The organism is Kitasatospora sp. NPDC053057 (genome assembly GCF_044546945.1).
GTDB lineage: Bacteria > Actinomycetota > Actinomycetes > Streptomycetales > Streptomycetaceae > Kitasatospora.
The window spans coordinates 1-105933 of record NZ_JBITZP010000028.1 but is presented as its reverse complement, the minus strand read 5'-3'; the positions used below and the strand labels follow the sequence as shown (position 1 = coordinate 105933).

Below are 105933 nucleotides of genomic sequence, written 5' to 3'. Positions count from 1 at the left end.
TACTGCAGGGGGGACCCTGTGGGAGAGTAGGACGCCGCCGAACAATCATTCAGAAGAACCCCCATCCGGATTCCGGATGGGGGTTCTTCGCGTTTTACCCGCAATTCGGACCGAGGCCGGCCGGTCGCTCCCGGTGACCCCGCCGAGTGGCTGCCCCTCCGTCAATATGCCGCTAAAACCGCACGATCAGTGCACTGATCACCGGAATATCGCTGCTCACGCCGTAGTCTCGAAGGCGGGGGGAACAGGTGTCCGGGGGTGGCTCCCGGGCAGGGCCGGATCAAGAATGGTGCTCATGGGACGAGGCAGGCTGCGCATCTACCTCGGGGCGGCCCCCGGGGTCGGCAAGACGTACGCCATGCTCGCCGAGGCGCACCGGCGGCAGGAGCGTGGGACGGACGTCGTGGTGGCGTTCGTGGAGGATCACGGCCGGCGACGGACCGCGGACCTGGTGGCCGGGCTGGAGGTCGTGCTGCGCCAGCAGGTGGTGCACCGGGGCGCGAGGTTCTCCGAGATGGACCTGGACGCCGTCCTGGCCCGCCGCCCCGAGGTGGCGCTGGTGGACGAGCTGGCCCACACCAACGTGCCCGGCTGCCGCAACGAGAAGCGCTGGCAGGACGTCGAGGAGCTGCTCGCGGCCGGGATCGACGTGATCTCCACCGTGAACGTCCAGCACCTGGAGTCGCTCGGCGACGCCGTCGAGGGCATCACCGGGGTGCGCCAGCGGGAGACCGTCCCGGACGAGGTGGTCCGCCGGGCGGACCAGATCGAGCTGGTGGACATGTCCCCGCAGGCACTGCGGCGGCGGCTGGCGCACGGCAACGTGTACACGCCGGAGAAGATCGACGCCGCGCTCGGCAACTACTTCCGCCCGGGCAACCTGACCGCGTTGCGCGAGCTGGCGCTGCTGTGGACCGCGGACCGGGTGGACGAGTACCTGCAGAAGTACCGCGCCGAGCAGGGGATCGAGGGCACCTGGCAGGCCCGGGAGCGGATCGTGGTCGGTCTGACCGGCGGCCCGGAGGGGGCGACGCTGATCCGCCGGGCGGCCAGGATCGCGGCCCGGGTCTCCGGCGGTGAGCTGCTGGCCGTGCACATCTCCCGCTCGGACGGGCTCGCGGGCTCCGGCTCGCCGCAGACGCTGATCGAGCAGCGGGCGCTGGTGGAGAGCCTCGGCGGCTCCTTCCACAACGTCCTGGGCGACGATCCGGCCGGCGGGCTGCTGGACTTCGCCCGGGGGGTGAACGCCACCCAGATCGTGCTGGGCACCAGCCGCCGGCCCCGCTGGCAGTACCTGTACGGGCCGGGCGTGGGCACCGTGGTCACTCAGAAGGCCGGGGACATCGATGTCCACATGGTCACCCACGAGCACGCCGGGCACGGGCGCCGCGGCAAGATACCCGTGCGCCGGATCACCGACCTGGGCCGGACCAGGACCGTCGCGGGCTGGCTGATCGGGCTGGCGGGTCCGCCACTGCTGGCGATCGTGCTGACCACCATCGGCGGGCTGGGCCTGTCCACCGACATGCTGCTGTTCCTGTCGCTGACGGTGCTCGCGGCTCTGGTCGGCGGCCTGCTGCCGTCGATCGGCTCGGCCCTGGTCGGCTCCTCGGTGCTGAACTTCTACTTCACTCCGCCGCTGCACACGTTCTCCATCGACGAGCCGGAGAACATCATGGCGGTGGCGATATTCACCGTCGTCGGCTGCTCGGTCGCCTCCGTGGTGGACCTGGCGGCCCGGCGCACCCACCAGGCGGCGCGGGCCCAGACCGAGGCACAGACGCTCAGCGCGTTGGCCGGCACGGTGCTGCGCGGCGCGCCGAACGGGGACGGGGTGCTGACCGCCCTGATGGAGCAGGTCCGGGAGACCTTCGGGCAGGAGAGCGCGGCGCTGCTGGAGCGGCCCGAGCCGACCGGCGGCTGGGTACCGGTCGCCACAGCCGGGCCGTGCCCGCCGGAGCGGCCCGAGGAAGCCGATGTGGACGTGCCGGTCGGCGAGAGCCTGGCGCTGGTGCTGCGCGGGCGGGTGCTGCCCGGGGCGGACCGGCGGCTGCTGGGGGCCTTCGCGGCGCAGGCCGCCGTGGTGCTGGAGCGCCGCCGGCTGGCCGGGGAGGCCGTCGCGGCCCGCCGGGAGGCCGAGGGCAACCGGATCCGGACCGCTCTGCTGGCCGCCGTCTCGCACGACCTGCGCACCCCGCTGGCGGGGATCAAGGCCTCGGTGAGCTCGCTGCGTTCGGCCGACGTCGAGTGGGACCCCGAGGACGAGGCCGAGCTGCTGGCCGGGATCGAGGCCGGGGCCGACCGGCTCGACCACCTGATCAACAACCTGCTCGACATGAGCCGGCTGCAGACCGGCACCGTCACCCCGCTGATCCAGGAGACCGACCTGGACGAGGTGGTGCCCTACGCGCTCGGCGGCGTGCCGCCGGAGTCCGTCCGGCTGGAGGTCCCGGAGACGCTGCCGATGATCCGGGCCGACGGCGGGCTGCTGGAGCGCTCGCTGGCCAACCTGGTCGAGAACGCCGTCAAGTACAGCCCGGACGGCGTCAGGGTGCTGGTCAAGGCCGACGCCCTGGAGCAGCCGGGCCGGCCCGGCCGGGTCGAGCTGCGGATCGTCGACCGCGGCCCGGGTGTGCCCGAGGACGCCAAGGAGCGGATCTTCGCGCCGTTCCAGCGCTACGGGGACGCGCCGCGCGGCGCCGGAGTCGGCCTCGGGCTCGCGGTGGCGCGCGGGTTCGTCGAGGCGATGGACGGTACCGTCACCGCCGAGGACACCCCCGGGGGCGGCCTCACCATGGTCGTCAGCCTGCCCGCGGTCGGGCGCCCGCCCGAACCGGACGAGCCGACCGGCGGGGGCCGCGATCCGCTCTCGCAGCTGATCACGTGAGACCCGGCCGATCGCGTGGGAACCGGCTGATCACGTGAGACCGGCTGATCGCGTGGGAACCGGCGGCGCACGTCGTACCAAGAGCCGACACACAGTCCGTAAGATCCGACAGCCTGAAAGGCGGAGCCCGTAAATGACCCGGGTCCTCGTGGTGGACGACGAACCGCAGATCGTCCGCGCACTGGTGATCAACCTCAAGGCCCGCAAGTACGAGGTCGACGCGGCCCATGACGGCGCGAGCGCCCTGGAACTCGCCGCCGCCCGCCATCCGGACGTCGTCGTGCTCGACCTGGGCCTGCCCGACATGGACGGCGTCGAGGTGATCCGCGGCCTGCGCGGCTGGACCCGGGTGCCGATCATCGTGCTGTCGGCCCGGCACGCCTCCGACGAGAAGGTCGAGGCCCTGGACGCCGGAGCCGACGACTACGTCACCAAGCCCTTCGGGATGGACGAGCTGCTCGCCCGGATGCGGGCCGCCGTGCGCCGGGCCGAGCCGGTGGCCGGGGAGGACGACTCGCTGGTCGTCACCGAGAGCTTCACCGTCGACCTCGCCGCCAAGAAGGTCAACCGGGACGGCAGCGACGTACGCCTCACGCCCACCGAATGGCACCTGCTGGAGGTGCTGGTCCGCAACGCCGGACGGCTGGTCAGCCAGACCCAGCTGCTCCAGGAGGTGTGGGGCCCGGCATACCGCACCGAGACCAACTACCTGCGGGTCTACCTCGCCCAGCTGCGCCGCAAGCTGGAGCGCGACCCCTCGCACCCGCGCCACTTCATCACCGAACCGGGCATGGGCTACCGCTTCGAGAGCTGATCGGGGCGTCCCCCGGCGGCTGTGACGCCTGCCGCCGGGGGTCCGGAAACCGGTACCCTGCCGACATGAGTGGTGACAACAGCAGCGACCGGCCGCAGGGGCGGTTCCGCCGCATGCTCAGCCGGCTGACCTCCTCGGCCGAGGAACTGGACGCCGAGGACCTGCGCCAGGAGAGCGCCGCCGAGTCGGGCTGCACGCCGATCGCCGGCTGCGCCGACCGTCAGCTGGTCACCGTCGCGGGCACGCTGCGCACGGTGACGCTCCGCCCCCGGGCCGGGGTGCCGGCCCTGGAGGCCGAGCTCTTCGACGGCACCGAGGCGCTGGAGGTCGTCTGGCTGGGTCGCCGCTCGATCGCCGGCATAGAGCCGGGCCGCCGGCTGGTCGCCAGCGGTCGGATCAGCCACGCACGCGGGCGCCGCGTGCTGTTCAACCCCCGCTATGAGCTGCGTCCGGTCGGACACGGGAGCGAATGAGCGTGAGCAACCACCCCGGCGGCGACGCCGCCGCCCGGATCGACCTGAACGCCGCCGACGTGGCCGCCTGGCAGGCCACCGCGGCCGAGGAGGCCGTGGACGGTCTGGCGCGGTCGATCGAGGGCACCGCGTCGGCCGCTGACCGGCCCCTGGACCCGGCGGCCGCCGAGGCCGCCCGGCAGGCCGCCTCCAAGGAGGCCGCCGACACCGTCCTGCAGGCCTTCGGCGGCGTGCGCGGCATGATCGACATGACGCTGCCCGGCCTGGTCTTCATCCTCACCTACAACGTCACCCACCAGGTCAGCGCCGCCGCCTGGGCCGCGCTCGGCCTGAGCGCGCTGTTCGTGGTGGCCCGGCTGGCCCGGCGGGAGACCATCCAGCACGCCTTCAGCGGGGTGTTCGGCGTCGCCCTCGGCGCCTGGATCGCGATGAAGAGCGGCAAGGCCGAGGACTTCTACCTGCCCGGCCTGCTCTGGAGCGTCGGCTACTGTGCCGGGATGGCGGTCTCCGCCCTGGTGCGCTGGCCGATGATCGGGGTGATGCTCGGCCCGATCACCGGCGAGATGTTCACCTGGCGCAAGGAGAACCCCGGCCGCCTCGCCGCCTACACCAAGGCGACCTGGGCCTGGGTGGTGATCATGGGCCTCAAGCCGGTGATCCTCTTCCCGCTGTACTTCACCCACAACGTCAACCTGCTCGGCTGGCTGAAGGTCGCCCTCGGCATCCCACCGCTGCTGCTGGCGATGTACGTCACCTGGCAGATCCTGCTGAAGGCGCCGCCGCCGATCAAGGCGCCGCTGGACGACGACGAGGAGGAGCCGGCCAAGTAGCCGCGCCCGCCGGTACGGCCGAGGGCCCGCACCCCCGCGACGGGGATGCGGGCCCTCGGCCGTACGGCGCAGGCGCAGGCCTACTGGGCGCCGGAGGTGGCCGACAGCAGCTGCTCCAGCTCCTCCTCGCGCTCCTGCGCGGCGACGAAGAGCAGCTCGTCGCCGCCCTCCAGGGTGTCGTCCTTGCCCGGCACCAGCACCCGGCCCTCGCGGATGATGCTCACCAGCGCGGTGTCCTGCGGCCAGACGACACCGCCGACCCGGGTGCCGACCAGCTCGGCCTCGGCGGCCAGGGTCAGCTCGACCAGGTTGGCGTTGCCCTGGCTGAAGCGCATCAGGCGGACCAGGTCGCCGACGCTGACCGCCTCCTCGACCAGCGCGGACATCAGACGCGGGGTGGACACGGCCACGTCCACGCCCCAGGACTCGTTGAAGAGCCACTCGTTCTTCGGGTTGTTCACCCGGGCGACCACCCGCGGCACCGCGTACTCGGTCTTGGCGAGCAGCGAGACGACCAGGTTGACCTTGTCGTCACCGGTCGCGGCGATCACCACGTGGCAGCGCTGCAGCGCCGCCTCGTCCAGCGAGGTGATCTCACAGGCGTCGGCCAGCAGCCACTCCGCCATGGGCACCCGCTCCACCGAGATGGAGTTGGGGTTCTTGTCGATCAGCAGGACCTCGTGACCGTTCTCCAGCAGCTCGCCCGCGATCGAGCGGCCCACGGCACCGGCCCCGGCAATGGCGACCCGCATCAGTGACCCTCCTCCTTCGGCCCCTGCGCGAACGCGGCCTCGACCGCCGTCAGGTCGGCCCGGCGCAGCATCACGTGCACCAGGTCGCCTTCCTGCACCACCATCTGCGGCGAGGGCAGCATGCCCTCACCGAGCCGGGTGACGAACGACACCCGGGCGCCGGAGGTCTCCTCCAGGCGGCTGATCCGCTGGCCGACCCAGTTCGGGTGGTACGCGATCTCGGCCAGCTGCACGCTGCCGCTCGGGTCCTGCCACAGCGGCTCGGCGCCGCTCGGCAGCAGCCGGCGCAGCATCTGGTCGGCGGTCCAGCGGACCGTCGCCACGGTCGGGATGCCCAGGCGCTGGTACACCTCGGCGCGGCGCGGGTCGTAGATGCGGGCCGCGACGTTCTCCACGCCGAAGGTCTCCCGGGCGACCCGGGCGGCGATGATGTTGGAGTTGTCACCGCTGGAGACGGCGGCGAAGGCGCCGGCCTCCTCGATGCCCGCCTCGCGCAGGGTGTCCTGGTCGAAACCTACACCGGTCACCCGGCGCCCGTTGAACCCGGCACCCAGCCGACGGAACGCGGTCGGGTCCTGGTCGACCACGGCCACCGAGTGGCCCTGTTTCTCCAGCGTTCTCGCGAGGGCGGAGCCCACGCGGCCGCAGCCCATGATGACGATGTGCACCGGCGCTACCTCACCCGTTCCGTAGGGTTCTTGACCTGCGCAAACACCGTTCATCTCCCTTTCTCGCCCGGCTTTCCGGGACGAGGGTTCTCGTGGGGGTATCGGCTGGACACCGCTCGACAACCAGAGTGTTGCCCGCCGACTCGTATCCGACACGCTAGCCGGTCCACCGAACGCAGTCGCGACGAAGGGGGGGACAAACGGCGGAGCAATGTCCGGCGAGCCCCTACGATTCCTTAACGTGCCTATGCCGACTGACCTTCCGAAACGCATCCTGATCGGGCCCGCCCTACGCAGCGACAAGCTCGGGGAAACCCTCCTCCCCAAGCGGATCGCGCTCCCCGTCTTCGCCTCGGACGCCCTCTCCTCGGTCGCGTACGCCCCCGAGGAGATCCTGCTCACGCTCTCCGTCGCGGGGGCTTCGGCGATCCACTTCTCCTGGCAGATCGGCGTCGTGGTGGCGATCGTGATGCTCGCCGTCGTCGCCTCCTACCGGCAGAACGTGCACGCCTACCCCAGCGGGGGCGGCGACTACGAGGTGGCGACCGTCAACCACGGGCCGGCCGCCGGACTGGTGGTCGCCGCGGCCCTGATGGTCGACTACGTGCTGACCGTCGCCGTGTCCACCACCTCGGGCGTCGCCAACGTGGTCTCCGCCGTTCCCGCGCTGCGCGGACACGAGACGATCGTGTCGGTGGTCGTCGTCGTGCTGCTGATGGGCATGAACCTGCGCGGGGTGCGCGAGTCCGGCAGCGCCTTCGCGGTGCCCACCTACGCCTTCATGATCGGCGTGATCGGGATGGTCGGCTACGGCTTCCTCCGGCACTTCGTGCTCGGCCAGGACATGCCCGCCGAGAGCTCCGGCTTCCACCTGGAGGCCACCCCGGGCAACGGATCGCTGGCCGGGTTCGCGATGGTGTTCCTGCTGCTGAAGTCCTTCTCCTCCGGCTGCGCCGCGCTGACCGGTGTGGAGGCGATCTCCAACGGTGTGCCCGCCTTCCGCAAGCCCAAGAGCAAGAACGCGGCCACCACGCTGCTGATGATGGCGAGCGTCGCCGTGGTGATGTTCATGGGCATCATCTGGCTGGCCCGGCTGACCGGCGTCCAGATGGCCGAGAACCCGGCCGAGCAGCTCGTCGGCGCCGGCTCCGGCTACCACCAGAAGACCGCGCTGGCGCAGATCAGCGAGGCCGTCTTCAGCAACTTCACGCCCGGCTTCTACTTCGTCGCCGCCGTCACCGGCCTGATCCTGGTGCTGGCCGCCAACACCGCCTTCAACGGCTTCCCGGTGCTCGGCTCGATCCTCGCCCAGGACCGCTACCTGCCGCGCCAGCTGCACACCCGCGGCGACCGGCTGGCCTTCTCCAACGGCATCATCCTGCTGGCGATCGCCGCGATCCTGCTGATCATCTCCTTCGACGCGGACCCGAACCGGCTGATCCAGCTCTACATCGTCGGCGTCTTCGTCTCCTTCAACATGAGCCAGTCCGGCATGATCCGGCACTGGACCAGGCTGCTGCGCACCGAGACCGACCCGGCCAAGCGGCGCCACATGCAGCGCAGCCGGGCGATCAACGGCTTCGGCCTGGTGATGACCATGGCGGTGCTGATCGTCGTCCTGGTGACCAAGATCGGCCACGCCTGGATCGCGATCGCGGCGATGGTCGTGCTGTTCGTGATGATGAAGGGCATCCGCCGCCACTACGACCGGGTCTCCGACGAGCTCACCGCCGCCGAGGAGCCGGACGACGTGGCGCTGCCGACCCGGGTGCACGCCATCGTGCTGGTCTCCAAGCTGCACAAGCCGGCGCTGCGCGCCCTCGCGTACGCCAGGCTGGCCCGCGCCCACACCCTGGAGGCGGTCACCGTCAACGTCGACCCGGACGACACGGCGGCGCTGAGGCGGGAGTGGGACGAGCGCGGCATCGAGGTGCCGCTCAAGGTGCTGGACTCGCCGTACCGCGAGATCACCGGGCCGGTGCTGGACTACGTGAAGAACCTGCGGCGCAGCAGCCCGCGCGACGTGGTCTCGGTGTACATCCCCGAGTACGTGGTCGGCCACTGGTACGAGCACCTGCTGCACAACCAGAGCGCGCTGCGGCTCAAGGGGCGGCTGCTGTTCAAGCCCGGGGTGATGGTCACCTCGGTGCCCTGGCAGCTGGAGTCCTCGGAGCGGCGCAAGCTGCAGAAGGCCTGGTCAGCGCCCGGGTCCGTCCGCCGTGGCGAGCCTCGGGCGCCGAAGGCCGTAAAGTCGAAGGATTCCGTCCGTACCGGTGCGACCGACACCGGTGCCACCGACCGCAGCAAGGACTCCTCCCAGTGACGCGCAACACTCCGCCCCGCTCCTCGGGCTCCTCCGGCGCCTCCGGCAAGAGCAAGGGCGCCCGTCGGGGCGGCTCCCAGCCCGGGCAGGTGGCCCGGCCGCGCTGGGGCCGGCCGAACCGGCCGGAGGCCACCGACCGTGAGGGACTGACGGCGCGCACGGCGCCGGTCGTGCCGGGGGAGACCCCGGCGGAGAAGCCCGTGCGGGGTGGGAAGCCGGCTCGGGATGCCCGGGACGCTCGGGACGGGAAGCCGGCTCGGGACTCCAGGGACTCCAGGGACTCCCGGGACGGGAAGGGCGCTGCGGGCGACGGCCGGAAGGCGCCGCGCAAGCAGGCGGTGCGGCCGCCGAAGGCGCTGCGCGGTGCGGCCGCGCGGACGTCCCGGCCGGAGACGCCCTCCGGGGAGCCGCTGGTCGGCGAGCGCTACGAGGTCGAGGTCGGCCCGGTCGCGCACGGCGGCGGGCACTGCGTGGCCCGGCACGAGGGGCGGGTGCTGTTCGTCCGGCACGCGCTGCCCGGCGAGAAGGTGGTCGCGCTGGTGACCGAGGGCACCACCACCTCGCGCTTCCTGCGCGCGGACGCCGTGGAGGTGCTGGAGCCCGCCAAGGACCGGATCGAGGCGCCGTGCCCGTTCGCCGGGCCCGGCAAGTGCGGCGGCTGCGACTGGCAGCACGTGACCCCGGGCGGGCAGCGCAAGCTCAAGGCGGCGGTGCTGACCGAGCAGCTGGCGAAGCTGGCCGGGCTGACCCCGGCCGAGGCGGGCTGGGACGGCAGCGTCGAGCCGGTCGGCGGCAAGCTGCCGGCCGGGCAGGTGCCGGCCTGGCGCACCCGGGTGCAGTACACGGTCGACGCGGAGACCGGGAAGGTCGGCCTGCGCAAGCACCGCTCGCACGAGGTGCAGCTGGTGGACCGCTGCCTGATCGCCGCCGAGGGCGTCACCGAGCTGGGCATCGAGTCCCGGGACTGGCCGGGCGTGGCGAGCGTCGAGGTGATCGCCGCGAGCGGCTCCTCGGACCGCCAGGTGGTGCTGACCCCGCGCGACGGGGCCCAGCTGCCGCTGGTCGAGCTGGACAAGCCGGTGTCGATCGCCCGGGTGGACGACCAGGGCGACGTGCACAAGGTGCACGGGCGCAGCTTCGTGCGCGAGCGGGCGGCCGGGCGGACCTGGCGGGTCAGCAACGGCGGCTTCTGGCAGATCCACCCGGAGGCGCCGGACACCCTGGTCGACGCGGTGCTGGACGGACTGGACCCGCAGTGGGGCGAGAACGCGCTCGACCTGTACTGCGGGGTCGGCCTGTTCGCCGGCGCGCTGGCCGACCGGGTCGGCGAGGACGGCGCGGTGCTCGGCATCGAGTCCGCCAAGCAGGCCGTGGTCGACGCCCGGCACAACCTGGCCGCGCTGGACAACGTGCGGATCGAGTGCGACCGGGTCGAGACGCTGCTGCCGCGCACCGGCATCACCGCCACCGACCTGATCGTGCTGGACCCGCCGCGCTCGGGCGCCGGTCGCGAGACCGTCGCGCACCTGGTCGGCCTGGAGGCGCGCCGGATCGCGTACGTGGCCTGCGACCCGGCGGCGCTCGCCCGGGACCTGAAGTTCTTCCGCGAGGGCGGCTACCGGCCGGTCTCGCTGCGGGCCTTCGACCTGTTCCCGATGACGCACCACTTCGAGTGCGTGGCGATCCTGGAGCCCGCCGGGGAGTGACCCCCGCGTTCGGCGGCAGACACCGAGGAGGCGGCACCCCGTGGCGTACGGGGGCCGCCTCCTCGGCATTGCCGGGCGCGGCTACTCGGCGCGGGGCGCGGTTACTCGTTGCGCTCCTCTTCGTCGGCGCTGTGCGGAAGGTCGATGCCGTGCTGGGCGGCGAGCCTGAGGAGCGAGGCGACCCGGCCCTCGTACGCCTGGACGCCGTCGGCGTCCCCTTCGGCCCGGGCCGCCGCGAGGTCCCGCCGGGCCTGGGCGAGCTGCTCGCGCAGCTCCTGGTCGAACATGGCTGTCATTGCCGGCCTCCAGAAAAACCGGTCGGTGCCGCTCGGGGAACGCTCAGGAGAGTTCAGAGTCACGGATGCCGGAGGACTCTTCAAGTCAGGTTCGGTCAGATTCAGGGTAGGTCCGGTCACGGGTGAAGGGTGGGCCGGATGGCCCCGGGGTAGGGACCCGTCGGACCCGCGGGCTCAAGGTTGGGCGGGCTCAAGGTTGCGCGGGGGCGTGCGGGAGGTGTACGGGCGGTGTGCGTGCGCCCTTGTTGTGCTAGCGCGTCAGCGCTAGCTTGAACGGCATGGGCAAGAAGCAGCTGAACGTCCGAGTGGACGCCACGACCGCGGAGATGGCCCGGGAACGGGCGGAGCAACAGGGGATCAGCATGAACCAGTACATCGAGCGCCTGGTCCAGCAGGACATGGGTGAGTCGGGACGGGCCTTCATCGACGCCGCCGCGCAGTTCATGAAGGAGTACGAGACGGCCTTCCTCGCCGAGTTCGGGGACTCGGGCGAACTCCAGGACGTGCGCCGTTGAAACTGGAGGTCGACCTCTCGTGGCTGCTCATGACCGCCGAGCAGTACACGCCCGGTGACCCGCAGGTCACCGACTACGGCTCACTGCTCGCGGCCGTCACCCGGCACCAGGCCGAGATCTTCGACATCTCCGTCTACCCCGAGCCGCAGGACCGTGCGGCCGCGCTGATGCACCAGCTGATCCGGGTGCCGGCCCTGGAGAAGACCAACGAGCTCTTCGCGACCGCCGTCGCCTACGCCTACCTCGTCGCCAGCGGCTGCACCGTCGCCACCACCGCCCGCGAGGTGCGCAGCCTCTCCCGGGCCATCCGGGAAGGACGGTTGGGGGTGTCCGGGGTCGCCGAGCGGCTGGCGGCCTGGGTGGTCGACGAGGCTGAGGGGGAGGGCGTCAGCGGGGTGGAGGACGAGGACGACGACTGAGCGCCGTCCTCGTCCTGCCGCGGTGTTCCGTTTCAGGGCTCCGGCCGGGTCCAGGCCTCGGTGCCCTGCTCAGCTCCTTGTCCCCTTGTTCGCAGCCCTGTTCGGCGCTCTGCTCGGAGCTGCTCCGAGCTGCCCGGTGCCCTGTTCGGCGCCCTGCTAGGCGTCCGGGGAGGCGGGCTCCGCGATGAGGGCGGTCGCGAACGGGCGGAAGCCGGCCCGGCGGTAGATCCGGGCCACGTCCTCGTCGGAGGCGGACAGGAACACCGTCCGGACGCCGTTGGCGCGGGCGTGTGCCACCAGGGCCGCGGTGACCGCCAGGCCCAGCCCGCGCCGCCGGGCGGAGGGGAGCGTGCCGACCCCGACCACCTCGGTGACCGGGCCCACCGGGTTGTGCTGGCCCGCGCACAGCACCTCGGCGCCGTCCAGTACGGCGGCCAGCACGGTGACGCCGTCGGTGATGCGCTGCGCGATCCGCGCCACGCCGCCGTCGGCCGTCAGCCTCGCCGCGCTCGCGGCCAGTTCGGCCGCCCCCGCGGCGCCGGTGGCGGTGCCCGGGCTGCCGAAGGCCACGTGCGGGACGGCGACCGCGTCGGCCAGCTCGGGGGCGTCCGCGGCCAGCACCCGTACCTCGGCCCGCTCCGGGAGGGCCGGTGCCGGGGCCGCCTCGTCCTGCGGGCCGAGCACCAGCAGCGGGTGCTCGTGCACCGTCAGCCCGGCCGCCTCCACCGCGGCGCGCAGCTCGGGGTTCTGCTCGGCCACCCACTCGAAGGCCTCCGGCAGGCCCAGCTCCCGCTGCCGCTCCAGCACCCGGCGGACGTCCTCGGCGGTGGCGGCCGGGCCGTCGTGGCCGGGCGTCGGGCGGGCGTAGTAGTGCCAGCCGGTGCTGCCCCTGCGGACGAACAGGGTCAGTGGGCCGAAGTCCTCGGCGGTGGCGGCGCTGCGGGGCACGGCGTCGTAGTAGCGCTCGATGCCGTCGAGGAGGGCGGGGTCCGGAGCATGATCGACTGAGGTCACGGCGTGCATCCAAACAGGGGTGCCGGTGCGGCGCCACCGATTTGCGCGGAGGCCGCGCGGGTGCGCGGCCGCCGGGCGTTCGATTGGGCCGGCGGCGGGCGGGGGTGGTTAGGCTGGCTGGCGACCCCGACCGGCCGGGGTCGAACGGCGAGAGAAGACGGAACGTTGCTGCAGGACATCGAGCCCTACCTGGCCTGCCCCCACTGCGCGCAGGCCCTCACTCGGCACGAGCGCAGCCTGCGCTGCCCCGCCGGGCACAGCTTCGACCTCGCCAAGCAGGGCTACGTCAGCCTCCTCGCCGGTGACGCCCACACCGGCACCGGCGACACCGCCGAGATGGTCGCCGCCCGCGCCGACTTCCTCGCCGCCGGCCACTACCGGCCGATCGCCGACGCCCTCGCCGAGGCCGCCTCGGCCCTGGTCGAAGCCACGCCGTCCACGGCCGGTGCCGCCGGCCCGGAAGGCCTCGATCCGGAGGGCCTGGTCGCCGACCTCGGCGCCGGCACCGGCCACTACCTGGCGCACGTCCTGGACGCTCTGCCCGGCCGGGTCGGCGCGGCCCTCGACATCTCCAAGTTCGCACTGCGCCGCGCCGCCAAGGCCCACCCCCGGATCGGCGCCGTGGTCTGCGACGCCTGGCGCCCGCTGCCGCTGCGCGACGCCTCCGCCGAGCTGATGCTCAACGTCTTCGCCCCGCGCAACGGCCCCGAGATCCGCCGGGTGCTGCGCCCCGGCGGCACTCTGCTGCTGGTCTCGCCCACCGCGAGCCACCTGCGCGAACTCGTGGACGCCCTCGGCCTGTTGTCGGTGGACGAGGACAAGCAGCGCCGGATCGACGAGAAGCTCGGCCCGTACCTGACGCCGGTCGACCAGCGGTCGGTCGAGTTCACCCAGCGGCTCTCCGCGCAGGACGTCCGGACCGTCGTCGGCATGGGCCCGAGCGCCTGGCACACCGACCCCGACCGGCTCGCGGCCGCCCTCGCGGCCCTGCCGGACCCGGTCGAGGTGACCGCCTCGGTGACGGTGGCCGCCTACCGGCGGCCGCTGTAGTCAGCGGTGTGCGGCAGGTCCGCCACGTTGGGATGAATCTGCCGAGCAGGCACGTTTCGCCCGGTCGGGCTGCGGCTAACGTCCGACGGGTGAACCGCGACGCCGCCGCGCCCGCCGGGCCGGCCCCACTGCACCCCGGCGGCGCTCCGGGGCCCGACCGCCCACCCGTGCCCCGCCCCACCGTCGAGGAGCTGCGGCTCACCGCCTTCAAGTCCTACCGGCGGGCCGTCCTGCCACTCGCGCCGCTCACCGTGCTGCACGGGCCGGCCGGCGTGGGCAAGTCCAACGCCCTCGACGCGCTGGCCGTGCTGTCCCGGCTCGCCCTCGGCGACGAGATCGCCGGCTCCCTGAACGGGCTGCCCGACCGCACCGGCCCGCTCGCCACGCCCGTGCGCGGCGGTCTGGACGGGTGCGTGCCGCACGGGCGGGACGCCGTCATCCTGGGCTGCACCGTCCGCTCACCGCGCGGCCGGATCCGGCTCGACCTGGTGATCCGCACCGACGGGGCGGTCCGGGTCGCCCGGGAGTCGCTCAGTCTCGACGGTCGGATCCTGGTGGACACCGGTGAGCAGGACGTACGCAACGGGCGCGTCAACGTCTGCTGGCACAACGACACCCGGCAGGGGGACATCCGGGCGCCGTTCCCCAGCGGCACCATGATCACCGCCCAGCTGCCGCTGCGGGTGGCCGGCTCGTCCACCGGCGAGCGGCTGGTCCTGGCCGCGGTCGAGGACCTGCTCACCGCGCTGCGCGAGGTCTTCCCGCTGCACCCCGTCCCGGCGCTGATGCGCGGCTGGGCCAAGGCCGACCCGCAGGCCCGGCTGCGCAGCAACGCCGCCAACATCTCGGCCGTGATCAACCGGCTCGCCCACGAGTGCCCGCGCCGGTACGGGCAACTGCTGCGGGCCGTCCAGGCGGCCGCGCCGCACCCGCTGCTCGGGCTCACCCTCGCCGAGCGCGAGCGCGGGCGGCGGGTGCTGGCCGTCTTCGACGAGGGCGTGCTCGGGCGCACCGGGGCCGACCAGGCCTCCGACGGCATGCTGCGCCACCTCGCCTTCGCTGCGGTGCTGCTGACCGGGGCGGGGGTGCTCGACCTCGACGTGGCCGCCGAGGTGCCGTGGGCGCACCGTCAGCTCACCGTGCTCGCCGAGGACCTCGGCGCCGGGCTCGCCACCGAACAGACCGCCTCGCTGCTGCGGCTGGCGCGGGACATGGCGGGGCGCAACCAGCTGCGGGTGGTGGCCGCGCTGCAGGAGCCGGCGGCGGCGCGGGAGGCGTTCGGGGCGGGCGAGGAGTCGCCGGGCGAGGTGGCGCTGGTGGAGTGCCGGCGGGATCCGGGGACGGGGTTGACGGTGCTGCGGCCGGAGGCGGCCCGGGTGCCGGTCCAGTGCGGGCGTGGGGAGGAGGCCTCGTCGGCGGCCGGGGGGTCGGCTGCGGCCGGGGGCTCGTCGGGTTCCGTGGGCTCGTCGGCAGCCGGGGCCGGGGGTGGGGCCGCCTCGGCTGTGGCCGGGGACGCGGATGCGGTAGACCTGGGGGCGTGAACGAGCGAGTGACGAGGCCGGGGGAGCCTGCGGTGGACGGGGTGTCCGGGGGCGCGCCGGAGCCCGGGAAGCTGACCTTGGAGGCGCTGCGGCAGCGGCTGGTGGAGTTCGCGGCGGCCCGGCGGTGGGAGCCGTTCCACACGCCGAAGAACCTGGCGGCGGCGCTGAGCGTGGAGGCGGGGGAACTGCTGGAGATCTTCCAGTGGCTCACGCCCGAGCAGGCGGCCGCGGTGATGTCGGACCCGGAACTGGCCCACCGGGTGCGCGACGAGGTCGCCGACGTACTGGCGTACCTGGTGCAGTTCTGTACGGCGGTCGGAGTGGACCCGCTGGAGGCGCTCGCCGCCAAGATCGAGCGCAACGAACACCGTTTCCCGGTGCCGGGGGCAGCGGACGATGTCAACCCGGACGTGGGCTGACCACCCTTGTGAGGGACGGAAGTTATCCACAACCCCAGGGTTGTCCACAGCTTCCGACAAGCCGGATGCGGCCCACCCCGCCTTCCCCGCACGCTCTCCCCGTGACCACTCCACCGCCCCGGCGGCGGTGCTGGTCGACGGCGACGACGAGCGGAAGGAGCGGGGGCCATGGAGGCGCTGCGACTGATCAAGACGGCCCGGCACGCCCTGGCGGAGGCCAGGCAGGTACCGGACGTGCTGGCCGAGGCACGGCAGGTCGCGCTGCTCACCGAGGCGGTGGGCGCCCGGCTGGCGGAGTCGGAGGACGACGATCTGACGGGGCTCGGCCAGCAGCTCTCCGAGGCGGGCGCGCATGCGGCGGTCTGCCTGGACAGATCCGTCGCCAACGGCACCCTGGTGAGCGGCGGACGCGTCGGTCGGCTCACCGAACTCGGTGAACTGGAGCTGACGTTGGGCGCGCTGGACGAACTGCTGCGGGAGGTCGGCGAGACGCTGGTCGTGCTGGCCTGCGGAGCCGACACCGAGAGTCTGTACTGGACGTGCATCGACGGTGTCGACGCGATGTCGGAGTGCAAGGACGTGGCCGCGCGGTTGCGGGAGGCGGCCGACCGGGGCGGAGGAGCGGAGCGTACGGCGCTCGGTGGTGCGGAACCGGAACGGGCTGGTGGGGGTTCGCCGTTACTCGTGGTCCGGCTCGGGCCGCCGGGTGCGGGCGGGCCGACGGAGGAGGAGCGGGCGCCGGACTACCGGGTGCCCGGCGCGGCCGGAGCGTCGGAGGTGTCGGTGCCGGCCGGGTAGGCGGCGGCCGGGGTAGTGCTCCGGGTACCGGATTGCAGCGCGGCGAGGTCCGCGGTCACCGAGGCGAGCAGTTCCTGCATCTGCTCAAGCAGGGTCTTGGGGGTCGCGGGCCCGGTCGACTCGCCGGCGGCCGAGCCTGTCGGGCGGCTCGGGGACTGCGGCGTGGCAAAGGGTTCGGACATGACGGGGACCTCTTCGGATCGGTGGTGCGGTGTGCCGCACCGACCAACGAATCGTTCCCGCGACCGGTCACCGCCCACCACCCGATGCGGTCCAACTCCGGTATGCCGTAGGCCTCTCGGGTGAGCCGGGGTTGCCGCTGCAGCACGGCCTCGGCTAGGGGCGCGACAGATGAGGGTGGAGGAGGTGGGTGGAGTAGCGGAGCAGGTGGGTGGAGGAGCGGGAGGAGGGAGGGGAGGGGGGAGGGGGCGGGCCCCAGAGAAGCGGAGAGGGTCAAGCGTGGGGCCCCGGCGCCGCGCTTCGCGGCGCCGGGGCCCCGGAAAAGCACCATTGCCAGTTGCTCGGCGGAAGCCCAACGAGTCCCTCGATGCACACTCTTGGCCGAGCGCAGCCAGCGCCCCAGGGAACGGCGGGCCCCCCCCCCCCCCGGGGGGGGGCCCCGGCCCGCGGGGGGCCCGGGGGGCCCCCCCCCCCCCCCCCCCCCCCCGCCCCCCCCCCCGGGCGCCCCCCCCCCCCCCCCCCCGGCCCCGCCCCCCCCCCCCCCGGGGGGGGGCCCCCCCGGCGCCGACGGCGAACTGGATGCACGTGGAGAACGGGAAGATCGCCCGGATCCGGGTGGCCTTCGACCCGCGCGGACTGCTGGCGGGGTTCGAGAAGAAGAGCTGAGGAGAAGGGCCTGAGCAGGGCGGGCAGAACAGCGGGGACCAGGGGGCCGTGATCGCCGGGGGCGGTGACGGCCCTCTTCAGCTGTTCGCGCTCAGGCGTCCTCGTCGGGCGGGGTCGCCCTGAGGGCGGTGATGACGCCCAGGGCGACCGTGGCGATCGCGAGGGCGAGGAGGACGGCGAAGGCCGCCCCGATCAGGAATCGCACGGGTGCTCGCGGTCGGCGTCGAGGAGCAGGACGAGGAGGTTCAACAGCGTCGAGGCCGGCGCCGTGTTGAAGCGGACCAGGACGCGACCGTCGAGGGTGTGGTCGAGGTCGGCGGAGGGCCAGATGAGGCCGAACTTCTTTCCACGCTCCTGGAGTTCGGCGAGGAGGGTGCGGATGTGGTCGTCGGTATAGGCGCGGATCCGGGGATCGGTCGGCTTCATGGGGAAGCGGCGCTTCACTGGGCACCGCCCAGCTCGCACTCGAACCAGATGGTCTTGCCGCGTTTCTGGGGGTCGACGCCCCAGCGGTTGGTGAGGGCCGCGACGAGTTGGAGGCCCCGGCCGGACTCGGCGAGGAGGTCGAGGGACTGCATCTCGGGCAGCACCGGGCTCTCGTCGGAGACGCCCACCCGGAGGGTGTGCTGGGTGATGGCGAGGATCTGGACGACCGGCGCGGGGGTGTTCGCGTGGTTCCAGGCGTTCACGATCAGCTCGCCGAGGGCGAGTTCGGCGTCGAAGGTGCCCGAGGGCGGCCAGCCGAGGCGGGCCATGGCGTCCTGGAGGGACTGCCGGGCGAGGGTGAGGGAGGGCGTGTTGCACTGACGCATGGGAAATCTCCCGGCGTGAGGTGGGGTGGAGAACCGGCGGACACGTCGCCGTGAGCCAGGCCAGGCCGACGGGCATGACTGCTCTGCGGTGCGGACAGCGTGCATTACTGACGATCCGTCGGATCGCTGTGAGAACGACCATAGCGCAGCCACGTCACATGTGATTCCAAAGCTGGATAGGTTCACCCTCAAGTGGACCCCACGCCCGGCAGCGCGGCAGACTTGGGCCACATCGGCAAGGAAGGAACCAATGCCGCCGCGACTCAACCCGACGCTCCGTCAACGCCGGATCGGGACCGAGCTTCGGAAGATGCGCGAGGGCGCCGGGCTGTCGACCGGCGCCCTCAGCAGAGACCTCGGCATCGACAGGACTCAGGTCAGTCAGATAGAGGCCGCCAAGGTCGGCGTGAGCCCGGAGCGGCTCCGCTCATTCGCCGCCGCCTGCAAGTGCATGAACGAGCCCCTGATCGGTGCGCTTGAGTCCATGGTCCAGGACCGCTCCAAGGGCTGGTGGGAGGACCATCGCGGCACCGTGCCGGACGGCTTCCTTGAGAATGCTGAGCTGGAGAAGACCTCCCGCGAACTCATGCTGTGGGTCCTCACCCACATGCCCGGCCCGTGTCAGACCATCAACTACGCCTCGGCTGTCTTCGGGCGGGTTTTCCCTCCACTCCCTCGGCATGAGGTGGAGGCGCGGACCGCTTTCAGAATGCAACGCAAGACCGACCTGCGCCGCAATCCGAAACCGTTGACGGCCTTCATCTACGAATCAGTACTGTGGACTCGGTTCGGAGGAACCCAGATCCTCAAGGAACAACTCGGCTCCCTGCTTGAAGACTCCGAGCTGCCCTGGATGTCCATTCGAGTCGTGCCGTTCGACATCGAGACTTTCCCTGGCGCCGTCGAGAACCTCACCTACGCGTTCGGCGCCATCCCGGAGCTCGATACGGTTGAGCGAGAGTCCTCGCGTGACTCCGAACACCTTGATGCAACCAGCGAACTAGCCAGCTATCGAGCCATCTTCGAACAGACTGAAGCGCTCGCGCTGCATGAAAGCGACTCCCGCGACTTGATTCGCAAGATCGCACGAAACCTATGAAGGGCTCATTGTGACCGGAATCGAGTGGCAGAAGTCCACCTTCAGTGGATCGACCGAGAATTGCGTGGAGGTGCGTACGACCAACGGGGCAGTTGAACTCCGCGAGTCCGACGAGGGCCACCTCATCCTCCGCACCACCCCCGCCACCTTCTCTGCCCTTCTCCACGGCATCAAGGCCGGCGAATTCGACCATCACGCCTGATGCGCCGCCCCGGCGCCGGAGCAGGAAGTCGGCCCGGCCGACTTCCTGCTCCGTGCGTCATCTGCCTTGGTTCGCCGGATCGTTGGACGCATCCCGCCTTACGGTGGTGGGGCACGAGAACAATCGGAAGTGCTGCTTATCTCTTGCTGCTCGGTGCCGCCATGTCGGCACCGAGCAGAACAGCCTGTAAGAGGGCTGGGGATCTGCTGCAGAAGTAAGGCGCGCGAGAGGGCGGGGGTGCGGAGGTCCAGGCCTGGGGCCGAAGGAGACGGAAAGGGGGAGAACCCACCCCTTGCCACTCTCAACGTATAGCGCATGGGGGGCCTTGCGGCAAGGCCCCCGTGGTGGCGCACAATCACAGGCCTCAGATCGGAGCTGATGCCATGAACCACCTGACCACCAGTGCTTTCGACCTCCCCGAGCGCCTGTCCGCCAAGGCCGACCCCGCGCTCGTGGCGGCGGACGAGCGGCACTTCGCGGCCATCGCGGAGAGCCTGGAGCAGGCGATCGCCGAACTCTCCGAGCAGCTCGACGCGGCGCGCCGGGCGCCGGGTGGCGCCGGGCAGGCGGCGATGGACCGGGACATCGAGGTCCACCGGCTGAGCGGCCGGCTGCGCGCCCTGCGCCGCTACGGCCTGGACCTGTGCCTCGGGCGCATCGTGACCGCGGAGGACGCCGAGCCGCTGTACGTCGGCCGGCTGGGGCTCACCGACAGCGAGGGCCGCCGGTTGCTGGTCGACTGGCGCTCGCCCGCAGCCGAGCCGTTCTTCGCGGCGACCCACGGCGACCCGATGGGCCTGGTGAGCCGCCGCCGGTACCGCTGGACCCTCGGCCGGATCACCGACTACTGGGACGAGGTGTTCACCGCCGACGGCCTGGAGGGGCACGCCGCGCTGGACGACCAGTCCGCCTTCATCGCCAGCCTGGGCGGCAACCGGTCGGCCCGGATGCGGGACGTGCTCGCCACCATCCAGTCCGACCAGGACGCGATCATCCGGGCCGGCTCACGCGGCGCCCTGGTGGTCGACGGCGGCCCCGGCACCGGCAAGACCGTGGTCGCCCTGCACCGCTCCGCCTACCTGCTGTACTCCGATCCCCGCCTCGGCCACCGGCGCGGCGGCGTGCTGTTCGTCGGCCCGCACCAGCCGTACCTGAACTACGTCGCCGACGTCCTGCCCAGCCTCGGCGAGGAGGGCGTGCGCACCTGCACCCTGCGGGATCTGTTGCCCGAGGGGGCGGCCGCTGCGGAGGAGGTCGACCCGGAGGTCGCGCGGCTGAAGTCCTCGGCCGACCTGGTGCGGGCGATCGAGAAGGCCGTCCGCTTCTACGAGGAGCCGCCGACCGAGGGCATGGTGGTCACCACCCACTGGGCGGACCTGTGGCTGAGCGCCGAGGACTGGTCCGAGGCCTTCAGCGCCCCGGACCCGGGCACCCCGCACAACGAGGCGCGCGAGCAGATCTGGGACGAGCTGGCCGCGATCCTGCTGGACAAGCTGGAGCAGGACGAGGAGGAGGTCTCGCCCGAGCTGTTCCGGCGCTCGCTGCGGCAGGACCGGGAACTGGTGGAGACGCTCAACCGCGCCTGGCCGCTGCTCGAAGCGGCCGACCTGGTCGGCGACCTCTGGTCGGTGCCCGCCTACCTGCGGATGTGCGCGCCCCATCTGGCCCCCGAGGAGGTCCGCGCGCTCCAGCGCAAGCACGCCCCGCAGGCCTGGACGGTCTCCGACCTGCCGCTGCTGGACGCGGCCCGCCAGCGGCTCGGGGACCGCGAGGCCACGCTGCGCCGCAACCGCCACCGGGCCTCGGTGGCCGCCGAGCGCGAGCGAATGGCGGACGTGATCGGCGACCTGCTCCAGGCCGACGACGACGGTGAGGGCGTGGTGACGATGCTGCGCGGCCGGGACCTCCAGGACACCCTGATCGACGAGGGCGCGCTGCCCGGCACCGACGGGGACCCGCTGGCCGGCCCGTTCGCCCACATCGTGGTGGACGAGGCCCAGGAGCTGACCGACGCGCAGTGGCAGATGCTGCTGCTGCGCTGCCCGTCCCGGAGCTTCACCATCGTCGGGGACCGCGCCCAGGCCCGGCACGGCTTCACCGAGTCGTGGCGGGAGCGCCTCGACCGGGTCGGGCTCGACCGCATCACCATGGCCTCGCTGGGCATCAACTACCGCACGCCGGAGGAGGTGATGGCGGAGGCCGAGCCGGCCATCCGGGCGGCGCTCCCGGACGCCAACGTGCCGACCTCGGTGCGCAGCAGCGGCATTCCGGTCCGGCACGGGTCGGCGGCGGAGCTGGCTGACGTCCTGGACGCCTGGCTCGCCGAGCACGACGAAGGCATCGCCTGCGTCATCGGCGCCCCGGGCTTCGAGGAGCGGGCGCGGGTCCGCTCGCTCACCCCGGAGCTGGCCAAGGGGCTGGAGTTCGACCTGGTCGTCCTGGTCGACCCGGAGGCGTTCGGCGAGGGCGTCGAGGGGGCGGTCGACCGCTACGTCGCGATGACCAGGGCGACCCGGCAGCTCGTCATCCTGCGGACTGCGGAGTCACTGATGCACCGCTGACGGCCAGCCGGACGGGGCTCCGGACGACCGCGGCACGCGGAAGGGCCCGGCGCGCCCGGCGCCGGACCCCCGAAGGCCGTGCGGACCTATGGTCCGCCAACCACCGCTGCCCGCAGGTCAGTTGTGGGCGTGCAGGTCCGCGTTCAGTCCGCCCCAGGAGCCGGAGCGGGCGATGACCTCGACCGCGCCGGTCTGCGAGTTGCGGCGGAACAGCAGGTTGTCCTGGCCGGACAGCTCGACGGCCTTGGCGACCGTGCCGTCCGGGGTGGTGACCCGGGTGCCGGCGGTGACGTACAGGCCGGCCTCGACCACGCAGTCGCTGCCCAGCGAGATGCCGATGCCCGCGTTGGCGCCGAGCAGGCAGCGCTCGCCGACCGAGACGACCTGCTTGCCGCCGCCGGACAGGGTGCCCATGATCGAGGCGCCGCCGCCGATGTCGCTGTGGTCGCCGACCACGACGCCCGCGCTGATCCGGCCCTCGACCATCGAGGTGCCGAGGGTGCCGGCGTTGAAGTTGACGAAGCCCTCGTGCATCACGGTGGTGCCGACCGCCAGGTGGGCGCCGAGCCGGACGCGGTCGGCGTGGGCGATGCGCACGCCGGTCGGGGCGACGTAGTCGGTCATCCGCGGGAACTTGTCGATCCCGTACACGGCCAGCTGGCCGCCCTGGGTGCGGACGGCGAGGCGGGCCTGCTCGACCTTGTCCACCGGGACGGGGCCGATGCTGGTCCACGCGACGTTGGCGAGCAGGCCGAAGATGCCGTCCAGGTTCTGGCCGTGCGGCTGGACCAGGCGGTGGCTGAGCAGGTGCAGGCGCAGGTACACGTCGTGGGTGTCCAGCGGCTTCTCGTCCAGCGAGGCGATGGTGGTGCGCACGGCGACCACCTCGACGCCGCGGCGGGCGTCGGCGCGCAGGGCGTCGGCGGCGCCGGCGCCGAGCTCGGCCTCGGCCTGCTCGGCGGTCAGGCGCACGGTGCCGGCCGGGCCGGGCTCGGCGGCCAGCGCGGGGGCGGGGTACCAGGTGTCGAGGACGGTGCCGTCGGCGGCGATGGTGGCCAGACCGGTGGCCACGGCGCCGGTCGCCGGGGAGGTGGATTCGAGCGAGGTGGATTCAGCAGTCACACCGTGCACGTTAACCAATGCCGGGCCCCGCTGCCGAACACGCCCAGCGTCCGGACACGCCGGTCGGACCCGCAGGCCAGTGGGGTGCCGGGCCGGAAAACCCGATGCTCGGAGGCCGTCCGCTGGGCAATACTCGGCCGGGTGTTCATGTCGATTTCCACTACCGGCAGCGCCGAGAGCCCGGCTACGGATCTCGGGTTCCTGCTGCACAAGCATCCCGGCAAGGTCCAGCGGTTCACGACGTCGCACGGCGAGGCCCACGTCTTCTACCCCGAGGCGGGGGACGAGGTCTGCACGGCGGCGCTGCTGCTGGACATCGACCCGATCGCCCTGGTCCGCAAGGGCCGGGGCAACGGCAAGGGCCGGGGCGGCTCGCCCGACTTCGCCCTCTCCCAGTACGTCAACGACCGCCCGTACGCCGCGTCCTCGCTGCTCGCGGTGGCGCTGCGGACGGTGTTCCGCTCCGCGATGAAGGGCGACTGCCAGCTCCGCCCGGAGCTGCCGGGGCGGGTCCGCCCGCTGCGGATCGAGCTGCCCGCGGTGCCCGCGAACGGCGCGGGCGAGGGCGGCGGCCCGGCGATGGTGGCCCGGCTGTTCGAGCCGCTGGGCTGGCGGGTCGAGGCGTCGGCGATCCCGCTGGACGGGGACTTCCCGGAGTGGGGCGAGTCCCGCTACGTGCGGTTCGCGCTGGCCTCGGACGCGGTCCGGCTCGCCGACGCGCTCCAGCAGCTGTACGTGCTGCTGCCGGTGCTGGACGGCGCCAAGCACTACTGGGTCGCCCCGGACGAGGTGGACAAGCTGCTCGCCGCCGGTGAGGGCTGGCTGGCCGCCCACCCCGAGCGTGCCCTGATCGCCCGGCGCTACCTGTCCCGGCGCTGGTCGCTGACCCGGGCCGCGATGGAGCGCCTGGAGCTGGCCCGGCTGGCCGAGGCGGACGACCGCGAGGTCGAGGAGATCGACAACGCGGTCGACGACCGGCCGGACGACGAGGACACCGGGACCACCCTCAGCACCGGCACCACCGACAGCAGCGGGACCACCGGGACCAGTGAGAGCACCGAGAGCACCGAGAGCACCGCACCCCGGCAGCCCTCCCTCGCCGAGCAGCGCCGCACCGCGATCCTCGCCGCCCTGCGCGACAGCGGCGCGGCCCGGGTCGCCGACCTCGGCTGCGGCCAGGGCGAGCTGATCGGCGAGCTGATGAAGGACGCCCGGTTCACCGAGATCCTCGGCGTGGATGTGTCCGCGCGGGCGCTGCAGGCGGCGAACCGCAAGCTGCGCCTGGCGCGCCTGCCCGAGCGGCAGGCGGCGCGGGTGACGCTGGCGCAGGGCGCGCTGACGTACACCGACGCCCGGCTGAAGGGCTACGACGCGGCCGTGCTGTGCGAGGTGATCGAGCACCTGGACCTGCCGCGGCTGCCTGCCCTGGAGTACGCGGTGTTCGGCGCCGCCCGCCCGAGGGCCGTCGTCGTCACCACGCCCAACGTGGAGTACAACGTCCGCTGGGAGAGCCTCCCGGCGGGCCGTGTCCGGCACGCCGACCACCGCTTCGAGTGGTCCCGCGAAGAGTTCGAGGCCTGGGCCGGGAAGGTCGCGGCGGCGTACGGCTACACGGTGGAGCTGCGCCCGGTCGGCCCCGAGGACCCGGAGGTCGGCCCGCCGACCCAGCTGGCCCTGTTCCGCGCCGAGAGCGCCGCGACGGAAACTGACCCCACCACGACGCCCGAAGGAGGCGAGACCCGATGACCGACGACGCGACCGAGACCGACGCGACCGAGAACAGCGCGACCGAGAACAGCGCGACCGAGACCGACGCGACCGAGACCGACGCGACCGAGACCGACGCAATCGACGACCAGACGCCGGAGAGCACCACCACCCCTCGCCGCCTCCCCGTCACCGACGTCTCCCTCGTCGTCCTGGTCGGCACCAGCGGTGCGGGCAAGTCCACCTTCGCCCGCCGCCACTTCCTGCCCACCCAGGTGATCTCCTCCGACTTCTGCCGCGGCCTGGTCGCCGACGACGAGAACGACCAGTCCGCCTCCGCCGAGGCCTTCGACCTCCTGCACTACATCGTCGGCAAGCGCCTCGCCGCCGGCCGCCTGACCGTCGTGGACGCCACCAACGTCCAGCCGGAGGCCCGCCGCCAGCTGGTGGCGCTCGCCCGCGAGCACGACGTGCTGCCGATCGCGATCGTGCTGGACGTCCCGCCCGGTGTGTGCGCCGAGCGCAACCGTTCCCGCCCGGACCGCCAGCTGCCCGCGCACGTGGTGCCGCGTCAGCACCGCGAACTGCGCAGGTCGCTCAGGGGCCTTGAGCGCGAGGGCTTCCGCAAGGTGCACATCCTGCGCGGGGAGGCGGAGGTCGCGGCCGCCGAGATCGAGCTGGAGAAGCGCTACAACGACCTGCGCCACCTCACCGGTCCGTTCGACATCGTCGGCGACATCCACGGCTGCCGGGCCGAGCTGGAGACCCTGCTGGTCCGCCTCGGCTACACCCTCACCCGGGACGCCGAGGGCCGTCCGGTGGACGCGGCCCACCCGGCGGGCCGCACCGCCGTGTTCGTCGGTGACCTGGTCGACCGCGGCCCGGACACCCCGGGCGTACTGCGCCTGGTGATGGGCATGGTGGCGGCCGGCCACGCGCTCTGCGTGCCCGGCAACCACGAGAACAAGCTCGGCCGCGCGATGGACGGCAAGAAGGTCACCGTCTCGCACGGACTTCAGGAGTCGTTGGACCAACTGGCCGGGGAGTCCGAGGAGTTCAGGGCCGAGGTGCGCACCTTCATGCGCGGTCTGGTGAGCCACTACCTGCTGGACGGCGGTGCCCTGGTGGTCTGCCACGCCGGTCTGCCGGAGAAGTACCACGGCCGCGCCTCCGGCCGGGTGCGCTCGCACGCGCTGTACGGGGAGACCACCGGCGAGACCGACGAGTACGGCCTGCCGGTGCGCTACCCGTGGGCGGAGGAGTACCGGGGCCGCGCGCTGGTGGTCTACGGCCACACCCCGGTGCCGAGCGCGACCTTCCTCAACAACACCATCTGCCTGGACACCGGCTGCGTCTTCGGCGGCAGCCTGACCGCGCTGCGCTACCCGGAGCGCGAGCTGGTGGGCGTCGAGGCCGAGCAGGAGTGGTACGCCCCGGTGCGCCCGCTGCTCACCGACGCGCCGGGTGCCCGCGAGGGCCGTCCGCTGGACCTCGCCGACGTGGCCGGGCGCCGGATCGTGGAGACCGGCCTGCACGGGCGGGTGGCCGTCCGGGAGGAGAACGCGACGGCCGCGCTGGAGGTGATGAGCCGCTTCGCGCTGGACCCGCGGCTGCTCGCCTACCTGCCGCCGACCATGGCGCCGAGCCCGACCTCCCGCCGCGAGGGCTACCTGGAGCACCCGGAGGAGGCCTTCTTCGCCTACCGCGAGGACGGCGTCCGGCACCTGGTCTGCGAGGAGAAGCACATGGGCTCGCGCGCGGTGCTGCTGGTCGCCCGGGACGGCACCGCGCTGGAGCGGCGCTTCGGGGTGGCCGGCCCGGGCGCGATCTGGACCCGGACCGGCCGGGCCTTCCTGGACGACGAGGAGCTGACCGCCGCCGTGCTGGGCCGGGTCCGCTCGGCGGCCGAACGGGCCGGGCTGTTCGAGGAGTTGGGCACCGACTGGCTGCTGCTGGACGCCGAGCTGATGCCCTGGTCGCTGAAGGCGGTGGAGCTGTTGCGCCGCCAGTACGCCGCGGTCGGCGCGGCGGCCGGCGCCGCGCTGCCCGAGGTGCTGTCGGCCCTGGAGCAGGCGGCCGCGCGTGGGCTGGAGCTGGGGGAGCTGACCTCCCGCCAGCGCCGCCGCGCCGCCGACGCCCGGGCCTTCACCGAGGCGTACCGGCGCTACTGCTGGCCGACCGAGGGCCTGTCGGGCATCCGGCTCGCGCCGTTCCAGCTGCTGGCCGCCGAGGGGGCGAACCTGGCGGCGCGTCCGCACGACGAGCACCTGGCCTGGATCGACCGCCTGGTGGAGGCCGACGAGCGGGCCGCCGCCGAACGGGGCGCCGCCGGTGACGAGGAGGAGCCCGTGCTGCACCGCACCGGCCGGATGCTGGTGGACACCGAGGACGAGGCCTCGATGGCCGCCGCCACCGCCTGGTGGGAGGACCTGACGGCGGCGGGCGGCGAGGGCATGGTGGTCAAGCCGCTGGCCTCGGTGGTGCGGACGGCGCGCGGCGAGGGCCGCCCGGGCGGTCTGGTGCAGCCGGGGGTGAAGGTGCGCGGCCGGGAGTACCTGCGGATCATCTACGGCCCGGACTACACCGAGCACCTGGACCGGCTGCGGATGCGCTCGCTGGGCCACAAGCGCTCGCTGGCGCTGCGCGAGTACGCGCTGGGTCTGGAGGCGCTGGACCGGCTGGCGGCCGGGGAGCCGCTGTGGCGGGTGCACGAGCCGGTGTTCGCGGTGCTGGCACTGGAGTCCGAGCCGGTGGACCCGCGCCTCTAGCGGTAGGCGCCCGCGCCTCTGGCGGTAGGGCGACGGAGGGGAGTCCCGCCCGGGGCTCCCCTCCTTCATTGCCCTTCCGTATAGAAATTCCAACCGTCGTATACACTTGCCGCCTTCCCCGTAGTTCCGTCACCCCAGGAGCCCGGTATGGCCTTCAACCTCCGGAACAGGCACTTCCTCAAGGAGCTCGACTTCACGCCCCAGGAGTTCCGCTTCCTGGTGGACCTCGCGGCCGGGCTCAAGGCGGCCAAGTATGCGGGCACCGAGCAGCCCCGGCTGCGCGGGAAGAACATCGCGCTGATCTTCGAGAAGACCTCCACCCGCACCCGCTGCGCCTTCGAGGTCGCCGCGCACGACCAGGGCGCCACCACCACCTACCTGGACCCGTCCGGCTCGCAGATCGGCCACAAGGAGTCCGTCAAGGACACCGCCCGGGTGCTCGGCCGGATGTTCGACGGCATCGAGTACCGCGGCCACGGCCAGGAGATCGTCGAGGAGCTGGCCCGGCACGCCGGCGTCCCGGTCTGGAACGGCCTGACCGACGAGTGGCACCCCACCCAGATGCTGGCCGACGTGCTCACCGTCACCGAGCACACCACCAAGCCGCTCACCGAGGTCGCCCTCGCCTACCTCGGCGACGCCCGCTCCAACATGGGCAACTCGCTGCTGGTCACCGGCGCCCTGCTCGGCATGGACGTCCGGATCGTCGCCCCGCGCGCCCTCTGGCCGGCCGAGGAGGTGCGGAAGGCGGCGCAGGCGCTGGCCGAGCAGACCGGCGCGATGGTCACCCTGACCGAGGACGTCGCCGAGGGCGTGGCCGGCGCCGACTTCCTCTACACCGACGTCTGGGTCTCGATGGGCGAGCCCAAGGAGGTCTGGGCCGAGCGGATCGAGCTGCTCAAGCCGTACCAGGTGTCCATGGACACCGTCCGGGCCACCGGCAACCCGAACGTGAAGTTCCTGCACTGCCTGCCCGCCTTCCACGACCTCGGCACCGTGATCGGGCGGCAGATGTACGAGGCGACCGGCATGACCGAGCTGGAGTGCACCGACGAGCTGTTCGAGTCGGCGCACTCCATCGTCTTCGACCAGGCCGAGAACCGCCTGCACACCATCAAGGCGGTCCTGGTCGCCACCCTGGGCTCCTGAAGAGCCCGGGCGGGCAGGTCAGCGCGCCAGCCTGACGCACGCCACCCGGTCGCCCGCCGCGTGCGGACCGGCCGGGGTGCCCGCGTGCAGCACCAGCGAGCGGGCCTCGCCCGGCCGCGGCTGCCAGTCCACCGCGGCCGTCGCGCTGCCCCCGCCCTGCCCGTCGGTGCGCAGCACCAGCCGCAGTTCGTTGCGGTCGTTGGCGTACGCCGGGTCGGTGGACGGCTGCACCGGGTCGACCACGTCCTGGTAGTGCGGCCCGGAGGAGGCCGGGTCGGCCCCGCAGTCGCCGGTGTGCAGGTGCACCGGGAACTCGTGGTCGGGGGCGAGTCCGGCCACCGTCAGGGTGAGCACCGTCCGCCCGGGCGCCGAGCGGTCGGTGACGATCCGGGCGTGCGAGCCGTACGGCACCAGGTCCTCGGCGTAGCTGATCGCGGTCGGCCGGACGAAGGCGGTCGCCGGGTCGAAGGCCGTCTCCATCACGGAGATCGGCGAGGCGGCGGGGGCGATCAGGGCCAGCGGCAGCAGGGCGGCGGCGAGCGGAGCGGGCATCGGGTCGGGCCTTCCACGGGCAGGGCGACGGTCACCCTGCTAACGGTGCCGGGCCCCCGGGGACACTCCGAGGACACGCACCGGCTAGGCCTCGCGGGTGATTCCCCGGATCTCGCAGCGCGGCCCGCTGGCCCGCATCAGCCGCAGGTCGGCGGTGACCAGCGGCGCGCCGTACCGCTCGGCGACGGCGACGTACGCGGCGTCGTCCGGGGTGAGGTTGTCCTTGAGTTCCCAGATCCGGCCGAGCAGCGGCGCCACCTCGACCTTGCGGACGGTCACCGCGGCCAGTTCGCCGGCGAGTTCGGCGACCCGCTCGGCGGTCAGCTCCTTGGCGAGGTAGAGGCCGCGCAGGGACTGCATCACCTCGATCACGATGTGCTCGGGTGCCCACCAGTCGCCGTCGGCGGCGAGTTCGGCCCGGGCGCGGTCCCCGCGCGGCCCCTGGTCGGCGAGCGCCAGCACCAACGCGGACGCGTCCACCACGATCATCGTCGGCCCCCTCTGCCCGTCAGCACAGCGGCCACCGTACCCGGCCGGGCCTCACCCGGTGGAGCCGGGCTTGGTCGTCGCGGCGCCGGTCGGCTGGTTGTGCTCCGGGCTGCCGTCGTGGAACGGCCGGATCGCCTGGCCCGCCTGCTGCGCCTGCGCCGGGGTGATCCACTCCTGCAGGTCGGCGGACATCGCGGCGGCCTTCAGCTGGTCGAGGCTGAGTGGCAGCCCGTCCCGGACGACCTGGACCTTGGCCTGTCCGGCGACCTCCGCCGTGTTGATGGTGTTGACCGTCACCCTGGCCTGGTCCGGCCGCAGCAGGTCGACCTCGCGTTCGAGGGCGTCGCGGGTGGTCCATTCGGTGAGCACCAGCCGGGTGCCGTCCGGGAGCACGCTGTCGGAGCAGGAGCGGAACTGGCCGCGGGCGTTCTTCTTCGCGCAGCTGAACAGGTCGTCGGCGCTGGGGTGGGAGTCGGGCTTGAGGTTGGCGCCGAAGCCGCCCTGGAACCAGAGCCGGACGTTGGCCGGGCCGGAGCCGTCGTCGTAGAGCAGGTCGGCAACGGTCATCACGTGTCCGGGGTCACTGCTGCCGGTCCTGGTCAGCTGGGAGTAGCCGGAGTAGTTGGAGGTCCGCCCGTCCGAAGGCAGGGCCTTGGCCAGCGCGGCCAGTGCGGCGTGGCCGGTCATGGCGACCTTCCCGGCGTTGGGGCCGGTGCCCTGCCGGGGCTGCTCCGGGCTGTCGTCGGTGGGCTCCACCGGCCGCGGGTACCGCCGGCCGGAAACCGGTGTGGTCGAGGAGGCGGCCGGGGAACCGGTGGCCGAGGCGGCGGCCGCGGCCGTGGCCTGACCGCCGCTCCCCGTTCCGTCGCCGGTCCGCAGCGCGACCGCGCCGCCGACGGCGAGCGCGGCCACCGCCGTCACGGCGCCGGCCACGGTCAGTCGGCGGCGGCGCCGGATCGAGCGGCCCTGGCGGGCGCTCGCGGCGACCAGCGGGCCGAGGTCGGCGCCGATGCCGTCCATCGTGCGCTCGAAGGCGGCGGACAGCTTCCGGCCGTCCGCGTCGGGCTCGTTCATGGTCGTTCCTTCCGAAGCAGCTGGTGTGGGCTCAGGAGCGGGTGAGGTGTTCGGCCGCCTCGGGGCCGAGGACGGCGCGCAGCCGGTTGAGGGCGCGCAGCGACTGGGCGCGCACCGCGCCCGCGCTGACGCCGAGTTCGGCGGCGGTCTCCTCGACGCTGCGGTCCTCCCAGTACCGCAGGACGAGCACCGCCCGGTCCCGGGGCTGGAGTTCGGCGAGGGCGGCGAGCAGGGTGACCCGCAGCGCCGGGTCGTCGCCGGGGGCGACGCCCTCGGGGAGTTCGCCGAGGGAGGGCCGTTCGCCGCTGCGGCGCAGCCGCCGGTGGGAGAGGTAGCTGCGCACCAGCGTGCCGCGCGCGTAGGCGTCCTGGTTGTCGGCCCGGCGAACCTTGGGCCAGGCGGCGAAGAGCTTGGCGAGGGTGACCTGGGTGAGGTCCTCGGCGAGGTGCCAGTCGCCGCAGAGCAGCAGCGCGGTGCGGAAGAGCCGCTGTCCACGGCTGTACGCGAAGTGCTCGAACTCCGCGCTCTCCTCGGCCCGTCGCGTCTTCCCGATCACGCTGTTCCCCTCGTGCCCCGTGTGCGGCGTTCCCGCCCTGTGCGGGCGTTCCCGCCCCTGTGCCCGACTGGACGCGCGAGCCGGCCGCCCGCGTTACGGGCGGACCGGATCCGGTTTCAGCCGCCGAGCAGCAGCCCGGCCAGCAGCGAGGTGGCGTTGGCGGTGCCGGAGGCGATCCAGGGCAGCGGGTCGCGCGGGCGCAGCCCGGTGACGGGGCACAGCAGCAGCGCCTCGACCGCGCAGACCGCTGCCTCGCTGAGCGCGAAGCCGGTCCAGTACGCTGCGGCGGGCCCGTCGGTCCAGTGCCGGAGGGTCCACCAGAGCAGTGGGTGGGTCACCAGGTTGACGAGTACGCCGGCCGCGGCCGCCCGCCGGGGGCGCACCCGCCCGATCCGGGCGAGGGCGGCGGTGTAGACGGGTGTCTCGGTCAGCAGGGTGAGGGCGAGGGCCACCGGGTAGCGCACGGCGGGGATCGTGCCACGAGGAGGGGGAGCATGGCGACCACGGGGATCCGGGCGGGTACCGGGGCGGGCCCGGGAACCTGGCCCGCGCCCGGTCCGACGGCCCGGCTGGGCGGGGCGCCGTTCGCGGGCTTCGCGCTCTCGGCGGCCCTGGCGCTGGTGCTGGCCCTGCGGGCGCCGACCGGTCTGGCGGTGCTGGGCCTGGCGGTGTTCGGCCTGCTGCACAACGTGCTGGAGCTGCGCTACGTGGCGGGCCGCTTCGCCGCGGTGCTGGCCGGTCCGCTGCTGCGGCTGCTGCTGGCGCTGGTGACCGGGATCGTGCTGTGCCGGCTGCTGCCGCCGTCCCGGCTGTCCCAGTCGGCTGAGATCCTGCTCGCCTACGGTCTGCTGGCGGCGGCCTGCCGGTACGGGCTGCGCGGCCGGCCGTGGCTGCTGGCGGCGGCCGGGGTGGGGCTGGTGGGCGCGGGTTCGGCCTCGCTGGCCTTCCCGGCGTACCACTTCGTGGTGCTGGCGCACCTGCACAACGTGGTGCCGCTGCTGTTCCTGGCGGAGTGGTCGCGCAGGCTGGCGCGGGGGCGCGCGGCGTTCCTGGTGCTGCAGTCCGTCTGGGTGCTGCTCGTTCCGGCGCTGTTGCTGAGCGGGTGGCTGGACGGCTTGCTGTCCCAGCGCCCGGGCGGCTGGACGGACCGGCTGGCGGCGGTCTACACCCCGCCGGGCTGGCTGACGCCGCAGGTGGGCCTGCGCTTCCTGGCGGTGTTCGCCTTCCTGCAGACGATGCACTACGTGGTGTGGGTGTGGTTCCTGCCGAGGTACGCGCCGGAGGCGGCGGAGCGCTTCGAGGCCCGGGTGCCGGGCCTGCGGGGCCGGCGGGCGTGGGCGCTGGGGGCGGGGGCGGGTGCGCTGCTGGCCCTGTTGTTCGCCGTGGATTACGCCCAGGGCCGCTCGGTGTACGCGGCGCTGGCCAGTTACCACGCGTATCTGGAGTTCCCGGTGCTGCTGATGCTGGTCCTCGGCCTTGGCGAGGGCCCGCGCTCTGGAGCCGACCGGGTGCGGACGGGACGAAAGGAGGTGAAGGTATGAGGACGACGACCCTGCTGGCCGACGTCGCCCCCGAGCCGAGCGGCGGCTCCGGTGGTGAGCTCGTGGTGGTGTTGTTGCTGGCTGCCGCGATCGTGGCGGGGGCGGTCTGGCTGATCCGGCTGGAGCGCAAGCGCCGCGGTCCGGACGGCCGCTGACCTGCACTGAAACGCACCGGGGCATGCCTGCGGTGGTGATGGCGGCGGCATGCACTATGGTTTATCTCGACATCGAGATAACTGCCCCTTACGATATATCTCGACATCAAGATACTTGCCGAGAGGCGCTCACCGGCGATGCGGGCAAGGCAAGCCTAAGTAAGGCTGACCTTACCACCGCGTGGCGGCCGGATATCGCACGAAGCACCCAGAAGGAGTCAGTCGTGTCCGCGAACAGCTTCGACGCCCGCAGCTCGCTGCAGGTGGGCGACGAGTCGTACGAGATCTTCAAGCTCTCCGCCGTCGAGGGTTCCGAGCGGCTGCCCTACAGCCTCAAGGTGCTGCTGGAGAACCTGCTCCGCACGGAGGACGGCGCGAACATCACCGCCGACCACATCCGCGCCCTCGGCAACTGGGACGAGAAGGCCCAGCCGAGCCAGGAGATCCAGTTCACGCCCGCCCGCGTGATCATGCAGGACTTCACCGGCGTGCCGTGCGTGGTCGACCTCGCCACCATGCGCGAGGCCGTCAAGGAGCTGGGCGGCGACCCGGCCAAGATCAACCCGCTGGCCCCGGCCGAGCTGGTCATCGACCACTCGGTCATCGCCGACAAGTTCGGCACCAAGGACGCGTTCACCCAGAACGTCGAGATCGAGTACGGCCGCAACAAGGAGCGCTACCAGTTCCTGCGCTGGGGCCAGACCGCCTTCGACGAGTTCAAGGTCGTCCCGCCGGGCACCGGCATCGTCCACCAGGTGAACATCGAGCACCTGGCCCGCACCGTCATGGTCCGCGGCGGCCAGGCGTACCCGGACACCTGCGTCGGCACCGACTCGCACACCACCATGGTCAACGGCCTGGGCGTGCTGGGCTGGGGCGTCGGCGGCATCGAGGCCGAGGCCGCCATGCTGGGCCAGCCGGTCTCCATGCTGATCCCGCGCGTGGTCGGCTTCAAGCTGACCGGCGAGCTGCCGGCCGGCACCACCGCCACCGACCTGGTGCTCACCATCACCGAGATGCTGCGCAAGCACGGTGTGGTCGGCAAGTTCGTCGAGTTCTACGGCGACGGCATCGGCGCCATCCCGCTGGCCAACCGCGCCACCATCGGCAACATGTCGCCGGAGTTCGGTTCGACCTGCGCGATCTTCCCGATCGACGCCGAGACCATCAACTACCTCAAGCTCACCGGCCGCGACGAGCAGCAGCTCGCCCTGGTCGAGGCGTACGCCAAGGAGCAGGGCCTCTGGCACGACCCGTCGGTCGAGCCGGTCTACTCCGAGTACCTGGAGCTGGACGTCTCCACCGTCGTCCCGTCGATCTCCGGCCCGAAGCGCCCGCAGGACCGCGTGATCCTGGCCGAGGCCGCCGAGCGGTTCGCCGAGGCGCTGCCGACCTACTCCGCCGAGGCCTCGAAGCCGACCACCGTCACCGCCCCCGACGGCTCGACCTACGAGATCGACAACGGCGCGGTCGTGATCGCCTCGATCACCTCCTGCACCAACACCTCCAACCCCTCCGTCATGCTGGGCGCCGCCCTGCTGGCGAAGAAGGCCGTGGAGAAGGGCCTGCACGTCAAGCCCTGGGTCAAGACCACCCTGGCGCCCGGCTCCAAGGTCGTCATGGACTACTACGAGAAGGCCGGCCTGCTCCCGTACATGGAGAAGCTGGGCTTCAACCTGGTCGGCTACGGCTGCGTCACCTGCATCGGCAACTCGGGCCCGCTGCCCGAGGAGGTCTCGGCCGCCGTCAACGAGTCCGACCTCGCGGTCGTCTCGGTGCTCTCCGGCAACCGCAACTTCGAGGGCCGGATCAACCCGGACGTCAAGATGAACTACCTGGCCTCCCCGCCGCTGGTGGTCGCCTACGCCCTCGCCGGCAACATGAACATCGACATCACCAAGGACGCCCTGGGCCAGGACGCCGACGGCAACGACGTCTTCCTCGCCGACATCTGGCCGTCCGAGCAGGAGGTCGCCGACACCGTCGCCGGCTCCATCGACGAGGCGATGTTCGACAAGGGCTACCAGGACGTCTTCGCCGGCGACCACCGCTGGCAGTCGCTCCCGGTCCCGACCGGCAACACCTTCGAGTGGGACGCCGAGTCCACCTACGTCCGCAAGCCCCCGTACTTCGAGGGCATGGCCAAGACCCCGAGCCCGGTGACCGACATCGCCGGCGCCCGCGTCCTGGCCAAGCTGGGCGACTCGGTCACCACCGACCACATCTCCCCGGCCGGCAACATCAAGCCGGGCACCCCGGCGGCGCAGTACCTGACCGCCAACGGCGTCGAGAAGCGTGACTTCAACTCCTACGGCTCGCGCCGTGGCAACCACGAGGTCATGATCCGCGGCACCTTCGCCAACATCCGCCTGCGCAACCAGATCGCGCCGGGCACCGAGGGCGGCTACACCCGCGACTTCACCCAGGCCGACGCCCCGGTGTCGTTCATCTACGACGCCTCGCAGAACTACCAGGCCGCCGGCGTCCCGCTGGTCGTCCTGGCGGGCAAGGAGTACGGCTCCGGCTCGTCCCGCGACTGGGCCGCCAAGGGCACCGCGCTGCTGGGCGTCAAGGCCGTCATCGCCGAGTCCTACGAGCGCATCCACCGCTCGAACCTGATCGGCATGGGCGTCCTGCCGCTGCAGTTCCCGGAGGGCCAGAACGCCGACTCCCTCGGCCTGACCGGCGAGGAGACCTTCTCCATCACCGGCGTGACCGAGCTCAACGAGGGCCGCACCCCGAAGACCGTCAAGGTCAAGGCCGGTGACAAGGAGTTCGACGCGGTCGTCCGCATCGACACCCCCGGTGAGGCGGACTACTACCGCAACGGCGGCATCCTGCAGTACGTGCTGCGCTCGCTGATCGGCTGAGTCCCGCACCAGCGCCTGAAGGGGCCGGACCGCACGCGCGGTCCGGCCCCTTTGCACGCCGCCTTCCGCAACGCCGTCCGCCCCGAGGACGGTCAACACCGAAGGGGCCCGCCGACATCGAGTCGGCGGGCCCCTTCCTCAGCCGGTCAGGCCCGGTCGCAGGCCTGCGCCCGCAGGGCGCGGGCCAGGTCGTCCCGGCGCTCCAGCACCAGTCGGCGCAGCGCCGGCGCGGCCTGCGGGTGGCCGTCCAGCCAGGCGTCCGCCTCGGCCAGGGTCTGCTCGTCGGTCTGGGCGATCGGGAAGAAGCCGCCGACGATCCGCATCGCGATCTCGATGGTCCGCTCGGCCCAGACCCGCTCCAGCAGCTTGAAGTACGGCGCCGCGTAGAGGGCGGTCAGGTCGCGCTGGGCGGGGATCGCGAAGCCCGCGCTGTTGGCCTCGACCAGGGCGCTCGGCAGCTCGTCGGAGTCGATCACGGCCGACCAGGCGGCGGCCTTGGCCTCCGGGGTGGGCCGGGCGGCCAGGCACTGGGTGTACTGGCGCTTGCCGCCCGCGGTGTTGTCGGCGGCCAGCTCGCCGGCCAGTTCCTCGTCGGCGGCCTGTCCGGCGGCGGCCAGCGCCAGCCACAGCGACCAGCGCAGCTCCTGGTCGACCTCCAGGCCGTCGATCCGGGCGCTGCCGGCCAGCAGGCCGCGGACCAGGCCGAGGTGCTCGGCGCCGCCCGCGGTCTGGGCCAGGAAGCGGGCCCAGGCGAGCTGGTGGTCGCTGCCGGGGACGGCCGCGCGCAGCTCGTGCAGGGCGCCGTCGGCGAGCTTCCGGGCGCCCTCGGCGCGCCACTCGGGGGCGGCGTACAGGTCGACGGCGGTCTTGGACTGGGCGTGCAGCGACTGCAGCACACCGATGTTGCCCTCCTGGCCGGCGAAGCGCAGCACCAGGGCGACGTAGTCGCGGGCCGGCATCAGGCCGTCCCGGGTGAGGTTCCAGACGGCGGACCAGGCGAGCGCCCGGGCCAGCTCGTCGCGGATGTCGCCGAGGCCGGTGCGCAGGGTCTCCAGCGAGTCGGCGTCGAAGCGGATCTTGCAGTAGGTCAGGTCCTCGTCGTTGAGCAGGACCAGGTCCGGGCGCCGGCGGCCGACGGCTTCGGCGACGACGGTGCGGGCGCCGGTGACGTCCAGCTCGATCCGGTCGGTGCACAGCAGGGCGCCGTCGGCGTCCCGGTCGTACAGGCCGATCGCGATCCGGTGCGGGCGCAGGCCACGCGACGGAGTCGCGGAATCGTCCGCAGCGGCGTCCTGGAGGACGGCCAGCTCGGTGATCCGGCCCTCGGCGTCGGTGGTGACCTGCGGGGTGAGCGCGTTGACCCCGGCGGTCTGCAGCCAGGCGGCGGCCCAGCTCTTCAGGTCGCGCCCGCTGGTCTCCTCCAGCACGCCCAGCAGGTCGCCCAGTTCGGTGTTGCCGAAGGCGTGCCGCTTGAAGTAGCGGCGGGCGCCCTCGAAGAAGGCCTCCGAACCGACGTACGCGACCAGCTGCTTGAGGACGGAGGCGCCCTTGGCGTAGGTGATCCCGTCGAAGTTGAGCTTGGCGTCCTCGAGGTCGCGGATGTCGGCGGTGATCGGGTGGGTGGTGGGGAACTGGTCCTGCCGGTAGGCCCAGGCCTTGCGCTGGTTGGCGAAGGTGACCCAGGCGGAGGAGTACCGGGTGCGGGCGCCGATCAGGGCGTAGGAGCCCATGAAGTCGGCGAAGGACTCCTTCAGCCACAGGTCGTCCCACCAGCGCGGGGTGACCAGGTCGCCGAACCACATGTGCGCCATCTCGTGCAGCACGACGTTGGCGCGGGACTCGTAGGCGGCGTCGGTGACCTTCGAGCGGAAGACGAACTCCTCCTTGAAGGTCACGCAGCCGGGGTTCTCCATCGCGCCGATGTTGTACTCGGGGACGAACGCCTGGTCGTACTTGCCGAAGGGGTACGGGTAGTCGAAGGTCTCGTGGAAGAAGTCGAGTCCGAGCTTGGTGACGCCGAGGATCTCCTCCGCGTCGAAGTGCGGGGCCAGCGACTTGCGGCAGAGCGCGGCGAGCGGGATCTCCAGGGCGGTGCCGTCGGTGAGTTCGCGGCTGTAGTGGTCGTTCACGACGTGGTACGGGCCGGCTACCACGGCGGTGAGGTAGGTGGAGATCGGCTTGGTCGGCGCGAACTCCCAGGTGCGGGCGTCGCCTTCGGCGGTGACCGTCTCGTGCACGGCGTTGGAGCGCACGTCCCAGGCCGCGGGGGCGGTCACCGTGAAGGTGAACGGGGCCTTCAGGTCGGGCTGTTCGAAGTTCGCGAACACCCGGCGGGCGTCGGCCGGCTCGTAGTGGGTGTACAGGTAGGTCTCGCCGTCCGCCGGGTCGACGAAGCGGTGCAGGCCCTCGCCGGTGCGGCTGTAGGCGCAGTCGGCCTCGACGGTGAGGACGTTCTCGGCGGCCAGGCCGTCGACGTGCACCCGGGCGCCGTCGTAGGCGGTGGCCGGGTCGAGGGCGCGGCCGTTGAGGGTGACCGAGCGGACGGCGGGGGCGAGCAGGTCGAGGAAGGTGTCGGCGCCGGGCCGGGAGCAGCGGAAGGTGATCGTGGTGGTGGAGCGGAAGGTGGCGGCGGCCGGGTCGGGGGCCGAGGTCACGTCCAGCCGGACCAGGTAGCCGTCGACGGCCAGGACGCCGGCTCGCTGCTGTGCTTCCTCGCGGCTCAGGTTCTTGCCCGGCACGGCGGTACTCCTTTGTCCGGCTCGCACGGTGGTGCGTGTGTGGGTGGTGCGCGTGTGTGGGTGGTGCGGTCCGCGCGCGGTGTGCATCGCGCACGCAGGGGCATCCTTTCACGCCCGCCCCGGCCGGTACCATTGCACAGGCCGTCGCGTCCGGGCCGGAATCAGCGGCGGCGCGCGGGTGTTGGGGGTCGGGTGGGGCCATTGCCCCGACGCCTCGGAACACCTCACGAAGGACGAGACCCAGTGACGACTGCCGCTGAGCGCAAGACCGCCGACTTCTGGTTCGACCCGGCCTGCCCGTGGGCGTGGATGACGTCCCGCTGGCTGATCGAGGTCCAGCAGCTGCGCCCGGTCGACGTGAACTGGCACGTGATGAGCCTGTCGGTGCTCAACGAGCACCGTGACCTGCCGCAGAACTACCGCGAGCTGCTGGACAACGCCTGGGGCGCGGTGCGGGTGTGCATCGCGGCCGCCCAGCAGCACGGCGAGGAGGTGCTGGGCCGGCTCTACACCGAGCTGGGCCTGCGCTTCCACAACCAGGGCCTGCCGCAGAACCGGGAGACCGTCGAGGCCGCCCTGGTGGCCGCCGGCCTGCCCGTCGAGCTGGCGGACGCGGCGGACACCGACGCGTACGACGAGGCCCTGCGCGCCTCCCACAAGGAGGGCATCACCCTGGTCGGCGAGGACGTCGGCACCCCGGTGATCGCGGTCGAGGGCGCGGACGGCGAGCGGGTCGCCTTCTTCGGCCCGGTGGTCACCCCGGCCCCCAAGGGCGAGGCCGCGGCCCGGCTGTGGGACGGCACCCTGCTGGTGGCCTCCACCCCGGGCTTCTACGAGATCAAGCGCACCCGCACGGCGGGCCCGTCCTTCGAGTAGGACCGGCGGGAACGCGGAAGGGGCCCGGTACCAGCTCGGTACCGGGCCCCTTCCGGGTGCGTACGGGCTCAGCCCGCGGCCGCGTCCCGGCGCTGCTTGAGCAGGCCGGCCGTGATGAGCACCGCGACCAGCACACCGGCCGCGTACAGCTGCTGGCGGTTGCCCTCGGTGGTGGTCATCAGGGCGAGGATGCCGGCCACCGCGGCCATGGCGATCCAGGTCAGGTACGGGTAGCCCCACATCTTCACGGTGAGCAGCTCGGGCGCCTCGCGCTCCAGCCGGCGGCGCATCCGCAGCTGGACGATGCAGATGAACAGCCAGACCACCAGGATCGCGACGCCGGTGGTGTTCATCAGCCAGGTGAACACGGTGGCCGGCCAGAACTTGGCGGCCAGCACGGCGCCGAAGCCGAACAGGCAGGAGACCAGCACGGCCCGGCGCGGCACCCCGCCGCTGACCTTGGCCAGCGCCTTGGGGCCCTGGCCGCGGCCGACCAGCGAGTACGCCATCCGGGAGGCGCCGTAGATGTTGGCGTTCATCGCGGACAGCAGCGCGATCAGCACCACCACCTCCATGATCGTCCCGGCCCCGGGGACCCCGAGGTGGCGCAGCACCGTGACGTACGGGCCGTCGGCGACGACCGCCGGGTCCTTCCAGGAGACCAGGGTGACCACCAGGGCCATCGAGCCGATGTAGAAGATCGCGATCCGCCACACCGCCGTGCGCACCGCGTTGGCGACGTTCCTCTTGGGATCGTCGGACTCGGCCGCGGCGATGGTCACCGTCTCCAGGCCGCCGTACGCGAAGACCGAGGCGAGCAGGCCGACGATCAGTCCGCTGACGCCGTTGGGCAGGAAGCCGCCGTGGCCGGTGAGGTTGGTGCTGCCGGGGGCGCCGGGGCCGATCACGCCGGCGATGCCGAGCCCGCCGAGGACCAGGAAGGTGATGATCGCGGCGACCTTGACGGCGGCGAACCAGAACTCGAACTCGCCGAAGTTCTTCACCGCGGTCAGGTTGCTGGCGCAGAAGAAGACCATGAACAGGCCGACCCAGACCCAGGAGGAGACCCCGGGTATCCAGCCGTTGACGATCTTCCCGGCGGCGGTGGCCTCGGCGGCGACGCCGCAGCAGAGCATCACCCAGTACATCCAGCCGGCCGTGATCCCGGCCCAGGGGCCGATCTCCTTCTCGGCGTGCACCGAGAAGGAGCCGGAGGCCGGGCGGGCGGCGGACATCTCGCCGAGCATCCGCATGATCAGCATGACCAGCAGACCGGAGAGGGTGAAGGCGAGGATGATCGCCGGACCGGCGGCGGCGATGCCGGCGCCGGAGCCCACGAACAGGCCCGCCCCGATGACGCCGCCGAGGGCGATCATCGACAGGTGGCGCTGCTTGAGCCCGTGGCTGAGCTGCTGGCCGCCGGACGCCTGCGGGGTGCTGTCGGTGGTCCCGGGCGCCGGGGGCGCGGGGGTGGGGGCCATAGGGCTGGATCCAGACTGTGCGGAATGCGGCATGAGTTGTCCAATATCCGGGGGGCCCACTGTTCATGCCAAGGTTGTCCGCCCCGGGCCCACCATGCGGACCGGCCGGTGACAGTACGTGGCGGTAGATTGACGGATCGTCGTTTCGGGCCGGTTCCGACAACTCCCGGGGGCGGTGCTTTGTCCGAAACCGTGGCGGCGACGCAGTGGATCACCGCGTAGGTTCACAGGTGTTCACTCACCTGGACCCTCACGGAGGAACCCCCGATGGCCACTGCCACCGCCCCGATAGCGCGCCGCGCCGTCCTCGCCGACCTGCTGCCCACCGCCTCCACCCGCCTCGGCGCCCAGGCCCGCGACCTGGCCCTGGTGGTCGGCGGCGCCGCGCTGACCGGCGTGGCCGCCCAGCTGTCGGTGAACGTCCCCGGCTCGCCGGTGCCGGTCACCGGCCAGACCTTCGCCGCCCTGCTGGTCGGCACCGCGCTCGGCGCCCGCCGCGGCGTCGCCTCGCTGGCGCTCTACCTGCTGGCCGGCATGGCGGGCCTGCCCTGGTTCGCCGAGGGCACCTCCGGCTGGGCCATGCCCTCCCTCGGCTACGTGCTCGGCTTCGTCCTCGCCGCCGCCCTGACCGGCGCGCTGGCCCGCCGCGGCGCCGACCGCACCCCGGTGAACACCGCCGTCACCATGGCCCTCGGCAGCCTCGCCATCTACGCGGTCGGCGTCCCGTACCTGGCCCTCACCCTGCACGTGTCCCTGGCCCGCGCCGCCGAGCTGGGCCTCTACCCGTACCTGGTCGGCGACGCGCTCAAGGCCGCCTTCGCCGCCGGCGCCCTGCCGCTCGCCTGGAAGCTGCTCGGCCGGCGCTGACGCCGACGCCCCCCGTTGTCGGGCCCGGGCGCGCCCGCATGCCACACTCATGGCATGCGCGTGTACCTGGGCTCCGACCATGCCGGATACGAACTGAAGAACCACCTGGTGGAGTGGCTGAAGGGGGCCGGCCACCAGCCGGTCGACTGCGGGCCGCACATCTACGACGCCGAGGACGACTACCCGCCGTTCTGCCTGCGTGCCGCCGAGCGCACCGCCGCCGACGAGGACGCCCTGGGCATCGTGATCGGCGGCTCGGGCAACGGCGAGGCGATCGCCGCCAACAAGGTCAAGGGCGTCCGTGCGGCGCTGGCCTGGAGCGTGCAGACCGCCGAGCTCGGCCGTCAGCACAACAACGCCAACGTGATCTCCATCGGCGGGCGGATGCACACCGAGGACGAGGCCACCAAGTTCGTTGAGGTCTTCCTCAACACCCCCTACAGCGGCGAGGCCCGGCACACCCGCCGGATCGAGATGCTGAGCGAGTACGAGACCACCGGCGAGCTCCCGCCGATCCCGGCCCACCACCCCCAGGGCTGACCCGCCACCCACCCGTCACCGACGGCCGGCCGCACCCCCCCGTGCGGCCGGCCGCCGTCGTTCGCGGCCCGCGCGCCACCTGTGGGATCGGCCACAGGCCCCGGCGCACCCGCACTCCCGCACGCGGGGCGTACACGCCGCCCGCAGGCTCCCCTACGCCCAACCGGCGCACGCCTCCTGACGGCGCGCCCGCCACCGCCCCGATCGGCCGAAACCCGCCGAGCGGCCCGCGCGCCCGCGCCGCCGCCCGCCCCCGGCCCGTCGACGCCGGGCCGCACCCGTGGATAGGGTCGGGCCCCATGGCTGGCAGACCGCCGGGCGCACCGCCCCAGACGACTGCGACGAGGCCCGGCGCCGCTCCGACGCCCGAGCCCGTGACGGCCCGGCTGCGCAAGAGGCTCCGCCGGGCCCGCCGAAGGCTGCGCACGGCCGGGGTCGACTACTTCCGCGGCGGCGCCGCCGACTGGCCGGTGCTCTGCGCGCTGGCCCTGCTCGTCCCGCTGATGATCCTGCTCAACGTCGGGATCCCCGACTGGGCCCCGCCCACCGCCCTGGTCCTGCCGATCCTGGCCGGCGCGCTGCTGCTGCGCCCCGGCAGCCTGGTGGTGCTCTACGCGCTGGCCGCCCTCGGGCTGTCCGCCGAGTCCGTGATCCACACCGGCCAGCGGGTCGCCAGCGAGAACCCCGAGGCCTACGTCTACGGCGTGACCCCCGGCGCGGCCCTGGTGGTCGGCGCCGCCGGGGTGGGCGGCCTGCTGCTGGCCCAGTTCCGGGCCCGGGTCGGCGTCCCCTGGTGGGGCGGCTCCACCATGCTGTTCGACCTGCGCGAGCGGCTGCGGGTGCAGAGCCGGGTGCCCGAGCTGCCGGCCGGCTGGCACGCGGACATGGCACTGCGCCCGGCCGGCGGCCAGTCCTTCTCCGGCGACTTCGTGGTGGCCGCCCGCACCGGCCCCGGCCAGCGGCTGCTGGAGGTGGTCCTCGCGGACGTCTCCGGCAAGGGCATGGACGCGGGCTCGCGGGCGCTGCTGCTGTCCGGCGCCTTCGGCGGCCTGGTCGGCTCGCTGCCCGCGCACGACTTCCTGCCCGCCGCCAACGGCTACCTGCTGCGCCAGTCCTGGGAGGAGGGCTTCGCCACCGCCGTCCACCTGGTGCTGGACCTGGACACCGGCGAGTACGAACTGCTCTCGGCCGGGCACCTGCCCGGCATGCAGCGCCTGGCCGGCGCCGGGCGCTGGGAGGTCAAGGAGGCCGAGGGCCCGCTGCTCGGCATCTACGACGGCGCCAAGTTCGAGGGCGTGCGCGGCCGGCTGAACCGGGGCGACGTGCTGATGCTGTGCACCGACGGCATGGTGGAGGCACCCGGCCGGGACCTCGCCGAGGGCATGGACCGGCTGATGGGGGAGGCCGACCGGCTGGTCCCCGGCGGGGCCCCGGGCAGCGGCGCGGGCGCGGCGGCCGCGCTGATCGAGACGGTGGCCCGGGACATCAACGACGACCGCGCCGTCCTGCTGCTCTGGCGCGACTGATACTCGCCCGGGGCGGGAGGCACATGCCGCCGGCAGCTGCTGTCAAGCCTGGCAGCTGATCTTCGGCCATATCGGACGCCCCGTCGGCTGACCGGATCAGTGGCTTCCGGTCCCTGCTCCCGGGCGTTTCCCGGCCGCTCAGCACCGCCCCGCCGACGATTCGTCAGAACGGCTCCGCTATCGTCCCGGTCGGCGGAAACTCGTCTCGCACCGCAGATTGTCGACGCTGGGCTGACTGTCAGACCTTTACGCAATCGGCACGGTCGACCACACTGAGTCCGGGCGGGACTGTTTCAGGATTCGGGGGATGGGGGGCGACACGTGCGACACACCAGACGGCTGGCCGACGCGGGCCCCCTCACCGGCGCTGCGCCGGACGGTCCGCGATTCCGCCTCGGGACCGTCGGACAGGCCGGGGTCCGGCTTCGCAGGCGCCGCCGGGCGGCGGCGCCACGCTATGAAACGAGGAAGTGAGTCCGGGTGGCACTCTCCGTCTCCGCGCTGGTCCTGTTCGCGATCCTGTGCGTCATCTTCATCCGGAACAAGCAGCTGAAGATCCCGCACGCGATCGTCGCCGCCCTGTTCGGCTTCATGCTGCACGAGACCACGATGGCAACCTCGATCAATTCCCTGCTGGCCAACCTGGCGCACAGCATCTCCAGCATCACCGGCGGCTGATCGGGCCGGGTCGACGGCCTGCCCTCCGCCGGGGGCTACCGGCCGGCCCGCCTGGCCTCCCGCCAGCGAGCGAACAGTCCCCGGGGGCGCGCCGCCGCCGGGGCCGGAGCACGTACCGGCACGGGTGCCGCGGCACCCGCCGGCGCGGGCGCGACCGGTGCTGCCCGCTCCGCCGTCAGCAGCACGAACAGCCGCGCCCAGCACAGCCGTTCGCCGCGCGGCCAGTCCAGCGCGCGCAGCGCCGCGGAGGCCGCCTCCGACACCTCGCCGCCCACCCGGACCTCGGCGACGTCGTCGCCCGCCTTCCCGCCCAGGAAGAGCTTCACCCCGACCGGGCCCGGCCCGACCAGCTCCCGGCGCAGCGCCGGAGCCAGCGCGGGCAGCACCCGGTGCTCGGCGAGCCAGGCCGCCAGGTGCTCGTTGCCGAAGCCGAACACCGCCGCCGGCCCCTGCACCGCCCGCCAGCCCGGGAGTTCGGGCAGGTCCGGGTGGTCGGCGTGGACCCCGCGTCCCTCCGCCAGCTCGACCAGTACCGAGGCGGTGGTGGTCGCCCACATCTTCACCGCGTTCGCGAGCTTCTCCTCCTCGGTCTTGCCGAGGCCGGCCGCGCAGTCCCACACCACCGGCGCGTCCGCCCGGCCCAGCTGCAGCACGAAGCCGAGGTCCACGTGCCCGGCGCCGCCGTCGTCCCCGGGGTGCTCGCGCACCGCCACCGCCGTGGTGCCCGGTCCGCGCACCACCTCGCCGTCCGGCAGGAAGACCTGGCCCAGCCGCGCCATCTCCCGGACCACACAGCGCTGTATGACGGCCAGTCGCTCCTGCGGACGCACCGGGACTCCTCCACCTCGGGAGCGCGGCGCGTGAGTCGCGCTCGAACTGCGCTCGAACGCCGCCGAGGCTATCGGCCCGACCGCCGTGCGGGAAACCGCGCGCGCAGTCCGAATCTCCGGTCGCGAAAATGTCCTGAATGCCCCACTTTGGGGAGCGGAAACCGAAGGTCGCCCGCCTGGAGAGCCCGCATGCCCCGCCCCGCCCTGACACCCCGTCCGCCGCACCCGCTCGCGTGGGACGGCTCCGGCCTGGTCGCCGAGATCGAGGCCTACCTGGCCTCGCTGCCCGCCCCCGCCCGCGCCCCCGGGCCGTACGTCTGCCGGTACGGAAGCACCCTGAGCCCCTGGAACGCCGGCCACCCGGCGCCCCGGGCCACCCTGCTCGACCGGGCGCTGCGCCGCCCCGCCCGGCCCGTCCCGGTCACCGCCGCCGACCACCTGCGGCTCGCCTCCCGCTACATCGGCGCCCACGGCTGGCTGCAGGGCGCGATGTGGGACGGGGCCGGCCGGGTCTGCCTGCTCGGCGCCCAGGCGGCCGTCCTGGCGTACGGCTACGGCACCCCGGCGACCGTGCGCACCGCGCGGGTCCAGCTGATGGAGGTGCTGCACGCCACCGGCCGCCCGGCGCACTCCCCGGACGAGTACAACGACCGCCCCACCACCCGGGAGGGCGACGTGCACCGGCTGCTCGACCGGGCCGCCGCCCGGGCCGCCCGGCTCGGGCTCTGAAACGACGACGGCCCCGGTGCGCTGGGCACACCGGGGCCGGACTTCGGAGCGGGCGACGAGAATCGAACTCGCGTGACTAGTTTGGAAGACTAGGGCTCTACCATTGAGCTACGCCCGCGCGACCCCCCAGCCGTCTCCGGCCGGAAGTTCGGGGGACAGCCTACCTGCTCCGGCCGCTTCCGTGCACACCGCATTCCGCGCGCCCCCCTCTTCCGTCGCGCCCCGAATAACTCGGCGAGCCGTACAGGCCCGGCGTGTACGCTTCCTCTCGGCACCACGGGGTGTGGCGCAGTTTGGTAGCGCGTCCGCTTTGGGAGCGGAAGGCCGTCGGTTCGAATCCGGTCACCCCGACAGTGCGGCAGGGTCTCGCCCACCGTGGCGGGGCCCTGTTCTGTTGGGGCGGTACGGTGGCGTCTGGCGTCCGCCTTTCGTGGTACCGGTAGGATGGGGCGCTGGCGGTAGTCCCTGTGGCGTCAACCCAGGTCAACCGCACGAGGGCGAGGAGTCAAGCTCACCGTCCACCCACACGGGAGATGCAGCTCCAACCGCCCATCGCCCGTCTCGTCCGACCCACCCGTTCCGGCTCCGGCCGGGCGCGCGGGGCGGGCGGAGACAACCTGACCGCAAGCCCATAGGAGACCTAACCGTGAAGAGCGCCGTCGAGACTCTGAACCCGACCCGGGTTCGACTCACCGTCGAGGTGCCCTTCGAGGAGCTCAAGCCCAGCCTCGACGCGGCGTACAAGAAGATCAACCAGCAGGTCACGGTTCCGGGCTTCCGCAAGGGCAAGATCCCGGCTCGCGTCATCGACCAGCGCTTCGGCCGCGGTGCCGTGCTGGAGGAGGCCGTCAACGACGCCCTGCCGCGCTTCTACACGCAGGCCGTCGACGAGGGCAAGATCGAGGTCCTCGGCCAGCCCGACATCACCAACATCGAGGGTGTCGAGACGATCGCCGACGGTGGCGACCTGAAGTTCACCGCCGAGGTGGACATCCGTCCCGAGATCACCCTGCCGGAGTTCTCCTCCATCGAGGTGACCGTCGACCCGATCGCCGTCTCCGACGAGGACATCGAGAAGTCGCTCGAGCAGCTGCGCGAGCGCTTCTCCTCGGTCAAGGACGTCGAGCGCGCCGCGGCCGCCGGCGACATCGTCGTCGTCGACCTCGTCGCCAAGGTCGACGGTGAGGTGCCGGATGACGGCACCGCCACCGGCGTCAGCTACGAGATCGGCTCGGGCCGCCTCATCGACGGCATCGACGAGGCCGTGACCGGCCTGTCCGCCGGCGAGGAGAAGACCTTCGAGACCGAGCTCAAGGGTGGCACCCAGGCCGGCAAGACCTCCGAGGTCACCGTCACCGTCACGGCCGTCCAGGAGAAGGAGCTGCCGGAGCTGGACGACGAGTTCGCCCAGCTGGCCAGCGAGTTCGACACCCTGGAGGACCTGCGCGCCGACTCCCGCAAGCGCCTGGAGCGCATGAAGGAGTACGACCAGGCCACCCAGGCCCAGGAGAAGGTCCTCGACGCCCTGCTCGCGCTGGTTGAGATCGAGTACCCCGAGAAGCTCCTGAAGGACGAGATCGAGACCCGCAAGCACAACGTCGAGCACCACCAGCTCGAGCCGATGGGCCTGAACCTCGACACCTACCTGGAGACCCAGGGCAAGACCCGCGAGGAGTGGGACGCGGAGATCGAGGAGCAGGCGAAGAAGGGCATCAAGACCCAGTTCGTCCTGGACCAGATCGTCGCCAACGAGGAGCTGGGGGTCAACCAGGAGGAGCTCACCGAGCACCTCATCCGCCGCGCCGCCGGCTCGGGCCTCACCCCGGACCAGTTCGCCCAGCAGGTCGTCCAGGGCGGCCAGGTTCCGCTGCTGGTCGGCGAGGTCGCCCGCGGCAAGGCGCTGGCCACCGTGGTCGAGGCCGCCAAGGTCGTCGACACCGAGGGCAACGAGATCAACTTCGACGACGAGGACGAGACGGCTGAGACCGTCGACGCCTCCGCCGAGGCCGCTGCCGAGGAGGGCACCGAGGCCTGAGTGCCCCGGTAGCCCCCTGAGGCGACACAGCGGGCCCGGACGCCGTACGGTGTCCGGGCCCGCTGTCGTCCCACCGCGCGCGGCGCGACCCTGCGCTCACAGCGAACAGTTCTGCGTGAGGGATTCTGCGGCCGGGCCTGCGCGTTAGGGTCCTTGGACAGCAACAATCACGACGTGATACCCGGAAGCTGTGCGACATCGTGACGGCCGCGGAGCGACCGTCCAAATCGACTGAGCAGGTGGCTAAGTGACGTTCCCGCAGATGCAGATGCCTGGCCCGATGGCGCCGCACGCCGCCGCTGGTGACGTGCTCGGCGGCCTTGGCGACCAGGTCTACAACCGGCTGCTGGGCGAGCGGATCATCTTCCTCGGCCAGCAGGTCGACGACGACATCGCCAACAAGATCACCGCCCAGCTGCTGCTGCTGGCCGCGGACCCCGACAAGGACATCTTCCTCTACATCAACTCCCCCGGTGGCTCGATCTCGGCGGGCATGGCGATCTACGACACCATGCAGTACATCAAGAACGACGTCGTCACCATCGCGATGGGCATGGCGGCCTCGATGGGCCAGTTCCTGCTGACCGCCGGCGCCAAGGGCAAGCGCTTCTCGCTGCCGAACGCCAACATCCTGATGCACCAGCCCTCCGCGGGCCTCGGCGGCTCCGCCACCGACATCCGCATCCAGGCCGAGCAGCTGCTCCGCACCAAGAAGCGGATGTCCGAGCTGATCGCCTTCCACAGCGGCCAGTCCTTCGAGCAGATCACCCGGGACTCCGACCGCGACCGCTGGTTCACCCCGGAGGAGGCCCTGGAGTACGGCCTCATCGACGCGATCATGCACAGCGCCGCGGACGTCCCCGGCGGCGGCGGCACGGGCGCCTGAGCCTCGGCCCGGCCCACGAGACCACAGCCACAACGCCCCGGAGGACAAGAACCCCCATGAACATCCCCAGCCTGTCGGCCGCCAAGGCCCGCGTCGAGGACATGCGCGCCGAGGGCCGCTACATCGTCCCGCGGTTCGTCGAGCGCACCACGCAGGGCATCCGCGAGTACGACCCGTACGCCAAGCTGTTCGAGGAGCGCATCATCTTCCTCGGCTCGCAGGTGGACGACGTCTCGGCCAACGACATCATGGCGCAGCTGCTGTGCCTGGAGTCGATGGACCCGGACCGCGAGATCCAGATGTACATCAACTCGCCCGGCGGCTCGTTCACGGCCCTGACGGCCATCTACGACACCATGCAGTACGTCAAGCCGGACATCACCACGGTCTGCATGGGCCAGGCGGCCTCCGCGGCGGCCGTGCTGCTCGCCGCCGGCACCCCCGGCAAGCGGATGGCGCTGCCGAACGCCCGCATCCTGATCCACCAGCCGTACACCGAGACCGGCCGCGGCCAGGTGTCCGACCTGGAGATCCAGGCCAAGGAGATCTTCCGGATGCGCGAGCAGCTGGAGCAGATGCTCTCCAAGCACTCCAACAAGTCGGTGGAGCAGGTGCGCGACGACATCGAGCGCGACAAGATCCTGACCGCCGAGGAGGCCGCCGAGTACGGCCTGGTCGACCAGATCATCTCCACCCGCAAGACCTCGCTGACCTCCTGAGGCCGGCACCGACGGGGCGGGGCGCGCACCCGGTTGCGCGCCCCGCCCCGGCCCGTCGGCGGGTTCGGCCACGGCATCTGTTCGGTATCAATTCGCCCAGGGCGTAGGGCAGACCCGGCGAAGAGGACGGAATCACGGGCCCGGCAGAGTACCGTCGGATAGCGAGACCGAGCGCCGTCGGCGCGGACGGTCCACAGCACCAGGCCCCGGAACCCCTGCGGGGCCCCTGGCGAAGGGGAAGCACCTCGTGGCACGCATCGGAGACGGTGGCGACCTGCTCAAGTGCTCGTTCTGCGGCAAGTCGCAGAAGCAGGTGAAGAAGCTGATCGCCGGCCCAGGCGTGTACATCTGCGACGAGTGCATCGACCTGTGCAACGAGATCATCGAGGAGGAACTCGCCGAGACCTCCGAGGTGCGCTTCGAGGAGCTCCCGAAGCCGCGTGAGATCTACGAATTCCTGGACCAGTACGTGGTCGGCCAGGACCTCGCCAAGAAGGCGCTGTCGGTGGCCGTCTACAACCACTACAAGCGCGTCCAGGCGGGCGAGGCCGGTCGTAGCGGCGGCAACGGCCGCGAGGACGCCATCGAGCTGGCCAAGTCGAACATCCTGCTGCTGGGCCCCACCGGCTCCGGCAAGACCCTGCTGGCGCAGACCCTGGCCCGGATGCTGAACGTGCCGTTCGCGATCGCGGACGCCACCGCGCTGACCGAGGCCGGCTACGTCGGCGAGGACGTCGAGAACATCCTGCTCAAGCTGATCCAGGCGGCCGACTACGACGTCAAGAAGGCCGAGACCGGGATCATCTACATCGACGAGATCGACAAGGTCGCGCGCAAGAGCGAGAACCCGTCGATCACCCGCGACGTCTCCGGCGAGGGCGTGCAGCAGGCGCTGCTGAAGATCCTGGAGGGCACCACCGCCTCGGTGCCGCCGCAGGGCGGGCGCAAGCACCCGCACCAGGAGTTCATCCAGATCGACACCACCAACGTGCTGTTCATCGTCGGCGGCGCGTTCGCCGGCCTGGAGCGGATCATCGAGGGCCGCGCGGGTGCCAAGGGCATCGGCTTCGGCGCCAACATCCGCTCCAAGCGGGAGTCGGACGCCAGCGACCACTTCCGCCAGGTGATGCCCGAGGATCTGGTGAAGTTCGGCATGATCCCCGAGTTCATCGGCCGTCTGCCGGTGATCACCAGCGTGCACAACCTCGACCGTGAGGCGCTGCTGCAGATCCTCACCGAGCCGAAGAACGCGCTGGTCAAGCAGTACCGCAAGCTCTTCGAACTGGACGGCGTGGAGCTGGAGTTCTCCCGGGACGCGCTGGAGGCGATCGCCGACCAGGCGATCCTGCGCGGCACCGGCGCGCGCGGTCTGCGGGCCATCATGGAGGAGGTGCTGATGTCCGTGATGTACGAGGTCCCCTCGCGCCAGGACGTCGCCCGCGTGGTGGTCACCGGGGACGTGGTCTCCAAGCACGCCATCCCCACCCTGGTCCCGCGCGACATGATCAAGCGCGAGCGCCGCGACAAGAGCGCCTGACGCCGGAAGACGTACGAAGGGGCCCCGCACCGGATCCGGTGCGGGGCCCCTTCGCGGTTGCGGGCCGGGCGACTACTTCGGCACCTCGGCGACCGCGCGCAGGTCGCGGGTGTCGGCGGCGAGCTTGTCCACGTCGGGCTGGCTGCCGTCGTCGGAGCCCTTCAGCACCATGACGACGCTGCTCTTGTCGGCCCAGGCGCAGAGGGCGAGCTTGCTCTCGCCGTCCTCGGACGTGGCGCAGTCCATCTGGCCGCCCTTGGGGCCCGGGTCGACCGAGTGCCGGTCGGTGACCTTGGCGCCGGCGCCGGTGAAGCCGCTGAACATCTGGTCCAGCTCCTGCTTGGGCAGCAGCACCTTGCCGTAGACGCCCACCGCGATCAGCTGGGGGTTGGAGTCGGAGTCCTGGTAGACCCCGGCGACGCCGGTGGGCTTCCAGTTGCCGTCGCCCTGGCCGATCTTCGAGGTGAGCTCGTCCTGGATCTTCCCGGTCACCGCCGGGTCGTCGTTGGCCTTGAGATCCTTGAAGGTCGCCGGGAAGGCGATCTTCTGGGTGCCCGCGTTGCTGGTCGTGTCCCAGACGAAGTACCCCAGGGCGCCGCCGACGATCACCAGCACGGCGGCGATGGTGCCGAGCACGATCCACAGCGTCCTGCGGGACTTGCGCGGCGGCACCGGCGCGTAGCCGCCGTAGCCGGGGTAGCCCCCGGGCGCCGCCTCCGCGTACCCCGGGTACCCGCCGGCCTCCGGCGCGCCGGGCGCGGGGTAGCCGGGCGGCGGGGCCTGCGGCGGGATGCCGCCGTAGCCGGGGGCGGCCGGCGGCGGCGTCGCCGGGTAGCCGGGCTGCGGCGGGGGCCCGTAGGGGTTCTGATCGGACATGCGAGGCCCTTTCTGGGACGTCACGCGTGGATGCCGCCGGAAGCTCCGACGGTGCGGTGGTGCTGCGGTGTGCCCCGGGTGCGCGCCCGGGTTACTTGGCGACCTTCATCGCGTCGCGGATGGCGCGGGCCTTCTCGGCGGCCTGGTCCGGGGAGAGGGCGTCCTTGGCGAAGGTCACCCGGGCGTAGGTCGACTTGTCCGCCCAGATGCAGACGGACTGGCTCTTGGCGAGCAGGGTGTAGACGCCGCAGGAGAGCCGGCCCGAGGAACTGTGGCTGTCCTGAGCGGGTTCGTCGGTCAGCGGCGTGGTCCAGGTGAGGCCGTTCCCGCCCTTCTTGGCGTCCTCGAGCATCTGGCCGGGGTCGTTGATGTTCCCGTAGAAGCCGGCCACCGAGAGGCCGTCCGTCAGGTCGCCGCCCTTGGTGTAGCTGGCGATCACGACGGTGAGGTTGCTGCCGTACTTGCCGGCGTCCTTCGCCTCGGGCTTGGACGTGTCGACCGGCTCCTCCTTGGCCGACTTCTGGGTGTAACCACCCGGGAGGGTCTGCGGCGTGGCGATCTTGTAGTTGCCGCCCGAGTCGCCGCCCAGGAACTTCCACGCGGCGAAACCGCCGCCGCCGAGCACCAGGGCGCCGATGACCAGGCCGACGACCAGACCGCCCTTGCCCTTGCGCGGCGGCGCCGGGTAGCCCGGCTGGCCGTACGGGCCCTGCGGCGGCACGCCGTACTGCGGCTGCGGCTGCGGCTGGCCGTAGGGCTGCTGGGGCGGGTAGCCGTACTGGGGCTGCGGCGCGCCGTACGGCTGCTGCGGCGGCGGCCCGCCGTAAGGCTGCCCCCCGTAGGGCTGTCCCTGCGGATACTGCTGCTGTCCTTGGCCGTACATCAGTTCCTCGTGCTCCCCCGCCGCACCTGCGGCCGATCTGGTGGTGGTAGTTCCGTGCACGTCCGGTCACCCGGACGAGTGCCCGGGCACGCTACCGCACGGCGCCCGCCTCGGCGCTGTTCGGGCGGGGGGAGTCCGCGGACCGAAAGCGGTTCGTAACCAGCGCCCCCGGTTACGTAAACTGTGCGTCGTGACCGACACGACGAACCAGCGCCCCGTGAGCACCACCGGGGACGATGCGGCAACCCTCCCGACGACCTACACCCCCGCGGACGTAGAGGGCGAGCTGTACGAGCGCTGGGTAGAGCGTGGCTACTTCACCGCGGACGCGAAGAGCGACAAGCCCGCGTACACGATCGTCATCCCCCCGCCGAACGTCACCGGCGTCCTGCACCTGGGCCACGCCTTCCAGCACACGCTGATGGACGCGCTGACCCGCCGCAAGCGCATGCAGGGCTTCGAGACGCTCTGGCTGCCCGGCATGGACCACGCCGGCATCGCCACCCAGAACAAGGTCGAGCAGCAGCTCGCCGAGTCCGGCCTGTCCCGGCACGACCTGGGCCGGGAGGCCTTCGTCGAGAAGGTCTGGGAGTGGAAGAAGAGCTACGGCGGCCGCATCCTCGGCCAGATGCGCCGCCTCGGTGACGGCGTGGACTGGTCGCGCGAGCGCTTCACCATGGACGAGGGCCTGTCCCAGGCCGTCCAGACCATCTTCAAGCGCCTGTTCGACGACGGTCTGATCTACCGCGCCGAGCGCATCATCAACTGGTGCCCGCGCTGCCTCACCGCGCTCTCCGACATCGAGGTGGAGCACGAGGAGGTGCCCGGCGAGCTGGTCTCGATCCGCTACGGCGAGGGCGAGGACTCCATCGTCGTCGCCACCACCCGGGCCGAGACGATGCTGGGCGACACCGCCGTGGCCGTCCACCCGGAGGACGAGCGGTACAAGCACCTGATCGGCCGGACCATCAAGCTGCCGCTGACCGACCGGGAGATCCCGGTCGTCGCGGACGAGCACGTCGACCCGGAGTTCGGCACCGGCGCCGTCAAGGTGACGCCCGCGCACGACCCGAACGACTTCGCCATCGGCCAGCGCCACAACCTGCCGAACCTGACCGTGATGGACGACCACGGCGCGATCACCGTGCACGGCCCCTTCCTCGGCATGGACCGGCTGGAGGCCCGCTCGGCCGTCGTCGGCGCGCTGCGCGAGCAGGGCCGGATCGTCGCCGAGAAGCGCCCGTACATGCACGCCGTCGGCCACTGCTCGCGCTGCCACACCGTGGTCGAGCCGCGGCTGTCGCTGCAGTGGTGGGTCAAGGTCGAGCCGCTGGCCAAGGCCGCCGGCGACGCCGTCCGCGACGGCAAGGTGGAGATCCACCCGAAGGAGCTGGAGCGCCGCTACTTCGACTGGGTCGACAACATGTACGACTGGTGCATCTCGCGCCAGCTCTGGTGGGGCCACCGGATCCCGGTCTGGTACGGCCCCGAGGGCGAGGTCGTCTGCGTCGGACCGGACGAGCAGCCGCCGACCGGCGAGGGCTGGCACCAGGACCCGGACGTCCTGGACACCTGGTTCTCCTCCGGCCTGTGGCCGTTCTCCACGCTCGGCTGGCCGGAGAAGACCGCCGACCTCGAGAAGTTCTATCCGACCGACGTCCTGGTGACGGGCCACGACATCATCTTCTTCTGGGTCGCCCGGATGATGATGTTCGGTCTGTACGCGATGGACGGCCAGGCGCCGTTCAAGACCGTCGCCCTGACCGGTCTGGTGCGCGACGAGTTCGGCAAGAAGATGTCGAAGTCCTCCGGCACCGCCGTGGACCCGCTGGACTGGATGGACGCCTACGGCGCCGACGCCGTCCGCTTCACCCTGGCCGGCGGCGCCAACCCGGGCGCCGACGTGCCGATCGGCGAGGACTGGGTCAAGGGCTCGCGCAACTTCTGCAACAAGATCTGGAACGCGACCCGCTTCGCGCTGATGAACGGCGCCACCGTCGAGGGCCCGCTGCCCGCGCCGGAGGAGATGACCGCGGCCGACCGCTGGATCCTGTCGCGGCTGAACACCACCGTCGCCAAGGTCGACGCGCTGTACGACGACTACCAGTTCGCCAAGGTCTCGGACGCGCTGTACCACTTCGCCTGGGACGAGGTCTTCGACTGGTACGTCGAGCTCTCCAAGACCACCCTCGGCAAGGGCGGCCCGCAGGCGGACGCCTCTCGCCGGGTCCTCGGCGAGGTCCTGGACGTCACCCTGCGGCTGCTGCACCCGATCGTCCCGTTCGTCACCGAGGCGCTGTGGACGACGCTCACCGGCGCCGAGTCACTGGTCGTCACCGAGTGGCCGAAGGACAGCGGCTACCGCGACGCCGCCGCCGAGGCCGAGATCGCCACGCTGCAGCAGGTGGTGACCGAGGTCCGCCGGTTCCGCTCGGACCAGGGCCTGCAGCCCGCGCAGCGCGTCCCGGCCCAGCTGGAGCTGACCGGCACCGTGCTGGCCGTGCACGAGGACGCGATCCGCTCGCTGCTGCGGCTGACCGTCCCCGAGGAGGGCTTCGCGGCCACCGCCTCGCTGCCGGTCGCCGGTGCCACCGTCGCGCTGGACCTCTCCGGCACCATCGACGTCGCGGCGGAGCGCAAGCGCCTCGCCAAGGACCTCGCGGCCGCCGAGAAGGAGAAGGCCCAGACCACCGCCAAGCTCGGCAACGAGGCCTTCCTGGCCAAGGCGCCGGACGAGGTGGTCGCCAAGATCCGGGGCCGCCAGGAGGCCGCCGAGGCCGACATCGCCCGGATCACCGCCCAGCTCGCGGCCCTGCCGCAGGGCTGAGCCGCCGGAGCCCGACGAAGGGCCGCACCCCGCGACGCGCGGGGTGCGGCCCTTCGGGTTTTCCGGCGCGTGCGCCGGGCGTGCGTTCTTCCTGCGACTAATAGGGCAGCGGCTACGCCTAATAGAGCAACAAACATTGCTCCCTTCCGGCGAATATTCATCCTGGACCGGGTGAGGTCCTATTCCGAGCGAATTGATTCCGGTCTTGCCCGCGCGCTTTCGCGGAAGTTTCCAGGTCGGATGTGTACGGTGTGCACGGAGTTTCCGAAGGCGTTTCCGCTGAGCGTTCCTGCTGAGCGACGGACGGAGGGCATGGCGTGGTGGTGACCGAGGAGTTGGCCCAGGAACTGCCTGCCGAGGCGGTCGAGGAGGCCAAGGCCAGGGCGGCGACGCTGCTGCTCGCCTTCCGGCACGGGAACCAGCTCGCGTTCGACCACGAGCTGGACCTGCTGCTGGCGGAGAACATCGAGCGGGAGGTGACCACCCTGCTCACCTGGATCGCCGCCGAGGCCGTCCGCAAGGCGTACGCCCCCGAGGTCGGCGACCGGGTGCTGCGGGCGATGGCGCGGCGGGCCCCGGAGGACAGCGCGGCGGTCCAGGTGGACGAGGAGACCGCGAACGCCGCCCAGCTGATCGAGGCGGTCGCGGACGGCCGGGTGGCCGAGGTCCGTGGCCTGGTCGCCGCCACGGCGGACACCACCTACCTGCTCGGTGGCCTGCTGCAGGGCGTCGCGATGATGCTGCCACTGCTGCCCGAGGGTGAACTGGCCGAGATCACCGCCGAGTTGCGCCGCCGGCACGGCGGCACCGCGCACGTCCCGGAGGCCCGGGCCGGGGTCTGACCCCGTCGCGCCCGGAGCGGACGGACACGATTCGGCCCGTCAGCAGACCTAGGCGGCCAGTGGCAGCGCCCCGGCCGCAGTGCGGTCGGCCAGCCCGGTGGCCAGCGCGGTGGTCAGCGCGGCGATCCGGGCCGAGGCCAGGCCGTCGCCGTACGGGCTCGGGGTGGCGGCCAGCCGGGCCAGTCGCTCGGGGGTGTCGGACAGCCAGGCGCGGGCCAGCTCTCCCAGCTCCTCGCCGGGCCGCACCAGGGCGGCGAAGCCGGCCTCCACCGCCTCCGGGCGTTCGGTGGAGCGGCGCACGACCAGCAGCGGGCGGCCGAGCACGGTGCACTCCTCCTGCACGCCGCCGGAGTCGGAGAGCAGCAGCGCGGCGTGGCTCGCCAGTCCCAGGAAGTCGCCGTAGCCGACCGGACCGGTGACGGCCAGTCGCTCCAGCAGGCCGTCCAGCCCGAAGCGCTCGACGGCGGCCCGGGTGCGCGGGTGCATCGGGAACAGCACCGGGGTCCCGGCCCGGGCGATCCGGTCAAGCTCGGCGAGCACGGCGCCGAGCGCCTCGGCGGTGTCGGTGTTCTCCGGGCGGTGGACGGTGGCCAGCACGTACCCGTCCGGGCGCAGCCCGTGCGCGGCGAGCAGCGCGGCGCGGGTGGCCCGGTCCGGCAGTTGACGGCGGACCACCTCGACCACGGTGTTGCCGGTGAGCTCGATCCGCCGCCGGTCCAGGGACTCGGCGCGCAGGTTGGCGACGTTGTCCTCGGTGGCGGCGCAGAGCAGGTCCGAGACGTGGTCGACCATCACCCGGTTGTGCTCCTCGGGCATCGCCCGGTCGTAGCTGCGCAGCCCGGCCTCGACGTGCACCAGCGGGATCTCCCGGGCGTTGGCGGCCAGCGCCCCGGCGAGGGTGGCGTTGGTGTCGCCCTGGACGACCACGGCGGCGGGGCGGTCCTCGGCGAAGGCGGCGTCCAGCTGGCCGAGGGACTGGGCGATCTGCCCGGCCCGGGGGCGGCCGCCGACGCCGGTGAGCAGTTCCGGCCGGGGCAGGTCGAGGTCGCGCAGGAAGCGGCCGGACATCGCCTCGTCCCAGTGCTGGCCGGTGTGCACCAGCCGGGTGGCGTCGCCGAGTTCGTGGATCAGCGGGGCGAGCTTGACCAACTCGGGGCGGGTGCCGAGGACGACGGCGACGCTGTTGGGGGGCAGGCACATGCTCATGGGGGCTCCGGTGGGACGTGGGGGAGGGGCCGGGTGGGGGCGGCTCAGGACTCGAGCGCGGTGGGGGCGCCGACGGCGACCTTCTCGGCGTTGCGCCGGGTCTTGGCCCAGCCGTTGCGGCCGAGCAGCATCCGGACGGCGGCCCGGGAGGCGACCACGAAGAGGTGGTAGGCGTAGAGCCAGACCAGGACGCCCCAGAGCAGCCCGGTGAGCCGGCGCCGGTCCGGGTGGACGGCGCTGCGGTAGGACAGGCCCCAGAGCACCATCGGCAGCGTGGCGAGCACGAAGGCGAGCAGCATCCACGGGCCGAACCGGAGCTGGAACTCGGCGGTCTCGGCGGGGAAGAGCACCAGCCCGGCGGTGGTGATGGCGAGCGAGAGCGGGAAGAGCAGCACCAGCGCTACGCAGACCACGGGCTGCAGGAAGGTGTACAGCACCTCGGCCTTGCCGGACGCCGTGTAGTGCGGGGAGCGCAGCACCCGGCCGGTGTAGCGCAGGCACTGCATGTTGCCCTGGGCCCAGCGGGTGCGCTGGGTGAGGAAGCGGCGCAGCGAGACCAGGCCCTCCTGGGAGACCTGGGCCTCGGTGACGTGGGTGAGCCGCCAGCCGGCCAGGCGCAGGTCGAGGCCGGACTCGTAGTCCTCCAGCAGGGCGCGTTCGGGCCAGGGGCGGCCGGCCCGGCCCTCCTCGGCGGTGAGCGAGTCGAGGGCGGTGAGCCGGACGAACTGGCCGTTGCCGCCGAGGCCGACGCTGCCGGTGCGCCGGCGCAGCAGTTGCATGCCGGCATTGTTGGCCTGGAACTCGACGTCCTGCATCCGGACCAGGGCGCGGGCGAAGGCGTTGGCGGTGCGGCCGCGCCCGGGCAGCGGGCGCTCGTCGTCGGCGTTGCGCATCCGCACGCCGATCTGGACGGCGCCGGTGTCGGGGCGGCCGAGGGCCTTGGGGTTGCAGACCTGGCCGAGGGTGCCGGGGTCGAGCTGTCCGTCGGCGTCGACCACGCCGATCACCACGCGGGAGCGGTCGGTGGATTCGGGCAGCCAGGCGGAGATCTCGCGGTAGGCGGCGTTGAGCGCGGCGCCCTTGCCGATCCGGGCGTGCGGGCGGCGGCGCTGGACGAGGTGGACCCGGGGGTCGCGGGCCGCGGCGGTGAGGACGAGTTCGCGGGTGGCGTCCTCGCCGTCGTCGTCGATCACCCACAGGTGGGCCTCGGGTGCGCCGGCCCGCAGGCCGTCCAGCGTCTGGGTGACCACGGCCTCCTCGTCGCGGCAGGGGATGACCAGGTGCCACTGGAAGGCGGTCGGGTCGCCGGGCTCGGCGGGCCGGTGGTGGCGGAAGGCGTGGCGGGAGCCGGCCCAGTACACGAGGAAGCGTCCGAAAACGAAGGCCATGTAGCCGACGAGCGCCAGGGAGATCAGTCCGGCGAACCAGACGACGGCGTCCTGGCGGAGCACGATCCAGTCGTGCAGGGCGTCGGGCATGGCGCAGTGCTCCTCATGATCAAAGGCTGTCGGCTCCTGATGGTTACGAATCGATGCCTCATTGCTATCAAGACTCGCTAAATCAATAGTAAAGGGATCAAATTGGAGTCTTGGGGCAAAGTCGGGGCAAAGTGGCCGTTCTCACCCCGCCGCCCGCCCTGCCGCGACCCCGCTCGCGCCATCGCCCTCACCCTGTGGGGCCGGGCCGCCACCGCTCCGTAGACTGGGGGCGTGAGCGACAAGGCCGACCCGAATCCGTACACCCTCCGCCCCACCGACGGCGACACCGGCGACGCCCTGCGCGACGTCGAGCTCGAGCTCTCCAGGCGCTGGCCGGAGAACAAGCTGGAGCCCTCGCTCGACCGGATCGAGGCGCTGATGGACATCCTGGGCCAGCCCCAGCGGTCCTTCCCGTCCATCCACATCACCGGCACCAACGGCAAGACCTCCACCGCCCGGATGATCGAGCAGCTGCTCAACACCTTCGAGCTGCGCACCGGCCGCTACACCAGCCCGCACGTGGAGACCGTCACCGAGCGGATCAGCCTGGACGGCGCGCCGATCAGCCCCGAGCGCTTCGTCGAGGTCTACCGCGACATCGAGCCCTACGTGCAGATGGTCGACGCCGCCCAGTCGGTGCCGATGTCCTTCTTCGAGGTGCTCACCGGGATGGCCTACGCCGCCTTCGCCGACGCCCCGGTGGATGTCGCGGTGGTCGAGGTCGGGATGGGCGGCTCCTGGGACGCCACCAACGTCATCGACGCCGCCGTCGCCGTGATCACCCCGATCGGGCTGGACCACACCGACAAGCTCGGCGAGACCACCGGCGAGATCGCGGTCGAGAAGTCGGGGATCATCAAGTCCGGCGCCGTCGCCGTGGTCGCCCAGCAGCAGCTGGACGCCGCCCAGATCATCCTGCGCCGGGCCGTCGAGGTGGACGCCACCGTCGCCCGCGAGGGCATGGAGTTCGGCGTGATCCGCCGTGAGCTCGCCATCGGCGGCCAGCTGGTGACGCTGCGCGGACTCGGCGGCGAGGAGTACGAGGACCTCTTCATCCCGCTGCACGGCGAGCACCAGGCGCACAACGCGGCGCTGGCGCTGGCCGCGGTCGAGGCCTTCTTCGGCGTCGGCGGCGCGCGCGGCGGTCAGCTGGACGTCGACAAGATCCGCCAGGGCTTCTCCGGCGTCTCCTCGCCGGGCCGCCTGGAGGTCGTCCGCCGCAGCCCCACGATCCTCCTGGACGCCGCGCACAACCCGCACGGTGCCCGGGCGACCGTCGCCGCGATCTCCGAGTCCTTCGGCTTCACCCGCCTGGTCGGTGTGATCGGCACCTCGGGGGACAAGGACGTGGCCGGCGTGCTGGAGGCCTTCGAGCCGATCCTGGCCGAGGTCGTCATCACCCAGAACTCCACCCACCGCGCGATGGACGTGGACGTGCTCGCGGCCCTGGCCGTCGAGGTCTTCGGTGAGGACCGGGTCCAGGTCGAGCCGCGGCTCGACGACGCCATCGCCGCCGCGGTCACCCTGGCCGAGGAGGAGGGCGACCTCGGCGGCGCCGGGGTGCTGGTCACCGGTTCGGTCATCACGGTGGGCGAGGCCCGCCTGCTGCTCGGGAGGAAGTGACATGAGGACGCTCTGCTCCTCGACGCTGATCGGCGAGGCGTTGCTGGTGCTCTTCGCGGCGCTGGTCGCGATGCAGCTCTCCAGCGTCTCGACGGCCACGGTATGGATCGTCAGCGGCATCGCGATGGCGCTGTGCATCGCGCTCTGCGGCATGATCAACCGCCCCGGCGCGGTGCAGATCGGCTGGGCGCTGCAGATCGGCCTGATCGCCAGCGGCTTCGTCCTGCCGACGATGTTCGGCCTCGGTGTGGTCTTCGCCGGTCTGTGGTGGTGCTCGGTGCACTACGGCCGCAAGGTCGACGAGTTCAAGGCCGCCCGCGCGGCCGCCGAGGCCCAGGCCGCCTGACGGCCGGAGCACCGGGCGGGGCCGGGGGAACCGACCGGTCGTTCACGCAAGGTAACCTCTGCCCCATACCGCATGCCGTACCAAATCCCCAGGAGACGCACCGTGTCCCAGCGCACTCTCGTCCTGCTCAAGCCCGACGCCGTCCGCCGCGGCCTGGCGGGCGAGATCATCAGCCGCATCGAGCGCAAGGCCGGCTGGCAGCTGACCGCCGTCGAGCTGCGCACCTTCGACCGGGAGACCCTGGAGACGCACTACGCCGAGCACGTCGGCCGCCCGTTCTACGAGCCGCTGCTGGAGTTCATGACCTCCGGCCCCTCGATCGCGATGATCATCGAGGGTGAGGAGGTCGTGAAGGGCATCCGCATGCTGGCCGGCGCCACCAACCCGCTGGAGGCCGGCTCCGGCACCATCCGCGGCGACTACGCGACGATCACCCGCGAGAACCTGATCCACGCCTCCGACTCCCCGGAGTCCGCCGAGCGCGAGATCAAGATCTTCTTCCCCGCGCACGCCTGATCCCCGAGAGCGAAGCGCCCGGCAGGACGTCGTACTGCCCCGGTCGGGACCATTGGCCCGGCCGGGGCATTCTTATCGTGAAATAGGGAACTGGGGAGGCCGACACGGCGTCCCAATCCTGGGAGAAGCGATCACGCTCCGGACAATGGACGGTATGCCCCACGCCGACGTCCGTACCGCGAGGCGTGACTACGATGGACGCGACTCAAGGGCCCGGTAAGGCAGCTCAGCTGGTCTCCGCCCAAGCGTGGGCGCACGCGTCCGTCCACCTCCATGAACTCCGAGCCCGGGAAGGCACCCACACCCCATGGCGAGCAACCTGTCGTTCATCGGCCGCGACTTGGCGATCGACCTCGGAACAGCCAACACGCTGGTGTACGTCAGGGGCAAGGGGATCGTCCTCAACGAGCCGTCCGTCGTCGCGGTGAACACCAACACCGGCGGCATCCTCGCGGTCGGCGCCGAGGCCAAGAAGATGATCGGCCGCACCCCGGGCAACATCGTCGCCATCCGCCCGCTCAAGGACGGCGTGATCGCCGACTTCGAGATCACCGAGCGGATGCTGCGCTACTTCATCCTCAAGATCCACCGGCGCCGCTACCTCGCCCGCCCGCGCGTCGTGGTCTGCGTGCCCTCCGGCATCACCGGCGTCGAGCGCCGCGCCGTCATCGAGGCCTCCTCGCAGGCCGGCGCCCGCCAGGTGCACATCATCGAGGAGCCGATGGCCGCCGCGATCGGCGCCGGGCTGCCCGTCCACGAGGCCACCGGCAACATGGTCGTCGACATCGGCGGCGGCACCACCGAGGTCGCCGTCATCTCCCTCGGCGGCATCGTCACCGCCCAGTCCATCCGGGTGGCCGGCGACGAGCTGGACAACGCGATCGTCCAGCACATCAAGAAGGAGTACTCCCTCCTCCTCGGTGAGCGCAGCGCCGAGCAGATCAAGATGAGCATCGGCAGCGCCTACGGCCTTGAGGGCGAGAAGGACGAGCACGCCGAGATCCGCGGCCGCGACCTGGTCAGCGGCCTGCCCAAGACCGTGGTCATCTCCGCCGCGGAGGTCCGCGCCGCCATCGACGAGCCGGTCAACTCGATCATCGACGCGGTCAAGACCACCCTCGACCAGTGCCCGCCCGAGCTGGCCGGCGACGTGATGGACCGCGGCATCGTGCTCACCGGCGGCGGCGCCCTGCTGCGCGGCCTGGACGAGCGGCTGCGCCGCGAGACCGGCATGCCGATCCACATCGCCGAGAACCCGCTCGACTCCGTCGCCCTCGGCTCCGGCAAGTGCGTCGAGGAGTTCGAGGCGCTCCAGCAGGTACTGGACGCCTCACCGCGCCGTTAGCACCACAGCGAAGAATCCGACACTCAACTGAACGGGCCGCCGCCCGGGCCCCACAGCCCCGGGCGGCCGCCAGGTACGAAGGGGCAGTACCAGCACCGTGAGGGACACACGAGAGAGCCGGCTGCTGCTCATCCTGCTGGTGGCCGTCGCCTTCGCGCTGATCACCGTGGACATCAAGGGCGGTGAGGACTCCCCGCTCGGCCCGGCCCGGCACGCGGCCGCCAGCGTCCTCGGCCCGGTCGAGCGCGGCGCCGCCAGCGTCGTCAACCCCGTCGCGAACACCGTCCGCGCCTTCCGCGACACCGCCACCGACAGCGGCCGCACCGACCAGCTCGCCCGCGAGAACACCGAACTGCGGCAGAAGCTCGCCTCCTCCGACATGGCCACCGGGCGCACCAAGCAGCTGGACGACCTGCTGCGCACCGCCGGCGCCGGCGGCTACACCGTCAAGGCCGCCCAGGTCATCGCGATCGGCCCGGCCCAGGGCTTCTCCTGGACCATCACCATCGACGCCGGCAGCGACGACGGCCTCACCCGCGACATGACGGTCATCAACGGCCAGGGCCTGGTCGGCCGGGTCACCACCGTCGCCCGGACCACCGCCACCGTGCTGCTCGCCTCCGACCCCGGCTTCTCGGCCGGCACCCGGCTGGAGGGCAGCGGCGAGATCGGCTTCGCCTCCGGCGGCGGCGACAGCCCGATGAAGGTCTCCCTGCTCAACGGCAAGGCACAGGTGAAGAACGGCGACCGGCTGGTCACCTTCGGCTCGCAGAGCGGCCGCCCCTTCGTGCCCGGCGTCCCGGTCGGCAAGGTCGTCGAGGTCCAGGCCAACGCCGGCCAGCTGACCAAGACCGTCCTGGTCGAGCCCTTCGTCCAGTTCACCCGGCTCGACCTGGTCGGCGTGGTGGTCGTGCCGCCGCGCGCCGATCCGCGCGACGCCGTGCTGCCGCCCGCCCCCACCCCGGGGCAGAGCCAGGCCCCGGCCGCGCCCGCCCAGCCGACGACCACCGCGCCCGCCACCCCGCCCGCCAAGCCCAATGGGGGGAACTGAGCCATGCGCCTCGCCCGCATCCCCGTCTCCGCCGCGCTGATCCTGCTCGGCCTGATCCTCCAGGTCAGCGTCTTCGGCCGGCTCCAGCTCCCGGGGGCCACCCCCGACATACTGCTGCTCATCGTGGTCGGCCTGGCCATGGTCTACGGGCCGACCGGCGGCTGCCTGGTCGGCTTCTCGGCCGGACTGCTGGCCGACCTCGCACCGCCCTCCGACCACGCGATCGGCCGCTACGCCCTGGTGCTCTGCCTGATGGGCTACGCCGCCGGGCTGCTGCGCCCCGAGCACGGCCGCCAGCGCTCCGTCTCCAGCGCGCTGCTGGTGGTCGGCGCCGCGGCGATCGCCTCCACCCTGCTCTACGCGATGGTCGGCGCCCTGGTCGGCGACACCGCGGCCCGGCACGTCGGCCTCGGCGGCCTGGTGATCAGCGCGCTGCTGTACGACCTGCTGCTGGCCCCGTTCGTGGTGCCGCTGGTGATGCTGCTCGGCCGCCGCTTCGGGCGCGACCCGGTGGCCGCCGCCAGCGACGACGACCAGGGCGGCCCGGGGCTGGGCACACTGGCTCGCTACCGCACCACGCGTGAGGTCTCGGCCGGCCCGTCCTACAAGAAGCGGCGCATCCCCGGCTTCGCCCGGCGCCCGTAACGGGCCCCGCGGTCCGCCCGGGCCCGTCGAGCCCCGTGCGGGCCCCTGACCTCCTGACCCTCCCGCATCCCTGGAGCGCACGAGACGTGAGCAACATCCCCGAGACCGGCCGTACCCGGCGGGTGACGATCCGTCTGGTGGTGCTGCAGATCCTGGTGCTGTCGCTGCTCGCCACCCTCGGCGGACGGCTGTGGTACCTGCAGATCCGCAACGCCAAGGAGTACACCGCCAAGGCGACCGGCAACCACATCCGCGAGGTGGTCGAACCGGCCGTCCGCGGCGAGATCCTGGACGCCTCGGGTCGGATCCTGGCCGGCAACGAGACCCGGCTGGTGGTCTCCGTCAGCCGCACCTCGCTGCTCCAGCAGAAGGACGGCGGCAAGGGAGTGCTGGGCCGGCTGGCCGAGGTGCTCGGGATGCCCGCCAAGGACGTGCAGGAGAAGGTCCGGCTCTGCGACGCCAAGACTCCGCAGCCGTGCTGGAACGGTTCGCCGTACCAGCCGATCCCGGTCACCAAGGAGGCGACCACCCAGCAGGCGATGCAGATAATGGAGCGCCGCGAGGACTTCCCCGGGGTCACCGCGCAGCCCACCGCCGTGCGCCGCTACACCGGCGCCGAGGGCGCCAACATGGCCCAGGTGCTCGGCTACCTCTCGCCGGTCACCGACGAGGAGGTCAGCAAGACCGCCGACAAGAGCGGCCTGGACCGCTACCTGCCGGCCGACCAGATCGGCCGGGCCGGCCTGGAGTCGGTGTACGACCGCGACCTGCGCGGCACGGCCGGCATCACCAAGCTGGAGGTGGACAACCTCGGCCGGGTGATCGGCACCGCCGGCACCGTCGCCCCGCAGACCGGCGACAACCTGGTCACCAGCATCGACGCCCGGGTGCAGAAGGTCGTCGAGGACAACCTGGCGCAGGCCATGGCCGACGCCCGGAACACCTTCGACAAGGTCACCAACCGCAACTACGAGGCCGACTCCGGCGCCGCCGTCGTGATGGACGTGCACACCGGCCGGATCGTCGCGATGGCCAGCGCCCCGACCTACGACCCCAACCTGTGGGTGGGCGGCATCAGCGGCAAGGACTACCAGTCGCTGACCAGCAAGGACTCCAACTTCCCGCTGCTCAACCGGGCCATACAGGGTCAGTCCGCCCCCGGCTCGACCTTCAAGGTCGTCTCCACCACCGCCGCCGTGCAGGCCGGCTACTCGCTGGACGGCACCTACCCGTGTCCGAAGGCCATGACCATCGGCGGCCGTGAGTTCAAGAACTTCGAGAGCGAGAGCTTCGGTTCCATCTCCCTGGAGAAGGCGCTGGAGGTCTCCTGCGACACCGTCTTCTACGGCCTGGCGTACGACCAGTGGATGAAGGACGGCGGCATCAAGCCGAAGAAGGACCCGGGCGACTGGTTCTTCAAGACCGCCCACCAGTTCGGCCTCGGCGCCAAGACCGGCATCGACCTGCCCTCCGAGGTCCCCGGCCGGGTACCGGACCGGCAGTGGAAGCAGTCCTTCTACGACAACAACAAGGACGCCTGGTGCGCGCAGGCGCAGAAGGGCGGCAACAGCTTCTCCGACCAGATCGCCAAGGAGAACTGCGTCGACGGCTACCAGATGCGCGCCGGTGACGCCGTCAACTACGCGATCGGCCAGGGCGACACCCTCGTCACCCCGGTCCAGATGGCCCGCATCTACTCGGCGCTGGCCAACGGGGGCACCTTCTACCGGCCGACCATCGCCAAGGCCGTGATAAGCCCGAGCGGGGACCTCGTCCGCGAGATCGCCCCGCACGAGGACGCCAAGTTCCCCGGCGACCAGAAGCTGCTCAGCTACATCGACCAGGCCACCGCGGGTGTCATCACCAGCGGCACCGCCGCCTGGAAGTTCAACGGCTGGCCGCAGGACAAGATCGCGCTGCACGCCAAGACCGGCACCGCCGAGGTCGAGGGCAAGCAGACCACCTCCTGGCTGGACACGTACAGCAAGGACTACGCCGTCATCATGACGATCAGCCAGGGCGGCACCGGCTCCGGCGGTTCCGGTGACGCCATCCGCCGGATCTACCAGGCGCTGTACGGCGTGGACGACAAGGGCAACATCGACAACAGCAAGGCGCTGCTGCCGACGCCGCAGGGCGACCTGCCGAAGTTCAACCCGGACGGCACCGCGATCATCAAGCCGGCCGCCTACACCGTCGACCCGGCCCAGGGCTCCGTCGCTCCGGCCCCGGCTTCCCTCGCTCCGGCTCTGCCGGACGCCGGCTCGGCGCAGGCGGGAGCGGCCACGGCGGCGGGCTACGACCCGTCGGCGACCTTCCTCGACCCGGCGCCGCCGGCCGGCAGCCCGGCCTCGTACACCGCGGCCGACACCGCGCTCGAACCGACGAACCGCCCGGGAAGGGGACGGGCATGACCTCCTACGGCTCGTACCGGCAAGTGCGGCTGAGCCCCCAGCGCAGCGGGGTCTCCAAGGCCCTGGCCAAGGACTCCCCGCTCTGGCGGCTGGACTGGATACTGCTACTGGCCGGACTGGCCCTGTCGGCCGGCAGCTCGCTGCTGGTGTGGTCGGCCACCCGCGGGCGCGACAACCTCACCCACGGGGACCCGCAGTACTTCCTCTACCGGCACCTGACGAACTTCGTCATCGGCCTGGTGCTGTGCGCCGTGGTGATAGGGATAGGAGCCCGGCGGGTCCGCACCCTGGTGCCCTTCGTCTACGTCGGCGTGATCCTGCTGCTGCTGGCGACGCTCAGCCCGGTCGGCTCGACCGTCAACGGCGCCCACTCGTGGATCCAGCTCGGCGGCGGCTTCTCCGTCCAGCCGGCCGAGTTCGCGAAGATCGCCATCCTGCTGGCGATGGCCGTCGTGCTGTCGGACCAGGTCGACGCGGGGGAGCGGGAGTTCCCCTCGCACCGGGCGGTGTTCCGGGGCCTGATCTGGGCCTGCCTGCCGATGGGCCTGGTCCTGCTGATGCCGGACGCCGGGTCGGTCATGGTGATGTCCGCGATCGTGCTGGGCATCCTGCTCGGCTCCGGCGCCGCCAACCGCTGGGTCCTCGGCATCCTCGCGCTCGGCGTCGGCGGCAGCATCGCGATCTGGAAGCTCGGGCTGCTGAGCCAGTACCAGATCGACCGCTTCGCCGCCTTCGCCAACCCCCAGCTCGACCCCAACGGCGTCGGCTACAACACCGCGCAGGCCCGGATCGCGATCGGCTCGGGCGGGCTGACCGGCAAGGGGCTGTTCCACGGCACCCAGACCATCGGGCAGTTCGTGCCGGAGCAGCAGACCGACTTCGTGTTCACCGTCGCCGGTGAGGAGCTCGGCTTCGTCGGGGCGCTCGCCATAATCGCGCTGGTCGGCGTGATCCTGTGGCGCGCCTGCCGGATCGCCCGCCAGGCGACCGACCTGTACGGGACGATCGTGGCGGCCGGGATCATCGCCTGGTTCTCCTTCCAGGCCTTCGAGAACATCGGGATGTGCCTGGGCATCATGCCCGTCGCCGGCATCCCGCTGCCCTTCGTCTCCTACGGCGGCTCCTCGATGTTCGCGGTCTGGATCGGCATCGGGCTGCTCCAGGCGGTGCGCAGCCAACGGCCGATAGCGGCCTGAGCGTTCGACGGTCGGGGCCGGTCCGGGAACTCCCGGGCCGGCCCCTTTTCCTTGCGCTGATGACAAGTTGACGAGCCGTCAGATCGGCTGCAGCAGGCAGTCGGCGGCGGTGAGGATCGCCCGGGTCTGGTGCGCCAGCTGCTCCTGGACCGGGACCCAGCGGGCACCGAAGCGGTGGCGCAGCCGGTCCAGGCTGTCCGCCACGACGGACCGGGCGCGCTCGCGGGCGGCCTCGGCGGCCGGGCCGCGGGCGTCGGCGAGCAGCCGCAGCAGGATCGAGGCGACCCGCAGCGGCAGCCGGGCCGCGACCAGTCCGGCGGTGGTCGCCCGGGCGGAGCTCAGCGGCCCCGGGCACCACAGCTCCAGCCACTCGGCGGCCACCCGCGGGGCCACCGCCAGGTTGAACTCGGCGGTGCGCGCCAGCGGGCCGTACGCCTCCCAGGCCTGTGCCGGGACGCGGGCGAGCAGGGCGGTGAGCTCCTCGGCGCGGGCGGTGAGTTGCCGGGCGGCCTCGCCGACGGCCTGCGGCCCGGCCGGGTGGGTGCGGGCGTCGCCGACCGCGTCCACGGCCCACATCGGGACCTCCAGGACGGCGGTCACCGCGCCGTACCGGGCCGCGTAGGACCAGGTGGACAGCTCGGGCTCGTCCGGCAGCGCCCGGGAGGTGCCCGGGCTGCCGGGCGCCGGCATCAGATAGGTGCCGGGGGCCGGGCTGGACCATCCGATGGCGTCGTAGGAGTCCACGTCGAGCGGGATGCCGGCCCGGCCTGCGGAGCGGGCGAAGCGCTCGGCCAGGCCGCGGACCGGGCCGGTCAGCTGGACGAAGGCGCCGCCGAAGTCCACCCCGTGCAGCGAGCACTGGAGGAAGGGGCGCAGCTCGTCGATCAGTCCGGTCAGCGCCACGCTCTCCGGCATCGGCGGGCGGCCGGAGCCGGGGGCGGGCAGCAGCTCGGGCTGCTCCTCGAAGGAGGGGCGGAAGAAGTGCTCGTAGTGGCGGCGCATGGTGAGCGGGCCGTCCAGCCAGCCGACGTTGAGCGCGGCGCCGTCCGGGTCCAGGCACAGCAGCAGGTGCCAGGACAGGCCGGGCCGGGCGGGGCGCTCCAGCAGCACCTCGGCCAGCCGGACGGCGGCGGCGGTGCCGATCGGCTCGTTCGGGTGCGGGCCGCCGACCACCAGCACGGCGCGCGGCCCCCGGTCCACCGAGAGCAGCAGCAGCGGGCGTCCGGCCCGGGACCGGCCCACCTCGCGCAGGCGGCAGCGGTCCGGGTGGCGCAGGGCGAGCCGCCGGGCTACGCATTCGGCCTGGGCCGGGGTGGGGTAGCGGGCCGGCCGGGCGTCGAGGGTCCGCGGGGACATGGGCCGGACCCGCCGACCGGTGTCGGTCATGGTTCTCCTTGCGACCGGTCGCACGGCTGCCGGGGCGCGGGCGTGCTGCGCCCCGGACGCGGCCTGCGGGCCGGGGAGGGGCTCTGCGGGGCCGGGGGACGGGGCCTCGCGGGGACGGGGGAGGGCGTGCTGGGGCGAGCGGGCCGCCGGGGGAGTCGGCGTTGGCCGAGCGTACGACCCAACTCCCGTCTTCGGAAGGGGTGCAGGGCCTTGAGCAGGGCCCTGTCAGTACCGCACGGGCCGTCCGGGCGTGTCAACGGCGGACCGCGCCGGGCGGCGGGCGCGCACCGCACGTGCCGGGGCGGTCACCGGCGGGCGCGGATCGCGCCGGAGCGTGCGGGGAACGGCTTCCGGCGCAGGCGGGTCGATCCCCGGATTGGGCTACCCTTGAGGGTCACCCCTCCCGTGCCGACTCGCGGCACCGAATCACGTCGTAAGGGTTCCTAGTACATGACTGTCGAATCGGTCTTCCCACGCCTGGAGGCACTCCTCCCGCACGTCCAGAAGCCGATCCAGTACGTCGGCGGCGAGCTCAACTCGACCGTCAAGGACTGGGACGCCTGCGACGTCCGCTGGGCGCTGATGTACCCCGACGCCTACGAGGTCGGGCTGCCCAACCAGGGCGTCATGATCCTCTACGAGGTGCTGAACGAGCGCGAGGGCGTGCTGGCCGAGCGCACCTACAGCGTCTGGCCGGACCTCGAGGCGCTGATGCGCGAGCACCGCGTCCCGCAGTTCACGGTGGACGCCCACCGCCCGGTGAAGGCCTTCGACGTGTTCGGGCTGTCCTTCTCCACCGAGCTCGGCTATACCAACATGCTGACCGCGCTCGATCTGGCCGGCATCCCGCTGGAGGCCAAGGACCGCACCGACGAGGACCCGATCGTCCTCGCCGGCGGCCACGCGGCCTTCAACCCGGAGCCGATCGCGGACTTCCTGGACTGCGCGGTGATCGGCGACGGCGAGCAGGCCGTGCTCGACATCACGGAGATCATCCGCGCCTGGAAGGCCGAGGGCCGCCCGGGCGGGCGCGACGAACTGCTGCTGCGCCTGGCCCGCACCGGCGGGGTGTACGTGCCGAAGTTCTACGACGTGGAGTACCTGGCCGACGGCCGGATCGGCCGCGTCGTGCCGAACGCCCCGGGCGTGCCGTGGCGGGTGTCCAAGCACACCGTGATGGACCTCGACGAGTGGCCGTACCCGAAGCAGCCGCTCGTCCCGCTGGCCGAGACGGTGCACGAGCGGATGTCCGTGGAGATCTTCCGCGGCTGCACCCGCGGCTGCCGCTTCTGCCAGGCCGGCATGATCACGCGCCCCGTGCGGGAGCGAAGCATCACCGGCATCGGCGAGATGGTCGAGCGAGGGCTCAAGGCGACCGGCTTCGAGGAGGTCGGCCTGCTGTCGCTGTCCAGCGCCGACCACACCGAGATCGGCGACATCGCCAAGGGCCTGGCCGACCGCTACACCGAGGACAAGATCGGCCTGTCGCTGCCGTCCACCCGCGTCGACGCCTTCAACATCGACCTCGCCAACGAGCTGTCCCGCAACGGGCGCCGCTCGGGCCTCACCTTCGCCCCCGAGGGCGGCAGCGAGCGCATGCGCAAGGTGATCAACAAGATGGTGTCGGAGGAGGACCTGATCCGCACCGTCGCCACCGCCTACGGCAACGGCTGGCGCCAGGTGAAGCTGTACTTCATGTGCGGCCTGCCCACCGAGACCGACGAGGACGTGCTCCAGATCGGCGAGATGGCGAAGAACGTCATCCAGAAGGGCCGCGAGGTCACCGGCCAGAACGACATCCGCTGCACCGTCTCCATCGGCGGGTTCGTGCCCAAGCCGCACACCCCGTTCCAGTGGGCCCCGCAGCTGTCCGCCGAGGCCACCGACGCCCGCCTGGCCAAGCTGCGCGACTCGATCCGCGGCGACCGCAAGTACGGCAAGAACATCGGCTACCGCTACCACGACGGCAAGCCCGGCATCGTCGAGGGCCTGCTCTCCCGCGGCGACCGCCGCGTCGGCGCGATCATCCGCGCGGTCTACGAGGACGGCGGCCGCTTCGACGGCTGGCGCGAGTACTTCTCGTACGACCGCTGGATGGCCTCCGCCGAGAAGGGCCTGGCCGGCACCGGCGTCGACGTCGACTGGTACACCACCCGCGAGCGCTCCTACGAGGAGGTGCTGCCCTGGGACCACCTGGACAGCGGCCTCGACAAGGACTGGCTGTGGGAGGACTGGCAGGACGCCCTGGAGGAGGTCGAGGTCGACGACTGCCGCTGGACGCCCTGCTTCGACTGCGGCGTGTGCCCGCAGATGGACACCCACATCCAGATCGGCCCCACCGGGAAGAAGATGCTGCCGCTGACGGTGGTGAACAAGTAGCCGAGCTGTGTGACTTACTTCACGGCCTTGCGGCTTCTGAGGCCGTGTGTGGAGCCCTCCCCGATGCTGTCGGGGAGGGCTCTTGTGGTTTTGACGGGGATCGTGCTGCGGGGCGTTCCGGGCGGGGTCGGGCGTGGGGGCTGACCAGGGGCGGAGCGAGGGAGGTGGCGGGGCGCGTACCCTTTGAGGTGACAGAGTCCGGGCAGTGGCGGGAATGCGCCGCGCCGGACGGGGAAAATTGACTAAAGGACTGAGCGACCCTGGCACGCCGTACGCCCGACGGTCCGCCGCCCGCGCCGACGGTGCAGCGGATTCGTCTCCGCTACACCAAGCGCGGCCGGCTCCGCTTCACCAGCCACCGTGACTTCCAGCGCGCCTTCGAGCGCGCCCTGCGCCGGTCGGCCGTTCCGATGGCCTACTCGGCCGGCTTCACCCCGCACCCGAAGGTGTCCTACGCCAACGCCGCCCCGACCGGGGTGGCGAGTGAGGCGGAGTACCTGGAGATCGGTCTGGCCGCCGTGCGCGACCCCGAGCAGCTGCGGGCGCAGTTGGACGAGTCGCTGCCCGCCGGCCTGGACGTGATCGACGCGGTCGAGGTCCGGACGCCGAACTTCGTGGAGCGCCTGGAGGCCTCCGAGTGGCTGGTGCGCCTGGACGGTGTCGAGCCGGCCGAGGCGGTTCAGGCGGTCCGCAAGTTCCTCGCCGAGGAGAAGGTCGAGGTCGAGCGCCGGACCAAGAACGGCGTGCGGGTCTTCGACGCGCGCGGTGCGGTGGCGGCACTCGACACCGTCGAGCCGCAGGTCGACGGTGGTACGGACACGGCCGCCGGAAACGACCGCGATGTTCGGACCGGCCGTCCCTGTGCGATACTGCGCCTGGTAGTACGACACGCCACACCCGCCGTACGACCCGACGACGTATTGTCCGGTCTCCGTGCGACGGCCGACCTGGCGCCGCCGGTCCCCGCAGAGGTGACCAGGCTGGCGCAGGGGCCGCTCGACGAGGAGTCGGGCACGGTGACCGACCCGCTGGCGCTCGACCGCGCCGCGGCCCCGGCCGGCTGAGAAACGGCTGCCGGGCCGCGCGCTACCGCGTCCGCCTAGGGGGCGGAGGCCGGGTTCAGTGCCTCACTGGACCCGACGGTCCTCCAGGGTTCCCGCGGCTCCCCAGGGGAGCGAGCGTCGTCGCAGCACAGGCCGGCCACTCGAGGCCCGCCGACCAGGACGGTCGGTGGGCCCGGGGCCCCGTCCGGGAGCCACCCGGGGTTGGGGGACGGCTCAGCTTGGGAAAACCTCAGAAGACTGGTCAGACCAGAAGACTTTTCGACACCCCGCCGAACGCGGGGCGCCGAGCGAGACTACGAGCCCCTGTGCGGCCTCGCGTCCGCACGGCGGCACCGTCAAAGGGTCCGGCCCGAGCATCCTCGCGATGCCGGCCGTCCCACTGGTGCCGCGCCGTGCCCGGATGCGGAGCCCGGGGGCCTGACGGGAGATCCACCCGCATGCTCGATAACACCGATCCGCAGCAGTCTGCGACGGAACAGAACGAAACCGCCGCGACCGGTGGCGAGGGCGCGTCCGCCGCGCCGCCGCGCCGTCGTCGCCGGGCGGTGTCCCGCCCGGCGGGCACCCCGCAGGGTGCGGCCGCCGAGGCGGCCGAGACGGTCCTGCCGGTCGAGGCGAATGAGACGCCCGCCGCCGCAGCCCCGGCGGCCGAGGCCGCCCCGGTGGCGGAGAAGCCGGTCCGGGCCCGCCGGACCCGCAAGCGGGCCGAGGCCCCGGCGGGTGCGCCGGAGGCCACCGAGATCGTCGTGACCGCGCCGGAGGCCGCGGCGGCTGCCGTCGAGGAGCCGGCCGCCGCGAAGGCCGAGAAGAAGGCCGAGCCGAAGGCCGCTCAGGCGGACGAGAAGGCGGAGAAGCCCGCTCGGGCCCGTCGGACCCGCAAGCGGGCCGAGGCGCCCGTTGCCGAGGCTCCGGTGGCCGAGGAGCCGGCGGTCGTCGAGGCCCCGGCCCCCGTCGCCGAGCCGGTGGCAGAGGAGGCCCCGGCCGCTCCCGCCCGCCGTGCCCGTCGCCGTCGCGTGGTCGAGGCCGCGCCGGTGGTCGAGGCCCCGGTCGAGGAGCCGGTGGCCGAGGAGCCCGCCGTCGAGGAGGAGCCCGAGGAGGCCGTCGAGGCCGCCGAGGCTCCGGCCGCCGCCGAGCCGGTCGCCGCCCCCGCCCCGGCCGCCGAGGCCGAGCCGCACCACCGGGTGCGCCGCCGCGCCGTCCGCCCGGCCACCGCGGTCTTCCAGGCCCCGGTGTTCCAGGAGCCCGCCCCCTACGTCGCCCCGGCCGCGCCGCAGCAGCCCGCCGCCGCCGCGGCTCAGGTCGAGGCCCCGGCCGCCGCCGCCGAGCAGCGCTCGGAGGAGGACGAGTACGAGTACAGCGGTGTCGGCCGCCGCCGCCGGGTCCGCACCCGGATCGAGCCGAGCCGCCGCAAGCCCGCCGCCAAGGCACCCGTGGAGGCCGCCCCCGCCAAGGCCCCCGCCAAGGCGCCCGTCGTGGAGGCCCCGGCCGCCGAGGTGCCCGCCGTGGAGGCCCCCGCCGCCGGTCCGGAGACCGAGGGCGAGTGGGAGGAGGACGGCCGTCCGTCCCGCCGTCGCCGTCGTGGCGGCCGCCGCCGTCGCCGTGGCGAGGCCGAGGAGTTCGAGGCCGCCGAGGTCGTCGAGGCCGAGCAGCCCGCCGCCGAGGAGCCGGCCCGGGCCGTCGCCGAGGAGGAGGAAGAGGAGGACGACGAGCTGGCCGAGGGCCTGTCCTCGTCCCGTCGTCGCCGCCGCCGTCGCCGCCGCAGCGGTGAGGCCGGCGCCGTCGAGACCGCCGAGACCACCGAGGACGGCGTCCGCACGGTGGTGAAGGTGCGCGAGCCGCGCCGCCGCTCCACCGAGCCGTCCTTCGACCCGGACGAGGTGCAGTCCATCAAGGGCTCGACCCGTCTGGAGGCGAAGAAGCAGCGCCGCCGTGAGGGCCGCGAGCTGGGCCGCCGCCGGGTGCCGATCATCACCGAGGCCGAGTTCCTGGCCCGCCGTGAGTCGGTCGAGCGCGTGATGGTGGTGCGCCAGAACGGCCTGCGCACCCAGATCGGCGTGCTCGAGGACGGCGTGCTGGTCGAGCACTACGTCAACAAGGAGCAGGCCACCTCGTACGTCGGCAACGTGTACCTGGGCAAGGTCCAGAACGTGCTGCCGTCCATGGAGGCCGCGTTCGTCGACATCGGCAAGGGCCGTAACGCGGTGCTGTACGCCGGTGAGGTCAACTTCGGCGCGCTGGGCCACGGCGGCCCGCGCCGGATCGAGTCGGTGCTGAAGTCCGGCCAGTCCGTGCTGGTGCAGGTCTCCAAGGACCCGATCGGCCACAAGGGCGCCCGCCTGACCAGCCAGATCTCGCTGCCCGGCCGCTACCTGGTGTACGTGCCCGAGGGCTCGATGACCGGCATCTCGCGCAAGCTGCCCGAGAACGAGCGCGCCCGCCTGAAGCAGATCCTCAAGAAGATCGTCCCGGACGACGCGGGCGTCATCGTGCGCACCGCCGCCGAGGGCGCCTCCGAGGAGGAGCTGACCCGCGACGTCCAGCGCCTCCAGCAGCAGTGGGAGGACATCCAGAAGAAGGCCGCGACCGGCAACGCCCCGGCGCTGCTGTACGGCGAGCCGGACATGACCGTCCGGGTCGTGCGCGACATCTTCAACGAGGACTTCACCAAGGTCATCGTCTCCGGCGACGAGGCGTGGACGACCATCCACGAGTACGTCTCCAACGTGGCCCCGGACCTCGCCGAGCGGCTCCAGCGGTGGACCTCCGAGGTGGACGTGTTCGCCACCTACCGGATCGACGAGCAGCTGATGAAGGCGCTGGACCGCAAGGTCTGGCTGCCCAGCGGCGGTTCGCTGGTGATCGACCGCACCGAGGCGATGATCGTCATCGACGTCAACACCGGGAAGTTCGTCGGCCAGGGCGGCAACCTGGAGGAGACGGTCACCCGGAACAACATCGAGGCGGCCGAGGAGATCGTGCGCCAGCTGCGGCTGCGCGACCTCGGCGGCATCATCGTGATCGACTTCATCGACATGGTCCTGGAGTCCAACCGCGACCTGGTGCTGCGCCGCCTGCTGGAGTGCCTGGGCCGGGACCGGACCAAGCACCAGGTGGCCGAGGTCACCTCGCTGGGCCTGGTCCAGATGACCCGCAAGCGGGTCGGCCAGGGCCTGCTGGAGTCCTTCTCCGAGGCCTGCGTGCACTGCAACGGCCGCGGTGTGATCGTCCACATGGAGCAGCCGAGCGCCCACGTCCACGCCCCGGCGGCCACCGCCGTCGAGGTGGGCACGGGCGGCGGCAAGCGCCGTCGCCGGGGCAAGGGCGGCGTGGGCCACGAGGAGCCGCAGGCCGTCGAGGCCGGGGCGCCGGTGGCCGAGGCCGTCGCCGAGGCGCTCCTGGAGCCCGCCGAGCCGGTGCGCGAGGAGATCGAGGGCCAGCTGGCCCTGGAGGTCCCGGGCGTCGAGGCGGAGGCCGTGGAGGCCCCGGCGGTCGAGGCGCCGAAGGCCGCTGAGGCACCGGTGGTCGAGGCCCCCGCCGCCGCTCCGGCCGGCCGTCCGCGCCGCCGTGCGGTGCGCAAGGCGACGGCTCCGGCGGGTGCGCCGCAGGCCGCCGAGATCGTGGTGCTGCAGGCGAAGGCCGACGCGGCCCTGGAGGCGGCCCTGGCGGCCGCCGCCCCGGCCGCCGAAGCCGCCGTCGAGGCCGCTGCCGAGGCCGCGCCCGAGGCCGCCGAGGAGGTCGTCGTCGCGGAGGCCGTGGTCGTCGAGGCTCCGGCCGAGGAGGCCGCCGAGGCTGAGGCGCCCGCCGAGGAGGCTCCGGCGCCCAAGAAGCGGGCCGCCCGCAAGACCGCCGCGAAGAAGACCGCCGCCAAGAAGACGACCGCGGCGGCCAAGAAGACCACCGCCCGCAAGACCGCGACCAAGCGGACGAGCGCGGCGGCCAAGAAGGCCGCGGCCGCCGAGGGTGATACGGCGTCCGAGTAGTGCCCACGCCCGGGGCGGGAGCGATCCCGCCCCGGGCCGTACGGGCCGGTTTGCCCCAGGGGCGGCCGGTCCGTATTCTTGAACATCGGCGTGTCTACGCCGCGCTCCCGAGCACATCACCTTCCCGAGAGCCCCGCGCCCAGCGCGGAGCGAACGGGGAGAGGCCCCTGTGTCCGTACCCAGGTGGCTGGCGTCGGGAGTTCCGACCGAGTTGGGAAAGTAGGTACCGCATGTACGCGATCGTTCGCGCAGGCGGCCGCCAGCACAAGGTCGCCGTCGGCGACGTGCTGGAGATCGACCGTATCGAGGCCAAGCCGGGTGACTCGGTGGAGCTCTCGACCATCCTGGTCGTCGACGGTGACGCCGTCACCTCCGACCCGTGGGTCCTGGCCGGCGTGAAGGCTCACGCCGAGGTGGTCGACCAGACCAAGGGCGACAAGATCGTCATCCTGCGCTACAAGAACAAGACCGGCTACCGCCGTCGTCAGGGTCACCGTCAGAAGCACACCGCGGTGCGCATCACCAGCATCGACTCGGTCAGCAAGTAAGGGGATAGCGAGATATGGCACACAAGAAGGGCGCAAGCTCTACCCGCAACGGCCGTGACTCGAACGCCCAGCGCCTCGGCGTGAAGCGCTTCGGCGGCCAGGTCGTCTCCGCCGGCGAGATCCTCGTCCGCCAGCGCGGCACCCACTTCCACCCGGGTGCCGGTGTCGGCCGCGGTGGCGACGACACCCTGTTCGCGCTGACCGCCGGTGCGGTGCAGTTCGGCAACCGTCGTGGCCGCAAGGTCGTCAACATCGTGGCCGTCGAGGCCTGAGTCCCAGCGGACTCATCGAGTCGTACCTGACTCACACTGAAGGGTGGGCCGGAATGTTCCGGTCCACCCTTCGGCTTTACGCAGACAGCAAGCAGACTCATCCGTACTGGAGGCACAACCATGACCACCTTCGTGGACCGCGTCGAACTTCACGTCGCCGCGGGTAACGGAGGCCACGGCTGCGCCTCCGTGCACCGGGAGAAGTTCAAGCCGCTCGGCGGGCCGGACGGCGGCAACGGCGGTGAGGGCGGCAGCGTCATCCTCACTGTGGACTCGCAGGTCACCACCCTGCTCGAGTACCACCACTCGCCCAAGCGCAAGGCGACCAACGGCAAGCCCGGCGCGGGCGGCAACCGCACCGGCGCCGACGGCGAGGACCTCGTCCTGCTGGTGCCGGACGGCACCGTGGTCCTGGACCGCAAGGGCAACGTGCTCGCCGACCTGGTCGGCCACGGCACCAGCTTCGTCGCCGCCCAGGGCGGCCGTGGCGGCCTCGGCAACGCCGCGCTGGCCTCGGCCCGCCGCAAGGCCCCGGGCTTCGCGCTGCTCGGCGAGCCCGGCGAGGCCCGCGACATCGTGATGGAGCTCAAGTCCGTCGCCGACGTGGCCCTGGTCGGCTACCCGAGCGCCGGCAAGTCCTCGCTGATCTCGGTGCTCTCCGCCGCCAAGCCGAAGATCGCGGACTACCCGTTCACCACCCTGATCCCCAACCTCGGCGTGGTGACCGCGGGCGACACCGTCTACACCATCGCCGACGTGCCCGGCCTGATCCCCGGCGCCAGCCAGGGCCGGGGCCTGGGCCTGGAGTTCCTGCGGCACGTCGAGCGCTGCTCGGTGCTGGTGCACGTGCTGGACTGCGCCACCCTGGAGCCCGGCCGCGACCCGCTGAGCGACCTGGAGACCATCGAGGCCGAGCTCGCCGAGTACGGGGGTCTGGAGGACCGCCCGCGCCTGGTCGCGCTCAACAAGGTGGACGTCCCGGACGGCCAGGACATCGCCGACCTGACCCGCGCCTCGCTGGAGGAGCGCGGCTTCCAGGTGTTCGAGGTCTCCGCCGCCTCCCGCAAGGGCCTGCGCGAGCTGAGCTTCGCGGTGGCGAAGATCGTCTCCGAGGCGCGCGCCGCCAAGCCGGTGGAGGAGTCCACCCGGATCGTGCTGCGGCCCACCGCCGTCGACGACGCGGGCTTCACCATCGAGGAGGAGGACGGCGCCTACCGCATCCGCGGCGTCAAGCCGGAGCGCTGGGTCCGCCAGACCGACTTCAGCAACGACGAGGCCGTCGGCTACCTCGCCGACCGGCTGGCCCGCCTCGGGGTCGAGGACCGGCTGTGGAAGATCGGGGCGCACGAGGGCGACACCGTCATCATCGGCCCGGACGAGAACGCCGTCGTCTTCGACTGGGAGCCGACCATGGCCGCCGGCGCCGAGATGCTCGGCCGCCGCGGTGAGGACCACCGGATGGAGACCCAGCGCCCGGCGGTCGACCGCCGTCGCGAGAAGCAGAAGGGCCGGGACGCGGCCGAGGCCGAGTTCCTCGCCTTCGAGGCGCTCTCCAGCGGCCGGCAGGCCGCCATCGAGGACGACGACGAGGACCACTGAGCCGGTCCTGCCTGACGCGGACGGCCCCGCCACCCTGTCGAGGTGGCGGGGCCGTCCGCTTTTTTCGTCCAGCAGTGACGAAACGTCACTTCGTCCAGGCGGCCTGGACCTTGGTGATGTCGCTCGCGTCGCCGAAGCCGACCATCACCGGGGTGATGCCGGCCTGGAAGCTGACGATGGAGCAGCCCTTGAACGCGACGCCCTTGGTGGCGCCGGCCCAGCTCGGGGTGTTGCACTTGGCGATCGGGGTCGACCCGACCGGGTCGGCGCCCATGGCGATGTTGCCCGAGGCGTCGTAGACCTTGAGCTTGGCGGCGGGGTCGCTGAAGGTCAGCTTGGTGTCGCTCATGTTCGTCATGGTCCAGCTGACGTAGAACAGCGCGCGGCCTTCCAGACCTGCGGTGTTGGCCTTGGCGTCCTGGAAGTCCTTGAGCGAGCCCGGCTGGATCCCGGTGACGGTCCACTGCAGCTTGGCGGCGGCGTTCGACGTCTTGTCGGTGAAGTCGATGCTGGCCGGCTGGCCGAACTTCACCGAGGTGCCGGCCTGCGGCAGCTTGCCGCCGCCGGCGTCGCCGCCGGACGCGCCGGACGCGCCGGCCGTACCGGCGGCACCGCCGGTCGCCGCGCCGCCGGTGCCGGCCCCGCCCGTGGCGGCCCCGCCCGTGGCGGCGCCGGTGGCCGCGCCCGACGGGGCGGCCGTCGAACCGCCGGCCGCGCCGCCGGTGGCCGCGCCGGTCTGCGCCGGAGCCGCTCCGGTGGCGCCGCCCGTGCCGGCCGGGTCCGAGTTGTCCGGGCCGCAGGCGGCGAGCGAGAGGGCGGTGGCCGCCGCCATGGCGGCGACGGTCAGCTTCGTGGTGTACGAACGCATGGTGCGCTTTTCTCCTGGGCGCGCGGCCGCGAACCGTTGCCGGCATGCCCATTGCGGCGCCGCCCCGTGTGACGGGAACGTCGAAGACGAGTGGGTACAGCGGGCAAGAAGCCGTCCCCCGATCTGGCTTTCGGTCAGGGACCATACCAGCCATCCGGATTGCCGGCCGGGCTGTGGCGAGCCCGTGACCAGGCCGGGTCCAGCCGGTGAAACTCCCTGGGGGTGACCTGCGCGGATCGCGTAGATTTCGGGCATGGTGGCCGGCCCGGCCCCGTCGTACCCGCACCGAACCGGAAGGGCGTACAGCGAGATGAGCGAGGACTCACTGCGGGAGGAGGTGCTGACCGCACGGCGGATCGTGGTCAAGGTCGGCTCCTCCTCACTCACCACGGCGGCCGGCGGCCTGGACGCCGACCGGGTCGACGCCCTGGTGGACGCGCTCGCCAAGGTGCGCAGTCGCCCGGACGCCCCCGAGGTCGTCCTCGTCTCCTCCGGTGCCATCGCCGCCGGGCTCGCCCCGCTCGGCCTGGACCGGCGGCCCAAGGACCTGGCCCGTCAGCAGGCCGCCGCCAGCGTCGGCCAGGGGCTGCTGGTCGCGCGCTACACGGCCTCCTTCGCCCGGTACGGCGTCCGGGTCGGCCAGGTGCTGCTCACCGCCGAGGACGCCAGCCGCCGCGCCCACTACCGCAACGCCTACCGGACGCTGGACCAGCTGCTGGCGATGGGCGCGATGCCGATCGTCAACGAGAACGACACCGTCGCCACCGCCGAAATCAAGTTCGGGGACAACGACCGGCTGGCCGCGCTGGTCGCCCACCTGGTCCGGGCCGACCTGCTGGTGCTGCTCTCCGACGTGGACGGCCTCTACGACGGCGACCCGGCCAAGCCCGGCACCAGCCGGATCGCCGAGGTGCGCGGTCCGCACGACCTGAACGGCATCGAGATCGGCAGCGCGGGCAAGGCGGGCGTCGGCACCGGCGGCATGGTCACCAAGGTCGAGGCGGCCCGGATCGCCACCGGCGCGGGCATCCCGGTGGTGCTCACCGCGGCCAGCCACGCGGCCGACGCGCTGGCCGGGCGGCCCACCGGCACGCTCTTCCTGCGCACCGGCAGCCGCACCTCCGACCGGATGCTCTGGCTGGCCCACGCGAGCAGTCCGCGGGGCACCCTGCACCTGGACGCGGGCGCGGTCGAGGCGGTCGTCTCCGGCGGCGCGTCACTGCTGCCGGCCGGGGTGACCAAGGTCGACGGGGAGTTCGCCGCGGGTGATCCGGTGGACCTTCTTGCCGAAAACGGCCACATCGTGGCTCGCGGACTGGTCAACTTTGATGCGAGGGAGTTGCCCCGCCTGCTCGGCCGGTCCACCCGTGACCTGGCCCAGGAGTTCGGCGCCGCGTACGAGCGCGAGGTCGTCCACCGCGACGACCTGGTCGTTCTGCGCGGCTGACCGGCCGTTCGGCCGGCACCGGCCGGACGGCGCAGTGCGGTCCGCGGGCCGCTCCGTACCGGGAGCGGCCCGGCCAGGGGCGAGGAGGGGCGCAGCCGTACCGGTCGGCCGGGGGCCGACGGGGGCGGTGGGGACGACACGAGATCGCCGAACAGGAGGCCGCCGGTGGAACGCAGGCGCGAGGCAGCGCTGACCGGAGGGACGGCGGGCCGGCGGCTGACCAGTATCGACGGCGGGCGCGAGGACGGCCCCGCCGAGCCGGCCGGTCCGCCGCCGCAGGGGCCCGGCCGGGCGCGCGGGCTGCGGCCGCAGCGCGCGGAGGCGGCGGAACCGCCCAGCGTGCCGGAGCAGGCGCGGCTGTGGCACGTGGTGCTGAGTGTGGCCGGGCAGACCACCCCGCTGTCCTCGCTACGGGCCTCGCTGGAGCGGCTGGCGCACGACCACTCGTTCTTCCTGACCGCCCGTTACGCGGCCGACCACGCCGAGATCCGCTACTGGGAGCAGGCCCGGGACCTGCACGACGCGGCGGCGATCGCGCTGCGGCTGTGGGGCGAGCACAAGGTGACCGCGAACCTGCCGCCGTGGGAGATCGTCGGGCTGGAGGTGGTCGACCGGGCGACGTACCACAAGCGGGTGGCGGAGGGCTTCGGCGGTCCGGCGCCGCGTCTGGGCGGCGTGTACCCGTACTGACCGGCCCTGTTCGGATGTCGAAACACCGACCGGCCGCGCGGGGTCAGTCGCTACCCTTGGCGGCATGACCAGCGACCTCGCCACCGCCGACAGCCCCGTCCTCGCCGTAGCGCGCCGAGCCCGGGAGGCCGCCGCCGCGCTCGCCCCGCTGCCGCGCCGGGCCAAGGACGCCGCGCTGCTGGCGATCGCGGACGCGCTGGTCGCCCGCAGCGCCGAGATCGTCGCGGCCAACGCCGAGGACGTGGCCCGGGCCCGCGAGGCGGGGACGGCCGAGTCGGTGATCGACCGGCTGAGCCTGACCGATGAGCGGATCGCCGCGATCGCCTCCGACGTGCGCGACGTGGCCGGCCTGGCCGACCCGGTCGGCGAGGTGGTGCGCGGCTACACCCTGCCGAACGGCTTGGACGTGCGCCAGGTGCGGGTGCCGCTCGGCGTGGTCGGCATCATCTACGAGGCCCGGCCGAACGTCACGGTGGACGCCGCGGCGCTCTGCCTGAAGTCCGGCAACGCGGTGCTGCTGCGCGGCTCCGCCTCGGCCTACCGCTCCAACACCGCGCTGGTCGCCGTCCTGCGGGACGCCGTCGAGGCGGCCGGACTGCCGGCCGACGTGATCCAGCTCGTCCCGGGGGAGAGCCGGGAATCGGTGCAGGAGCTGATGCGCGCCCGCGGCTACGTCGACGTGCTGATCCCGCGCGGCGGGGCCTCGCTGATCCGCACCGTGGTCGAGGGCTCGACCGTCCCGGTGATCGAGACCGGCACCGGCAACTGCCACGTGTACGTGGACGCGCAGACCGACCTGGCGATGGCCGTCGGCATCCTGCTGAACTCCAAGGCGCAGCGGGTCAGCGTCTGCAACTCCGCCGAGACGCTGCTGGTGCACCAGGACGTCGCGGACGCCTTCCTGCCGCTCGCGCTGGCCGCCCTGGCCGAGGCCGGGGTGACGGTGCACGGCGACGAGGCGGTGCTCAAGGCCGCCGAGGGCAGCGGCGCCACCGCGGTGCCGGCCACCGACGAGGACTGGGGCGCCGAGTACCTGTCGTACGACCTGGCCGCGGCCGTGGTGCCCTCGCTGGACGCCGCGGTGGAGCACATCCGCCGCTGGTCCTCCGGCCACACCGAGGCGATCGTGACCACCTCGCAGGCCGCCGCCCGCCGCTTCACGCAGCTGGTGGACTCGACCACGGTGGCCGTCAACGCCTCCACCCGGTTCACCGACGGCGGTGAGTTCGGCTTCGGCGCGGAGATCGGCATCTCCACCCAGAAGCTGCACGCCCGCGGCCCGATGGGCCTGCCGGAGCTGACCAGCACCAAGTACATCGTCACTGGTGACGGGCATGTCCGCGGCGAGGCGAAGCAGACCGTCGGCGGGGGCGCGGACGCCGGCTGACGGCGGCGGGCGGGGCGGCCGTCACACGTGTGACGGACCAACTGCCGGGAGCCACAGACAAATCGCCCGGCCGGTAATACGCTGAATCCGTGGCTGAGGATGTGGGGGGCTTGCCGTACCCCGACGGCGCCGACCACGGTGGTGCGGACGACGAGTTCGCCACCGTGGTCTTCGATGAGGCCTTCGTCCGGTCCGCCGCCGTGCACGAGCCGACGGCCAAGGAGCGGCAGCTCGCCGCCGCCGAGGCGCGGTTCGAGCCGGACACCGCGGGACCGGGCTGGAGCTATGACGTTCCGGCCGGGGACGGGCTGCCGCTGGAGCTGCGCCCGTACCCGAGCGGACTCGACGAGGACCACCTGTACCCCGATCCCTGGTCGGGCCCGGGCCGGGCGACCGGCCGCCGGGGCCGGCGCTGGGGGCGGCGCTACGACCCGGTGCGCGCCCGCGGGCGGTACGTCGCCCAGCAGCGCTGGCACCGGCCGGTGGCCTGGGTACTGGCCGTGATCATGGGCGTGAGCCTGGTGGCGGTGGCGGTCGCGGCGATCTACCAGGGCGTGGGCTCCTCCTCCGGCGCGCCCCGGCGCCCGGAGTCCGGCAGCAGCAGCCCGGGGACGGACCCGCGGTCCGCGCCGGCCGAGCCGTCGCCGGTGGTCACGGCGCGCGCGGGCTGAGCGGGACGGGGGCGTACGCCCGGGGCGGGTGGTCACGGAGCGTTCCGGGCAATCTGCCCGAGGGCCCTCGTGGCGGGGCTGCCGTCCGCCTACCCTGGTGTCATGGGTGACCCGCGCGAGCCTCCTGAGGGTACGCCCGAGGGCGGTTCCGGCAACGAGGACGAGTTCCGGTCCGTCGTCTTCGACGAATCGTTCGTCCGGGCTGCCCGGATCCAGGAGCTGTCCGCCCGGGAGCGGCTCGCGGGCTCCTTCGGCAGGGCCACCCGGGCGCGGGTGCGGCTCGGGCCGCTGGGGACGGTGCCGCGCCAGGCGCTCGCCCTGCTGCTGCTCATCCTGCTGGCCTTCGGGGCCGCGGTGTACTTCGGGGTGAACTCGCCCAAGGGTATCCCGGAACGGCCCGAGGGCAGCCAACTGACCGTCAGTCTGGTGGCGTTGAGCCCGGCTTCGGCCGTCCACCCGGTGGCCGACCCGGCGGATCCGTTCGCCGCGCTGCCGCCCGGGTACGGCGACGGGACGGCCGGGCTGAACACCCCGGCCGGGGCCGCCACCGAGCACTTCAGCAAGGTCGAGGTGACCAAGGCGCTGGACACCGTGCAGCGCTATCTGGTGGCCTCCTCATTGACGCCGGCGGCACTGGTCCAGGGCGCCACCACCGACGTGCGGACCTTCGTCACGCCCGGTGAGCAGGCCCAGTTCGACGCCTCCGTCAGCCAGCCGGCGGACGACCGGCACCACGCGGTGACCGGCTGGATCGTCCGCTTCGACCCGGCGCAGGCCGCGCTGGCCTCCGGCACCGTGAAGGTGGTCGGCGCGATGCGGGTCGACGAGGCGGACAGCGGCACGCTGCAGATCACCACCGACCACACCTTCGTCTACGCGCTGAAGCCGGCCGGTGCCCAGGCCGGGTCGCCCGTCACCCTGGAGACCGTGCGGCGCGAGCTGACCTTCCAGTTCGACCGGGTGGACCTGGCCTCGGCGCAGCTGCGGCTGGTGGACTCGGTGGTGCAGGCCGGGCCGGAGCCGTGCACGGCCTCGATGGCGGGCTTCCTGCAGCCGGTGCTGGCCACCGCGCAGGGCACCGTGGTGGCGCCGCCGCCGGCGGTGGACCCGGGCAACCACGCGCGGCCGGCCTGGCAGGTGTGCGGGGTGCTGACGGGGAGCTGAGCGGTCCGCCGCGGCCGGACGGCCGGTGCCCCGGGCGAGGCCACCGGCCGTCCGGCCCGTGGGGCTCAGCCGTCGGTGCGCTCCGAGGAGCCGTGGTCCGCGGGGGAGGTGCCGCGGCCGCCGCCGGTGAAGGTGTCGCGCAGCTTGCCGCCGACGGTCGCGGCGCCGCCGGCCACGTCCCGCAGCAGGCCCATCAGCGGGTCCTTGCTCTCCTTGACCGAGGTCGTGTAGTGCTCGGCGGCGGCCTTCCACTGCTCGCCGACCGAGGTGTCCCGGTCGTCCGTGCGGCGCGGGTAGGCGCCGGCCGTGATCGAGCGGTACTCGTCGCTCTCTGCCCACTTCTTCAGCTGGGCGACCCGGACCACCGCGAACGGGTGGGTCTGCGGCAGCAGTTGGAGCAGCTTGAGCACGCCGTCGCGCAGGTCGCCGGCCTTCTCGTACTCCTCGGCCTGCTCCAGGAAGGCGTCGACGTTCATCTCGGCCAGGTTGTGCCCGCCGGCCAGCTTCATCAGGGCCCGCATGGACGCCTGGAGGTCCTGCCCGGCGAGCAGGCCGGCCCGGTCGCTGGATAGTTCGGCCTTGCGGAACCACTCCTTGAGCGCGGTGATGACGGCCATGATCGCCAGGTTTCCGAGCGGCACCCAGGCGATCCGGGTGGCGATGTTGGTGAGGATCATCAGCATCGTCCGGTAGACGGCGTGGCCGGACATCGCGTGGCCGACCTCGTGGCCGATGACGGAGCGCAGCTCCTCCTCGTCCAGCAGCTCGACCAGGCCGCTGGTGATCACGATGATCGGGGTGTCGATGCCGATGGTGAACGCGTTGACCGCCGGGTCCTGGGTGACGTACAGGTCCGGGACCTGCTCCAGGTCGAGCACGTAGGCGGCGTCGCGGACCATGTCGTACAGCTCGGGGAACTGGCGCTCGGAGGTCTTCACGGCGGTGGCCAGGAACATCAGCCGGATCGAGCGCTCGGAGACCAGGCCGGCGAGCTTCTTCAGGATGTCGTCGAAGCCGGACAGCTTGCGCAGGGCGACCAGCGCCGAGCGGTCCGCGGGGTGTTCCCAGGCCCGGGTGGAGATCTCGGGGAAGCGCTGGCGGCGCCGGCTCGGGGCCTTCGCGGTCGTGTCGGTCATGGTGTGAGTGCCTCCTGTCGACGGCGGCCCCGGCGCAGTGGCCGGCCCCCCGCTGGTCTTCGTCTGCGACGGCTCGTCTGCAACGACTGCCTGTGCAACGTCCGTGGTTGCGTACTCGTCCCCGGAGTCAGCGTACGCGCGGGCCGGGGCGCGGCGCCGGGGCCGGTGGGCGGCGCCGGTGTGAGGCCGGTTTACCCTGAATGACCTGGAGAACCGGGACCGGACCCGGCCGCGGTACCGAGCAGTTCGAGGAGCCCCTCAGATGTCCACCGAAGCGCTGGTCAGCCTGGCCGCACCCATCTCCGACGAGCCCGGCCCGGGGCTGTTCCTGCGGATCATCGTGATCGCGTCCTTCGTCGGGATCGGCCTGCTGGTCTGGATCATGGCCCGCGCCTTCCGCGGCCAGTAAACCCGCCGTTCGACGCCCAAGGCTCACGCCCGGTCAGCGGCGGTGGGCCGCCGAGCGGTTGCCGTGTAACCCCCCGTACGATGACGGGTGGGCCCTCACCGGCCCGGAACAACCCCCAGGTCCGTTCACCGAGCCGAGAAGGTCCCGCCGACCATGAGCACTGCTGCCGCACTCCCCGTTCTGAACCTGCTCGCCGAGGGCGAGGGGGGAAACCACGACAGCCTGAACCCGCTGCTGACGGGTGGCTCCGCGCTGTTCATCCTGATGCTCCTGCTCTTCATCGTCACCCGCTTCAACCGGGACCGCTGAGCCGGGACCACGGACCGCTCGGGGAGCGTCCGGCCAGTGGGCCGGCCGCTCCCTCACGCATCAGCGGGCCACCCCCGCACGGGCGTTCCCGCACCGTGACGGGCGTCGCGTAAGGTGTGGCGGCATGGGAGAGCAGGCCGGGAATCCCGGCGGACCGGAACCGGTGAAGAAGCGCCTCGGCGTGATGGGCGGCACCTTCGACCCGATCCACCACGGCCACCTGGTCGCCGCCAGTGAGGTGGCGAGCGCGTTCCACCTGGACGAGGTGATCTTCGTCCCGACCGGGGAGCCCTGGCAGAAGAGCGACCGCCACGTCACCCCCGCCGAGGACCGCTACCTGATGACGGTCATCGCCACCGCGGAGAACCCGCAGTTCTCGGTGAGCCGGATCGACATCGACCGCCAGGGCCCGACGTACACCGTCGACACCCTGCGCGACCTGCACGCCCTGCACCCGGACGCGGACCTCTTCTTCATCACGGGCGCCGACGCGCTCGCCCAGATCCTGTCCTGGCACGACTCCGACGAACTCTTCTCGCTGGCCCACTTCATCGGATGCACCCGGCCGGGGCACACTCTGTCGGACGCCGGGCTTCCGGTGGGCGGGGTCTCCCTGATGGAGGTCCCGGCGCTGGCCATCTCCTCCACGGACTGCCGCAACCGGGTCGCCAAGGGCGAGCCGGTCTGGTACCTCGTCCCGGACGGCGTGGTCCGCTACATCGACAAGCGGGCGCTGTACGCGCCGCACGGGACCTGAGCCAGGAGCGGGCGTGAGCGATCGCAACGGCCGGCAGCAGCCGGAGGAGTGGTCCACCGGGCAGTACCAGCAGCCGTACCAGGGCCAGGGCCACGAGTATCAGCAGGCGTACGAGCAGCAGTACGACCAGTACGGGCAGCCGGTGTACGGGCAGGGCTCCTACGGCGGCCAGGCCCAGGGGTACCAGCAGGACCAGGGCTACCAGCAGGGCCAGGGCTACCAGCACGCCCAGGGCTACCAGCAGGGCCAGCAGACCGGGCAGATCCCGCAGCAGCAGTCGTACGGGCAGCAGCACGAGCAGTACGAGCCGTACGACCAGTACGGGCAGCCGGTGTACGTCCAGGACCCGTACGGCGGCTACCAGCAGCAGGGGTACCAGGGGTACCAGCAGCCGTACCAGGCCGCGCCGGCCGCCCCGGTGGCCCCGGTGGTCGCCGAGCCGCAGCCCGAGCCGCCCGTCGTGCCCGAGGCGCCCGCTCCCGCGGCTCCCGCCGCCGTGCCGCCACCGCGCCGCCGTGCGCCCCGGCCGGCCGCCGAGACTGCCCCGGCCGAGCCCGAGGCGCGCTCCGAGCAGGTCGCCGGGGCCCGGTCCGGCAAGGCCGGCGGCCGCGCGCCCAAGGACGGTTACACCACGGGCGAGTTCACCTTCGTCGACGAGGAGGCGGAGGAGACCGAGGACGTCATCGACTGGCTGAAGTTCGCCGAGTCCCGCAGCGAGGTGCGCGCCGAGCGGCGCCGCAAGCTGAAGAACCGGCTGGTCGGTCTCGGTGTGGTGCTGGCGCTCGCGGCCGGCGGCGTCGGCGGCTACCTGTGGTTCACCGGGGACAAGCCGACTGCGGCCGCCGCGGCCGGCGGGCGGCAGGTCAACGTCGTCCACCTGCGCGACCTGCAGGGCAAGGTGTCCAGCGCGCTGCTGGTCGACGACGCCTCCGGGCACAAGGGCACGGTGCTGCTGCTGCCCGACGTGCTGCGGCTGCCCGGCCCGGCCGATCCGCCGGTGACCACCGTCGGCCAGGCCATGGACGCGATCGGCGCCTCGGCGACCCGCGACGGCCTGTCCACCGTGCTGGGCGCCCCGGTGGCCGGCACCTGGCGGCTGGACACCCCGTACCTGGAACTGCTGGTCTCCCAGCTCGGCGGCGTCCGGGTGGACACCAACGCCGCGACCTACGAGGGCGGCAAGCCGGACGGCAAGGAGTTGTCCCCGGCGGGCAAGAACACCCTGCTCAGCGGCAAGGCCGCGGTCGCGTACGCCACCCTGCAGGCGCCCGGTGAGAACCGGGACGCCCAGCTGGCCCGGTTCGGGCAGGTGATGGACGCGGTGGTGCGCACCATGCCGACCGAGTTCAAGGACGCCAAGGACGACGTGCACCGGATGAACGCGGTACTCGACCCCTCGCTGCCCGAGGACGCCCTGGCCGGGGTGCTCGCCCAGCTCGCCCAGCAGGCCAAGGACGGCCACTTCAGCACCACCGCGCTGACCGTCAAGCCGGACGGCACCCTCGACGAGGCGACCGCGGGCAAGCAGGTCAAGGACGTGCTCGGCGGCACCGTGAAGTCCGCGGCGGCCGGTGACGCCCCCACCCGGGTCTCGTTGCAGGACGCCTCCGGCAACGACGCGGCCGGCGCCGCCGCGCAGGTCCAGATCGTCAACTCGGGCCTGACGTTCATCCCGGGTGGCGCCAAGACCGCGCCGCAGGCCACCAGTGAGATCCGCTACACCGACGACGCCCGGCAGGCCGCGGCGAAGTCCCTGGCGGCCAGCCTGGGGCTGCCGGACACGGCGGTGAAGAAGGTCGGCGACGCCCAGAACGCGGACCTGGTGGTCGTGCTCGGCAAGGACTACCAGCCGCCGAAGAACCAGTAGCCGGTCGGCCGGTCACCGGGGGCCGGGGCCCCCGGCCGGCACCCGGTTCGGCCCCGCCCGCCCCCGCGGCCCGGAAATGCGTTCCGAGGCCGCAGGGGCGGCGTGAGATCCTGGAAGGCGACCCCGGCCGTGCGCCGGGGCCGCCCCAAGCCGCCGAGCCGGAAGAACAACGTGACCGTCACCGACCACAGCCAGCAGCTCATCACCGTCGCCGCGCAGGCGGCGGCCGACAAGCTCGCGCACAACATCATCGCCTTCGACGTCAGCGAGGTGCTGTCGATCACCGACGCCTTCCTGATCGCCTCCGCGAACAACGACCGCCAGGTCCGCTCGATCGCCGAGGAGATCGAGGACCAGCTGCGCGAGCAGCTGGACATCAAGCCGGTGCGCCGCGAGGGCGAGCGCGAGGGCCGCTGGATCCTGCTCGACTACCTGGACATCGTCGTGCACGTCCAGCACTCCGAGGAGCGCTCCTTCTACTCGCTGGACCGGCTCTGGAAGGACTGCCCCGAGCTGCCGCTGCCCGCGGACGCCATGGAGTCGCGCAACCGCCCCGACGCCATCACCGACGAGGCCGGCAACGCCGTCGCCCCGGCCGACGACTTCGGCAAGCCCGAGGACCTGCACTGAGCAGGGACGCGCGGGGCCCGCGCATCGTCTTCTGGCGGCACGGCCAGACGTCCTGGAACCTCGAATCGCGGTTCCAGGGCACCACGGACATCGAGCTGACCGGCCAGGGCGTCGTGCAGGCCCAGCGGGCGGCCCGGCTGCTCTCCGGCCTGCACCCCGACCTGCTGATCTCCTCGGACCTCAAGCGCGCCCGGCGCACCGCCGAGGAGCTGGCCGCGGTCACCGGGCTGGACGTGCAGCACCACGAGGGCCTGCGGGAGACGTACGCGGGCTCCTGGCAGGGTCTGACCAACGCCGAGATCCGTGAGCGCCACCCGGAGGAGTACGCGGCCTGGGCGGCCGGGGAGCCGGTGCGGCGCGGCGGCGGCGAGCTGTCCACCGAGGTCGCCGACCGCTCGGTGCCGGTGGTGCTGGAAGCCGTCGCCAAGCTGCCGGAGAACGGCACGCTGGTCGTGGTCAGCCACGGCGGCACCATCCGGACCATGCTCGGGCGGCTGCTGGGCCTGGAGGCGCCCCTGTGGGAGTGCTTCGGCGGGCTGTCCAACTGCTGCTGGTCGGTGCTCGGCAAGGGGGCGCGCGGCTGGCGACTGCTGGAGCACAACGCGGGCACGCTCCCGCAGCCGGTCATCGGCGACGACACCTGACGGCACTCGGTGACGGGGGCTTCGCGGGGGCCCGGAAGGGGCGGATTTCGCAGTTCCGGGCCTGACCAGCTAGAGTCTTCCTCGTTCGCAGGGAAGGAACGCGGCCCGGAAGGGAAGCGGGAGATCCGGTGAGTGCGGGGCTATAGCTCAGTTGGTAGAGCGCTTGCATGGCATGCAAGAGGTCTGGGGTTCAATTCCCCATAGCTCCACTCCGCATCGGCGGTCGTGGCCAGTTGGAATTCCGGGGCCACGGTCGTCCGTGTCGCGGGGCTATAGCTCAGTTGGTAGAGCGCTTGCATGGCATGCAAGAGGTCTGGGGTTCAATTCCCCATAGCTCCACAGCAGTTCGAGAGGCCGTCACCCGGTGGGTGGCGGCCTCTCGGCCTTCCCCGGGCACCTCACGGCGCGCAGGTGTGGGTCCAGCCGCCCGGCGGCAGGGAGTTGAGCCGCTCGACCAGCTCCCGGTCCTGCGGGTTCTCCGGGACGTACACGACGATGTAGCACTCCGGGACGCCCGGCATCGTCAGGTAGGTGGCGTTCAGCCGCACCACACCGAGCTCCGGGTGGCGGAAGATCCGCAGCAGGGTGTGCGGCGGCGACACCTCCTGGCGGGCCCACAGCTCCCGGAACACCTCGCTGCGGGCCGACAGCCGCTGCACATGCTCCTCCCAGACCGGTTCGCCGACGTGCTTGCCGTACGCGGAGCGCAGCACCGCCACCATCCGCGGCAGGGTCACCTCCGGGTTCTCGCACGGGTTGCAGCACGTCGGCGCGGTCAGCATGCACCAGAGGCTGTTGAAGAAGACCCCGTGGGACGGGCGCATCCGCTCGGTGTCGAACAGCGACCCGTACGGCCGGTTGAAGCTCAGCACGTCGAACCGGGTGTTGGAGACCGCCGCCGGCAGCGGGGCGAGCGAGTCCAGGATCACCTGGATCGACGGACTCAGCTCCGGCGGGGCCGGCTGGGCGAGCGGCGAGGGCGACATCCCGGCCAGCCGGAACAGGTGCTGGCGCTCGGTGCCGTCCAGCCGCAGCGCCCGGGACACCGCCAGCAGCACCTGCTCGCTCGCGTTGATCGGCCGCCCCTGCTCCAGCCACGTGTACCAGGTGACCCCGACCCCGGCGAGCTGCGCGACCTCCTCGCGCCGCAGCCCCGGCGTACGGCGGCGCAGCCCGGTCGGCAGGCCGACGTCCTCGGGGGTGACCCGCGCCCGGCAGGCCTTCAGGAAGTGGGCCAGCTCGGTCCGACGGCGCTCGCGGTCGCCCGCCGCGGTGGGGAGTTCCTCCAGGACGGTCATGGCGTCCATCGTGCCGCAGCGCGCCCGGGCGATACAGGTGCTGCCAGTACCAGGATCAGCAGGCTCTAACCACCAGTACCGGACCGGCCCCAGGCTGGTGGCCATGACGGACCTTCAGATCCGGCCCGGCGTGGCCGGAGGCACCGCCGGGGCGCCAACCGTACGCCCCGGGCTTCTCCTCGCGCTCGTCCTGTGCGGGCAGTTCATGGCCGTGCTCGACGCCTCCATCGTCAACGTCGCGGTACCCACGATCCGCACCGACCTGGGCGCCTCCGGCGCCGCCCTGCAACTCGTGATCGCCGGCTACACCATCGCCTACGCGGTCCTGCTGATCACCGGCGCCCGGCTCGGCGCCCGGTACGGCTTCAGCCGGCTGTTCCAGCTGGGCCTGGCCGCCTTCACCGCCACCTCGCTGGCCTGCGGCCTCGCCCCGACCACCGGCTGGCTGATCGCCTTCCGGCTGCTCCAGGGCGCGGGCGCGGCGCTGATGGTGCCGCAGGTGATGAGCCTGCTGCAGCGCACCTTCACCGGCGCCGCCCGCACCCGGGCGATCGGCCTCTACTCGGCGGTGCTGGCCGTCGGCGTCGCGTTCGGGCAGGTGCTCGGCGGGGTGCTGGTCAGCGCCGACCTGTTCGGCACCGGGTGGCGGCCGGTGTTCCTGGTCAACGTGCCGATCGGGCTGGTGCTGCTGGCGGCGGGCGCCCGGCTGCTGCCGCGGCTGCCCGGCGACGCCTCGCGCGGCTTCGACGTCCCCGGCCTGGTGGTGCTGGGCGCGGCGCTCGGCCTGCTGGTGGTGCCGCTGGTGCTCGGCAACGAGCTCGGCTGGCCGGTCTGGGGCTGGGCGATGATCGCGGGCAGCGTGCTGCTGTTCGGCCTGTTCACGGTCGTCGAGCGCGGTGTCGCCCGGCGCGGCGGGCAGCCGCTGATCCCCGGGCGGGTGCTGCGCGCGCCCGGGCTGCGCCCGGCGGCGGCCGGACTGTTCACGATCATGGCGGCCTACGCGGGCTTCATGTTCGCCTTCGCCCTGCACCAGCAGGCGGCCCTCGGCCACAGCGCGCTGCGGGCCGGACTCTGCTCGGCGCCCGTCGCGATCGGCTTCGGCCTGTCCAGCCTGCGCTGGCACCGGCTGCCGGGCCGGCTGCACGGGATGCTGCCGTCGGTCGCCGGGGTGCTGCTCGGGGGCGGCTACCTGCTGCTGGGGGTGCTGCTCGGCGGCGGCGCCGGGATCGGGGCGGTGGTGCTGGTGGAGACGGCCGCACTCGGCCTGGCCGCGGGCTTCGCGTACGCGCCGCTGTTCGCCCGGGCGCTCGCGGGGGTGGCGCCCGAGGACGCGGCCGATGCCAGCGGGGTGACGGTGACCGTCCTCCAGCTCGGGCAGGTGATCGGGGTCGCGGTGCTCGGCTCGGTGTTCCTCGGGCAGGTGGACCTGCCGGCGCCGGCCGCCGACTCGGGGCACGCGCTGCTGCTCACCCTGGCGGTCAACGCGGTGATGGTGCTCGTCGGGGCGGGCTTCGCCGAGCGCAGCCGGCGGGTGGTGGGCTGACCGGGCCGACCGGGGTGCCGGCCGGGCGCGGTCCCCGGTCGGCCGCGTTGCCCTGGCTGCCTGGCTGCCTGGCTGCCTGGCTGGCTCAGCTGCCTCGGCTGCCTCGGGAAACGGATTTCAGGAGCACGCCCCGGACCGTGTAAAGTAGTCGATGTCGCCGAGGGAAACCGGACGGAAACGACGGGAAACCCGGTGACATCGCAGGTCAAGGGGCTATAGCTCAGTTGGTAGAGCGCTTGCATGGCATGCAAGAGGTCTGGGGTTCAATTCCCCATAGCTCCACAGTGATTGAGAGCCGCCTCCCGGTACGGGGGGCGGCTCTTCGCCGTTGTGTGCATGCCATCGGCGGGCGGGCCGCAAAGACCGCTACCGTCGTGCCATGGCCGATCTGCAGCGAAGGCGGAACGAGGAGCTGGCCCGGATACTGCACCAGCTCGGCTGGAGTCCGGAACGGCTCGCCCGTGAGGTGAGCCTCGCCCTGCCGCCGGGCCTGGCGATCAGCTCCACCGCCCCGTACAAGTGGCGCGACCGCGGCATGGTGCCGCGCAGCCCGCACGACCAGACCGTCTGTGAGGTGCTCAGCCGCACCCTCGGCATCGCCGTCACCTACGAGCAGCTCTGGGGCCGGATGGGCGGCCACCGCGGCGCCAAGATCCTCTCGCCCCGGCTGCTCACCGACCCGTGGACCGCCGACACCGCCCAGACCGCGCTGCGCGAGGCCGCCACCGACGCCGGACCGGTCCGCCTCACCGACCTGTTCCGCAGCGCCGACCTCGACCACGCCGCCGAACGGCTCTCCTCACCGCCGCCACCGGTCGGCGGCGGCGAGGGCGCGCTGCGCGTCGACCCCTCGCTGGCCGGCGAACTCGGCCTGTCCTACCGCAGCAAGCAGCGCCTCGAACGCTCCTGCGGCGGCGGCCTCGTCCTCGGCCCCACCCGGGCCGAACTCGCCATGCTGGCCAAGCTGTTGGAACTCGGCGCGTACGACGAACGGCTCGGCCGCGAGCTGTACGGCACCGCCAGCAGGCTCGCCCGGCTGGCCGGCTGGGCCGCGTACGACCTCGGCCACGACGCGGCCGCCCAGCGGGCCTTCGTCGCCGCGCTGCGCGCCGCCCACGTCAGCGGTGACCCCCGGCTCGGCGTCGCCGGGCTCGGCGCACTGGTGGTCCTCGCCACCCAGGGCACCGGCGGGCGCGGCCTGGACGCCGTCACCGCGCTGCGCACCGCCCTGGACGCCCACGGCCCCACGCTCAGCCCCACCGGCCGGGCCCGCCAGCTCGGCCGGATCGCCCGGGCCCACGGCCGCCGCGGCGAGGCCGAGCAGGCCGAGGCGGCCGCCGCCCGGGCCTTCGCCGAACTCGACGGCGTGCCCGGCACCGAGGAGGCCCGCGCCGACCTCGCCGGGATGGTGGGAGAGGGGCGGCTGGCGCTCGGCCAGCACCGGATGGCCAAGGGGCTGCTCGCCGAGGCCGTCGCCGGGCTCGGACCGGGGCGGGCCCGCGCCAAGGCGATGCTGATGGTCCGCCTCGCCGAGGCCCACCGACGCCTCGGCGACCAGCGGGAGGCCGCCCGGACGGCGGGGCTGGCGCGGGCGCTGGCGGCGGGGATGCAGTCGGAGCGGCTGGCCAGAGCGCTGCGGGACTTCGACGCGGCGGGGCGGGCGGCGGCGCGGTGAGGGGCCCGGTCCGGTCCGGTGGCGGATGCGCGGTCGGGGCGCGGTGCGCCGGGTGGGACGGCCAGGAGTGCCCTGACCTGCTTGCGGTACCCTGAGCCCATGCGAACCGTGCGCCTGCTCCTTAGCCGGCCGCGCTGACCAGGACCGGCTGCGCCCTCGGGCGGTGCCGGAGTCGGCGTGGCGTCCCCTCCTGCGAGGGGATTTTTTGTTTTCCGCCCCCGCCCGCCGTCGTGGGACGGGTCCACGGTCGGCCGCGTCGCGCGGTTCGCCAACTGACACCGATGGAGCTTGAAGGACCATGAGCGAGACGACCCCTGCGTCCGGCGCGGCCGAGACCGCGACCGAGCCGTTCCGGTACAGCGCCGCGCTGGCGGCGGAGATCGAGTCCCGCTGGCAGGACATCTGGGAGAAGGAGGGCACCTTCCACGCCCCCAACCCCACCGGTGAGCTGGCCGACCCGTCCGCCGGTGACGTCGCCGCGAAGCCGCACAGCTTCATCATGGACATGTTCCCGTACCCCTCGGGCGCGGGCCTGCACGTCGGCCACCCGCTGGGCTACATCGCCACCGACGTCTTCGCCCGCTACCAGCGGATGACCGGCCACAACGTGCTGCACACGCTGGGCTACGACGCCTTCGGCCTGCCCGCCGAGCAGTACGCGGTGCAGACCGGCACCCACCCGCGGGTCTCCACCGAGGCCAACATCGCCAACATGCGCCAGCAGCTGCGCCGGCTGGGCCTGGGCCACGACCCGCGCCGCTCGATCTCCACGATCGACCCGAACTACTACCGCTGGACGCAGTGGATCTTCCTGCAGATCTTCAACTCCTGGTACGACGAGGCGGCCGGCAAGGCCCGTCCGATCGCCGAGCTGGTCGCCCAGTTCGAGGCCGGCTCGCGAGAGGTGCCGGGCGGTCGCGCCTGGGCCGCGCTGTCCGCCGCCGAGCGCGACGAGGTGCTGGGCGAGTACCGCCTGGCGTACGCCAAGGAGGTGCCGGTCAACTGGTGCCCGGGCCTGGGTACCGTGCTGGCCAACGAGGAGGTCACCGCGGACGGCCGCTCCGAGCGCGGCAACTTCCCGGTGTTCAAGTCCAACCTGCGCCAGTGGATGATGCGCATCACCGCGTACTCCGACCGCCTGATCTCCGACCTGGACCTGCTGGACTGGCCCGAGGCCATCAAGCTGCAGCAGCGCAACTGGATCGGGCGCTCCGAGGGCGCCCGGGTGGACTTCGCCGCCCCCGGTGACCAGAAGATCACCGTCTTCACCACCCGGCCCGACACCCTGTTCGGCGCCACCTACATGGTGCTGGCGCCCGAGCACGGCCTGGTCGACTCGATCGTCCCCGCCGCCTGGCCCGAGGGCGTGCCCGCCGAGTGGACCGGCGGCGCCGCCACCCCCGCCGAGGCCGTCGCCGGCTACCGTGCCGCGGCCGCCGCCAAGTCGGACGTCGAGCGCCAGGTCGAGGCCAAGGTCAAGACCGGCGTCTTCACCGGCGCCTACGCCGTCAACCCGGTCAGCGGCGAGCCCGTCCCGGTGTTCATCGCCGACTACGTGCTGATGGGCTACGGCACCGGCGCGATCATGGCCGTCCCCGCCCACGACCACCGCGACTTCGCCTTCGCGCGCGCCTTCGCGCTGCCGATGCGCTGCGTCGTCGAGCCGACCGACGGGCGCGGCTCGGACCCGGCGCAGTGGGACGACGCCTTCGACACCTACGACTCCGTCATCGTCAACTCCGCGCGGGAGCAGGGCGATCTGTCCCTGGACGGGCTGAGCGTCGTCGACGCCAAGGCCCACGTCACCGCGTGGCTGGCCGAGCGCGGCATCGGCGAGGGCACCGTCAACTACCGCCTGCGCGACTGGCTGTTCAGCCGCCAGCGGTACTGGGGCGAGCCCTTCCCGATCGTCTACGACGAGGACGGCGTGATGCACGCGCTGCCCGAGTCGATGCTGCCGGTCGAGGTCCCCGAGGTCGACGACTACTCGCCGCGCACCTACGACGCGTACGACTCCGCCTCCTCGCCGGAGACCCCGCTGTCGCGCAACGAGGACTGGGTCAACGTCGAACTGGACCTGGGCGACGGCGTCAAGCGGTACCGCCGCGAGACCAACACCATGCCCAACTGGGCGGGTTCGTGCTGGTACGACCTGCGCTACGTCGACCCGACGAACACCGAGGCCGTGGTGGACCCGGCCAACGAGGGCTACTGGCTGGGCCCGACCGAGGCCAAGCCGGGCGGCGGCGCCGACCTGTACGTCGGCGGCGCCGAGCACGCCGTGCTGCACCTGCTGTACGCGCGCTTCTGGCACAAGGTGCTGCACGACCTGGGCCACGTCTCCTCCGTCGAGCCGTTCCACAAGCTGTTCAACCAGGGCATGATCACCGCGGACGTCTACCGCGACGAGCGCGGCTTCCCGGTGCCCGCCGCCGAGGTCGAGGAGCGCGACGGCAAGTACTTCTGGCAGGGCGAGCCGGTCAAGCGCGAGGCCGGGAAGATGGGCAAGTCCCTGAAGAACGCCGTCGCCCCGGACGACATCGCCGACGAGTACGGCGCGGACACGCTGCGCCTGTACGAGATGTCGATGGGCCCGCTGGACGTCTCCCGCCCGTGGGACACCCGGGCCGTCGTCGGGTCGTACCGCTTCCTGCAGCGGCTGTGGCGCAACGTCGTGTCGGAGGGCACCGGCGAGCTGGTCGTCACGGAGGAGGAGCCGGACGAGGCGACCCTGCGCGCCCTGCACAAGGCCATCGACGGCATCCGCGGCGACATGGCCGGGCTGCGCTTCAACACGGCCGTCGCCAAGGCGATCGAGCTGAACAACTTCCTGGTCAAGCGCGGCTCCACGCCGCGGGCGGTGGCCGAGCAGCTGGTGCTGATGGTCGCGCCGCTGGCCCCGCACATCGCCGAGGAGCTGTGGCGCCGACTGGGCCACGGCGAGTCGCTGGCGCACGCCGACTACCCGGTCGCCAACCCGGCGTACGTGGTCGACGAGACGGTGACCTGCGTGGTGCAGATCAAGGGCAAGGTCAAGGCCCGGCTGGAGGTCGCGCCCGGCATCACGGACGCCGAGCTGGAGGCGCTGGCGCTGGCGGACCCGGCGGTGGTCGCGGCGATCGGTGACGCGGCGGTGCGGAAGGTGATCGCGCGGGCGCCGAAGCTGGTCAACATCGTGACCGGGTGAGGTCGGAGCTGTTCGTGCTGTTCGTGCTGTTCCGGCTGTTCGTAGTTCGTAGTTCGTAGTTCGTAGTTCGTGGCTTCGTGAGTGCGTGATCGATCGGGCGGGTGTCCTCCGGGGCACCCGCCCGGTGCGTCTTCCGGGCCGTCCGGGCGGTGGGGGCCGGGCCCTCGGGGAGATCCCCGATCTGTCCCTGATCTCCGGCCGCCGGGCCCGTTCGGGCCGCCTCGGGCCCGGTGCGGCGGCTACCGTGGAACCCTCGGCATTGCGGCCCGCGTTGGGCCCGGTGGGGGCCGGAACGGTGGCGGAAGGTGGCGCGCGATGGACGTGTTCGGCGTGATGATCGGCTTGGTCCTGCTCTTCGGGATCGCGACGCTCGTACTGGCGGTGGTCGGTACGGTCAAGGCCGCCAAGACCGTCGCCGCGAAGGTCGAGAAGCACGAGGCCAACGCCCGGCGCGCCGTCGAGACCGCCACCCTCAAGGCGAAGACGTACACCAAGGTCGGCCCGCCCGCGCAGATCGCCACCGTCCGGCTCAAGCTGCGGACCTCGCTCGACGGCACCCGGCAGGTGCTGGAGGGCGGACTGGCGCAGGACAGCCAGCTCGGCGAGTCCCTCGCGCTGCTGACCCGGCTCGACGCTCACGCGGTCGAGCTGGACGGCGAACTGCGGGTCCTGGAACGGGAACCGGACACCGCGCGGATCGCGGCCAAGCTGCCGGAACTGCGGGAGCGGGCGGAGCGGATCACCCACGCGGCGGAGACCATGCGGTGGGCGGCGCAGGACCGGATGCACCGGTTCGCGGACGACGAGCTGAGCCGGCTGAGCCAGGAGTGCGAGAGTGAAGCCGGGGCGCTGCGGCACTGGGACACGGTGGGGGGCGGGGGTGCCGGGTCTGCTTCCGGGTCTGCTTCCGGCGCTGCGGCCGGTTCTGGGGCCGGTCTTGGGGCCGGTTCGGCAGGTGCGGGCGGTGCGGCTGGTTCGTCCGGTGGCGGGGCGGTTCGGGCCGGGCTGACGGACGGGAAGGGGCGGCCGAGCGCGGAGGACCTGCTCGGGCTGGCCGACCCGCTGGCGAAGCTCGCGCAGCGGCTGCGGAAGCCGTCGACGGGAACCTCGGCGGGCCCCTCTGCGGGCTGAGCCGCGGTGGTGCCGGGGCCTCCGGCGGAGCGCGGGGACGGACGCTGTCTTCCCGGACGAACGGGGAGTAATCTCCGCCTCATGCCCTCCGACCTCGCGCTTGTCACCGATTCCACGGCCTATCTGCCGCAGGAGGCCCTCGACCGGCACGGGATCACGGTGGTCCCGCTGAGCGTCGCGGTCGGTGACTCGGTCCTGTGCGAGGGCGTCGAGATCTCCCCGAAGGACGTCGCCGAGGCGCTGCGCGCCAAACAGCGGGTGACCACCTCCCGGCCCAACCCCGAGACCTTCGCCGCCACCTACCGGGCGGCAGCCGAGGCCGGGGCTACGGGGATCGTGTCGGTGCACATCTCCGGTGAGCTGTCCGGCACGGTCGAGGCCGCCCGACTGGCGGCCGCCGAGGCGCCCGTACCGGTGCGGGTGGTGGACAGCCGGCTGGTCGGCATGGCCCTCGGGTACGGGGTGCTGGCGGCGGCCGAGGCGATCGCGGCCGGCCGGGGCCTGCCGGAAGCGGCCGAGGCGGCCACCCGGCGGGCGGCCGGGACCAGCGGTTTCTTCTACGTGGACACCCTGGAGCACCTGCGCCGGGGCGGGCGGATCGGGGCGGCGCGGGCGCTGCTCGGGTCGGCGCTGGCGGTCAAGCCCCTGCTGCACCTGGACGGCGGGCGGATCGAACCGCTGGAGAAGGTGCGGACGGCGTCGCGGGCGATCGCGCGGCTGGAGGAGATCGCGGTCGAGCGGTCGGGGGAGGGCGAGGTGGACATCACCGTCCACCACCTGGCGGCCGAGGAACGGGCCGAGCCGCTCGCGGAGCGGCTGCGGGCACGGGTGCCGGGGTTGCGGGACCTGTACGTGGGCGAGGTCGGGGCGGTGATCGGCGCGCACGTCGGGCCGGGGCTGCTCGCGGTGGTGGTCGCGCCGCGCTGAGGCGGTGGCGGCGGCTGGGCGGTGGTTGCGCCGGATCGGGGTGGGTCGGTCAACCCGGGCATAGGTCACCTACTCGTGTGAGTGACGTTTTTATCCACAACCCCCGGGTTATCCACAGGCTTTCGGTAATTTCTGCGCGCTCGCCGGACGGCTTCTAGCGTCCTCGCCATGACGACCATGGGCCTGGGCGCGGCGAAGCGCCAAGCGATCAACGAGACGGTGCGGCTGCGGATGGCGGCGCTGCTGCCGACGGATGACGAGCCGGTGGGTGGTGCTGCCGCGCCTGTTGCTCGGTCTTCCCCGCCTTCCCCGCCTTCCCTGCTTTCGCAGTCTTCTCCGTCTTCTCCGTCTTCTACGCCCGCGGAGTCCTTGCCCTCCGCTGCTCCGTCTCCGGTGGCTTCTGCGGCGGCGGGGAAGCCGGTGGCGCTGCCTCCGGGGGCAGTTGACGTCCCCGACGCGCCGGGCGCCGGGGCGCGGCTGCGGCTCGCCTCGGTGCTGGCGCTCGACCGACGCGCGGTGGCCGGGCTGGCCATCCTGCTGCTCTTCGCGGTGGGCTACGCCGTGCAGCACTTCTGGCTGACCAGGCCGGAGGCCGTGGCCGTTCCGGCGCTGGTGGCAGCCTCTGCGCTGCCGGAGTCGGGCTCGCCCGCCGCCGATGCCACGCCCGGCAGCGGGGCCGGTCCCCCCGAGGCTTCCTCGGGGGGGCCGGGCGTCGGGCCCGCCGTCGTCATCGACATCGGTGGCCGGGTCCACCTGCCGGGCCTGCACACCCTGCCCGGCGGATCGCGGGTGGCAGACGCCCTGCGGGCGGCTGGCGGCCCGCTGCCGGAGACGGACACCCGGGGCCTCAACCTGGCCCGCGTCCTGACGGACGGTGAGCAGATCCTGGTCGGCGAGCAGGCACCGGCTCCGGTTCCCGTCCAGGTGCCCGGAGGCGCCGGCGGACTTCCCGGGGCCGGCACGCCCCGACCACCCGTCAGCCTCAACCGCGCCACCCTCGAACAGCTCGACGCCCTGCCCGGCGTCGGCCCGACCCTCGCTCAGCGCATCCTCGCCTACCGCGCCTCGCACGGGTCGTTCCGCTCGATCGACCAGCTCCGGCAGGTCAGCGGCATCGGCGCCCGTACGTTCGCGGAACTCCGCCCGCTCCTCACCCTCTGACAGCCGTTCTGTCCCCTCTCGCCGACCCCCGAAGGGAGGTGTCGTCATGTCCGCCACCACCGCGCCGCTCCCGCGCACCCGCTCCTCGGGTGCCGACTTCCGACTGTTGCTGCCCGCCGTCTCGGCCTGGCTGGTCACGGCGGTGCTGCTGCCCCTCGGGCCGGGGTCCGAGGTGCTGCTCTTCTCGCTGGCGGGCGTCGCGGTGCTCGCGGCCGTGCTGCTGCTCACCCGGCCGGGCCTCCTGCGCCGGCGCGGGGCCACGGTGGCGCTGGCGGCCGTCCTGCTCACCGGCGCGGCGGCCGCGGTCGCGACCCCGCTGCACACCGCCGACCTGCACCGCGGGCCGCTGCCGGAGCTCGCCCGCTCGGCCGAGCACGCGCCGCCGCGCTCCCCGGGCACGCCCGCCCCTGCGGTGGAGGTGGAGCTGACCGTCGTGGGGGACCCGAAGGTCCACACCTCCCGGGGCGGCACCACCGGCGGGCAGACCCTCCTCACCCTCAAGGCCGTGGCCGACCGCGCCACCCTCCTCCCGGACGGGCGGTCCACCCGGACGCACACCCCGGTGACCGTCATGGTCCGCGGGCCGGAGAGCGAGCCGTGGCTGCGGCTTCTCCCGTCGGAGCGGCTTGCTGTCGAGGCCGAGGTGCGTCCGGCGGGAGAGGGCTACGACACCGAGTCCGCGGCGCTGCTGGCCGTCCACGGGCCGCCCCGGCAGCTCGCGCCGCCGAGCCTGCCGCAGCGGATCGCCGGCCGGCTGCGCGAGGGCCTGCGCACGGCCAGCGACGGACTCCCGCCGGACGCGCGGGGTCTGCTCCCCGGGCTGGTCGTCGGCGACACCTCGCGGCTGCCCGACGACCTGGTGGACGCCTTCCGGGCCACCGACCTGGTGCACCTGGTGGCGGTCAGCGGGGCCAACCTGGCGATCGTCCTCGGCGTGCTGCTCGGCGCCCCCGGCCAGGCGGGCACTCCGGAACGGCGGGGACTGGCACCGCTGTTGGGGCTTTCGCTGCGCACCAGTGCCCTGTTCGGCACGGGGCTGACGCTGGCCTTCGTGACCGTCTGCCGGCCCGAGCCCAGTGTGCTGCGGGCGGCGGGGACGGGACTGATCGGCATGCTGGCCCTGGCCACCGGCCGGCCCCGCCAGGCCGTACCGGCGCTCGCCGGGGCCGTTCTGGTCCTCGTCCTGCTGGACCCGTTCCTGTCCCGCTCCTTCGGCTTCCTGCTCTCGGTGCTCGCCACTGCCGGGCTGCTCGTCCTCGGGCCGCACTGGGCCGAGTCCCTGCGCGCCCGGCGCTGGCCGCACCATCTGGCGGGCGCGCTGGCGGCGACGGCGGCCGCGCAGGCGTTGTGCGCGCCGGTGACGGTGGTGCTGTCCGGGCACATCAGCCTGGTCGCGGTCCCGTGCAACCTGTTGGCCGAGCTGGCGGTGGCCCCGGCGACGCTGCTCGGCTTCGGGGTGCTCGTCCTGCAGCCGTTCTCCCCGTCCCTGGCCCGGCTGTTGGCCGAGCCGGCGGGGTTGCCGGCCAGCTGGCTCGCCTTCGTCGGACGGCGCGGGGCCGAACTGCCCGGCGGCCAACTGGCCTGGCCCGGAGGCTGGTTCGGCGTGGTGACGGTCGCCCTGGCGACCCTGGCCGCCTGTTGGGCGGCGCCCCTGCTGCTGCCCCGGCGGCCGGAGACGGGCCGGCATGCCCGCCCCCGGCGCCGCTGGGCCCGGGCCCTGGTGACGGGCGCCCTGCTGGTGGTGCTGCTGGCCGTACTGCTGCGCCCGCCGCAGCTCGCCCGGATCGCCACGGGCTGGCCACCGCCGGGGTGGCGGCTGGCGATGTGCGATGTCGGACAGGGAGACATGTTGGCCCTTGCGACCGATGCGCCGGACAGCGCGGTGGTGATCGACACCGGGCCGGATCCCGAAGCGGCCGACCGGTGCCTGCGCGAACTCGGCATCACGACGGTCCCGCTGCTGCTGTTGACGCACTTCCATGCGGACCATGTCGAAGGCGTGCCAGGGGTGTTGCGCGGGCGCCAGGTGGGTGCTGTCGAGGGCACGGCGCTGGATGACCCGCCGGGCGAGGCGGCCCGGGTGACGGCCTGGGCGGCAGGGGCCGGTGTGTCGCTGCTGCGTGCGGGCCGTGGTGAACGGCGTTCGGCCGGCGCGGAGTTGTCCTGGGACGTGGTGTGGCCCGATCCCGGGGCGGCCGTCGAGGCGCCAGGTGCGAACAACGCGAGTGTGGCCCTGCTGGTGACGCTGGCCGGAGGTCTGCGGATGGCGCTGCTCGGGGACCTCGAACCGCCTGCCCAGTCCGCCCTGTTGGGCCGCCTCGGCCGGGTCGACGTCCTGAAGGTGGCACACCACGGCTCGGCCCACCAGGACTGGGACCTGACCGGTGCCCTACGGCCCCGGCTCGCCCTGATCTCCTGCGGCGAGGGCAACCCGTACGGGCACCCGTCGCCTCGTACGGTCGATCGGCTGCGTGCGTTGGGCGCCACCGTCCTGCGCACCGACCGAGTGGGGGATATCGCCGTGACCGGCGATTCCCCGTCCACCCTTGCCGTCGCCGTGCACCCCCAGTCTGACCACGGCGCCCGCGCCGGCCACTCCGCCTCCGGTCACTCCACCCGCAGGCCCCGCGCCCCGCCCCCGTGACCCCCGCTCTCCTCTTCCCTCCACGAGGTGGGGTGGGCAGGGGGTAGGGGTGGGGGAGGTGGAGGGAGGGTGGGAGGGGGGCGGGGGCGGGGGCCCCGGGGAAAGGGATTGCGGCGGGGGGGGCGGGGCCGCCCCCCCCCCCCCCCCCCCCCCCCCCCCCCCCCCCCCGCCCCCCCCCCCCCCCCCCCCCCCCCCCCCCCCCCCCCCCCCCCCCCCCCCCCCCCCGGGGGGGGGCCCGCGCGGGGGGGGGGGCCGGGGGGGGGGGGGGGGGCGGGGGCGGTTCCGGGGGTGGCCGCTCCGGGGGCTGGGTGATTTTCAGACTGCCGACTCTGTGGGTGGGGGTTGGGCGCCGTTGGCAGTCTGAAAATCACCCGTCACGCCCCTCTCCGCAGCCACCCCCTCCACCGCCCCTCCCGCAGCGCGTCCCTCTCGCCTTGGTTGGGTGGGGGAGGGAGGTGGGGG

General features: G+C 72.8%; 89 protein-coding genes and 5 tRNA genes. 69 read left to right on the top strand and 25 right to left on the bottom strand.

Annotation, left to right across the window (positions count from 1 at the left end; all coding sequences use genetic code 11):
* Nucleotides 1-295 precede the first annotated feature (295 nt).
* From ACIG5E_RS26620 to ACIG5E_RS26605, 4 genes are all read left to right on the top strand, one after another.
* On the top strand, nt 296-2887 hold the full coding sequence (locus ACIG5E_RS26620) for an ATP-binding protein (RefSeq protein ID WP_396537391.1): 2592 nt from the start codon (nt 296-298) through the stop codon (nt 2885-2887).
* 133 nt (nt 2888-3020) lie between these two features.
* Nucleotides 3021-3701 carry a response regulator gene (locus tag ACIG5E_RS26615; protein ID WP_396537389.1) on the top strand — a complete coding sequence of 227 codons (681 nt, stop codon included), beginning with the start codon at nt 3021-3023 and terminating at the stop codon, nt 3699-3701.
* A 65-nt stretch (nt 3702-3766) separates the two neighbouring features.
* Complete coding sequence (locus ACIG5E_RS26610) at nt 3767-4174, top strand: OB-fold nucleic acid binding domain-containing protein (RefSeq protein WP_396537387.1); 408 nt, start codon at nt 3767-3769, stop codon at nt 4172-4174.
* 2 nt (nt 4175-4176) lie between these two features.
* Entirely contained in the window at nt 4177-5004 is an 828-nt protein-coding gene (locus ACIG5E_RS26605) for a DUF3159 domain-containing protein (RefSeq protein WP_396537385.1), read from the top strand.
* Between the two features lie 80 nt (nt 5005-5084).
* On the opposite strand, the gene ACIG5E_RS26600 is transcribed toward ACIG5E_RS26605, so the two are convergent.
* Both ACIG5E_RS26600 and ACIG5E_RS26595 read right to left on the bottom strand, forming a co-directional pair.
* Nucleotides 5085-5756: a potassium channel family protein gene (locus ACIG5E_RS26600; protein ID WP_396537383.1), complete on the bottom strand. Its 672-nt coding sequence runs from the start codon at nt 5754-5756 to the stop codon at nt 5085-5087.
* Nucleotides 5756-6424 carry a potassium channel family protein gene (locus tag ACIG5E_RS26595; protein WP_396537381.1) on the bottom strand — a complete coding sequence of 223 codons (669 nt, stop codon included), beginning with the start codon at nt 6422-6424 and terminating at the stop codon, nt 5756-5758. Before ACIG5E_RS26595 ends, ACIG5E_RS26600 begins: the two co-directional genes overlap by 1 nt.
* A gap of 247 nt (nt 6425-6671) precedes the next feature.
* Here ACIG5E_RS26595 and ACIG5E_RS26590 point away from each other — a divergent pair, with 247 nt between their 5' ends.
* Nucleotides 6672-8747 carry an APC family permease gene (locus tag ACIG5E_RS26590; RefSeq protein WP_396537405.1) on the top strand — a complete coding sequence of 692 codons (2076 nt, stop codon included), beginning with the start codon at nt 6672-6674 and terminating at the stop codon, nt 8745-8747.
* 356 nt (nt 8748-9103) lie between these two features.
* Nucleotides 9104-10453 (top strand): class I SAM-dependent RNA methyltransferase, encoded by a 1350-nt coding sequence (locus ACIG5E_RS26585; RefSeq protein ID WP_396537404.1) that lies wholly within the window; start codon nt 9104-9106, stop codon nt 10451-10453.
* A 101-nt stretch (nt 10454-10554) separates the two neighbouring features.
* Here the strand turns inward: ACIG5E_RS26585 and ACIG5E_RS26580 are convergent, their stop codons facing one another.
* Nucleotides 10555-10749 carry a hypothetical protein gene (locus tag ACIG5E_RS26580; protein ID WP_396537379.1) on the bottom strand — a complete coding sequence of 65 codons (195 nt, stop codon included), beginning with the start codon at nt 10747-10749 and terminating at the stop codon, nt 10555-10557.
* 278 nt (nt 10750-11027) lie between these two features.
* Between ACIG5E_RS26580 and ACIG5E_RS26575 the strand changes: the two genes are divergently transcribed.
* Both ACIG5E_RS26575 and ACIG5E_RS26570 read left to right on the top strand, forming a co-directional pair.
* Nucleotides 11028-11264, top strand: coding sequence for a toxin-antitoxin system HicB family antitoxin (locus tag ACIG5E_RS26575; protein ID WP_030291064.1), 237 nt, complete (start codon nt 11028-11030; stop codon nt 11262-11264).
* Entirely contained in the window at nt 11261-11683 is a 423-nt protein-coding gene (locus ACIG5E_RS26570) for a fic family toxin-antitoxin system, toxin component (RefSeq protein ID WP_396537377.1), read from the top strand. The genes ACIG5E_RS26575 and ACIG5E_RS26570 overlap by 4 nt, the downstream gene beginning before the upstream one ends.
* 156 nt (nt 11684-11839) lie before the next feature.
* On the opposite strand, the gene ACIG5E_RS26565 is transcribed toward ACIG5E_RS26570, so the two are convergent.
* Entirely contained in the window at nt 11840-12697 is an 858-nt protein-coding gene (locus ACIG5E_RS26565; RefSeq protein ID WP_396537375.1) for a GNAT family N-acetyltransferase, read from the bottom strand.
* Between the two features lie 165 nt (nt 12698-12862).
* Between ACIG5E_RS26565 and ACIG5E_RS26560 the strand changes: the two genes are divergently transcribed.
* From ACIG5E_RS26560 to ACIG5E_RS26545, 4 genes are all read left to right on the top strand, one after another.
* Nucleotides 12863-13747 (top strand): putative RNA methyltransferase, encoded by an 885-nt coding sequence (locus tag ACIG5E_RS26560; protein ID WP_396537373.1) that lies wholly within the window; start codon nt 12863-12865, stop codon nt 13745-13747.
* A gap of 89 nt (nt 13748-13836) precedes the next feature.
* A complete protein-coding gene (locus ACIG5E_RS26555; RefSeq protein ID WP_396537371.1) occupies nt 13837-15288 on the top strand; it encodes an AAA family ATPase in 1452 nt (483 codons plus the stop codon).
* A 71-nt stretch (nt 15289-15359) separates the two neighbouring features.
* Nucleotides 15360-15707, top strand: a complete 348-nt coding sequence (locus ACIG5E_RS26550) for a nucleotide pyrophosphohydrolase (RefSeq protein ID WP_396537402.1) — start codon at nt 15360-15362, stop codon at nt 15705-15707.
* 168 nt (nt 15708-15875) lie between these two features.
* Nucleotides 15876-16505, top strand: coding sequence for a DUF6099 family protein (locus ACIG5E_RS26545; RefSeq protein WP_396537369.1), 630 nt, complete (start codon nt 15876-15878; stop codon nt 16503-16505).
* Here the strand turns inward: ACIG5E_RS26545 and ACIG5E_RS26540 are convergent.
* The 3 genes from ACIG5E_RS26540 to ACIG5E_RS26530 form a co-directional block, all read right to left on the bottom strand.
* Complete coding sequence (locus ACIG5E_RS26540; RefSeq protein ID WP_396537367.1) at nt 16451-16687, bottom strand: hypothetical protein; 237 nt, start codon at nt 16685-16687, stop codon at nt 16451-16453. The two genes, ACIG5E_RS26545 and ACIG5E_RS26540, sit on opposite strands and share 55 nt — an antisense overlap.
* An 856-nt stretch (nt 16688-17543) precedes the next feature.
* Nucleotides 17544-17777, bottom strand: coding sequence for a hypothetical protein (locus tag ACIG5E_RS26535; RefSeq protein ID WP_396536834.1), 234 nt, complete (start codon nt 17775-17777; stop codon nt 17544-17546).
* Nucleotides 17778-17791: 14 nt separating this feature from the next.
* A complete protein-coding gene (locus tag ACIG5E_RS26530) occupies nt 17792-18163 on the bottom strand; it encodes an ATP-binding protein (protein WP_396537365.1) in 372 nt (123 codons plus the stop codon).
* A gap of 250 nt (nt 18164-18413) precedes the next feature.
* Between ACIG5E_RS26530 and ACIG5E_RS26525 the strand changes: the two genes are divergently transcribed.
* The 3 genes from ACIG5E_RS26525 to helR all read left to right on the top strand — a co-directional run bounded on the left by ACIG5E_RS26525 (nt 18414) and on the right by helR (nt 22025).
* A complete protein-coding gene (locus ACIG5E_RS26525; protein WP_396537363.1) occupies nt 18414-19262 on the top strand; it encodes a helix-turn-helix domain-containing protein in 849 nt (282 codons plus the stop codon).
* A gap of 10 nt (nt 19263-19272) precedes the next feature.
* Nucleotides 19273-19464 carry a DUF397 domain-containing protein gene (locus ACIG5E_RS26520; protein ID WP_270146946.1) on the top strand — a complete coding sequence of 64 codons (192 nt, stop codon included), beginning with the start codon at nt 19273-19275 and terminating at the stop codon, nt 19462-19464.
* A 383-nt stretch (nt 19465-19847) separates the two neighbouring features.
* Nucleotides 19848-22025, top strand: a complete 2178-nt coding sequence (gene helR / locus ACIG5E_RS26515) for an RNA polymerase recycling motor ATPase HelR (RefSeq protein WP_396537361.1) — start codon at nt 19848-19850, stop codon at nt 22023-22025.
* 117 nt (nt 22026-22142) lie between these two features.
* On the opposite strand, the gene dapD is transcribed toward helR, so the two are convergent.
* The gene (gene dapD, locus ACIG5E_RS26510; protein WP_396537359.1) at nt 22143-23147 is read right to left on the bottom strand and encodes a 2,3,4,5-tetrahydropyridine-2,6-dicarboxylate N-succinyltransferase; all 1005 of its coding nucleotides are present in this window, start codon (nt 23145-23147) and stop codon (nt 22143-22145) included.
* A 141-nt stretch (nt 23148-23288) separates the two neighbouring features.
* Here dapD and ACIG5E_RS26505 point away from each other — a divergent pair, with 141 nt between their 5' ends.
* From ACIG5E_RS26505 to argF, 3 genes are all read left to right on the top strand, one after another.
* On the top strand, nt 23289-24893 hold the full coding sequence (locus tag ACIG5E_RS26505) for a 3' terminal RNA ribose 2'-O-methyltransferase Hen1 (protein WP_396537357.1): 1605 nt from the start codon (nt 23289-23291) through the stop codon (nt 24891-24893).
* Nucleotides 24890-27622, top strand: coding sequence for a polynucleotide kinase-phosphatase (locus ACIG5E_RS26500; protein WP_396537355.1), 2733 nt, complete (start codon nt 24890-24892; stop codon nt 27620-27622). Before ACIG5E_RS26505 ends, ACIG5E_RS26500 begins: the two co-directional genes overlap by 4 nt.
* A 147-nt stretch (nt 27623-27769) precedes the next feature.
* Nucleotides 27770-28771, top strand: a complete 1002-nt coding sequence (argF, locus tag ACIG5E_RS26495; protein ID WP_396537353.1) for an ornithine carbamoyltransferase — start codon at nt 27770-27772, stop codon at nt 28769-28771.
* 18 nt (nt 28772-28789) lie between these two features.
* On the opposite strand, the gene ACIG5E_RS26490 is transcribed toward argF, so the two are convergent.
* From ACIG5E_RS26490 to ACIG5E_RS26470, 5 genes are all read right to left on the bottom strand, one after another.
* Nucleotides 28790-29323 carry a superoxide dismutase family protein gene (locus ACIG5E_RS26490; protein ID WP_396537351.1) on the bottom strand — a complete coding sequence of 178 codons (534 nt, stop codon included), beginning with the start codon at nt 29321-29323 and terminating at the stop codon, nt 28790-28792.
* Between the two features lie 84 nt (nt 29324-29407).
* Entirely contained in the window at nt 29408-29812 is a 405-nt protein-coding gene (locus ACIG5E_RS26485) for a type II toxin-antitoxin system VapC family toxin (protein ID WP_396537349.1), read from the bottom strand.
* 51 nt (nt 29813-29863) lie between these two features.
* Nucleotides 29864-30886, bottom strand: a complete 1023-nt coding sequence (locus ACIG5E_RS26480) for a hypothetical protein (protein ID WP_396537347.1) — start codon at nt 30884-30886, stop codon at nt 29864-29866.
* A 31-nt stretch (nt 30887-30917) separates the two neighbouring features.
* The gene (locus ACIG5E_RS26475) at nt 30918-31442 is read right to left on the bottom strand and encodes a SigE family RNA polymerase sigma factor (RefSeq protein ID WP_396537345.1); all 525 of its coding nucleotides are present in this window, start codon (nt 31440-31442) and stop codon (nt 30918-30920) included.
* A 116-nt stretch (nt 31443-31558) separates the two neighbouring features.
* Nucleotides 31559-31906 carry a hypothetical protein gene (locus tag ACIG5E_RS26470; protein ID WP_396537343.1) on the bottom strand — a complete coding sequence of 116 codons (348 nt, stop codon included), beginning with the start codon at nt 31904-31906 and terminating at the stop codon, nt 31559-31561.
* Nucleotides 31907-31936: 30 nt separating this feature from the next.
* On the opposite strand from ACIG5E_RS26470, the gene ACIG5E_RS26465 reads away from it, so the two are divergent.
* From ACIG5E_RS26465 to acnA, 3 genes are all read left to right on the top strand, one after another.
* Nucleotides 31937-32983 carry a hypothetical protein gene (locus ACIG5E_RS26465; RefSeq protein ID WP_396537341.1) on the top strand — a complete coding sequence of 349 codons (1047 nt, stop codon included), beginning with the start codon at nt 31937-31939 and terminating at the stop codon, nt 32981-32983.
* The gene (locus tag ACIG5E_RS26460) at nt 32980-33138 is read left to right on the top strand and encodes a hypothetical protein (RefSeq protein ID WP_396537339.1); all 159 of its coding nucleotides are present in this window, start codon (nt 32980-32982) and stop codon (nt 33136-33138) included. Before ACIG5E_RS26465 ends, ACIG5E_RS26460 begins: the two co-directional genes overlap by 4 nt.
* Before the next feature lie 224 nt (nt 33139-33362).
* Nucleotides 33363-36008: an aconitate hydratase AcnA gene (gene acnA / locus ACIG5E_RS26455; protein ID WP_396537337.1), complete on the top strand. Its 2646-nt coding sequence runs from the start codon at nt 33363-33365 to the stop codon at nt 36006-36008.
* 146 nt (nt 36009-36154) lie between these two features.
* Here the strand turns inward: acnA and pepN are convergent, their stop codons facing one another.
* Entirely contained in the window at nt 36155-38746 is a 2592-nt protein-coding gene (pepN, locus tag ACIG5E_RS26450) for an aminopeptidase N (RefSeq protein ID WP_396537335.1), read from the bottom strand.
* Nucleotides 38747-38989: 243 nt separating this feature from the next.
* Here pepN and ACIG5E_RS26445 point away from each other — a divergent pair, with 243 nt between their 5' ends.
* A complete protein-coding gene (locus ACIG5E_RS26445) occupies nt 38990-39622 on the top strand; it encodes a DsbA family protein (protein ID WP_030283737.1) in 633 nt (210 codons plus the stop codon).
* Between the two features lie 68 nt (nt 39623-39690).
* Here the strand turns inward: ACIG5E_RS26445 and ACIG5E_RS26440 are convergent, their stop codons facing one another.
* Complete coding sequence (locus tag ACIG5E_RS26440) at nt 39691-41103, bottom strand: amino acid permease (protein WP_396537333.1); 1413 nt, start codon at nt 41101-41103, stop codon at nt 39691-39693.
* A 267-nt stretch (nt 41104-41370) separates the two neighbouring features.
* Here ACIG5E_RS26440 and ACIG5E_RS26435 point away from each other — a divergent pair, with 267 nt between their 5' ends.
* The 4 genes from ACIG5E_RS26435 to ACIG5E_RS26420 all read left to right on the top strand — a co-directional run bounded on the left by ACIG5E_RS26435 (nt 41371) and on the right by ACIG5E_RS26420 (nt 44714).
* Entirely contained in the window at nt 41371-41970 is a 600-nt protein-coding gene (locus tag ACIG5E_RS26435) for a biotin transporter BioY (RefSeq protein ID WP_396537331.1), read from the top strand.
* Nucleotides 41971-42024: 54 nt separating this feature from the next.
* A complete protein-coding gene (locus ACIG5E_RS26430; RefSeq protein ID WP_396537329.1) occupies nt 42025-42510 on the top strand; it encodes a ribose-5-phosphate isomerase in 486 nt (161 codons plus the stop codon).
* 386 nt (nt 42511-42896) lie between these two features.
* Nucleotides 42897-44036: a PP2C family protein-serine/threonine phosphatase gene (locus ACIG5E_RS26425; protein ID WP_396537400.1), complete on the top strand. Its 1140-nt coding sequence runs from the start codon at nt 42897-42899 to the stop codon at nt 44034-44036.
* Nucleotides 44037-44516: 480 nt separating this feature from the next.
* Nucleotides 44517-44714, top strand: coding sequence for a hypothetical protein (locus ACIG5E_RS26420; RefSeq protein WP_396537327.1), 198 nt, complete (start codon nt 44517-44519; stop codon nt 44712-44714).
* A gap of 35 nt (nt 44715-44749) precedes the next feature.
* Here the strand turns inward: ACIG5E_RS26420 and ACIG5E_RS26415 are convergent, their stop codons facing one another.
* Complete coding sequence (locus ACIG5E_RS26415; protein ID WP_396537325.1) at nt 44750-45544, bottom strand: DUF6348 family protein; 795 nt, start codon at nt 45542-45544, stop codon at nt 44750-44752.
* Between the two features lie 189 nt (nt 45545-45733).
* Here ACIG5E_RS26415 and ACIG5E_RS26410 point away from each other — a divergent pair, with 189 nt between their 5' ends.
* Nucleotides 45734-46273, top strand: a complete 540-nt coding sequence (locus ACIG5E_RS26410) for a hypothetical protein (protein ID WP_396537323.1) — start codon at nt 45734-45736, stop codon at nt 46271-46273.
* Between the two features lie 47 nt (nt 46274-46320).
* On the opposite strand, the gene ACIG5E_RS26405 is transcribed toward ACIG5E_RS26410, so the two are convergent.
* Nucleotides 46321-46391 (bottom strand) — tRNA-Gly (locus ACIG5E_RS26405).
* 159 nt (nt 46392-46550) lie between these two features.
* On the opposite strand from ACIG5E_RS26405, the gene ACIG5E_RS26400 reads away from it, so the two are divergent.
* From ACIG5E_RS26400 to clpX, 5 genes are all read left to right on the top strand, one after another.
* Nucleotides 46551-46624, top strand: a tRNA-Pro gene (locus ACIG5E_RS26400).
* 295 nt (nt 46625-46919) lie between these two features.
* Complete coding sequence (gene tig / locus ACIG5E_RS26395) at nt 46920-48308, top strand: trigger factor (protein WP_396537321.1); 1389 nt, start codon at nt 46920-46922, stop codon at nt 48306-48308.
* Between the two features lie 268 nt (nt 48309-48576).
* The gene (locus ACIG5E_RS26390; protein ID WP_380613737.1) at nt 48577-49194 is read left to right on the top strand and encodes an ATP-dependent Clp protease proteolytic subunit; all 618 of its coding nucleotides are present in this window, start codon (nt 48577-48579) and stop codon (nt 49192-49194) included.
* Nucleotides 49195-49250: 56 nt separating this feature from the next.
* A complete protein-coding gene (locus tag ACIG5E_RS26385) occupies nt 49251-49913 on the top strand; it encodes an ATP-dependent Clp protease proteolytic subunit (protein WP_396537319.1) in 663 nt (220 codons plus the stop codon).
* A 247-nt stretch (nt 49914-50160) separates the two neighbouring features.
* Complete coding sequence (clpX, locus tag ACIG5E_RS26380; RefSeq protein WP_030283761.1) at nt 50161-51450, top strand: ATP-dependent Clp protease ATP-binding subunit ClpX; 1290 nt, start codon at nt 50161-50163, stop codon at nt 51448-51450.
* A gap of 72 nt (nt 51451-51522) precedes the next feature.
* Here the strand turns inward: clpX and ACIG5E_RS26375 are convergent, their stop codons facing one another.
* Nucleotides 51523-52326: a hypothetical protein gene (locus ACIG5E_RS26375; protein WP_396537317.1), complete on the bottom strand. Its 804-nt coding sequence runs from the start codon at nt 52324-52326 to the stop codon at nt 51523-51525.
* Between the two features lie 91 nt (nt 52327-52417).
* The gene (locus ACIG5E_RS26370) at nt 52418-53269 is read right to left on the bottom strand and encodes a hypothetical protein (RefSeq protein ID WP_396537315.1); all 852 of its coding nucleotides are present in this window, start codon (nt 53267-53269) and stop codon (nt 52418-52420) included.
* Between the two features lie 130 nt (nt 53270-53399).
* Between ACIG5E_RS26370 and ACIG5E_RS26365 the strand changes: the two genes are divergently transcribed.
* Nucleotides 53400-56036 carry a valine--tRNA ligase gene (locus ACIG5E_RS26365; RefSeq protein ID WP_396537313.1) on the top strand — a complete coding sequence of 879 codons (2637 nt, stop codon included), beginning with the start codon at nt 53400-53402 and terminating at the stop codon, nt 56034-56036.
* Between the two features lie 317 nt (nt 56037-56353).
* Nucleotides 56354-56878 carry a hypothetical protein gene (locus tag ACIG5E_RS26360; protein WP_396537311.1) on the top strand — a complete coding sequence of 175 codons (525 nt, stop codon included), beginning with the start codon at nt 56354-56356 and terminating at the stop codon, nt 56876-56878.
* Nucleotides 56879-56926: 48 nt separating this feature from the next.
* On the opposite strand, the gene wecB is transcribed toward ACIG5E_RS26360, so the two are convergent.
* Nucleotides 56927-58078 carry a non-hydrolyzing UDP-N-acetylglucosamine 2-epimerase gene (wecB, locus tag ACIG5E_RS26355; RefSeq protein WP_396537397.1) on the bottom strand — a complete coding sequence of 384 codons (1152 nt, stop codon included), beginning with the start codon at nt 58076-58078 and terminating at the stop codon, nt 56927-56929.
* Nucleotides 58079-58128: 50 nt separating this feature from the next.
* The gene (locus ACIG5E_RS26350) at nt 58129-59562 is read right to left on the bottom strand and encodes a glycosyltransferase (protein ID WP_396537309.1); all 1434 of its coding nucleotides are present in this window, start codon (nt 59560-59562) and stop codon (nt 58129-58131) included.
* Between the two features lie 231 nt (nt 59563-59793).
* On the opposite strand from ACIG5E_RS26350, the gene ACIG5E_RS26345 reads away from it, so the two are divergent.
* The 8 genes from ACIG5E_RS26345 (at nt 59794) to rodA (ending at nt 68698) form a co-directional block, all read left to right on the top strand.
* Nucleotides 59794-61185: a bifunctional folylpolyglutamate synthase/dihydrofolate synthase gene (locus ACIG5E_RS26345; protein WP_396537307.1), complete on the top strand. Its 1392-nt coding sequence runs from the start codon at nt 59794-59796 to the stop codon at nt 61183-61185.
* Between the two features lies 1 nt (nt 61186).
* Nucleotides 61187-61531, top strand: a complete 345-nt coding sequence (locus tag ACIG5E_RS26340) for a DUF4233 domain-containing protein (RefSeq protein WP_188305455.1) — start codon at nt 61187-61189, stop codon at nt 61529-61531.
* Between the two features lie 102 nt (nt 61532-61633).
* Nucleotides 61634-62047 (top strand): nucleoside-diphosphate kinase, encoded by a 414-nt coding sequence (gene ndk, locus ACIG5E_RS26335; RefSeq protein WP_396537305.1) that lies wholly within the window; start codon nt 61634-61636, stop codon nt 62045-62047.
* Nucleotides 62048-62366: 319 nt separating this feature from the next.
* Entirely contained in the window at nt 62367-63392 is a 1026-nt protein-coding gene (locus tag ACIG5E_RS26330; protein ID WP_030283777.1) for a rod shape-determining protein, read from the top strand.
* A 97-nt stretch (nt 63393-63489) separates the two neighbouring features.
* Complete coding sequence (gene mreC / locus ACIG5E_RS26325) at nt 63490-64443, top strand: rod shape-determining protein MreC (protein ID WP_396537303.1); 954 nt, start codon at nt 63490-63492, stop codon at nt 64441-64443.
* A 3-nt stretch (nt 64444-64446) separates the two neighbouring features.
* A complete protein-coding gene (mreD, locus tag ACIG5E_RS26320; protein WP_396537302.1) occupies nt 64447-65088 on the top strand; it encodes a rod shape-determining protein MreD in 642 nt (213 codons plus the stop codon).
* An 86-nt stretch (nt 65089-65174) separates the two neighbouring features.
* Complete coding sequence (mrdA, locus tag ACIG5E_RS26315; protein WP_396537301.1) at nt 65175-67502, top strand: penicillin-binding protein 2; 2328 nt, start codon at nt 65175-65177, stop codon at nt 67500-67502.
* A complete protein-coding gene (gene rodA, locus ACIG5E_RS26310) occupies nt 67499-68698 on the top strand; it encodes a rod shape-determining protein RodA (RefSeq protein ID WP_396537299.1) in 1200 nt (399 codons plus the stop codon). Before mrdA ends, rodA begins: the two co-directional genes overlap by 4 nt.
* A gap of 78 nt (nt 68699-68776) precedes the next feature.
* Here rodA and ACIG5E_RS26305 read toward each other — a convergent pair whose 3' ends face one another.
* Nucleotides 68777-70084 carry a M14 family zinc carboxypeptidase gene (locus ACIG5E_RS26305; RefSeq protein ID WP_396537297.1) on the bottom strand — a complete coding sequence of 436 codons (1308 nt, stop codon included), beginning with the start codon at nt 70082-70084 and terminating at the stop codon, nt 68777-68779.
* 450 nt (nt 70085-70534) lie between these two features.
* On the opposite strand from ACIG5E_RS26305, the gene ACIG5E_RS26300 reads away from it, so the two are divergent.
* The 6 genes from ACIG5E_RS26300 to obgE all read left to right on the top strand — a co-directional run bounded on the left by ACIG5E_RS26300 (nt 70535) and on the right by obgE (nt 79926).
* A complete protein-coding gene (locus ACIG5E_RS26300) occupies nt 70535-72463 on the top strand; it encodes a TIGR03960 family B12-binding radical SAM protein (RefSeq protein WP_396537295.1) in 1929 nt (642 codons plus the stop codon).
* 302 nt (nt 72464-72765) lie between these two features.
* Nucleotides 72766-73527, top strand: coding sequence for a TIGR03936 family radical SAM-associated protein (locus ACIG5E_RS26295; RefSeq protein WP_396537293.1), 762 nt, complete (start codon nt 72766-72768; stop codon nt 73525-73527).
* 437 nt (nt 73528-73964) lie between these two features.
* Complete coding sequence (locus ACIG5E_RS26290; RefSeq protein ID WP_396537291.1) at nt 73965-77507, top strand: ribonuclease E/G; 3543 nt, start codon at nt 73965-73967, stop codon at nt 77505-77507.
* Between the two features lie 230 nt (nt 77508-77737).
* Entirely contained in the window at nt 77738-78055 is a 318-nt protein-coding gene (gene rplU / locus ACIG5E_RS26285) for a 50S ribosomal protein L21 (RefSeq protein WP_030233759.1), read from the top strand.
* Between the two features lie 14 nt (nt 78056-78069).
* Entirely contained in the window at nt 78070-78327 is a 258-nt protein-coding gene (gene rpmA / locus ACIG5E_RS26280) for a 50S ribosomal protein L27 (protein ID WP_030058248.1), read from the top strand.
* Nucleotides 78328-78447: 120 nt separating this feature from the next.
* Nucleotides 78448-79926 (top strand): GTPase ObgE, encoded by a 1479-nt coding sequence (gene obgE / locus ACIG5E_RS26275; RefSeq protein ID WP_396537289.1) that lies wholly within the window; start codon nt 78448-78450, stop codon nt 79924-79926.
* 85 nt (nt 79927-80011) lie between these two features.
* On the opposite strand, the gene ACIG5E_RS26270 is transcribed toward obgE, so the two are convergent.
* Nucleotides 80012-80794: a hypothetical protein gene (locus tag ACIG5E_RS26270; protein ID WP_396537287.1), complete on the bottom strand. Its 783-nt coding sequence runs from the start codon at nt 80792-80794 to the stop codon at nt 80012-80014.
* 310 nt (nt 80795-81104) lie between these two features.
* Here ACIG5E_RS26270 and proB point away from each other — a divergent pair, with 310 nt between their 5' ends.
* From proB to ACIG5E_RS26245, 5 genes are all read left to right on the top strand, one after another.
* Complete coding sequence (gene proB / locus ACIG5E_RS26265) at nt 81105-82241, top strand: glutamate 5-kinase (protein WP_396537285.1); 1137 nt, start codon at nt 81105-81107, stop codon at nt 82239-82241.
* A gap of 165 nt (nt 82242-82406) precedes the next feature.
* Complete coding sequence (locus ACIG5E_RS26260; protein ID WP_396537283.1) at nt 82407-82931, top strand: hypothetical protein; 525 nt, start codon at nt 82407-82409, stop codon at nt 82929-82931.
* Nucleotides 82932-82995: 64 nt separating this feature from the next.
* Nucleotides 82996-84318, top strand: coding sequence for a glutamate-5-semialdehyde dehydrogenase (locus ACIG5E_RS26255; RefSeq protein WP_396537281.1), 1323 nt, complete (start codon nt 82996-82998; stop codon nt 84316-84318).
* Between the two features lie 89 nt (nt 84319-84407).
* Complete coding sequence (locus tag ACIG5E_RS26250) at nt 84408-84989, top strand: hypothetical protein (protein WP_396537279.1); 582 nt, start codon at nt 84408-84410, stop codon at nt 84987-84989.
* A gap of 102 nt (nt 84990-85091) precedes the next feature.
* Nucleotides 85092-86153, top strand: a complete 1062-nt coding sequence (locus ACIG5E_RS26245; protein WP_396537277.1) for a hypothetical protein — start codon at nt 85092-85094, stop codon at nt 86151-86153.
* 65 nt (nt 86154-86218) lie between these two features.
* Here the strand turns inward: ACIG5E_RS26245 and ACIG5E_RS26240 are convergent, their stop codons facing one another.
* The gene (locus ACIG5E_RS26240; protein WP_396537275.1) at nt 86219-87289 is read right to left on the bottom strand and encodes a M48 family metallopeptidase; all 1071 of its coding nucleotides are present in this window, start codon (nt 87287-87289) and stop codon (nt 86219-86221) included.
* 262 nt (nt 87290-87551) lie between these two features.
* On the opposite strand from ACIG5E_RS26240, the gene ACIG5E_RS26235 reads away from it, so the two are divergent.
* The 8 genes from ACIG5E_RS26235 to ACIG5E_RS26200 all read left to right on the top strand — a co-directional run bounded on the left by ACIG5E_RS26235 (nt 87552) and on the right by ACIG5E_RS26200 (nt 92244).
* Nucleotides 87552-87698, top strand: a complete 147-nt coding sequence (locus ACIG5E_RS26235; protein ID WP_363435494.1) for a hypothetical protein — start codon at nt 87552-87554, stop codon at nt 87696-87698.
* Between the two features lie 153 nt (nt 87699-87851).
* Nucleotides 87852-88007, top strand: a complete 156-nt coding sequence (locus ACIG5E_RS26230) for a hypothetical protein (protein ID WP_167344932.1) — start codon at nt 87852-87854, stop codon at nt 88005-88007.
* A gap of 124 nt (nt 88008-88131) precedes the next feature.
* Nucleotides 88132-88764, top strand: a complete 633-nt coding sequence (gene nadD / locus ACIG5E_RS26225) for a nicotinate-nucleotide adenylyltransferase (RefSeq protein WP_380414033.1) — start codon at nt 88132-88134, stop codon at nt 88762-88764.
* A 13-nt stretch (nt 88765-88777) separates the two neighbouring features.
* Entirely contained in the window at nt 88778-90631 is a 1854-nt protein-coding gene (locus ACIG5E_RS26220; RefSeq protein ID WP_396537272.1) for an LCP family protein, read from the top strand.
* A gap of 171 nt (nt 90632-90802) precedes the next feature.
* Complete coding sequence (gene rsfS / locus ACIG5E_RS26215; protein WP_396537395.1) at nt 90803-91261, top strand: ribosome silencing factor; 459 nt, start codon at nt 90803-90805, stop codon at nt 91259-91261.
* Nucleotides 91258-91905, top strand: a complete 648-nt coding sequence (locus ACIG5E_RS26210) for a histidine phosphatase family protein (RefSeq protein WP_396537393.1) — start codon at nt 91258-91260, stop codon at nt 91903-91905. The genes rsfS and ACIG5E_RS26210 overlap by 4 nt, the downstream gene beginning before the upstream one ends.
* Nucleotides 91906-92041: 136 nt before the next feature.
* Nucleotides 92042-92114, top strand: a tRNA-Ala gene (locus ACIG5E_RS26205).
* A 57-nt stretch (nt 92115-92171) separates the two neighbouring features.
* A tRNA-Ala gene (locus tag ACIG5E_RS26200) sits at nt 92172-92244 on the top strand.
* 59 nt (nt 92245-92303) lie between these two features.
* On the opposite strand, the gene ACIG5E_RS26195 is transcribed toward ACIG5E_RS26200, so the two are convergent.
* A complete protein-coding gene (locus ACIG5E_RS26195; RefSeq protein WP_396537270.1) occupies nt 92304-93203 on the bottom strand; it encodes a helix-turn-helix transcriptional regulator in 900 nt (299 codons plus the stop codon).
* Between the two features lie 103 nt (nt 93204-93306).
* Here ACIG5E_RS26195 and ACIG5E_RS26190 point away from each other — a divergent pair, with 103 nt between their 5' ends.
* The 8 genes from ACIG5E_RS26190 to ACIG5E_RS26155 all read left to right on the top strand — a co-directional run bounded on the left by ACIG5E_RS26190 (nt 93307) and on the right by ACIG5E_RS26155 (nt 105471).
* Nucleotides 93307-94746 (top strand): MFS transporter, encoded by a 1440-nt coding sequence (locus ACIG5E_RS26190; protein WP_396537268.1) that lies wholly within the window; start codon nt 93307-93309, stop codon nt 94744-94746.
* Between the two features lie 209 nt (nt 94747-94955).
* A tRNA-Ala gene (locus tag ACIG5E_RS26185) sits at nt 94956-95028 on the top strand.
* A 97-nt stretch (nt 95029-95125) separates the two neighbouring features.
* On the top strand, nt 95126-96421 hold the full coding sequence (locus tag ACIG5E_RS26180; RefSeq protein WP_396537266.1) for a hypothetical protein: 1296 nt from the start codon (nt 95126-95128) through the stop codon (nt 96419-96421).
* Between the two features lie 298 nt (nt 96422-96719).
* Nucleotides 96720-99608 carry a leucine--tRNA ligase gene (leuS, locus tag ACIG5E_RS26175; protein ID WP_396537264.1) on the top strand — a complete coding sequence of 963 codons (2889 nt, stop codon included), beginning with the start codon at nt 96720-96722 and terminating at the stop codon, nt 99606-99608.
* Nucleotides 99609-99923: 315 nt separating this feature from the next.
* The gene (locus tag ACIG5E_RS26170) at nt 99924-100739 is read left to right on the top strand and encodes a hypothetical protein (protein ID WP_396537262.1); all 816 of its coding nucleotides are present in this window, start codon (nt 99924-99926) and stop codon (nt 100737-100739) included.
* 81 nt (nt 100740-100820) lie between these two features.
* On the top strand, nt 100821-101666 hold the full coding sequence (locus ACIG5E_RS26165; RefSeq protein ID WP_396537260.1) for a DegV family protein: 846 nt from the start codon (nt 100821-100823) through the stop codon (nt 101664-101666).
* A 420-nt stretch (nt 101667-102086) separates the two neighbouring features.
* A complete protein-coding gene (locus ACIG5E_RS26160; RefSeq protein WP_396537258.1) occupies nt 102087-102827 on the top strand; it encodes a helix-hairpin-helix domain-containing protein in 741 nt (246 codons plus the stop codon).
* Between the two features lie 46 nt (nt 102828-102873).
* Entirely contained in the window at nt 102874-105471 is a 2598-nt protein-coding gene (locus tag ACIG5E_RS26155) for a ComEC/Rec2 family competence protein (protein WP_396537256.1), read from the top strand.
* The last annotated feature ends 462 nt before the right edge of the window (nt 105472-105933 follow it).

Bases quoted from the DNA above. Each gene is read 5' to 3' on its own strand.
- ACIG5E_RS26620 (WP_396537391.1), top strand. From the start codon at position 296: ATGGGACGAGGCAGGCTGCGCATCTACCTCGGGGCGGCCCCCGGGGTC.
- ACIG5E_RS26615 (WP_396537389.1), top strand. From the start codon at position 3,021: ATGACCCGGGTCCTCGTGGTGGACGACGAACCGCAGATCGTCCGCGCA.
- ACIG5E_RS26610 (WP_396537387.1), top strand. From the start codon at position 3,767: ATGAGTGGTGACAACAGCAGCGACCGGCCGCAGGGGCGGTTCCGCCGC.
- ACIG5E_RS26600 (WP_396537383.1), bottom strand. From the start codon at position 5,756: ATGCGGGTCGCCATTGCCGGGGCCGGTGCCGTGGGCCGCTCGATCGCG.
- ACIG5E_RS26590 (WP_396537405.1), top strand. From the start codon at position 6,672: ATGCCGACTGACCTTCCGAAACGCATCCTGATCGGGCCCGCCCTACGC.
- ACIG5E_RS26580 (WP_396537379.1), bottom strand. From the start codon at position 10,749: ATGACAGCCATGTTCGACCAGGAGCTGCGCGAGCAGCTCGCCCAGGCC.
- ACIG5E_RS26575 (WP_030291064.1), top strand. From the start codon at position 11,028: ATGGGCAAGAAGCAGCTGAACGTCCGAGTGGACGCCACGACCGCGGAG.
- ACIG5E_RS26545 (WP_396537369.1), top strand. From the start codon at position 15,876: ATGGAGGCGCTGCGACTGATCAAGACGGCCCGGCACGCCCTGGCGGAG.
- ACIG5E_RS26540 (WP_396537367.1), bottom strand. From the start codon at position 16,687: ATGTCCGAACCCTTTGCCACGCCGCAGTCCCCGAGCCGCCCGACAGGC.
- ACIG5E_RS26535 (WP_396536834.1), bottom strand. From the start codon at position 17,777: ATGAAGCCGACCGATCCCCGGATCCGCGCCTATACCGACGACCACATC.
- ACIG5E_RS26530 (WP_396537365.1), bottom strand. From the start codon at position 18,163: ATGCGTCAGTGCAACACGCCCTCCCTCACCCTCGCCCGGCAGTCCCTC.
- ACIG5E_RS26525 (WP_396537363.1), top strand. From the start codon at position 18,414: ATGCCGCCGCGACTCAACCCGACGCTCCGTCAACGCCGGATCGGGACC.
- helR (WP_396537361.1), top strand. From the start codon at position 19,848: ATGAACCACCTGACCACCAGTGCTTTCGACCTCCCCGAGCGCCTGTCC.
- ACIG5E_RS26500 (WP_396537355.1), top strand. From the start codon at position 24,890: ATGACCGACGACGCGACCGAGACCGACGCGACCGAGAACAGCGCGACC.
- argF (WP_396537353.1), top strand. From the start codon at position 27,770: ATGGCCTTCAACCTCCGGAACAGGCACTTCCTCAAGGAGCTCGACTTC.
- ACIG5E_RS26490 (WP_396537351.1), bottom strand. From the start codon at position 29,323: ATGCCCGCTCCGCTCGCCGCCGCCCTGCTGCCGCTGGCCCTGATCGCC.
- ACIG5E_RS26485 (WP_396537349.1), bottom strand. From the start codon at position 29,812: ATGATCGTGGTGGACGCGTCCGCGTTGGTGCTGGCGCTCGCCGACCAG.
- ACIG5E_RS26480 (WP_396537347.1), bottom strand. From the start codon at position 30,886: ATGAACGAGCCCGACGCGGACGGCCGGAAGCTGTCCGCCGCCTTCGAG.
- ACIG5E_RS26465 (WP_396537341.1), top strand. From the start codon at position 31,937: ATGGCGACCACGGGGATCCGGGCGGGTACCGGGGCGGGCCCGGGAACC.
- ACIG5E_RS26460 (WP_396537339.1), top strand. From the start codon at position 32,980: ATGAGGACGACGACCCTGCTGGCCGACGTCGCCCCCGAGCCGAGCGGC.
- ACIG5E_RS26440 (WP_396537333.1), bottom strand. From the start codon at position 41,103: ATGGCCCCCACCCCCGCGCCCCCGGCGCCCGGGACCACCGACAGCACC.
- ACIG5E_RS26435 (WP_396537331.1), top strand. From the start codon at position 41,371: ATGGCCACTGCCACCGCCCCGATAGCGCGCCGCGCCGTCCTCGCCGAC.
- ACIG5E_RS26430 (WP_396537329.1), top strand. From the start codon at position 42,025: ATGCGCGTGTACCTGGGCTCCGACCATGCCGGATACGAACTGAAGAAC.
- ACIG5E_RS26410 (WP_396537323.1), top strand. From the start codon at position 45,734: ATGCCCCGCCCCGCCCTGACACCCCGTCCGCCGCACCCGCTCGCGTGG.
- ACIG5E_RS26390 (WP_380613737.1), top strand. From the start codon at position 48,577: ATGCCTGGCCCGATGGCGCCGCACGCCGCCGCTGGTGACGTGCTCGGC.
- ACIG5E_RS26385 (WP_396537319.1), top strand. From the start codon at position 49,251: ATGAACATCCCCAGCCTGTCGGCCGCCAAGGCCCGCGTCGAGGACATG.
- ACIG5E_RS26375 (WP_396537317.1), bottom strand. From the start codon at position 52,326: ATGTCCGATCAGAACCCCTACGGGCCCCCGCCGCAGCCCGGCTACCCG.
- wecB (WP_396537397.1), bottom strand. From the start codon at position 58,078: ATGTGCCTGCCCCCCAACAGCGTCGCCGTCGTCCTCGGCACCCGCCCC.
- ACIG5E_RS26350 (WP_396537309.1), bottom strand. From the start codon at position 59,562: ATGCCCGACGCCCTGCACGACTGGATCGTGCTCCGCCAGGACGCCGTC.
- ACIG5E_RS26340 (WP_188305455.1), top strand. From the start codon at position 61,187: ATGAGGACGCTCTGCTCCTCGACGCTGATCGGCGAGGCGTTGCTGGTG.
- mreD (WP_396537302.1), top strand. From the start codon at position 64,447: ATGCGCCTCGCCCGCATCCCCGTCTCCGCCGCGCTGATCCTGCTCGGC.
- rodA (WP_396537299.1), top strand. From the start codon at position 67,499: ATGACCTCCTACGGCTCGTACCGGCAAGTGCGGCTGAGCCCCCAGCGC.
- ACIG5E_RS26305 (WP_396537297.1), bottom strand. From the start codon at position 70,084: ATGACCGACACCGGTCGGCGGGTCCGGCCCATGTCCCCGCGGACCCTC.
- ACIG5E_RS26300 (WP_396537295.1), top strand. From the start codon at position 70,535: ATGACTGTCGAATCGGTCTTCCCACGCCTGGAGGCACTCCTCCCGCAC.
- ACIG5E_RS26290 (WP_396537291.1), top strand. From the start codon at position 73,965: ATGCTCGATAACACCGATCCGCAGCAGTCTGCGACGGAACAGAACGAA.
- rplU (WP_030233759.1), top strand. From the start codon at position 77,738: ATGTACGCGATCGTTCGCGCAGGCGGCCGCCAGCACAAGGTCGCCGTC.
- rpmA (WP_030058248.1), top strand. From the start codon at position 78,070: ATGGCACACAAGAAGGGCGCAAGCTCTACCCGCAACGGCCGTGACTCG.
- obgE (WP_396537289.1), top strand. From the start codon at position 78,448: ATGACCACCTTCGTGGACCGCGTCGAACTTCACGTCGCCGCGGGTAAC.
- ACIG5E_RS26270 (WP_396537287.1), bottom strand. From the start codon at position 80,794: ATGCGTTCGTACACCACGAAGCTGACCGTCGCCGCCATGGCGGCGGCC.
- proB (WP_396537285.1), top strand. From the start codon at position 81,105: ATGAGCGAGGACTCACTGCGGGAGGAGGTGCTGACCGCACGGCGGATC.
- ACIG5E_RS26255 (WP_396537281.1), top strand. From the start codon at position 82,996: ATGACCAGCGACCTCGCCACCGCCGACAGCCCCGTCCTCGCCGTAGCG.
- ACIG5E_RS26245 (WP_396537277.1), top strand. From the start codon at position 85,092: ATGGGTGACCCGCGCGAGCCTCCTGAGGGTACGCCCGAGGGCGGTTCC.
- ACIG5E_RS26240 (WP_396537275.1), bottom strand. From the start codon at position 87,289: ATGACCGACACGACCGCGAAGGCCCCGAGCCGGCGCCGCCAGCGCTTC.
- ACIG5E_RS26235 (WP_363435494.1), top strand. From the start codon at position 87,552: ATGTCCACCGAAGCGCTGGTCAGCCTGGCCGCACCCATCTCCGACGAG.
- ACIG5E_RS26230 (WP_167344932.1), top strand. From the start codon at position 87,852: ATGAGCACTGCTGCCGCACTCCCCGTTCTGAACCTGCTCGCCGAGGGC.
- nadD (WP_380414033.1), top strand. From the start codon at position 88,132: ATGGGAGAGCAGGCCGGGAATCCCGGCGGACCGGAACCGGTGAAGAAG.
- ACIG5E_RS26195 (WP_396537270.1), bottom strand. From the start codon at position 93,203: ATGACCGTCCTGGAGGAACTCCCCACCGCGGCGGGCGACCGCGAGCGC.
- ACIG5E_RS26190 (WP_396537268.1), top strand. From the start codon at position 93,307: ATGACGGACCTTCAGATCCGGCCCGGCGTGGCCGGAGGCACCGCCGGG.
- ACIG5E_RS26180 (WP_396537266.1), top strand. From the start codon at position 95,126: ATGGCCGATCTGCAGCGAAGGCGGAACGAGGAGCTGGCCCGGATACTG.
- leuS (WP_396537264.1), top strand. From the start codon at position 96,720: ATGAGCGAGACGACCCCTGCGTCCGGCGCGGCCGAGACCGCGACCGAG.
- ACIG5E_RS26170 (WP_396537262.1), top strand. From the start codon at position 99,924: ATGGACGTGTTCGGCGTGATGATCGGCTTGGTCCTGCTCTTCGGGATC.
- ACIG5E_RS26165 (WP_396537260.1), top strand. From the start codon at position 100,821: ATGCCCTCCGACCTCGCGCTTGTCACCGATTCCACGGCCTATCTGCCG.
- ACIG5E_RS26155 (WP_396537256.1), top strand. From the start codon at position 102,874: ATGTCCGCCACCACCGCGCCGCTCCCGCGCACCCGCTCCTCGGGTGCC.